Consider the following 115343-nt stretch of genomic DNA (forward strand, 5'->3'; position numbering starts at 1 on the left):
CCCTCAGTATTAGTATCACAAGCCCTAAAGGGGGGATTCAGCATGATGCATCTAAACAACCCTCGCTCCGCCCAAACCGCTAAACCGAAGCCTCGCGTCAAGAAAGGTAACCGCGATTTCGTGATCGTGGTGCGCGAATCAGCTCGCACCGGCGACGAGGATTTCATTTACTTCGTTGTGAACGGAAAACTTCGGTCGACCAAGTGAGGCCGAATGCCATCATCTGAGCGTGGAGAGTGTCTCGAAACCCGGGGCGATTTACATCTAGGTCGCGAGTCTATCTGAAATGCTCTCTCAGCACTCCATCGGTGTAGACATAGACAGCAGCATGGGTCTTCCGGCAGGTAATACAATGATAATGGCTGATAGGCATATCAATGCTGTCGATCTGATTGAATTAATGAAGCTTGATCTGATGCAGCTTGGTTTGAGAAGAGTTCGTGCCTCGACGCAAGTATCTGAGGGTGATGTTATTGTTGGTGTCTTGTTGTGCTGCAGTTTTATTGAGGGGCGAGCGGTTTGATCGTACGTTAGCAATCTGCGAAGGCTGAAACAGGTAAGGAGTCTAAATATTTTTTCAGTTTGCATCTACTTATTAGAGTTGTTTGAGTAAATTTGGCCGGGATAGGTTGTTCTTTTTCGAGAATTCCGGAGTTCAGCAAAAGTGTTATTTTGCAATATCCGCCGGGAGTGATTTTTCCAGCTATCGTGCGGGTGCAGTAATTGTCTAAAATAAAAGCGCATTTTCTTCTATCGTTATCTGAGAGGTATCTCTCTTGGTTATGTATAATGACGTTGATGAATCCGAAGTGTATGAATAGATTTGAAAATTCGTTCATTGATATATTGTAGTATTTGATCAGGTTTCTTACAGGTGTACATCCGGCTGGTGGTGTTATATTAATGTGCCTTACAAGTGATTTATTTTTTTTAGATTCGCCCAGGTCAGTCAGTATTTTTTGAACTGCATCGTACGAGTTGCGTATAGCTACTTGCTCGTATATATGGAAATATTGATCGTCTAATTTAAAACTTATGGGTGTGACGTTTATGTCCCTAAGTGCGTCGATAATTTCAAGAGTCATGCTTGTTGGCAGTGCTGCTAGCTTCAATAGCTCGCTAGGCATGACGAAGTGAAGTTTAAAATTATCCAGCCAGCTTGGCTTGAAATAGGCGCCTACCTTTCCTTGTATGTATGTTATAAGTCCAGTTGCCATTAGCTTTGATAGTGTTTCCGTTGTGATGTGGAGTCGTGTTGCAGCGGAAGTTATGCTGTAGTAATTGAAATGTTCAGATGGGTTCTCGGCTTCTGCTAATTTTGCCACTCGGAGGATGTCAACGGCTCTATAAATAAAATATCGTGTGTCATCCATTATTGGGCCAGTAACCGCGTGTACTCCTAATCCAAACAGTAAGTCAGGTGCGCGGGTTGGGTGGATTTTTATAGCTTTGGCAGCCTGTGCAGTAGTCATAAAATTATTTTTGAAATTCTGTATTTCAGTTTTAGGGATTAGCAAAATGCCTTTTTTTCCGCGGCAAACTCCCTTCAGTATATTTTTTCGTATAATGGCAACTGCGTTATCTTCACACGTTTGTAGTTCTTTAGCAGTTTCATGTACCGTTCTATAGTCTGTTCGTGAGGATTTTGAGAGTTCTATGCATGGGAGAACTAACCGCTGATACGGTTTTTTACTCTTTATTGTGCTTGCGGTGATGATACGGTTGACTTCAGTTTTTTCGATTAGCCTTAGTCTAAATTTAACCTCGCAATTTGGGATTATTTTTATGTCCAGAGCGTAAAGTATCGCGCAAAGCTTACGGGCCGATAATCCAGTTTTTTTTGAAAGGTTTTGTACAGGCACGTAAAGCATAGAAAATTGCTTTATATCTGATGGGAAAAAGAAGGACGAACGCTTATAGCCTAAATATGGTTTGAGTAGCTTGAATTGCACGTATGACTTTAGGGTGGCCGGAGAAATACTTAACTCGTTACGGACCTTTGCGCTGCTCCATAGGTCATTTTTTGGAATCGGAAGTCGCCCGTCATCTGCTAGAAGGAATTCATTCGCCTTCTTTGCCAGAACAGTTGCTTCGTCTGCGGTAAAGCAAGCATTAACTTTCTTAAATGCAAACGGCGAATTTTTTTTAATTTTTATCATTTGTCCATTGCTTAGATTTAAAAATGCGCGCAGTTGGCGTAACGTTAGCAGGAATGGCTCATGGCTATGATCTGAAATATGTAGTGATTGATTTTTTGTTTCCAAAAAAATTCTAGATGCTTCGCGCATCGCATCGGTAGCAACCAAGATGAAGCGCGCTGCAATCCATCGTTTCTCCACGTCGGGGTAAATATCTTTTAGCTTAAATAGGTGTTCCAATATCACCCTAGAGTCGTCGGTCATGATTGAAAATGCCCCAATGAATACCATTCGCCGCGTTGCATCAGGCAATCTTGGCTTTTCGGGTGTATAGCCAAGTTGACGCGTCAGGGCGAATAATCGGTCGAAGTCGAGTTGGTTGCGAGAACGCAGCAGATCTAACAGCATGCGTTCTAATCGACACATATCGAATGTGCAGGGCTGACACTTCAATGCCGCACAACAATATCTGCATTTTCCATCGAGCGCGTGCCACCACTCAATGGGCATGCGACACTCTGGACAATGAGTAAGGTATTTTTTTAAATGATATGGGCAAAATTCTGCGAGTTTAAAGTCTTGGATTTGCCGCTCCCATCCTTGATTGAAACAATCGTCACAATATGCACCGGAGCGCACGCGTAAATAAACAACTGGAATTTCTACTTCATTAATTACAGCGCGTCGTAGTTGCGCAGGTCTATCAATCGTTGCGTAGAAACCTTCTAGGACTCTTGGTCCATTAATGCCAGCCTCAGCAACAAACAGTTTTGCAAAATCCGAGTCTTGTGTAAGCGATATCGATCGAAAAGTTTGCGGACCAATACATAAACCGTTTAGTTTGCCCGTAGTCGAAAAGCCGTGACGTTGCGCGGTGCGTTTTATCAGGCTATGCGGGCTTTCTTCAGTGAGTGGGGTGGGAACGAAGATCAGCTTGTTCATCTTCATACTTCTCGATCAATGACAAACACGTACTCAGGGGGATGGTAAAAGGGTTGGCGCCCTTGGCAAGATTGAGGGGCAGCAGCAGGCTACGGCAGGCATCGATGAAATCGGCGCGTCTGAGAGTGGGAGTATCTGTCCAGCGATCAAGGCAAATGCTTACTGCCTCGTGGATAATTTGTCTTACATACTCTAGATTGCCTCTGCTTGCCACATAGAGAGGAATCTTGATTGATGCATCTTGCAAGTGTTCCTCGCCAGAGAAGTTGGCCAGCCGGTATAATTCTTGATCCAGGCCCTGCAGCGTCATATGAAAGTCTGAAGTAGCAAGGTCCTCGTATTTAAAATAGTCCAGGTTGGCCACGTAGCAAAATCGGCGCGCAAATGGCGCATTATCGTTAAATAATTTACTGCATTGTTCAGTACCCGATAAAATAATAGGGAGGTGAGTCAAGCTTAACAGGGCGACAAGCCAATCTAAGGTACCATCGCGTGTTTTTTCAGCATCGGGCCTCAAAAGGCGTTGAATTTCATCAAAGATCAAGACGCGGACTTTGCATGTTTTTATACGCGCCACCAGTAAATTATTTAGCTCGTGAACATTGGTGTGTGGCGAATATTGTCCAAGCTGCTTGAGTAGAGTTAGACAGAAACCTTTGATTGTTACCGGTGCAGGCACTAAGCAATACAACGCTGGAATTATCTTGTGTATGCCACCTTCGTTCGGCTCTTCGCAAGTCGGCCCAAAGGAATCTCGGAAAAGCTCACACAGCCTTGACTTTCCTGAGCCAGAACGACCAATGAGGAATGCACAACTGGCGCAATTGCGTAAACTGGTGGTTTCGACTGATTTTTGGAGCTGCGAGTAGGCAAAGCGAAAACTGGGAAAGAAAATGGTCTGTTGGCTGAATTGCGTGAGTATTTCACTTCTGAGGACTGTATTCATTTTTGGCCACCACCACTTGATAATTAGCAGGGGTATCGGGATGTAAAAGAAAGTGTTCGATATCCTCAGCGTTCCCTGTAGGGGCGCAAGCCGGTTGGGCAAAATCCCGTTCAGGCTGCGCTTTGAAATCTCCATGCTCGTCGGCAATTTCCCGGATTTTTCTCTGGCGTTTGGTGTTGGCACGGGCGATTTCATGAAGGATGCGCACGCGTGCTTCTCGGGCGGTTCGGTAGTTAATAGATTTCTTTTGGCTTCCCAGTCGAGCTTTGATGCGCTCATGCAGATGCATGGTGAGGCCGATTTGGTAATCGGGATCGACTGCGTCGATTCGGTATACCTGCCCAGGTTGTTCTGGGTCGCAAACCCACGCATGCCCAAGTTCGCTAATATCGTACAACAAACGCAGTGGGGTCTTTTTTTTACCGGGCCGCCTGCCGGCAATGAAACTCACGGCCGGTCCAGTCCAGGCGAGTCCGTTATATCTTAGTCGACCGTTATTCGGGGTCACATAGGCAACGCTCAAGAAATGCCTGTTCAGGTCGTCTTCGCTGTATTTTTTCAAAGCGAATTCGTGACGATCAGCTTCGTCCTGCACCCACAGCTCTACAGGAGCCATTCCGATTCCGCTATGAAAGTTGGCGTGATAGAACGTGTCAAGCCACTCTTCGAAGCATGCGTTGAGGTATTCTAACGTGAAGATAGCGTTGCCTTCCGAGTCATAGCGATTCGGCTTAGAGAAGGTTGTACCACGCATGCAATGGACGATGGAGGTAGTCCATGACTTGAAAAAGCTTTCGACGTGCGGTTTTTGATCAGGATTTCCCGGCTCACAAAAGGTGATATGAGCACCCAGTCCGCTGAGCGTAATTTTTAGATGGTGGGCGACGTAATCGAGGCCGTTGTCAAAACGATAGTTTCTTCCAAGACCACCATAGGGGTTGTCGCTACGGAGCGAGTGTTTTAATGCTCGGATAGTTTTTTCCAAGCATGGTGGATTGTAGGAAATGTCCCAACCAACAATCATGCGAGTTCGAACTTCTAATAGCACGGTGAGAAATGCCCGGCCAACAGGATGCCCCTCTGAATCGCATGTTTCTAAATCCAGTGTGTGGGTATCACCCTCCACCAGTTCAAAGCGACGATAGGGTTGACGGCATTTTCGGCTCCATTTTTGTTTCTTAAGCGCGGCGTAAAATCCCAATTGATGAAGATCGATTTCATAGCGGTCTAGTTCAACAAGGATGCGATACAAGGTGCTGAACGAAGGAATGGGCAATTGATGAATCGGGCTACGGCTCTGATTGGACGTTCGGATGGCGCAATCAATGGCGTCGATCACTTCGGTCTTGTTGCACGGTGTCCGACTGAAATAGAGTTGATCGACATTTAGCCTGATGAGCTCTTGTATCTCCTCGGGCTGGCGGTGCAGACGGTGCAGGGTTGAGCGACGAGTATTAGGGACCAACGAAAGGATGTTCTCGCCGCCGGCCAGATAGGCCTTATTCCAAAGGTAGATTGCGCCATAGCTCGGCGCATGAGGCTCGCCCCGTTGCTCTGCGATTTCTTTTGCTAACTGTTCCACGCGTTCTCGCGGCAAGCGTCCGCCACACTCGTCCCGAATCTTTAACAAAAAGCATTCTTTCCGCTCAGCTTTTGCTTTGTGAGCGGAGGACAACGCGGCGGCGATATGCGTCGCGTTAGGGGCGAACGGGGCTTCCTGTATTTTTCGTAATTCACCCCTCTGATGCGCCCGTACCAGGCGTTCAAAAGTCTGAAACACCGGGCTAGTACTTGCGCGAAGTGATCGCAGTTGTATGCGCTCACCGTCGATATCCATTACTTGATAGTCACTACCGTGGTAACGGTAATGCTCGCCGACGACCATCTGCAGAATATCGTTCATTTAATCGGCCCAGACCTTGCTGCGCAGGTCCAACGGTTGCTGGAGGTTGCAGCGAATAAACTGATGAAAAAGTGCGAAGGTGACGTCCTCCTGACGAGCGCCCAATTGAATCAACTGGCCAATCGTGGCGTGCTGATCCGGTTGCTTACGCAATAAGCGAATGATGGACAACACATGGGAGGCGATCCCGTTGAAACCGAAGTGGTACAGAGTGCGAAGGTTATCCAGCAGTATTGGGTGACGGAACTGATGCTCTTCGACGTATTCGAAAATCAATCCATTAATACCCAGCAACTCCTCTAGACGCGCACGGCGCTGTTGCCACCTCAAGTCGCGGCCACCACTGTTACTCTTTATTTCATAGAGTACTTGCCTGCCATCATCGAGGGTGGCCATGAAGTCGGGGGTGTAGCGTAATGCCGGGTCGCGGAAGTAGACGGTATAGGGCTGCGCCTGGTACCTGATGATGGACGGCAGGTATTCCAGGTACAGACAATAGTCGGCTTCCAACAGCGACTCGCAGCCCATGGGGGCAGCATTTTTTTGTGAGGCAAAGAAGGTCACAAGCTTGCCATGCCTGCCGGATACGACCGGTTTGGCTGGGCCAAGGACATAACCTGGTTGAGGGCTGCGGGTGTTGAGCGAAAGGCCCATGGCTTGGTTCCTTCAGTCAGTCATTGTTCACCCTGTATTGCTCAATTAGCTTCAGTGAGGTCGATGGGCTTTATCGTGGCGGTTGTGGACGACCGAATGCCACCGGCTCCTCTCATAAGCCTCAACACTTGTTGGTTGATCCGTGGGCGACAACGTTTGACCGGTTCGTGGGTAGCGTTTGATGCCGTGCCGTGTCCGGCCCATCCCGCCGGTGGGTAGCGATAATTGCTGAACCGCCAAGGCAGGAAATTTACCTGTTACCCATGCGCACACCCCATAGCTGGCGCAAATGCGTAGTCCGATTAAACGGCTTGTTTGTGCCTCGGAAAATATTAGGACTTGCAGACCTCTACTCACAGGTTCGTCGACAGGTAGGTCGGGCAGCCATATCGACAGCGGAATGACTTTGACCTTCATCCCGAGTACGCGCAGTAGGTAGCTGAACACCGCATGATTGGGGTCGCGAGAAAAATCCTCCAGGAACACGAAACTGTCCCGGCGAAACAAATTCAGGTTGGGGGGCGTACTGGCTTGTTGAGGCAGATAGGCGCCGTGATGGAGGTTGGCCAGCGACTGCGTTGTCCGCAAAGGAAAGGCGGGGTGCCCAAGTACTTCGCCACGCTCAGGTTGCAGTATTGATGGAAGCGAAAAGATCGACAGCAGGGACAGCGGGCGAGGCGAGCTAAAAGCCCATTCTGCACTGACGCGACGTGCAGTTGCTTCTCTTCGCCAACGATACCGATCAAGTATGGTGCTCATGATGGTGGCGCTCTCAGCGCGTGACAGAGGTTTGCTGATTTTTTGCGTTGTTAACATTATTCAACACCACTCTTGGCCGCCGAGCTACGTCCTAAAATTTGCCGAACTATCTCCTTGCGGCGGCCGGTTTTGACGCCGTTTTATCAACGCATGTTGTGATGTCCGCCGGCGCGCCCCCACTCGTCGGCCAGCAGTGTGCTTCACTGCAGGTGTTTGAAGCGCAAAAAGGGGTGAGCTGCCATGCCTTGTTCATCGCTGGTCGGCCAATTAAGAGGCCGCGTAGTTGCTCACAGTCTCTGCAACTGCTTTGGATGTCGGCACGACGGACGCGCATTGGAGCGATGTGGCTGCGCATGGACACACAAGCATCATGGATGGATAAGCCCGACCCGTAACAACAAGTGGCCGCGGTTACTGACAGGCAGTGAGCTTCGTCAGACCTGCTTGAACGAACTGCTGGTGGACTTTCCCTCTCTGCATTCCGTGCTAAATGATCCGTTGTGGATCGTCCTGAGCCGGCTCTGGGATAAGCGGCGCGCCACCGACCATTTGGCACAGTCCCTGCGTTTGGAGAACGGCTACCGACTTCCGGCGCTTGCCCCCGTCCTGATGCGTCGTCTGTGTGTCTGCCCCGACTGGCGCAATCTGGGTTATGTCCTTGTGCTTTTGGGATCGACATCAAGGCAGTTCACGCCCCATCGGTCATGGTTGCGCGCGCATTTTCTGAATTACCTGCTCCTGGTGTGTATGACTGAACCAGGATGCTTCGTCCGTGAGCCGCTGTACGAGTTGCTCAATGAATTGTATCGGCGCGGTTTGTTCGAGCCCATTGATGATTGGCCACCCGACTTTGCCGCCTTTGAGCAGGCCTGCGTGACATTCAATCGTTACGCTGACTGGCTGCGCTATCGCGGCTGGATATCCGGTTGGGACCTCTACGCCTGTACCCTTGTTCAGCATTGCTGGCCGGACGAAGCATGGCCGCGGCAGAACGTATCGGCGTTAGTCGGTCCGCCAGCACCCTTTAAACGATCAACGCGGCAGGCGAAGTGGGTAGTGGCTGCACTTAAGGGCCACCACCGTGATCGTTTTGCAATGGGTGAATGGCCTGAGATTGCCGATTCGCTACCGGTCGAGCCTGCGCCCGTCGCAGCGGGCACCAGCTAGGGGCAGTCTGGGAGCAAAGCTAGCTGTCATCGATGGTCGAGGGTGGTGGTGCCGAGTGGCTGAGCAAGCCCTGCAAGCGTGCGATCTGTTGCCGCTGGAACCGTAGCTCGCGACGACTCTGCCGTTCCGTGAGCACCTGACGCTTGACCCGTTCGCGCAGGCTGGCGTGTTCGGTGGTCAACGCGAGGACCTGCGCCTGCGCGCTGTGCTCGCGGACTTCCGCATCCTGGTGTTGTTGGCGCAACTGCTGCAGTGCACGTTCACGTTGGCGAGCTTGCTGGCCCTGATGGCGCAGCTCACCGACCAGCCGTTCGTTGTCCTGGAATAGGCGGGCGAGTTCATCCTGCTTGTCCGACAGACTGATACGCAGTGCCCGCAACTCGTGTTGCAACTGCTGAACCTGCGCGTCGTGTCGCTGGGTGTCCTGCTCCCGCTGAGACAGATGCTGCAGGCGAAAGTGCTTGAGCGCTTCACGCGCTTGGCGGTGCTTGTCCTCCAGCGACTGGAGGTGCGTCGTCCGTTCGAGCAACAGCTGGTTCAGGTCGCGCTCCAACTGGCCCAAGCGTTGACATTCGCCGTCCGCTTGGCGCAGTTGCTCCTGGAGAGTCCGCTCGTGTTCACGCAGGGCCTGCAGCTCACGTTCGAGACCGGCGTAAGCGCCCTGCAGGTGATCGAGTTGCGCCTGGTGCTGCAGCCGCTGTTGCTCATGTGCCGAACGATCCCGCTGCAGGCGTTGGCGATCCTCGGCGACCGCCTGTTCGGCCAGCACCGTGAGGCGAGCGCTTAAACCGGCGACAAAGCTGTGCAGTTCCTCGTCGGGGGTAGGCGGCTGCGCCTGCTCGCGGGCGCCGAGCTCCTTCAGGTAGCGCTGAATGGTGCTCTTCGAACCGGTGTTGCCCAGCTCCACGCGCACGGCGTCGATGCTCGGGTGCTGGCCGCGGGCGAGCAGGGCATCGCGAGCGATTTGCACCACGGCCTTGTTGATGCCTCCGCGTGCCATGGCCTGACTCCGACGATTTCGTACTGGTTTACGGAGTATGCAATTACAGCTGTAACCCTGCCTTTAGGACGGCAGGAATTCGGACGGACTGGCGTTCGAGAATGCTGAATTCTTGAACGTGATAAGCCTTTCTCGGTGCGGAGCTCGAAAAAAGGCGGTATGGAGATGGGATGAGCGATTCAGCTGAGCGCTACCTGCAAGCGGCCCGACGCGACAGTACGCAGCGGCGTTATGCCCAGGCCATTGAACACTTTGAAGTCGAGTGGGGCGGGGTGCTGCCGGCCTCCAGTGAAAACATCGTGCGTTACCTGGCGGCCTATGGCCCGCGGTTGTCCAGCAACACCTTGCGCACGCACCTGGCGGCCCTGGCCCAATGGCACCAGCAGTACGGCTTCGATGACCCAACCAAAGCGTCGCGGGTGCGCGACGTGCTGCGCGGGATTCAGGCGCTGCATCCGCAGCCGACCAAGCAGGCCGAAGCGCTGCAGTTACAGCAATTGGAGGCGTGCATTGAAGGCTTGGCCCTGCAGTTGAGCTCTGAACAACGGGCGGTGCGGCTGCGTGCGGCGCGGGACCAGGCGTTGCTCCTGATGGGCTTTTGGCGGGCGTTGCGCGGCGACGAATTGTGCCGGCTGCGTATCGAGCATATCCAGGTGCGAACAGGGCAAGCGCTGGAGATTTTCCTCGCCAGCAGCAAGACCGATCGCGACCATCGCGGGCGCACCCTGGTGCTGCCGTCCCTGAAGCGACTCTGTCCCGTGGACGCCTACCAGCACTGGCTGGCAGTCAGTGGCCTCCACCACGGGCCGGTGTTTCGTGCCATCGACCGTTGGGGGCATGTCGCAAAGGAGCCGGTCAACCCGAACAGCCTCTCGCGCATTTTGCGTCTGGCCTTTGTGCGCAGCGGTGAAGCTGGCGAGGGGTACACCACGCATTCGCTGCGCCGCGGTTTTGCCACCTGGGCCAGTCGCAACCAGTGGAGCAGCAAGGCGTTGATGGAGTATGTCGGTTGGCGCGATGTGCAGTCGGCGCTGCGCTACATCGAGGCGGATGTGCCGTTTGGCGAGTGGGCCCGTTGAGCGATACGCCGGCGCTGCTCCGATCGGTTGGACGGCGGGAGAGGCATGGCCCTGCCAAGGTTCCAGGCACAGTTTGCTGGCCATCCTTTGCCCGTCCTCCAGTGACCAGCGGCCGCACGGGGTGAGCTGAGGAGGGTGGGCCATTGGGGAGACCGCGGCGCTCGCGGATGAACTGTTTTGAATCCAACTCGTAGGAGGTGAAAAGCGATGGCAACGATTATTGAGTTACCGCCTCAAGACGTTCCCCACCAACTCACCGCGCGTGCGGCTGTCGAGCACCTGGGGGAGCATTTTGAAGCCTTTCTGGCTGCCAACAATCTGCATGGCTGGTACCCGGACGCCGATTACGTTTTTCGCGACGATCGATTGGCCGATCGATTTGTCTTGATTGCACTGAGCCCTGGGCTTCCTTTGTATCGGTGCAGAATCACCAATAAAAAATTACGGAGAATCGCCAATGCATCGGGCGCCACAATTAGATGCCGAGCGATGTATGAAATGTTGGCCCATGCATTGGGTTATAGCCATTGGTATTATGCGTACAAATGCCGGACGGTCGATGATTTTATCGAAAATACCTGGCCGCTTGGCGGGGCGATTAGTTTGGCGTCCTTTGACGAGCAAGCCATCAAAAAGATTAACAAAACAACTGTAAACGCTCGAATGGCTGAGCGTTACCGCTTCAATAAAATCAGAGACAAGCTTGACCGTGGCAAATGAACGGCGGGCTGACTGGATTGTGCGCAATATGCGAAGGTCGTCATTCAACATCGGCGCCAACACCCATAGGTTACGATTGACGCTGGAATCTATGGATTGATCAGCTGTGATCAAGCGGTGCTCCGGTGTTACATTCAGGGACGCACAGAGGGTCTTGGGCACAAAAAAAGGAGTAGTCGTGGCACGTCCCCTTCGTAAGATCAAACTTGATGGAACGTTGTATTCCCGGCGCCCGGCAGTCGAAGCTGAAATTCAAGAGCTGGCTGCTTTAGGCGACTCTGAGCTTGAACTTAAAGCTCTCGATTGCTCTCGGGCCTCTCCCGATTTTGTCTCACCGGAAGCATTGGTGCATTTTGTGCGGAATGTTGAGCCCGGGATCCTTCGCGATACCCTCACCGAGTGTTTACTGAAGCGTATCTACCTTCTTCTTCCTCGGGCCGATGATACGTCGCTTACGAACTCAAACATTCGAGATGACGTCGTAGATCATTTCATTGATCTGCTGCTCAGCGACCGAGCCACGTATGACAACCGTCTGGACTACTACGAGATCAATTTCAACTCGGCCGTCGCCAGCGACCGCAAGGATGCCCGTGATCGTCATTGGAAGCATGAGAATCGCTATGACGAGCTAGAGGGGGAAGACGATGCGTCTCTCCCTATAGCTGCTATCGGTGGCTACGATCCCTTTGATCCGACCGACCTCGATCAAAAATCTTACCGGCTTCAGCTCGACGATGCGATTGATGGTCTGCCTGAAATCCAAAGAAGAATTATCGAGATGATCCGCCATGACATTCCAATCGACTCGAAAGACCCCTCTGTCGTCACCATCAGTAAAACGCTGGGTAAGAGTGAAAAGACCATCCGTACGTACCGTGACAAAGCTTTCGCAACTCTGCGGTCGCGCCTTGAACGCAAGGGGAAACAGTAATGACTATTCGTTCGCCAATTGCTAGCGAAGACGTTATGAACGCTTTCGCAATGGATTACGAGCCAGGTACAGACGTCCTTCGACGGTATCTGGCAGATTATCCTCAATTCGCTACCGACCTTGTCGATCTCGCAAGGGAGCTCTCCCGACAGGTCGACGAGGATCTCCCTCTCAGTGCAGACGAGCTTGCTGCTGTGAGCTCTAAGATGGGGCGGCTTCGAGACTCCGTTGTAACTGTAGAACTCCTGCAGTCCGCTCCGCCAAAGGCTTTTGCCAAGGCAGCCAAGGAGCTCGGATTACCCATCCAAGTTGGCGTTGCCATCCGTGAGCGACGAGTAGATTCAGCGACGTTGTCGGAGCGATTCCTTGCACGACTAGCCAAAGCCTTGAATGCATCAGTTTCAGTCGTTCAGTCGTACCTCTCTCTGCCTGCACAGGCATCGGCGCTTCGTGCGAACAAGTCTGATGACAAGCCAATCGCAGCTGAAAAGGTGCCGCTTGAGCGCCTTCTAAGAGATGCTGGAGTCGATGAGAACAGCATTTCACGGATTCTCCAGGGTGGTGACTAACCATGGATCATGTAGAACTTGCTCGGCAGTACGCACAGCGTTTGCATGATGAGGCTGTCGAACAAGGCAGTGACCCTTGGTCCCCCTATGAGTTCGCTAGAGATATTGCAGAGAGGCGTGGTATTACGGTTGAAACGTGTCTCCCTGGCGCTTCTATTCTTGACGGAACACGAGCGACCTTCGATGCCGAGATACCGCTGATTGTTCATGAAAACTCAGGAACATCGTTCGAGCAGGCCTTCCTGGTCGCCCATGAGATTGGGCACGCCGTTCTGGGTGACGGTGAAGATGAAAATGGATTTGTATTTCAAATCGATCCCGCGCGAACCTCTGAGATTTCCCCAGTTGGCATAGAGCGGGTCGTCGATTACAGCCGCCGGCAACGTCGAGAGGTCCAGATGGATCTCTTCGCAAGAGAGCTGCTATTGCCAAGGAGTCGAGTCGTCGAGCTGCATGTCACTCAACGCCAAACTTGTTCGGAAATTGCCAATCGGTTGGGGGCCCCGTTCGAAGTGATCGCGCAGCAAATGCTCGACGCGCTTCTGCTTCCCCCAGTGCCAGCCGTAACCCCAGAAGCTCCGGTCGAAATCCCTCTCAATGATAAGCAACGTATTGCGGCCTCTCATCGGGGCGGCGCGTTTCTTCTCCAAGCTGGGCCCGGCACAGGAAAGACCCGTACGCTTGTGGCGCGAGTTGAGAGTTTGCTAGACGAGGGGGTTGATCCACGACGCATCCTTCTCCTGACCTTCTCAAACAAAGCAACTGCAGAGATGTCCGAGCGAATTGCCTTAAAGCGACCGCAGGAGGCAGCAGCTCTTTGCATTGGGACCTTCCATAGTTTTGGCCTCGACATTCTTAGACGATTCAACGACCGTTGTGGCCTGCCGGCTGATCCTCGTCTGATGGATCGAACCGAAGCCGTAGAGCTGCTTGAGAATGAATTTCCTAGGCTAGGCCTGACTCACTATCGCAACCTCTACGATCCATCTCAGACTGCTGCTGACATCCTGACCGCGGTTTCGCGTGCCAAGGACGAAGTTGTCGATCCGGCAGAGTACCTTGATCTGGCCAATGCGATGGCAGAAACGGCAGGTGATCCAGGCGAGGTAGAAACCGCGGAAAAAGCTGCAGAGGTTGCCAAGGTTTACGCGCGCTACGAAGAGCTCAAAGCACTCGCACGTTGTGTCGACTTTGGTGATCTGGTTATGCGCCCAGTCCAGTTGTTAGAGGGGGATGAAGCTGTACGGACACAGTTGCAGAGTGACTTTGATCACATCCTCGTCGACGAGTACCAAGACGTAAACCACAGCAGCGTTCGACTCCTCAAAGCACTCAAGCCGTCAGGTATAAACCTCTGGGTGGTGGGGGACGCCAAGCAGTCGATCTATCGGTTCCGAGGTGCCTCGTCCTTCAACATGGCCCGGTTTGGGCACGAAGATTTTCCAGGTGCGGTGCGAGACCGACTGAAGATCAACTATCGCTCTGCAGGTGAGATAGTCGAAGCGTGCTCTGCTTTTGCCGCAGGAATGTCGACGGCCGATGGAGACGAAAGTCTTGAGGCAAATTGTGAGCGCTCTGGAAATCTGCCCGAAGTCATCACGGTGGATAACGGTTCTCTCCTGACTCCTGCGATCGCTGACCACATTCAAGAGCTTCTAAGATCGGGTTACAGCTATCGGGACCAAGCGGTTCTCTGCCGCGGCAATGATCGACTTTCTGACGTTGGGCGTGAGCTTGAGCGCGCTGGCATCCCAGTGCTGTTCCTTGGAAGCCTATTCGAGCGTCCAGAGGTTAAGGACCTGGTTTCGATACTCTCGCTGCTTGTGGATCGACGCGCGATGGGTTTGATCCGGACCGCCTGCTGGCCCGAATTTGCGATGTGTTTAGAGGATGCTGTTCGGGTTTTTGAGACTCTGAGAGAAGCCGATTCGGATGTCGGAGCCTGGCGCGTCATCTCGCCAGAGGAGCTGACGCCTGCTGGCCAATCAGCACTTTCTGAGCTCAATTCCGCCTTGGCAGGCTTTGACTCTAGCTCTCAACCTTGGAAGGTGCTGACAACCGTTTTGCTCGACCGAACGAGATTTGCAGCTCGTGTTGCTTCTTCGTCAGGGGTTTCCGACCAAGCGCGAGGTATCGCGATTTGGCAATTCATGAACTTCGTTCGTGCACAACCCAACGGTCAAGGTCTCCCTATTCAGCGGCTTTCTGATCGTATAAGGAGGCTGCTACGACTGCGGGATGATAGGGATTTGAGGCAGCTCCCCGCTGCAGCTCAGGGGATTGATGCCGTCCGCTTGATGACAATCCATGGTTCGAAAGGATTGGAGTTTCCGGCGGTTCACATCGCCGGCGTTAACAAAGAATCCATTCCCGGAGCGTATCGGCCATCCAAATGTCCTCCACCTTCGAGCATGGTCGCAGGTGCTCAAGGGAGCACAGATGATATTACGCGGGCGGCCTACAACGAGGAGCAGGAATGTTTGTTTTACGTTGCCATGTCCCGTGCGAAAACCTCTCTGTCGTTCTATGGAGCGACCGCAGCATCGAATGGGCGCACACGCGCACTCTCGCCGTTCCTCGATCGGATCGGTCCCATAAAGCGATGTGCAGTCACGCCTGAGACCGTATTGCCTCCCGCCCCAGACTCCGTTCCAATACCCATCGTGTTTTCAGGAACTCCGCGTTTTAGTTCCGACTCGGTATCTCTTTACGATTCATGCGCGCGGCGCTTCTTCTATACGCACCTGCTTCAAGTTGGCGGTAGACGTAAGATGAGTTCGTTCATGCAAATGCATGAAGCGATCCGCGATGTCTATCGCAAGCTTGTCGCCCAGGGCAACCTTCCTGTGGGTGATTGGGAAGACCTGCTTTCTCAAGCATTTGTAACTCAGGGACTTGCAGAGCATGGATATGTCGATGACTACCGCGCGATGGCGTCCACAATGCTCCAGTACTTCATGGCATCTAGGGCTGGGGCGCAAGTTGAAGCGTCGACTGCGCTCCGGATTGTGTTGGACGGCCATGAGATTGACGTAACGCCAGACGACGTACTGTTGAGAAATGGAAAGCGAATTGTACGTCGAGTTAGAACCGGCCATGCGCCTAGCAGTGACGGGAAGGATGTAGGCGCTGCTGCATTCGTTCTTGCTGTCCAAGCGAGTTTCCCAAACGCCGATTTAGAACTGGTTTACCTCGCGGATGCTGAGAGCAAGCCGTTGAAGCTCACGGCTAGAGAACTGAGCAACCGACAGGAGAAAATGACCGAAATTTTTCGCGGCATCCAACATGGCCAGTTCCGAACTAGCGCGTCGGATGCCACCTGCCCGAATTGTCCGGCCTTCTTCGTGTGCGGCGAAGTACCTCCCGGGGTGCTCTCCAAAAATTTTTGAAAATAGTTTACCGGCGGCGGCAAGTCGGTCCGATTAGAGGGATGTAGGCGAAATAATTCGCCACATCACGCTAGAGGACTGTATGAAAAGCACACATTTTGATGACGTTGGCGACGCAATCCGTGAGGATCGTCCATTGCGAGAAGCCTCCGCCTATCGCATTCGTTTTGGCTTGGAAGGGCTCAACTTCCGCGACATTGATGTCCCCGATCCCGTTCCAACTGGCCGGCAAATTCTGGACAGTGCCGGCCTGGACCGTCGTAGCGATTACGTACTCTACGCCCTGCTTGTTTCAGGCGACTTCGAGGACGTACGTCTTGACGAAACAGTGGATTTGCGCGGCAAGGGCGCAGAACGCTTCATCGCGTTCAAATCCGATCGTGATTTCAAGTTCGTTCTGAACGACCGGCAAATGGCCTGGGGACACCCAACGTTGGACGCTAGCGTTCTGTATGGCTTGTCTAACGTTCTGCCTGAAGAAGCGATCTTTCTGGAAGTTCGGGGCGGTGAAGATCGTCTCATTGAGCCCGAAGATCAGATCAATCTGGACGCTCCGGGCATCGAGCGGTTTGTCACTGCCCTGCGCCCGGAAAAAGGCTACATCATCGTGGTCAACGCTGTGGAAGAGGTCGTACCGGACAAGCATGTGACCTTCGATCAGGTGGTTAAGTTGTCGCATCCGAATGCGCCAGCAGAAGCCAACGTAAAGTTTTCGATGACCTACCGCAATGCTGCGTCGCACCCACACGCTGGTGAGCTTGCTGAAGGCGGCTCTGTTGAAGTCAAAAAACAAGGGACGATCTTCAATGTCACACGCACTGTTCAGTCTTAATGCGGATCTGGCTCGGTTGCGGGCTGAGGGGTATTTCGTTCGTATACAAGGAAACCTCCTTGTTATGCATGAAGTGCCTTATGTCGACTCTCAATGTCGCGTACGTACTGGAACGTTAGTGTCTAACCTGGATTTGGCTGGAGACCGAACCCGTAAACCGGAGACCCATGTAATTCAGTGGGATGGTGACTTCCCTTGTAGTGCAGTTGGGACGCCATTACCAGGCATCTCGCATGCGGCCCCCAACACGGATCTCGGGTACGGACTTACTGCGAAGCACAGTTTTTCCAGCAAGCCTAACCCCGATGGATACCCGGATTACTACGCCAAGATGGCGACATACGCGACCATTTTGGCGGGGCCGGCGGCGGTTCTTCAACCGGGTATCAGTCCCCGGTTGATCCGGGGTACGGATGACGAAGGTGAGGTCAGCGTCTTCAACTATCTCGATACCGCATCCAGCCGTGTAGGTCTGGGGGCGCTCGCCAGTAAGCTGGAAGGCGAGGTGGTGGGAATTCTGGGCGTGGGAGGAACTGGTGGATACATCCTCGACCTGGTTGCAAAGACACCGGTTAAGGAAATCCGGCTTTTCGATGATGATGACTTTCTGTCGCACAACGCGTTTCGCGCCCCTGGGGCTCCATCGCTCGAAGAGTTGCGTGATGCACCCAAAAAGGTGCTCTACCTGAAGAACATCTATGAACGGATGCACCGCGGGATAGTGGCTCACCCAGTGAAGATGAGACCGGAGACGTTGGGGCTACTTGACGGCATTACGTTCGCTTTCATCAGCATGGATGCCGGTGAGGAAAAGAGAGCAGTCGTTGCGAAGCTCGAGGCACTTGGCGTCGCATTCATTGATGTCGGGATGGGGCTTGAACTTAACAACGGTAGTTTGGGCGGCATCCTGCGCGTCACAACGAGTACCCCAGCACAACGCGAGCACGTTCATGCAGGACGTATTTCTTTCGCCGGGGGCGGAGGCGAAGATCTGTACGCGTCCAATATCCAGGTGGCCGATCTTAATGCCCTGAATGCATGCCTTGCGGTCGTAAAGTGGAAAAAGTTGCGCGGGTTCTACCGAGACCTGGAGCGTGAGCATCACAGCACCTACACGACTGATGGGGGCATGCTGCTCAACGGAGACCAATCATGATTCGACATCTCAGCCTTGAGCACCGTTTTGTGCGAAATGTTCCTCGTGAGCTTGAGTCCGGGATCTTGTACATCTCGATGGACTACGCGACCGCAGTGCACTCGTGCTGCTGCGGTTGCGGGGAGCGTGTTGTGACTCCTTTCACCCCGACCGACTGGAAGATGACGTTTGATGGGGAATCCATCTCGCTTCACCCGTCGGTAGGCAACTGGAACCAGAATTGCCGATCGCATTACATCGTCCAACGCGGACGCGTTTTGGAGGCCGGCCCTTGGTCGCAAGCCAAGATTGAGGCGGAGCGTGTGCGCGACAAGAAGGCCAAAGCTGCACACTATGGCTCTGAAACGACGATTCACCCCAATACTGAGCACTTCTCCAGCGAACGGGATCCGAGTGTAACTCCAACGCAACATGTCTGGTCTCGGCTTAAATCGTGGCTTGGCCTTTGATCGCTGGAGGGCAGTCTGACAGGGCTCGGCCAGGAAAACGAATCTCAAGCAGCTTAGAGCGGATTTCTGTTTAAGGCTGAGCCCCGACGTCGGCCTCCTGAGAGGGCACTTCGAAAGTTGTGAGGAAAAATTAGCATGACGCCACCTGAAACACAGTATTGCATTGAGAAGCACAAGCACCATTACGGTAAGTGGTGCGCCGCCGCTGCATATGGCCGAGGTTTGGTCGGTGGAGGTAATGAATTGGCTTTCAAGCTAATAGATTTGAGCGGCTTGTGCCAAGTTACTGGGCCAGAGGATATCGGCCAGAACGTCGACAAATGGCAGGTCAGCTTCATGAAGAAGATTGAGGTAGAGGCGAAGCGTCTAGGTGTAACTAATTTCACCTTCGGTCGTGCCCAGAAACTGGTCAACATATACCTGAAGACGGTCCTAGTCTGCGGCGGGCACCACCAGCACCCAAGCGTCGCTTTGCTCCACCCGCCACTGGATTTCGAGCTTTTCAAAGGGCTGCGCAGTTTTTTATCTAAGAATCGATCCAAGATGAGCACTGCTCGTTCAGCATTCATAGCTGCCCAAAAGCTTAATTCGCGATGGACAAAATTCTCAGAGGATGACTACGAGGCGCACATAGAGGTTATCAAGCTGATAATGGCAGGGAGACCCCTCTACCAGATCGAAGAATATTGGGAGCTTTGATTAGAGTCTGGTGTTATTGACGTTAATGCCGCATTGACCCATGAGCCGAGGCCAGACTAACCCACCTCCAGATCGGCACAACCCTAGCACAAGCAATGCTTCGGGAAGAGTCAGACTGGGTCAGGGGCCTCTCGGCAACTGAGCCAACTCAACATCAGTGCCAACATCTTGGCATATGAGGCTGAAATTTTTATTTCAGATACCCTGTTTCGAGCTGATAACAATATTTAATGGACTACTTGCTAACGACTTTGATTGGTAATGGATAAGAAAATGCTCAATAAAATTTATAGCTTTCTGCGAAAAGGTAACGCGGCCGGCGCATTGCAGGACAAACGCGTTAGAAAGGTTGTCGAATTCATGGATAAAAACGAAATGAATTTCGCTGGCTATGGCGGGCTGAACATACACAGGCAAGTCGTCAAAGAATACGGCTACTTGCTTCGTTATATCACAGACGGCAAGCTGGACACGTTTCAGGATTTTCGAGCCATCCGGGACAGTCACGTTGACATTATCAAGAGCATCGATCAAGAGCTTGCCAAGCCACTACTCAGGGAGTCCGAGGTTTATGGCTATTCGCGCCAAACAGCCGAGGGGAATCTCGTACGGCTCAAGGCTTTGATTTCTACAATTACCGAGTACACAGACTTGTGCGAAACTTTAGGCATTGACCTCTATGACCCCAACTCGACTGGGAGGTAATCAATGTTTCAGGGCTGTTGGTTGCCAAGTTTTCCGAGGGTCGGTTTTGATTGTCATTGGTGGGAATTGATCTGATGGATTTTCATAAAGATGGATGAATATAAACTTACGGTTGAAGATTTTATCGGCAAGCCGATTGACAAAGATGCCTTTGAAGCCGACACCCTGCGCCGAGAGCCGTGGTACCAAGAGGGAAGCGCGAACAAACAGTCCCAGTTTGCGGTGTGTCCGGCGTGTGACAACCCGATTCAACTGGTAGGTCTGTACCACTTGCCTGCCAACGTGAACAATCCTTATGGAAAACACACGACGTCAGGTATTTCGGGCATTGCGCCGCTCGATGTCGAAGCTCGTGACCACTGCCCGTACTTCAAGCCACGGCAGCATCAAAAGACGGATCGAAAAGCCAAGTTTGATGGGGTTCCGCGGAAAATCGTTAGAATCTTGATCGAGCAGTTTGACCGTGTGGTGTACATCCTGGAAAAACAGACGCAGGTAGCATTGTCCGCGAACACCCTGAAGGGCATGCTGGAACGCTACAAAGGCGAACAGGGTTACCTCTATACCGGCGCAACGTTACGCAATGTGCCATGGATCTTTGCCTACATGTCGGACGCAACCGCCCTGTTTGCCCAACGAGTAGGGGAAAACCATGAGCTGACAGCTGCGATTCGTAGTCACGTTCCGGCAGCGAGTATCGACACCCACGGCCGACTACGTTCAACATCCGTACTGGGAGCCAAAGACGCGTTCATCGATCTCAAGATGAGTTTCATCCAGCATCGAATCATCAAAGACAGTGAAGCCTCTAGTTTGAAGGAAAGCATGGTGCTTGTGGTGTCACACAGTCGCAAAGGTCAGCTTGTGCATATCTACAAGCAGGATCTGACATTCGACCCTGTTTGGTTTGATCGCCTCATCCAGATGCCGATTGATCATCCGAATCGAAGGATGGATCGAGTTGACCTTGCCAGGGAAGTGCTGGGCGATCTCCTGTAACCGCGGTAAAGCCGACGGTACGGCGAATTGCTTCCTGATCCGAGGCCGGTCGGCCTCCTTGTCTGCGCCCAGTCAAGCCTGCCCTTTCGGAAGATCCGTTCCAAGAGCACATCTTTGGACTTGCACTTGCCTGAGTGGATCATGCGTGGGGTCTAACCGCGGATGACCCATCGCTCTACGAATTTAAAAATCATGTCGTTCGTATGCTTGGCAAGAGCTAAAGGCATTTCTCCAGGGATTACGATTGGTCGCTTTCGAGCCTTAATGCACCGTCGCCGGTCTACCCCGGTACTTCCGTATCTATCGTGTTAATGACCGATTTTCTGATCACGCAGGTAGAAAGTCCTTAGCTTGCCAGATTATGTGTTGGTACTAGTCTTGGCTAAACGCGAGTTCACACTTAGGGTGGAGCTATGGCAAAGAAGATGATGACGACCAATGGCGAGGATCCGCAGGAGCTGGAAAACTACTACTTGGACTCCGCGAGTGGGTCCTTCAGTGACAAGACGCTGAGCAAGCTTGCCGATGTCGCTCGCATCTTAGACGCCGCAGTGACTCAAAGCCCTGAAAATGGGCTAGTTCTCCACTTCCACGGCGGGCTCAATTCGCGCGATTACGCCCTCCACGATATCGTCCCTCGGCTCACGAAACTCTACTTGGAGGACGCGAAGGCTTACCCATTGTTTTTTGTTTGGGAGTCTGGTCTCAAGGAAGCGCTCATCAATAACAAACAGGAGTTGCTTAAGGATCCCACGTTCCGTGAACTGGTCAAGAAGGTGACCGAATGGACCCTAAAAAAGGCCACGTTGACTGGCAATCTCGTGGTTAGAGGCGTCGGCGGCACTCTCGGCAATGGTACAGAAGACGAGTTCCGAGGGCAGTTCGACGCCTTCTTCAACGGTGATCCGCAGCAACCTTGCCCTCCGGTGCCTGACGAATGCTCTACAGCCGGGGTGATACCCACTGTAGTGAAGACCTCATTATCCGCCACCCTTGAGATCGAGCTTGTGAAGGCGATTAAGAAGCAGCTCGAGGCCGGGACCGATCCAGATTTCAACGTTGCAATTGGCAAGGCCTACAACGCCTTAGTCACGCCCGCTGAGGTTGTCACGAGGGGAGCGGTGACGGGAACGTCCGAACGCGCCGACCTAGTGTTGCTGAGTGAGGCAGCGATTAACGAGATGTTTCCGCCAGAGCCGGGAAGTACAACGAGGGGATTCTTCACCTGGATAGGCGTAGCGACGTACGTGGCTAAACTTGTTTTGGCGGTCGTGGCTAGATATCGAGACCACCGTGACCACGGCCTCTACTGTACGGTTATCGAGGAGCTTTTGCGAAGTGCGTTCCTCGACCTAGTGGGCAGTAATGTCTGGAACCAAATGAAGAATGACACGGCGGACAGCTTTAAGGCTGGTGAGTTCTGTGGCACTGCGGTCGTTGGGAAGCTGAAGGCACTTCAGGATGACAACAAGGGCTTCAAGAAACTGACGCTCGTTGGCCACAGCACAGGAGCCATTTACATTTGTAACTTCCTCAATGCTGCTAAGAATGCGGGGCTAACCTTTGACAAGGTCCAGGTCATCTTCTTGGCGCCTGCGATAACCTGCTCGCGATTTGCGGCCGCAATTAAAGAACATCGCAACGGCTTCTTGACCAATTTCCGGATGTTTGCGATGCGAGATGAGCGCGAAAGCCAGGACAAACTCGTCCCTATCCTCTACACCCGCAGCCTCCTGTACTTCGTCTCAGGGCTGCTGGAGGGACAGGTCACTGCCGGCAAATGGGAAGGCATTGTGGATATGCCCCTGGTAGGAATGGAACGGTTCTTTCTCGCTTCGCTCAAAGGCACGTTCGGCGGTGACGAAGGCAAAAATATTCAGACCGTGTTTGCCTTCTTGCAGGGTGAACACAACCGTACGGTGTGGTCACCTTCGCTGGACATTGGTGCCGGGCTGAACAGCAACTCTGCATCCCACGGTGATTTCGACAACGATGAGACTACATTGAAGTCGATCACTCATCTGATTACCACATAGGGGGTATGGTTGTGGCCGCAGATGATTGTGCCGTTTTAGTTGGGATAGCAAGGTACTTTGAGTCATCGACCTATCCGCCACTTCAAGGCCCCGTGCATGATGTGGCAAGTGTGTACGAGTGGTTGATCAGCAAATCTGGCGGCGATGTGCCTGAAGCCAACATACGCAAGCTAGTGACTGACAAGGGGCTGTTTGATAATCCAAATCTGAAACCAGAAGACGTCGACCTAAGCGAATGGAAGCCGAGCCTCGCATCCATTACCTCGTCGGTTTTTAGCCTGATTTTTGACAGGCATAAGCGGTTTATCCGGCGACCGAACGGTCGTCTTTATCTCTATTTCTCAGGACATGGATTCACAAATGAGAAGGTCGGGAGCGGCGCCGCCCTGTTTACCGCGGAGGCTGGGGGAGATGACCACGCCAACCTTGGAGGAACTCTTTGTGCTGAGGCTCTCGCCAATATGCGTATCTTCGGGCAGATTGTCCTAATAATGGACTGCTGTCGTGACGAGTTAAGCGCATCGCCGTACGGCCGACTAAACTTGACCGATGCGGAGGCGGACGGCGCGCAGCGCGTGCCCAGGTTGGAGATATATGCCGGGCCGAAGGGTGCTAGAGCCCAGGAAGGCGCGTTGACACCAGATGGCCCAATCGCGGGCTACTTGACGAATGCCGTGCTCAGAGCGCTTCGAGAGATGCCTCCGAATGTTGTCGGCCAAATCTCCGCAAATCGACTGAATGATTACATTTCCTGGAATTGGAGCCGCTTGGTTCCTGATGGTACCGAGCCTCCAAAGCCGCGTATTCATCCGCCTTTTACTGACCAGACGGTCATGTACTTCCCCTCCGGCCGAGAGGAGCTCGTCGACCAAGAGTTCAGCGTCCCTGTTGATCGAAGTCCGGATTTCAAGGTGTGGCTACAGTCTATGGCGCCGAATTCGGAGTTACCGAGAAATGTAGGTATGTTTACCGACAAAATCGTCACATGGGTAGGCTCGGATCCTCCAATCGATATCGAACTATCGAAGCCAAACGATGCGGGACGGCAGACCTTCGCCCTGCGCCTTTTGGCCATTCCCCATGATTTGCAGATGAATGTGCCAGATCGAACAGCCCCATTGATATTCACCCCAGGAGGTGGCCGTGTCGACCTCTGACTCATCATTCGAGCCGATATCGGTTCACTTGACCATTACTTCAGAGGATGGAGCGTCTGAACTCCTGCTTTTGAATGGGGCATACAACCAGGTGGGGCAGGGCATCGGCTCACTCAGCGTCGATGTAGCTCCGGGTGCGTACCATGTCCGCCAGCGAATCGGAGATACGGAGTTCATTGAACAAATTGACATTGGGCCAGATGATGGCCCGAAGACGCTAACCTTCAAACCCCTCGACTTTCCGTCTCCAGCGCCCATCATCGGCACCTCGACATTTCCCAAGGTGAACGCCGAGGATTGGAAGAAACCGGCGGCGCTTGTGGGCAGAACTGGTATCCGTGTTGCCATCCGGACTCCCGGAGAAATGTCGTCCCCTTCCTCAATCTCCATGTTGGAGCATTTGCGGGCGGAGACGGAGCGCCTACGCATCGAAACCATGGACGGTCACCTTGTCTGTGACCTCAAAGACAGCTCAGAATCTGCAAACCTAGAGGAGTCCGCGCTATTCATTTGTGACCTAGCCGTTGAACCTGGCCATTACGTGCTGGTGCAGTCCATTGATGGCGAAAGGCAACAGTGTCTGTCGTTGATTGTTCACCCCCATTGGTCACCACGTATTTACCTTATCTGTCAGCGAAATCAAGAGGTCAAGGATAGCAATTCCTACCTACCAGTCAGCCTCGACGACGCATCTATAATTTATTGGTCCAGCGAGTCCCCGAAGAGTCCCTCTCAGCCAGACCTGATTCGCCTAGAGGCCGCGCGCCAAGCTCTGGCCAGCGATCGAAGCCTTGGCGGTTTTACCGGAGGGGGCGTGGAGAAAGCAGTTGTTCGCGAGCCTATGCTGTTGTTGCTTGATGCATACCTTCTACTGAAGGACATGCGCTTGTCCGAGGCTCCACAGGTTTTGACCGTCATCAATGCTGCTGCGGGCGCGCTTAGTGAGGAGTTTCCGGATGTCATCGCTTTGCGATACGGTTTCTGGACGGCTCTGCGGACTAAAGAGCGAAGCGAGGGAGCACCTAGCCTGGAGCCCCCAAAAAACCCAGGTCCGCTAAGCGGCCCTCCCTTGTTGGCACACAGTTGGCGTCTCCTACTGAGTTGTGCCAAAACTAATGCCGAACTATCAGCCATCATGCCCACAGAATTCTTTCCTATGGCTTCGCGCACTTGGTTCGTATGGTCTGAGAAGAAGGGGGCTCGTGGAAATAACGTATGGGCGCATCTTGGGTTACCGAGTGCAGTACAAGACGTTCAGGCGCCAGAGGAGGGCGATATCGCGTTACGTATCGCGCAAGTCGCCTTAGTTGCGCTAATGGAGACCGGTGCTGTTCAAGGCTGGGTGGGTCAACTTGTTAAGGTTGCGCGACGCCACTCGGGGTCGCCAGGTTTCGAGACGTTGGACCCTATGCTAATCCAGCTTATTGATGGTCTCTCGGCTATTCAGAATCCGCTTCTTCAGACCGCCTACGGTAGGGAAGAACTCGCCCGGCGTTTGCTCTTGAGCTTGAGCCTACCGACCGATAGGCTCAAGGACCTCCTGAATATGCTTACTACGGCTATTACAAAAGAGGGCCTGATGCGCGGGAAGACGTCTCAGTTGATTCGGGTGTTCAGTACTTACTTGTTGCAGAAGTTAGGGAAAAGTGACGGCGCACCGCCCATTGACTAACGCCTAAAATCACCTGGACCCAGTGGGTCGATTAGCAACATCTCTAAGGCATAGCGCAAGTGCATGGTCTATTGACTTAACTGTACAGTGCAGTTGATAAAATGGGCAGAGTATTAGTTTTTTGCTGTTTGCCCTGCGAAAAAATGGATTTTTTTGCCTCTGTTCGATTACTGCAACAGAACTCCTATACTAGCGGATAGGTAACCTCTCTGAGCTCCTCGATCGAGAGGAACCAACAAACTAAAGGTGACGCGATGGAAGGGCCAGAACGGTTGATTACTGAGCTCGTGTTAAAAGCCAGCTTGGCTATTGGCACCATTGTTTTGATCCTTGCCGTAAGGTTCCTCAGTCGGCGACACCCCGGGGATGTGAGAACGTTATGGTATTTCTTTTCTCTGTCGCATGTAATTTCGCTGATACTTTTCCTTTGGGGACTCTCTAGCAGAGCGTTTGAAAATGAAAGCTATGTTGGACCCGTCGGTTCGTTTCTTAAGCTCCTTCTAGATGAGACCGAAAATCTTGAGTTTAATCTGCTATTAATGTCGAGCGTAGTGGCGATTATAGTGTTGCCACAGCTGTTGAGCTACATCTTGAGTGCCGTGTCAGGATGTGCATCTGAATTCTGGTTGTTCCGCGCAGTCATCCCATTTTTAGTTTGGGGGTTGATTAAGTTTTTTGCGATATCGGCGGGGATTTGGTTCACTTTTGCTGTTTCAGATTATTGCCTTGGGATTTATCTCGGCCGGAAGGGTATGGGTATTCCGTTCGCGTTTGAGAATCTCGCAATTTCGTTTTCCATTCTAGTCATTTATAGAAGTTCAGAGCGTGTTGCCACTTTTGTAGTGCAGCGGTGCCCGGAAGGCCTCAAGCAGACTGCGCAGCGGATTCACATTTGGGCATCTAGAGCCAATAAAAAGGTTGGTAAAGTTGAGCAAAAGGGCAAGGTGTAGTGGTCCAGGCCAGCATCGCTCAACAAGCACAAGCATAAGTTCACAAGCAAGAGCGCCAGGAAACTCGGCAGCAGGTAAAAGTCTGAGACCCTATAATGTTGGCGTTGATGCGTTTTTGACCCATGTGTCCTGACCAGCTTAGGGGGCGGTTGCGACAGTTTTGCGTTTCCTCTCCAAGAGGTTACAAGCCGCGAAAAACGGGCCCCTTCCGAATTCTCTACATTCAGAATTAAAACTGTCGCAGGATGTTGGCGCTGATGCGACTTTGACCCAGGATGTTGATTTTGACTGACCCGTATTCAGCTTCTGAAATCCCGCGCAAGGCCATCGTTTACTGAGTATTCGGGTGGGTCAATGAATTCCAGCAGCCTGGGTCAAAGTCGCACCAGCGCCAACAGTCTACGAAACTAGGGGCGATTCAAACAATGCGGGCTGGCGGTCGAAAACGCCGTGCTCAACTACGGTGAACCCTTGGCCACGGCCGATGCGACACCGACCCTGAGCAAGGCCACCCTGACCGCGATTCAGATGAAGAAGATCAGCCTGGATGAGGCGATTGCCAAGAACGATCTGAAAATCGACGGCAATCGCCAGAAGCTCGACGAGTTCCTCGGCTTGCTCGACACCTTCCCGTTCTGGTTCAACATCGTCACGCCATAAGATCATGCAGGGGCAGTCAGGCGTGTGCCTGCTGCCCCTCGCGTACAACCTTCGCGAAAACGATCAAGGGCGATTGCTGCATTACATTTGGTTGGAACAGGCGGTTCAGGCCAGTAAGTCCTGTCACCTCCCTAAATCCAGTTGTCGTTTCCTATCGTCAATCGTTCTCTGTCTGTTAGTAAAGTTTTTACTTTAAACGTGGAATCAGAGCTTTCAGAGTTGAGCTGGACCCGGTAACTTATCATCAGTTTTACCTCCGGGCTGGGTGAGCTTTAAATTCCAACGGTACGCAAATGCTCTGTAAATCCATGGTGAGATCAACAATTGCAAACTCAAACAAAATAAAAATCCAAAAAATTTCACAGTGGTAAAAATTCCCAGTAATTCAGCCAGCTCAGCTTTTTGAGGGTCGGCAGTGCCAATATATAACACGCTCAGCAAGATAAAATTTTCGCCATAATCACTTAGTGCTGTGATGACAGGAGCTAGCAATAGCAGCCACAATAGCCAGCGCTTGTTAAGCGCTACCACCAAGCCGCACAAAAAGGTAGCGGTGTACATCAGCACGAAAAAGTTATCAAACACCAATCTCAACGTTTCTAACGAACCCCAGAAATTTCTACCTTCAACGTCAGTGATGCGCTGAGTAGCAAATGACTGACATTGTGACCAGGTCCAACACCATTCTGTACTGGTGTTATATGCTGTGGTGTCGAACACTATAAACAAAAAGCCTAATGCAATTGTTACCGTTGCTATTACCAAGAACCAGTCTACAAGCGAGTTTTTACGGTCTGGGAGCTTTGGCGTGTTGAGCAAAGCACCTAAAGTTCTGGTAAGCCATCCGTGAACTTTATTTTCTTTAGGGGGGGCGAGCGAAAATTCTGCTTGGGTTCTCGAAGGTAGCAGTTGAGCTATATCACTTTCGTTTAGGCACTGATCGCCAATAAATTTCCCAAGTTGTCTAAAGCTTTCAAATTGGCTTTCGTCAAAAAACTGATCGGCAGTGGTTTGGTGGGGGAATGTTGGGTTTTCAATAGCATAATTTAAAATATCCGCAGGTTCAGTCTTGGTGCTGGACAGGCTAGGTTTAATTAGAATTAGGGTGCCTTGGGTCTGAGCATCATAGCGAATAATACCTCGTACAAAGCCCTTTTCACAAAGTGCATCGTTATCCCCGCGAAATTCTCCAAGTTGAGGGAAGGAGATATCGACACCCAAATCTATTCTGCATTTTCGTACAGCATCAGCCAGGTCAGTCATTTCCCGTTTGCTATCCGCAGAAGCGTCTACGGCAAGTATCACAGAACAACGGCGACGAATAAGTTCGTATATTCCCAAATTATCGAAATGGCCGCCATCGGACAGGTAAACATATCGACTGCGCTCATCGCTGAGGCCCAAGAGCTCCTGCAGCAATGCGATCAGCCCAATTTTTGGGCTAGGTGAGCACCAGTTATCTCTCGCGGGGTTAGGGCTCCATCGACCCAAACGGATGTTGAACATGGTCAGGATGAACGCAAGCATTGGCAAACTGGCACGCCCCATGTTTGGGCTAACAGCAGCACCGGAAGTTGCCAAAGCCATCCCAAGGGTAAAGCCCTTTTCTTCCTGATCCTTCGCTGCATACTCTTCAGTGGGACGATAAGCCGGTTGGGTTGGAGCACGTTTGTTGAGCAGTGTCGAGTCGCCCTGAGTCCTTGCCAGAGAGTATCCGCAATACAACGGTGTGAATGTAAACGAAGCGGCTTTACGTTCTTGCCAGGCAAGGTTCGAGCCTTGAGTTATGTTCAGCGTAGCGTTGATGATATGAAACGGTAGCTGTGGCGGGGAATTACTTCCTTTTTCGCCATTGCCTAGGTAATGCAATGAAAAATCATCACCTTCATCTAACCCAACGAAAGGCTGTTCATTACGCTTTTTTTGGTTGCTTGCGCCGAGGTAACACCTAATAAGGCGATTTTTATACATGTTGTGTAGCGAAAATTTATTAATGTCCACTCGGCATGCAAACAACAAGGTAACAAGCAGTAGAGTGATTGTTGCGGCGCAAAGTACAGGGAGTCCCAAGGCGTGCACGCCGCTAGAGGTTAATAAATCAATATGGTGCACATTCGCTTGGAATAGCGACCAAACGGATGTATCACTTGCTGGAGCAGGTGGAGGCACGAGCGTATGATTGCTGGCATCTGCTGTTGCAAATAAAGCCTTTTGTGTAACTGCAGCAATGACAAACATTAGTCCGGTAACGAACACGCTAGCCGCTAGATTAAGCCATCGCTCAATGCGTGATATTTTTTTTGCTGAAGCGCTTTCGGGACGGCGCAGAAAAACTGAGGCCAGTAAGCTCCCAACCCAACCGGTACCCAATAGACTGAACCAGGTCGTCAAATTTTTTAGCAACCATTCGAATATGGGTAACGAGAAAAAGGTTAACGAAAACCATGCAGCCCAGCCGAAGGCGATCAATATCAGCCACGCATTCAGGCGGCTCCACCATTCACGGCTACGCTCGAAAAAAGTTCGGCCCACCATGCCAGTGTAGATGGTAGTGGTAACGCCCAAAGAAGCCAGAAAAATCGGTACGCCCAACGAAAGCAGAAGGACAAGATGTTCGGTTGGCCAAGGTTTGCCAGACAACAAAGGTATAGGCAGCATGACACTAGCAGCCGCCAACACTATTCCACCGGCAAACAATGCGACGATGCCCGCTATAAACAGAACAAACGCTTCACGGACAACCGCAAATGATCCCTTGCGTCTGAAAATTTCTACTGAAAACCAAACGAACAGGAGAAGCAGCAACAATACTCCCAAATACACGAGTGCAACTTCTGCCGTCCTTATGTCCTGTCCGGCCCTAGCCCACCATACGACTGCAAAAATCGAAGAGGTGAGCCCCGGCAATATAACTGTCGATACGACGCCAGTTGTCGATGTCGGCCAATTATGCCTCTTGTTAACTGGCAAACCCTGGTACCAGAGATTAGCGCCAATGCCGAAGATGAAAAATAGTCCTCCCCAGGCAGCGGCAACGCCAAACACATGAGGAAAGTGCAGGGCAAATGTAAACGCCTGCAGCAGGGCGTAAGGCAGGGTGAACAAAAACGCAAACAGCCCTAGTAATACAATCAGATTGAGAGTGACATTGCGTAACCATGTAGCAATCAGCGTTAGCGCATCCATCGATAGCAATCCCACTCGAGGTGCCAAGTAATTGCTGTAGCGCCTGAGCCATACGATCTCAGCCGGCTCTGCGGAGGTGGGAGCTCCTCCGTGACTGTCGGTACCCGTTTTGCCAAGGCATTCTTGAACTTTTGTTAGTCCATCACGATGGATCCACGCGGTTAGCCAACTACCGATATATCCACCACCTGAGACGGTCGATAGGTAGTCGAAGGACGCCAGTTTTCCGCGCTTTGCCAATGCCTGTAAAATACCAAGACAAAAGGTGGCGCTGCGGATACCTCCGCCAGAAAGCGCCAACCCTATAGTCTTTGTATTTTTACGCAGGGTCTGAGCATCAGTTGATTCAATTCCGTCGGTATAGAACGCTGAGCCTGGATTAGTCGATAGGGCAACGGCCTCGGCATTTAGTACAGACTCCAAGTCTAATGCTTCGACACGACTGCTAGAGGCCCTGAGGGTTGCAGCATTATTTTGGTTGTCCATAAAAATCCCTCGAAAAAACAACAACACGCTTCCGCGTCGAATTGACTTGTCAGGGGTGAAACATCCTGTACGTTTTTTTTCGCACGACAACTTGACCGAGGACTAAGTCGGTATTTGAAAACTGCTTCGAAAGACTATAGTAGTCAATTTTAGCTTTCGCCATGTGCTGACTATTGGGTGATGAAATTTTTTGAGCGGTTGTTTATTTCTGATTCTTCCATAATTAGACAGCAGCTCAATTGATATCGGTGGCTCAATATTGAAACACATCATTAGTCCGCCGCCACTTGCCAAGTGTGTTTGCTCATAGCCCTAACACTATTGGCACTCAGAGGTTAGTTCGCCCTACCTGGTGCAAGAGTCGGTAACCAATCTCATCGCGGGTAGCAAAGCATCCTGATCGACATTTGATCGCCAGGCTCAGTTGCCCTCTTTAGGCGAGCGATCCATTGATTGGGTCGATCGAGTTGCCACGGCTCTCTGAGGCGCGGTTGACTGCGAATAGACGCCGGCCACTTCGGCAAGTCGGCAGGCAAACTCGTGACTGGCATGGTTGGCAACGCCACCGGGTTTTTCATGCAAGTTGAAGCGCAAGTCTCTGACGGCCGAGTCCCGATGGTCCGGTGGGGCAATGAAATTAATTGGCAAGCGGATATAGGCCAGAGCCTCGCCGTGTTCGAAAATCCGGTCGATTTCCAGGCCACGGGTGTTTTCATCGCGCGGTGGATTGTCGGTGGTGAACCACCCGGTAACAGGTGACGAATTGAAAGCGATGACTTTGGTCACCCTGATGGGGTGGCCTGGTGATCGGGGAAGGGCATAGGCCAGTTGTTGCGCCAGGCCCCCTCCCAATGAGTGGCCAATGGCGGTGATGTTAGCCTTGGCCGGGATTTTGCCCTGTGCGATGCGAGTCTGAAGCTCGGCCTCGAATGCTTTGGCAACCTGAATTTTGGTTACATTGTATTGGTCCTCCCCTCTGAGCCGCGTGGGGATAAACCACCTCGCATTGGAAAACCAATCTTGCTTCTGATCTGCTTCCGTGCCTCTAAACACAATGGCCACTTCAGTAACTGTGGTTGGGTTATCACCGGTACGGTGCTCCCAAACGCTAAAGTAGAGTTTCGCCTGCTCGGCGAGGTCGGCCAGGTCTTTAGAAGGAAAGTTCGACCAGACATACCAATCGGGTGTGGGAATCAATTGGTTGCTGTAGTTAAGTTCACAGGCTTGGTGAAACCTGACATCCAAGGGCGTCTCGACCGCTTTGATGTTGACGCTCATCAGTTGACGGCTGTAGTCGGGCCATTTCAGATGATAGGAGTTGGCAGCCAGGGCCACGTACTCCCAGTACTCTTTAGCGTACTTGGTAAACCGGGGGGCGCCAATGGGATCGCCATAACTACGTTGATCGGGCTCGCGAACCAGCACCACATCGTTCTTTTGCCACCAGGAACTGCAACCTGCCTGCAGTACGACCACGATCATAAGTCCCGCTTTCACGCAGCTCATACCCGTTTCCTCATGCTATGGCCAAGTTCACTTTTTGAGGTATAGCAGGTCACTTTAGTATTGCACTTCCGAAAATTGCGAGGAACAGGTCGTACCTGTAACAAAACTTCATTAAGATAATAGCCAAGAAGTTTATTCAGTGATGGCAGCGTGCCTTGCATATTCCGCTCGGTCTGCTTCGCTGATTACTATTCAAATCGGAGTCTGCTGAATTCACCGCATGGATATACTATCTGGGTGAAGGACAAGATGCCGTTCGTAACATGTAAGCCCCCCCTGAAGAACTGGACAGTGAGTCCGCAAACAGAACAATGCCCTATGTGATTCACACAAGGGGTAGGGAGCCGCGTATGCGCCAGATATACCTGTTCCGGCTTTTTTTTGTGGCGATTATTTCTATCCTATTGTCACTTTCAGGCTGCTCTGCATGGCCTTCGCGTGACTTGCTGACTGGGCGACAGACGCGTGTCAAAACTATTCCACCGAGTTGTTTAAAAATACAACCAACTCCCGCAGTTCAGAGTAGCGCTGTTGTTGTTTTGCAAGCTGCGTTCAAACGTGTTCGCAGCGGTACACCGATGAGTTTTACCGGGCTGGAGCCTCGCGTCCAAATGGCAATGAAAGAGAAAGTGGGGACACCCATTTTGCATGCCGAACTGGAACCGTTGGTAGAGCCCGATACGCCCGGGGTGGACGCACCTTCGGCAAACAAACAGTTGCAGCAAGCGAAGGTGGCACTGGCGTTGAAAGATAACTCCCCGGTGGCAGCACGGGATAACTCGAACCTCAAGGCCGAGAGCGTCGCGCAGGAGTTGGCGAAACGTATTCCATGGCTTGTCGATGGTTCACAAGACTATGTAGTCCAGCAAAGCACAATGCCGGGCGCGGACCAGGCAGCAAGGGCCGGGCTCGACGTGATCAAACTCATGATCGATAAGAAAGCGACATTACTGGCCGTCAATACCGGTGAACGCAACACCACTTTCGGCCCGGATGATCAAGCGAGGATACGCCCATCGATGCAACAATTTGCCAGCTTCGAACCGTTTCGCTTGGTCACTTTGCTGACAGCCAGACGGATCATGGATGAATTGCAGGTTCCCCAACCAAAAGAGACCCCCAAGCTGATTGCCCTGGTGGCGACCTTCAATGCGTCGGTTTTTCTCGCGACGTACTTCGACGAATATTTTCGCGCCGGACAATTCGTTCAGGTTAGCGTCAATCAGAAATCGCTGGAAGATGACGTCATTCAGCAGTTCGAGAGCAAGCTGAAGACGCCCTTGTCAGATGGCGAAAAAAATAAGCTTCGTCAGGCCGTGGACAATGTTTGCAAGAGTCCACCGGACCACTGCACGGCCCTGCCTGCACTGGGTAGCGAAGGCTTCACCACGCTGTTCGGACAAAGTATTCAGTTTGGCGGTATTTCCGTCGCATTCGATGGTGCATCGCCAAAGGCACCCTGGAGACCTACGATCAGTACGCCTTCAGTCGGCGTGCTCGGACCACAACTGATGCAGGTGCTGGTCGAAGCTATGTTCGACGCTAACGGACAGCACCCACCGGGATTGAAGACCTCGACGGCCTGCGCGAAAAACCTGTTTCAGGTCGAAGATTCAGATGAGGCGCAATGCGTTGAAGCGAGCCAGGCCGACGCCAAATGGGAAAGAACCAATCGACTGGGTAATGCGACGCAGGCGCTGGTCACTGCGGGTGTAGGCACGCTGATCCGTGGCGCCAACGTTGGCGCATTGAACAATGAGGCGGTCGCCAACACGGTCGAAACCTTTGCCGGGGTCACGATGCGCAAGTCGGTTCAACAGGTGATGTGGTTCTGCAACGCGCCAACTTCCGTGAGTGTGGAGGTGCCGTGAAGTGGGAGAGAGAAGGGGTAGGGATCTATTTTTACACCGGATAAATCCGTCCCCAGTCTTGCACGATCGGCTTGAATCGAAGGCCGGTGGGCAGCAGTACCAATCCCGTGCGCTGGATTCATCTGGACAGAGAAATTGACTACAGTGCACTGAACAGGAAGTACTCATTCTTGCCGTTTCGGTAACGCGACTTCATAGAGTGGCAAGGGAATATTGACGTCGGTCGGAAAAGGGTCGGATTTGCGCACGCTGTCGATTGCAGCTCGCATGCCATTCATGTCGCTCTCGTTTAATACTTTCTGGGTTCCACCGGGGTCATTTCCGAAGAAATTTTCCCAGTGACCCAACAGTATTAGCTGGGGCTTAGTCAGATTCAGAAGTTCAGTTGGGTAGTTTTGCGTATTGTGCCATGAGCCAACGCTCAGTATTTCCACGTCAATACGCTTGGGAATCCTCACCTTCGGCGGAAATCCGCAGGGAGGGTTAGCGGCACTGTCCTGAAAATGAATGTGATACGCGACAGTCTTCCCGTTCAATCCTTCGTCACTTTTGCACTTGTCTTTCTCGCAGTCATCGAGTAGCTCAATCAGCCAAGCTAACGATTGGCCTTGCTTCCATTGGAAGACAGATGTCGGCACTTCAGTGAGTTCGGTAGATTGGGGGCCACTTGCGAAAGTATGCCCCAGGATGTGACTTGCGTGCATGCTCTGGATGGGTAATGCGCGAATACCCGATACGAGACTTAAGGGCGAAGGTGTCCACTTAAAGAATTCCCCCCTAGGCTTGCGCAGGAGGTGCTGTCAGTTTCATGCAGTTGGCTAATCAGTGGCAATTCAAGTAGGGGGGCAAGTGGAATGCAATTCCCTACTCTCCAAAAAAACCTTTTTTCCCGCATTAGATCGGGACTCGTCATGAAAGATTAGCATCGGGCATTTGATAAAGCCTATGAATGGCGTAGCCGCATAATTGCATCGGTGATGGCTCGTGCATTCTTGTCCAGCGTTTCCATGGCTCCCATCGCGTTAGCGGCAACACTTCCCACTCCATTCTCAGATAACCACTTGGTTACCTCTTCAATGGCCGCACTTATCGCGTTCTGGTTGTGCAGGAGTAGTGTGAGAGCATCTGCTGTGGCTATGTTCGCTTCAGCGTTATCTGGCATGGGTGTCGTCCTTGAGTAACTGGTGCCGAAAGACTAGCTGAACTCGCCGATGGCTGTTGCCACTTCTCCAGATCCGCTGACACTTGGACAGTTGCACTGACTTGACCACTCATTTGCAATGGACCTAACTAGCCATTTACAACGGATTTTACCTCCACCTCTAACCACCTTGACCAGGAGTGAACGGCTTAAAGCAGTTGGTGGACGCGGAGAGCTATACTCGGTTTGCACGAGGGGATCAGTGGGGGCGGGTAGGGCAATGTTGGTGCTGGGCCCAGCCAACGAGCCACCCAACGCGCAAACCGGTAAGCGGAGTTCCGCCAAAAGGAATGTGGGCTGGCTCGATGCTAGATGTTTACAATTCAATATTCCTGAAAAATTTTAATTTATCTTGAAAATGACCGCTTCCTGTTTGCACACATATCCCGAAGCACCGGACTGCATGCAGCGAATTCCGAAAAGTGTCGGGCACTGTGCAGTCAATACCAATGTTTTCAGTGGCGTACTCATTGCGTTGAATCGGGCCAACACTTCCAGTCCGTCCAGTTTGGGAATACTGATGTCGAGAATGACCAAGTCGGGCATACATTCGCGGACCATTTGCATGGCGTCGACCCCGTTGTCAGTTTCACCGACGACTTTATAACCTTCATGTTCAAGCAGCATTCGAACGGCAAGTCGGATGACAGGGTGATCGTCGACAATAAAAACGGAGTTCATAATCAAATCCCATGCGAGATGAAATAAAGCGCGCACCTTAGCTCAGATAGTTGATGTCACGTATGAACTGATGTACCTGTAGCAGCAATATAGGAATAGTCCTACAAGCGAAAAAGAATGGACTTACGCGTTAGCTGGATTTTCGCGAAACTGAATGAGGGTTTCTGATCTTTGATTTTGCTATTGAATGTGCCATTTTTTGGTCATTGCATTGGCTTTTTCATGGGGTGTTACGATTTTATTTACTGTGAAATCAAAGTTAATAGTTTTCTGAATTCGGATTGTTGTAATGGCTTGATCAAGTAACCCAATAATGGCAGGTCATGCGCATTCGCCAGGTTTTCAAGGCTGTCCAGTTCGGCGGGTGTCAGGCTACTTAGGAGTATTGCCTGTTTGATCATTCCTCGATGAGTGGCGAACTTGACCAGATCAAGCCCGCAAAGATCGGGTAAACATTGATCGCACAAAAGAATATCGAACGGCTGCGCAGCCATGAACATCTGTTGCAATGCGCCTTCGGCACTGTCAGTGGTGGTCAATTGTGTAAAGCCGTAACTTTCGAGTAAGTATTGAGTGGCCCTGAGCTGAAATGGATGGTCTTCCACCAGCAAAATACGCAGATTGTCTTTGAACATGGGGTGCTCACGCTTCTTCTGTCGAACAGAGGGAAGGCATGATTGTTTCGCGAGAGTAACGGGAATTCGATCAGCTCCCTCGACAGGTCTTGTAGGGGAATTCAGCGAGTGTTGAGCGCGCTTGCAGTCTTGGTGGTTGATCGGCCATCGCAGAGGCTGTAATGGCCGATAACCAGATTTCGTCAATGGCTGGAGCGACCGGTCATTTCAAGCGCCATGTCACTGGCATAGCTGTCGGTCATGCCGGCGATGAAGTCGATCATTCGTAGAAAAGACGTGTGTAACGAGCCGTGAGGGTCGGGTGCATTGTTGCCCAGCAGGTCGAGAACCCGCCGACTCTTGAAAGACGGCGTTCGACCGTTGTGTTGTTCCAGCGCCGCGCCACAGAAGGCATTGAGCAAGATTTCCAGCGTGGTGTAGGCACCGATTTCGTGCAGGGTCTTGCGCTTGTCCTGAAAGATTTTTTTGCGTGCCATGTCTTTGGCATTCAGGACGCAACGTTTGGCGGGGCCGTGCATGTGCTCCACCAGGTCGCCGGGCAGTGTACCGGCCAGCAACGTATTCTGCTGCTCGACAAAGGCGCGGGCCGCGGCATTGGTCAGGTGTTCGATGGCTTTGCCGCGCAGGATGGCCAATTTGCGTCGACGTGAATCCCCGGGGCCGAGCTGACGGTAGGTTTCCGGCAAATCATCGCCCACCAGATCCAGCAACAGCGACTCGACCTCGGCGTATTCCAGCAACGCCATTTCCAGGCCATCTTCGAGGTCGATCAACGCATAACAGATGTCATCGGCGGCCTCCATCAGGTACACCAGCGGATGACGCGCCCAGCGCTGTTCTTCAAGTTGCGGCAAGCCGAGTTTCTGGGCGATCTGCTCCAGCAGTGGGAGCTCACTCTGGTAGCAGCCGAACTTGTGTTTCTTGTAGCCCAGCGAGTCGGCATGCTGGGCCGTCCACGGGTATTTCAGATAGGTGCCGAGGGTGGCGTAGGTCAGTCGTGTGCCACCGTCGAACTGGTGGTATTCCAGCTGGGTCAGTACCCGAAAGCCCTGGGCATTGCCTTCGAAATTGAGGAAGTCATTGCGCTCGGCTTCAGTCATTGCGTCCAGCCAGCCACGACCGGCGGCTTGCTGGAACCAGTGACGAATCGCGTCCTCGCCGGAATGGCCGAACGGCGGATTACCAATGTCGTGGGCCAGGCAGGCCGATTGCACCACCATTCCCAAGTCGCTGGGTTCGCACCAGTCAGGCAGTGCACTGCGGATGGTTTCGCCAACGCGCATGCCCAGCGAACGGCCGACGCAACTGACTTCCAGTGAATGGGTCAGGCGCGTGTGGATATGGTCGTTGCTGGAGACCGGATGCACCTGGGTCTTGCGCCCGAGGCGGCGAAACGCCCCCGAGAAGATGATCCGGTCATGGTCTTTGTGAAAAGGACTGCGGCCGAGTTCTTGCGGGCTGTGCAGGGGCTTTCCGAGGCGTTCGCGGGTAAGCAGGGTATGCCAATCCAAGGCTGGGTCTCTCCGTCAGGTGACTGATTGCCCAAGCTTCCCGGTTCGCATCATGACCTGCAAGTGTAACTACAGCCCGACAGCATCAATATCGATGAGCAGCAGGCGCTCGCCATTATCGAAAAATTGCCCGGCGGTGAGGCAATACTGGTTGCTGGTGGCGTCGCGATAGGTGTTGGACAAGGTCAGTCGCCGCTCATCCCAGCCTTCGGCCAGCAGGTGGTAGAAGTACGGGCGCCAGGACCAGTTATGGCCCAGGTAGCGATTGTCGGCGACCCAGCCATTGTTGCGCCATTCCAGGTTAGGCGTCAGTTGGGTGCCGTGACGATCGCATTGATAGAAGCGCAACAGCCAGGGAAAGGCGTCCAGTTGCGGCAAGGCGCTGAGCGGTGCGCGCGCCTGGGCCCAGGCTTGCAGGATCGCCATCAGTTCGCTGAGTTGCTGGCGCATGATCATCAAACGGCCGCGCTCGGCGAGTTTCTGCTTAACGTAGCGCTGACGCAGTTGTGCGAAATGTTCGACAAAGGCGTCGGTGGCAAAGAAATCTTCTTGTGCTTTGGCGAACAGAAAACCTTGAACGTAACGCGAGCCGCACTCCAGAGCGAAATTGAGCTGAGCGTCGGTTTCCACGCCTTCGGCGATGATCCAGCAACCGGTTTTCTCAGCCATTTGAGCCAGGGCCTTGACCACGTCGCTGCTCGGCCCGCCCAGCGCTGCCGCCTGGAACAGACGCATGTCGAGTTTGAGAATGTCCGGTTGCAACGCCAGCACGCGATCAAGCTGGGAATAGCCGGCACCGAAGTCATCGATGGCAATGCGGGCGCCGGCTGACCGGTAACGCGCCACCACTTGGGCCAGGCGCTGGATATCGCCTCCCAGTTCGGTGATCTCGAAAACGATTCGCCGCGGGTCGACATCGTAATTGCTCAGTTGCTTGAGACTTGGCAGCGGTTGGTCGGGGCGCAAGCGACTGATCCAGCGCGGGGATATGTTCAGGCTTAGAAACCATTCAGAGGGTGCTTCATGCAACCTGCTCAAGGCGTTTTCGCGCAATTGGCGGTCCAGGCGCCGCAAGGCGATGGCGTTGGTTCTGGGGTCAGCGAACAGTGGTCCCACGGAAGCCAACTGACCATCGGCCTGACGCAGTCGCCCCAGCGCTTCGACACCCGCGATCCGGCCGGTAGCGGTATCGATGAACGGTTGAAAGCAGGCGAGCGGTTGCCCGTCGATCACAAGGCCTCCTTGGTTGATCTTGTTTTTGGAATGAGCCTGATCGCCGGGTAGGCACGCAGGGTCGAACCCCTCGATAGAGAGGTTCATCCCGTGGTCTTTGCAAGAATGCAGCCAGAAAGTGACAGCCTAGTGCTTGCGCGAAGAACCTTGCAGCACGAGCTTGATCAGCGGTCCCAGCGTAGTGCCCAGTCGGACCAGCCGGGTAAGACTGGCAATTCCACCGCCGCTTTTCGCACCTTTGCCGGTTAAAAAGCCCAGCAACGTGACAGCTGCAACGCCCCAGAGGGGGGCGTGCTTGATGCCCAATCCATCCTGCAGATTTTGCGTCATCCCGCGAACACGCCGCAGCGGTTGCAGCAGTTGCGTGGATTCGTGGCGGATTTCCTGGCGATGCATTTCCATGCGCAAGCGGATCAGCGCTTTGCGCATTTCCGTGCGCGAACTGTTTCGAGGCAATTCAGGCAGGTTCATGGCAGCAAGCGCTCCCGGTCGTTAGCCAATTCTTCCAGGGTGCCGTGGAAGGGCGAGGATTCATCAAAAATCGCCGCTCTCAAGCGCACGCCGCAGAAGATTGCCGCGAGGGTATAGAACACGCACAGACCAATGATGGCTGCGAGGCGATAGGTGTCCCAGAACAGGATCATCACCAACGTCGACAAGCCCACCAGCAACAGCAAGGCAAACACCAGCGCCAGCCCTGCGAACAGCAGCAGGCTTACGGTACGGGCCTTTTGCTCCTGCAACTCAATGCCGAACAGTTCGACATGGCTGTGCAGTAATCCAAGAAATGCGGCACCCAAGCGTCGCGGTGAGGAGCTTTGACCCGTTTCGTCAGGGCCGGATTCACCGAGAGCCATATCAGCGCCGAGTCGCCAGCAGGCCAATCAGAAAGCCCACGCCGGCCGCAATCCCGACCGCTTGCCATGGGTTGGCCTGGACATAGTCCTCGGTGGCCGTGACGGCGGCCTTGCCGCGTTCGCGCAGGGAGTCTTCGGTCAGCTTCAAGGTTTCCCGTGCACGCAGCAGACTGTCGTGGATCTGGTCGCGCAACTCATCAGCCTGATCACCGGCCAGGGAAGCGGTGTGCTCCAGCAACCGTTCGGTGTCGCTGACCAGGGTCTGAAAGTCGGTCATCAGGATTTCTTGAGCAGTCTTTGCCTTGGTGCTGGCCATTGGTGATCTCCATAAGTGGCATCTGAAACGTTCGAGTATGAGCCTTGTGCGAAGGTTCAGTACAAATGACTGGTACAACTTTTGCTGTGTCGTGGTGCGTCAGCCTGCGCAATGCGCTGTTGCTGGGCATGATTTGCTTGAAGCCTTAACTCAAACTATCAAAACACGAGCCAAAGTCTCGGTCGTGATTAGCCTTGACGAACCCTGTGCGCCAAAGCGGTTCATCGGGAGTGACGGATCGGATTCGTTACGTAACAATTTGGTGCATGGATTGCCCGCGCGAACTGCTTTGGTGCTTTTTTACAGCCTTAAGGTCTGCCTAATCCATGGAAAATCTGCAAAGTGCTGTGGACAGCCTGGTCCATAGTTCCAACACGTTATTCATTCTGATCGGTGCGGTGATGGTACTGGCCATGCACGCCGGTTTTGCCTTTCTTGAAGTGGGTACGGTTCGGCAAAAAAACCAGGTCAACGCGCTGTCGAAGATCCTCAGCGACTTTGCCGTTTCGACGCTGGCTTACTTCTTTATAGGCTATTGGATTTCCTACGGGGTGAACTTCATGCAACCAGCGGCGGTGATCAACGCCGATCACGGTTACGGGCTGGTGAAGTTTTTCTTCTTGCTGACCTTTGCGGCGGCGATCCCGGCGATCATTTCCGGCGGCATCGCCGAGCGTGCGCGATTCGTGCCGCAACTGTGTGCGACAGCACTGATCGTGGCGTTCATCTATCCCTTCTACGAAGGCATGATCTGGAACGGCAACTTTGGTTTGCAAGCCTGGTTGCTGGAAAGCTTTGGTGCCAGCTTCCATGATTTTGCCGGCTCCGTGGTGGTCCACGCCATGGGCGGCTGGTTGGCGCTTGCAGCGGTGTTGCTGCTGGGACCACGCAATGGTCGATACCGCGAAGGGCGCCTGGTGGCCTTCGCGCCGTCGAGCATTCCATTTTTGGCGTTGGGGTCGTGGATTCTGATCGTCGGCTGGTTCGGTTTCAACGTCATGAGCGCACAAACCCTGCAAGGCGTCAGTGGGCTGGTGGCGGTGAACTCGCTGATGGCCATGGTCGGCGGCACCATGACCGCCTTGATTGTCGGGCGTAATGACCCCGGTTTTCTACACAACGGACCGCTGGCCGGTCTGGTGGCAATTTGTGCCGGCTCCGACCTGATGCATCCGGTGGGGGCGTTGGTGACCGGTGCCATTGCCGGGGCATTGTTTGTCTGGTGCTTTACCGCCGCGCAAGGCAAATGGCACATCGATGATGTGCTGGGCGTGTGGCCGTTGCATGGTTTGTGTGGTGTGTGGGGCGGGATTGCCTGCGGCATCTTTGGCCAGAGCGCATTGGGCGGGCTGGGCGGCGTGAGTCTGATCAGCCAGTTGATCGGCACTGCACTGGGCGTGGTCGTTGCTTTGGCCGGAGGCTTCGCGGTGTATGGCGCAATCAAGGCGTTCCATGGTCTGCGTCTTAGCCAGGAAGAAGAGTATTACGGCGCGGATTTGTCGGTGCACAAGATCGGTGCTGTCAGTCAGGATTGAAGTGTGGCGCGCGCGTCTCGGCAGAGGATTCAATGGCTCGACGGTTTTTTAGGGTGGGCCTAGAATAGTCACTCAAATTTTTCGGTTGAGCCCTCATGCTTCCTGAATGTCAGCTGTTCGGCACCCTTGGGTGCCACCTCTGTGAAGTGGCCGAATCCATGCTGATGGAGTTTGTCGAGCGGGGTCTGCTGGTGGAGTTGGTGGACATCGCTGACGATGAAACCTGGTTCCAGGCTTACAGCTTGCGCATTCCGGTGCTCCGACGGGTTGATACCGGCGCTGAGCTGGGCTGGCCGTTCGGCGCCGATGAGGTGGTGGCGTTCCTTAGTTAGTCTTTTAGAATGACGGCATTCCCGTTTGTCGAACTTTACGGTTGATCCCCTTGGCTTATCCGCTGCGATTCGGATACTGTATGCACATACAGTTATTCGGATTGCTGCGCTGTCATCCGGTTTTCAGAGGATGGGCAGGCAAGTCCGGGCGTGAGAGGGGTGAATCGTGGTCAACGTCGAACAATTGAAGAGCAGCGTGAACCGGATGTCGGTTGACGTGGTACGCGAGGCTGTCCTCGAATTGCGTCTGGACGGTCTGGTAACCGAAGGCAAAACGCCTTTCAACAAACTGCATTTCAATACCTGCTTCGCTGAAATAGAAGCCTTGTTCCAGCGCGCGGGCTATCACCGGCAGCTGGATGTCGTGGGCTATCAGGGTTTGTTGTATGCGTTGTATGACCCGGGGCGCTGGGAGGCGGTCGATGTGCTGCGTTGGCTCAAGGAGTACACCGAGGCGGCGGCGCGAAAACAGATATCGGCCTGAGGATTCTTCGCTAGGTTCGTTCCCCTCGCTGTTGGATAATACCGCTCTGTATTGAGGGTTAGAGCTTTCGTATGTCCACTTCACCTTTTTCTGCCGCACACAGCCAGGCCAGTACACTCTACTTGCCGCCTGGTTCGTGGCAGACCGTACTCGATTGCCTGTGTGAGCACTTCAGCGCCATTGGCCGTGAACAATGGCTGGATAGAATCGCGCGTGGCCGCGTTCTTGATGGGCAAGGGGCGCCAATCGCTCTCGATCTGCCTTACAAGGAAGGGCTGCGCATTCACTACTTTCGGGAAGTCCCGGACGAAAAGCCGATCCCGGTGGTGGAGTCGATCCTGTACGCGGACGAGCATCTGGTGGTGGCGGACAAGCCGCATTTTCTACCAGTGACGCCAGCGGGTGAGTACGTTGAACAGACGTTGCTGAGGCGGCTGATCCGTCGCCTGGATAATCCGCACCTGGTGCCCTTGCATCGCATTGACCGGCATACGGCGGGGCTGGTTCTGTTTTCAGCCAATCCTCAAAGCCGTTCGGCGTACCAGTCATTGTTTCCTACACGGCAGATCGAAAAACGCTACGAGGCCATTGCCCGAGCATTGCCGGAGCTCTCGTTTCCATTGGTCCATAAAAGCCGACTGATTGACGGTGAACCTTTCTTCCGTATGCAAGAAGGGCCGGGCGTCAGCAACACCGAAACGGCTGTCGAAGTCAGGGAAAAGAACGGCGATTTGTGGCGGTATGGCCTTTACCCAGTGACGGGCAAGAAACATCAATTGCGGGTGCACATGACAGCGTTGGGCGCGAGCATCTGCAATGACCCGTTTTATCCTCGGGTGCTCAAGGATGTGGAGGATGATTACGCCAATCCATTGAAGTTGCTGGCGCAAGGGCTAAAGTTCGTGGACCCCGTCACGGGACAGGAAAGAGAGTTCGAGAGCACGATTACCCTGCAATGGTGATCAAGAAGGTGGTTGTCTGCGCAGGACCATTGATAGGACAAATCGAATTTGTGGTCAGGTTTGTAGTCATTTGAACAGGCCCCACGAACGTGGCGTTCAAAGTCCTCGGCAGGCCAGCCAGCTCATTCGGCAGCTCCGAGTCCTTCCAAGCAAGGAGATACCCATGAAACGTACCGTTTTCGCTGGAATGTTCATTTGCGCTGCAATGTTGGCCAATCCCGTGTTCGCCGCAGACCATGACCTATGTACGATCAAGCTCCAGGAGCTCAGGGACAAGGTTACCACGCTGCCGGCCACGTCCGAAAACACCACCATGGAAGTCAAACGGATGCAGGCCAGCGCGGAAGCGGCCAACGCAGCGAACGACGACAAAAAATGCATCACCGAAGCCACGCAGGCATTGACCCGGGTGGACAAGCTGGCAAAAGAACCGAACCCGTAAGTTGCGGTGTCAGAAAAGCAAATGCCCCGACAAGTCGGGGCATTTTTGTATCCGGCAGTCGCCGCGAAGATTACAACTCTTTAACGGTACGAACCTGATCCTTGTTGATGCGGGTTTGTTTGCCATCCAGTTGTTCGAATTCATAAAAGCCCGAATCCTTGTCAAAGTTTGGCGTGTCGACGGCCTGGATTTCGCGACCGTCATTCAAGGTGATCACTGTAGGCGATGCGCAACCGGCGAGGGTAGCGAGGCCCAGTGCGAGCATGAAAGTGGCCAGGGTCCGTTGAGTCATGGGTGTGTCTCCGAAAATGAATTCTTTTGGTTACTGAACTTCAGACGTATGTAGCACGCGCAAGTTCCTCGGGTGCGTTCAGTCTGACACAGTGTTGTGTTTGCTTAATAGTTCCGGCGTGTTCAGGTTGGCCAGGCGCGGATCGTTATCCGGGCACTGTAGCGCGTTTGCCCCCAGCTTGCGCATGAGTCGGCCCGGACTGCGTTCACCGTCGTTCCATGCGCTTTCGAAGTCGTCGCGAAGTGCCACGGGAATTACGCACAGCAAAGGTTCCCAATGTTCATCATGGCGCAACATCAACGGTTTGTCGGGATGTTGGCTGGCGGTTTCGCGCATGCTGGTGAGCAGGGCTTCATCGATGCGCGGCACGTCGCAGGGCAAGACCAGCAAGTGGGTATGGCGAGCCGCTTTCAGGCCCGCACGAATGCCTGCCAATGGCCCCGGAAAGTCGCCTTCATCGTCATGAACCAATTGGTCGGCGTAGTGCGCGTATGTTTCCAGGTTGCGGTTGCAAGAGATAATCAGATCGTCGCTCAGTGGGCGAGCCTTGCGATGCAGATGTGCTATCAGCGGTTCGCCGTGCCATTCCACCAATCCTTTGTCCTGACCGCCCATGCGTTGGCCGCGACCGCCCGCCAGGAGGAGAATGGAGCAGGGTGGTAAATGTGAATCAGGATTCATGGCACGTCTCCATGGGGGCGGTGAAAAATGGGGGCGCTGTGATATAACACCGGGCTGTTTCTCCTACAACTGGACGAGCCTATGAAAGCCAAGGCTGATGTACCTTTCGCGCCGCTCAACATTGCAGTGCTGACGGTCAGCGACACCCGCACTCTGGAAACCGATACCTCCGGCCAGGTCTTCGTCGACCGTTTGACGGCTGCCGGCCATAACCTGGCTTCCCGGGTGTTGCTTAAAGATGACCTCTACAAAATTCGCGCGCAAGTCGCCAACTGGATTGCCGACGATGTCGTACAGGTGGTGCTGATCACTGGCGGCACCGGTTTCACCGGACGCGATAGCACGCCGGAAGCCGTGAGCTGCCTGCTCGACAAGCAAGTCGATGGCTTTGGTGAGTTGTTCCGGCAGATCTCGGTCGCGGACATTGGCACCTCGACTGTGCAATCGCGCGCCTTGGCAGGTTTGGCCAACGGCACGCTGGTCTGCTGTTTACCAGGCTCGACCAATGCCGTGCGCACCGGGTGGGATGGCATCCTTGGCGAGCAACTGGATTCGCGCCATCGCCCCTGCAATTTCGTGACTCATCTGAAACAGGCGGCTCCCTGTGAATCCCGCGGGTAAGCCAGGCAAGACCGGCAGCCTGATGCCGGTCGAGGTGGCGCTGGCACGTTTGCTGGAAATGGCTGATACCTCCAGGATTATCGAACGTGAATGTCTGCCGCTGGCGCAGGTCGAGGGGCGTGTCCTGGCCGATGATCTGGTGTCGACCCTCGATTTGCCACCCTGGCCGAATAGCGCCATGGACGGTTATGCCTTGCACGTGGCTGACTGGACCGGAGAGCCGATGGTTGTCAGCCAGAAGATTTTTGCCGGGCAGGCACCTGAACCTTTGAAGATGGGTACGTGTGCTCGAATCTTCACGGGCGCGCCTGTTCCCGCCGGAGCCGATTGCGTCGAGATGCAGGAAAACGCCGAAGTGCAGGCGGATGAACGCGTACGTTTCACCGGGCCCTTGAGCCTTGGGCAAAACATTCGTCCACAAGGCCAGGAAACCACGGTCGGTGAACTGATCTTGCCGGCGGGTACCCGTTTGGGGCCGATTGAACAAGGACTGGCTGCTTCACTGGGCTGTGCCGAACTGGACGTGACTCGCAAGGTTCGCGTTGCGGTACTGTCCACTGGGGATGAGTTGATTGAGCCAGGGCAGTCGCTTGGGCCAGGACAGATTTATAACAGCAATCGTGTTTTGCTCTGCAGTTGGTTGCAGCGGTTGGGTTGTGAAGTTATTGACGCCGGTATTGTTCCGGATGATCTGGAAACCACGCGTGTACGACTGGGTGACTTGAAGAATGTCGATCTGATCCTCTCTACCGGTGGCGTCTCGGTGGGTGAAGCTGATTTTCTGGGTATCGCCTTGCGGGAAGAAGGGGAGTTGAGTTTGTGGAAACTTGCCATCAAACCCGGCAAGCCCCTGACATTCGGCCATTTTCGTGGGGTGCCGGTGATCGGCTTGCCCGGTAATCCGGCATCGACGCTGGTGACCTTTGCCCTGTTGGCCAGGCCTTATATTTTGCGTCGTCAGGGCGTCAAACAGGTGGAGCCGCTGAAGGTGCAGGTGCCGGCAGGATTTGACTGGCCCATCGCCGGCAATCGCCGTGAATATTTGCGCGGTCGACTGGAGAATGGCCAGGCCATCATCTACAAAAACCAGAGTTCCGGTGTATTGCGCAGTGCCGCGTGGGCCGATGGGCTGGTTGAAGTGCTGGAAAATCGCACCTTGGTTGCAGGTGGCCACGTTTACTTTATTCCACTGAGTGAAGTGCTGGACTGACCTTTTTAGCTGTCTTGTTACGCAGGCCCGGTTGATCAACCGGGTTTGGCGTGATGGCGGATCAATGAGCCAGGAGCAGCGTCACGAGCTGGTCGAAACGGCTATTGGCAATCCAGCCGAGAAGCCCGAGCACTACGGCCGTTCCGCCAGCGGAATAGGCGAGCCTGTGTTTGATGGATTTGACGTCGGTTCGTACTTCTTCCATGTCCCTTCGGATGTATTTGAGGTGTGTTTCCAGCTCAATGACACGAGGTTCCATATCAACTTCTCCTTTGGTTTTTGCGCTGTTTCTGAATTCGGCTTGATGATTGGCCCGCTTCTCCGCGAGCGGTACGACCGGAGTCACGGGTAACCTGAGGTCATGGCTTTGCATGGCACATCCTTGTGTTTGCTTATCACTGAAAAACCCAAGTGCCAAAGTGTACCAATCACCCTTATTGGTCAATTGAGCCGATTCCTCACGTTTTGTAAGAAAAATCGCCCCATGTAGTAATCAAGGCTGCCCAGCCGGAAATAAATCAATTTCTTGCGACTTTTTGCGGGTGCGACGAGGTCAACATCTCCCGTACGCCATTCAATACCGGGAGTGACAAGACCATGAGCGAATGCAAGGCGCTGTTGATTCTGCATGGCAAGCAGGCGCTCAACGAAGAGGTTCGTGCCGCCGTCGAAAGCAAACGCGCGCAGGGATGGGAACTGGCCGTCCGGCTAACCTGGGAGGCCGGCGACGCTCAGCGGCTGGTGGATGAAGCGTTGGCGGCAGGTTACAGACAGATCGTCGCCGGTGGTGGTGACGGTACATTGCGCGATATTGCCGAGGCCATGGCGACGCATTCCACGCGAGCCAGCCTGGTGCTGATGCCCTTGGGAACCGCCAACGATTTCGCACGCGCGGCTGGCGTTCCACTGGAGCCTGCCCAGGCACTGGATCTTCTGGACGTTGTGCCGACTCCGATTGATTTGGGGGAGGTCGGCGGGCAGGTATTCTTGAACATGGCCACTGGCGGTTTTGGCAGTCAGGTCACGGCCAATACCTCCGAGGAGTTGAAAAAGGTGCTTGGCGGTGCAGCGTATCTGTTCACCGGTTTGTCACGCTTCAGCGAATTGCATGCGGCGTATGGCGAGTTGCAGGGGCCGGATTTTTACTGGAGTGGAGATCTGCTGGCCCTGGGCATCGGTAATGGCCGGCAGGCGGGTGGTGGTCATGTGTTATGTCCGCAGGCACTGGCGGACGACGGTTTGCTCGATATCAGCATTTTGCCCGCGCCGCAGGAAGTGGTCGGAACCCTGAAGAACCTGCTGGCCGATGGCTTCGGTATCGACAACATGTTCGTGCGGGCTCGTCTGCCATGGGTCGAGATCAAGGCTTCCGAGGGCCTCTATATCAACCTCGATGGTGAACCGCTTGAGGGTGACAACCTGCGGTTCTCGGCGCGGCCGGCGGCACTGCAGGTGCATTTGCCTGAAGGTTCGCCGCTGTTGAGTGCGACAGGAAATGTCAGTCATCCAGGCTGATGATCTGCTCACGCACAGCGAATAACACCAGGCCCGCGACATCGTAGATTTGCAGGCGTTTCATGATCTGCGAGCGATGGGTTTCGACGGTCTTGACGCTCAAGCCCAGGCCATTGGCGATTTCCCGGGTGGATTTTCCGCGAACGATCAAACGCAGGATTTCCAGCTGGCGCGCCGTCAGGTTGTGCGAGTCTGCGGGGTCGGGACTTTTCTGGGTCCGGGTCAGCGCCTGGGTGATGACCGTATGGGCAATCGCCGGGCTCAGGTAGCGTTCATTATTGCGCAAGGCTTCCAGCGCATGTTCCAGTTCAGTGGCGGTGGTGTCCTTGAGCAAATAGCCATGAGCCCCGGACTCCAGTGCCTGCATGATGAGCGCCGGGTCGGTGTGCATCGACAGAATGAGAACCTTGCTCTGCGGGCGGACGCGTTTGAGTTGCTGCAAAGCTTCAAGGCCGCCGGTCTGCTTCATGGAAATATCCAGCAGCACAATGTCTGGGGACAGGTGCTCGACCATGGCGAGCAGCTGCGAGCCGTCATTGGCCTCGCCGATGACCGCGTAGCCAGGAAGATCCAGCACCAGGGCGCGCACGCCAGCCCTGATCAGCGAGTGGTCATCCACCAGAAGTAAGTTACAAGTCAATGCAAAACCTTATTCGTACTGGCCCGTTCGAGCGCGCGAGGCGCCCAGGGGAAGAGAGCTTCGATTTGAGTACCTTTGCCCGATTCACTGGTAACCGTCAATGTGCCGCCCAGTTGAGCGATCCGCTCCGACATCCCGGCCATTCCGCGTTGTCCCTCACGACCCGGGTCCGTGGCCGGCGCGAAACCCTGACCGTCGTCACTGATCGATAATGTCAGACCCTGAGGCAAACGTTGCAGGCAGACCAGCAGATTCTTTGCTTGGGCATGCCTGAGAATATTGGTGACCGCCTCCTGGGTAATGCGAAACGCCGCCACGGCCATTTCTTCCGGAATACCGGTCAGGCGTTGATGGCAGTCCAGGCTCCAATGCACGGAGGTATTGGCCAGCGTCTTGAGCAAATGCGCACGTAGACTGGCTTCCAGTCCAAGGCTGGTCAATTGCCGTGGATTGAGGATGGCCGACACGTCGCGGACCTTGGCGAGGGTTTCCTCCAGGGTGTCGCACAGTATCGAGCATTGCCCCTGGAGTTCTTCCGGCATTCGGCGTTTGAGCCAGTCACTTTGAAGTTTGGCTGCGGTGAGCAATTGGCCGATGTCGTCATGCAGTTCTCGGCTGAGCCGGTGACGTTCGTTTTCCTGGACTTCGAGCAAGCGATCGGCCAGTTCCTGGGGTTGAAACTTGATTGACTTGCGCGACAGCCGATATTGCACCCAGACACAGCTCAAGGCAGCGATATTGAGCCCCAGCAGAGCCAGTGGCAGCTGAGTGGAAAGGCAATAGACCAGCAGGCAGCCGAGCGTGGAGCAGGCACATAACAAAAGCGTGAACCGGCGCGCGTTTTCTCGGGACGGTGGCCACGTGGCGATTGACTTGAGGCTGGCGTACATAGCGGATGGAGCCAATGGATGTTCGCTGCGGGCAGACCGGTCATGCGGGCTGACGGGTCTCTATTTTGTAATGTTGTACATCGACTTCAATGCTGCACAATTTCTGTATAAGAAATTCAGTCTGGAACTTCATCGACTGTAGCCGTGGCAATCAAATTGCCATTAATTGACGCCAACTAATGGGCGTCATAGTACCACTTAAGATACCGTTGGTCGCGTATGCGATATATGTCCCGGGGAGTCAGGATGCAAGGCATTCTGGGCGTGACTTCCACATTGGAAAAGTGTGGTTTTTGTCGTGGGAGAGAGGTCGGTTTCCCTTGGTTCTTGTCTTTCGATACCAGGAAAAACCCTGTTCAAGACAAGCAATCAAATGCCGAAAGGGATAGTTGTTTGATCGCAGTTGTCGTTAATTGATATGCGATATTCAATTGCGACATGCGCGTGCTCAAGGTGCCGCGCAATCATAACCGTAGAATGTGGTTTAAGCCTGCCGCTCCATGTAGGGAACGAGTGTGAACGGTTTGGAATTAACCGGGAGTTGAAACTGAGTTCGGCCGACCTGGAAGGCAAAGGCTTCGATCAGCGTTGTCTGCTCACTTTCATCCAGGCTGAGTTGGCCGGTGCTCTGGTCGATCAGTTCAAGTTGCCAGGCGATCAGGGTCAGGCAGTCTTTCAGCGCGCCCAGGGCTTCGTCATGCAGGTCCATGTGACTCTGCGCATGATTGAGCAGGCCATGGATGTGCAGCGAAAACTCCGAAACGGCTGCCAGCGCCAGTGCATCCGCCTTGCTGGCCAGTTTTAGGAGAGTACTGAGCAGGCAGTCGATGGCGTCCTTGTCATTGCTGATCAGTTGCAGATGACTGAGGCATTCCTCGGTTTTCGCCAGGAGCAATTCGGCTTCGACGAGAAATTCCGGGACCCGCTTTGCCCACTCTGTACGATTGTTTGGCATGCTTATCTCCACAACGTCATGACTAATGAGGGGATGTCGTGTGTGTCGACGAGGACGACGGGCGTCCCGACGTAACCGTTTCGTCGTGAGATCGCGTTCCGGCCGGCCGGCATGCCGGTGGGGGAACTACTTGTTGAGGGGGTGGATAACCACTGACCTGCGATCGCACACAAAAGCCTGACTCCATTCATGCAATGAGAATGGCGTCACATTAATGGCTATTGGATATTGCGAATATCAGGTTGTGCCTGATTGTTGCTAGGGGAATCCCTTATGCAGCAGAACTTATTGCGCAAACTATGGTCGCGTCACAGAGACTGTAGCAGATGAAATCACAACGCCAGTAAAGCATGATGTTAATGTGACATCAATGTTTGAGCGTGGCGTTTTAGAGGGGGTCAAGGTCTGGCAAAACCAGCCGATAACCCTCTATCTAATGAATTCATCAGTACAAGCCCAGGAGTCATTGATGGCTGGCATTCTCGATACGGTAGACCAACGTACGCAACTGGTGGGTGAGAATCGCCTGGAAATTCTCATGTTCCGGCTCGCCGGGCGGCAATTGTTCGCGATCAACGTGTTTAAAGTGCAGGAAGTGCTGCAACTGCCGAAGTTGACCCTGATGCCGCAGCGTCATCCGTTCGTATGCGGCGTGGTCAACCTGCGTGGCCAGACCCTGCCGGTGATCGACCTGTCCCAGGCCATCGGTATGCGTCCGTTGGTGCCGGGTCCGAACAGTACGATTATCGTCACCGAGTACAACCGTTCCGTGCAGGCCTTCCTGGTCGGTGGCGTGGACCGCATCGTCAACATGAACTGGGAAGCGATTCTGCCTCCGCCAACCAGCGCCGGCCGCCAGCATTACCTGACCGCCATCAGCAAGGTCGACGATCAGTTGGTGGAAATCATCGACGTGGAAAAAGTCCTGGCCGAGATCGTCCCTTACAACGCCAAGGTATCGCGCGACAAACTGGAGGATCCGGTACTGGAGCGCGCCCGTGGCCGTGAAGTGCTGCTGGTGGATGACTCCAATGTGGCCTTGGCACAATTGCGCGATACCCTGGGTCAGTTGGGCGTGAAAATGCACATTGCCAGCGATGGTTTGAAGGCCTTGAACATGCTCAAGGCCTGGGCCGACACGGGCGTGAACATGACCGACAAACTGCTGATGGTCTTCACCGACGCGGAAATGCCGGAGATGGACGGCTATCGCCTGACCACGGAAATCCGTAACGATCCACGCCTGCGTGGCCTTTATGTGGTGCTGCACACGTCGTTGTCCGGCAGCTTCAACGACTCGATGGTCAAGAAGGTCGGTTGCGACAACTTCCTCTCCAAATTCCAGCCGGACAAACTCGTCGACGTGGTGCGCCAGCGCCTGATGCTCGATGCGGTTCCAGCCTGACCCTGTCCTTGTAGGAGCGAGTCTGCTCGCGATGGATGTCAACGATAACGCGTGCAGTCTGACTGAACGCGTTGTCCGGAATCCACACGTGTCTTTGCTCTTTGATTCGCCGATCAAGCTCGTATAGGGTGACGTTTTTGCCCACAGGGAGCTGGTCATGCTGCGTCTGAGTGCGCTTTATCGTTATCCGTTGAAGTCCGGCAAAGGCGAGGTCCTGCAACAGGTGGGTCTCGACAAGCTGGGGCTGGACGGCGATCGACGCTGGATGCTGGTGGACGAGGCCAGCGGTCGCTTCCTGACTCAACGTGCGGTGGCGCAGATGAGCCAGTTGTCGGCGTTGTGGAATGCCGAAGGCGGCCTGACGCTCAGCGCGCCAGGCCATTCGCCGATCGAAATCGCTTTGCCAGGCAGCGACGCTGAGCTGCGCGGCGTGACCATATGGCGCGACACCTTGCGTGTGCCGGATGCCGGCGACGCGGCGGGCGCCTGGGTCAGCGAATTCATCGGAAAGCCCACGCGTCTGGTGCAAGTGCCAATGGACCGCGCGCGGATCACCCAGGCCGGCTACGGCAAGGACGACGATCAGGTGGCTTTCGCCGATGGCTTCCCATTGCTGCTGATCGGTCAGGCTTCGCTGGAGGACCTGTCGCGGCGAGTTGGCCGTCCGCTGGAGATGCTGCGTTTCCGTCCCAATCTGGTGATCGAAGGCAGTGAGGCGTACGCCGAGGATGGCTGGAAGCGCATTCGCATTGGCGAAGTCGAGTTTCGCGTGGTCAAGTCGTGCTCGCGCTGCATCCTGACCACCATCGACCCGCAAACCGGTGAACGCAGCGAAGACCGCGAACCGCTGGCGACTCTGCAGAAGTACCGTGCCGAAGCGGATGGCGCAATGTTCGGTCAGAACCTGGTCAATGACGGCAACGGTCGGCTGGAAGTGGGTATGCCGGTAGAAGTCCTCGAATAACGGCACCGCACAACGAAAAATGCCCGTGTCCAAGGACACGGGCATTTTTTGCGCTGTGTAAACCCAGGGTTTTAGCCGCGGTATTCGCACAGGTAAGCGGTGTCGACGGTCACTTTCAGCTGGAACTTGCTGTTGGCAGGTACGTTGAACTGGCTGCCGGCGGCGAAGGTTTCCCAGTCAGTGCTATCGGGCAGCTTGACGGTCAGGGCGCCGGACACAACGTGCATGATTTCACGCTGGGCGGTGCCGAATTCATATTCGCCCGGTGCCATGACGCCGATGGTCGCCGGACCTTCAGCGGTGCCAAAGGCGATCGACTTGACGGTGCCGTCGAAGTACTCGTTGACTTTAAACATGGGCGATTCCTCGAAAAGGGCTAAAAAGGGCCGGCCAGTATGCACAAGGCCTTTGTTGGCGTCACCTGTCTAAAGCGGCAGAACCAGCGGTAGCAGCCGTGCGGTATTGCGCGCATCTTCCAGCGCCCGGTGTTGCTGGCCGGTGAACTGTAAGCCGGCCAGTTGCAGGGCGCCATTGAGCCCCAGCGGGCGCTCCAGTCGCCGGGCCTTGGCAAAGCGTTGTTTGAGATTCATGTGCTGAACCCGACTGAGCACGCTGTCGAGTTGCAGGCGCTGCCATTCCTGGAGCAGCTGTTTGCGATCGTAATCGCCCCAACTGGCCCAGCCTTCAAGACGGCTGTGATGTTGGCCGAGCCAGCGCTCGAACGCCGGCCAGACTTCGCCAAGGGGCTGCGCATTATCGATGTTGGGTTGGGTGATGTGCGTCAGCTCCCGGCAAAACGGGGTCAGCAACGGCCTGCGCAACGGCCGGACGAAGCGTTGGAAGTGGTCCACTTCGCGCCCTTTGCGGTCCACCAGAGTGGCGCCGATTTCGATGATTTCCATTTCCGTTATCGGCCAACCACCCTCGTCGGTGGTGGCCTCCAGATCAATGACCAGCCAATGAGGCATCGCAGGCTTCCTGGTATCCGCGTCCTGATAGGGTCTGAGCGTAGCCAAACCCGGCGAATCCGCCTAGCGGCTTATTCAACCTCCAACAAAATCTGACGATTCTTTACCTGATCACCGACCTGCACCTGCAAGCGCTTGAGTACGCCGTCGATGCCGGACTTGAGTGGATGCTCCATTTTCATGGCCTCCAGCACCACCAGCAACTGACCTTTGCTGACCTGGCTGCCTTCACTGACCAGTACGTCGACAATCGCGCCATCCATCGGCGCCTTGAGGGTACCGCTGCTGACACTGGACTGAATGTTGACCAAAGCCTGGGTCCGGTCCTCAAGTCGCAGGTTACCGGGTCGGGTAAACAGGCACAGCCGCCCGGCCTCCAATCGGTAGGCATGGCGTTGGCGGATGCCGTCGATTTCCAGTGTGGCCCAGCGCCCGTCGCACTCGATCACGCGCAGTACAAGCTCGCGGCTGATCGCTTGAATCCTATAGGCCTCGCCCGGCACCCCGTTCAATGCCACCGACCATTCCTGATCCTCCAAGCCAAGGCGATAACTCAGCGGCACACTGGCGTTGTTCCGCCACCCGGCCAGCGAGCTGCAGTGCGCCTGAGCCGAGGCGTGGTAGAGCAGGGCGGCGGCAATCGCCAGTTCTTCGGCGCTGGGCCTATGAGGGTGCAGGCACGGATGATCGGCGAAATGTTGCGCGATGAATCCAGTGCTGAATTCACCGCTGATGAATTGTGGATGTTGCAGCAGGCTGGCGAGCAGGCGCTGATTGCTTTGCACCCCCAGCAACACGCTGTCCTGCACCGCCCGCAGCAGCTTGCGCCGGGCTTCTTCGCGGGTGGCGCCGTGAGCGATGATCTTGCCGAACATCGGGTCATAGAAGGGGCTGACGTGCTGACCTTCGATCAAGCCGTGGTCGATTCGCACGCCATCTTTCAGCGCTGGCTCCCAGGCTGAGATGTGTCCGGTTTGCGGCAGAAAACCTTGCGCAGGATCTTCGGCATACACGCGCACTTCCATGGCGTGACCGGTGAGCAGCACCTGCTCCTGACGCAGCGGCAGCGGTTGTCCATCGGCGATGTTCAGTTGCCAGGCCACCAGATCCAGGCCGGTGATCAGTTCGGTGACCGGGTGTTCCACTTGCAGGCGGGTGTTCATCTCCAGGAAGTAAAACTTTCCGTGTGTATCCAGCAGGAACTCCACGGTGCCCGCACCCACGTAATTCACCGCACGCCCGGCCTTGAGCGCCGCTTCGCCCATGGCCTGGCGCAACTCGCAGGTCATCACCGGGCAGGGCGCTTCTTCGATGACTTTCTGATGGCGGCGCTGGATCGAGCAATCGCGTTCGCCGAGGTAGATCAGGTTGCCGTGCTGGTCGCCGAACAGTTGCACCTCGACATGCCGTGGATCGATCAGCGCCTGTTCGAGGATCAGTTCATCACTGCCGAAACCGTGCTGGGCTTCGGAGCGTGCGGTGCGGATTTGCTCAAGCAAATGGCTGGCGTCGTGTACAAGGCGCATGCCGCGCCCGCCGCCGCCCGCGCTGGCCTTGATCATCAATGGATAGCCGATGCGTTCGGCTTCGCGGCTCAGGGCCTCGTCATCCTGTTCGGCGCCTTGATAGCCTTTGATGCACGGCACGCCTGCTTCGAGCATGGCGATTTTCGACAGGCGTTTGCTGCCCATCAGTTCGATGGCTTGCGGACTGGGGCCGATGAAGGTAATACCAGCCTGTTGGCAGGCGAGGGCGAAGCCGGCATTTTCCGAAAGGAACCCGTAGCCCGGATGGATCGCATCCGCACCAGTACGTCGGGCCGCATCGATGATCGCCGGGATATTCAGGTAAGACTGTTGCACCGGGGCCGGGCCGATGTGTACGGCTTCGTCGGCCATCTGCACATGCAGCGCATCGGCATCGGCGTCGCTGAACACGGCAACGGTACGATAGCCCAGCGCCTGGGCGGTGCGCTGGATGCGGCAGGCGATTTCACCGCGGTTGGCGATGAGGATTTTGTTGAGTCCGGGCATGTTCTATTCCCTGGGTTGTTGCGGTGAATTTGATCGCCTCATCGCTGGCAAGCCTGCGATGCTGATGCTTTTAAGAGGCCCACCCCGGTTTACGCTTTTGCACAAAGGCCATGGTGCCCTCGACCCCTTCAACCCCGGTCACTGCGTCGCTGAACCATTGAGCTGCTTGATCCAGCAGCTCATCCGATGGCTGTGCCGCGCTCGCCAACAACAGCTTTTTCGTCGCCGCATTCGCCCCCGGCGCGCAGCACAGCACATGCGCCAACACTTCATCGAGACGCTCGGCCAGTGCTTGTGGGTCATGCTCAACGAAATGCACCAGCCCCATTCGCCGCGCCTGGGTGCCATCGAAACGTGCGGCGGTCAGCGCCAGGCGTCTGGCTTGGGTCAGGCCGATGCGCTGCACCACGAACGGCGCGATCTGCGCCGGCAACAGGCCGAGGCTGGTTTCCGGCAGACCGAATTGCGCTGAATGATCGGCCATGGCGACATCGCTGACACAGGCCAGGCCAAAACCACCACCGAGCACTGCGCCTTGCAGCACAGTGATCACCACTTGCGGCGCCTGTTGCACTTCTTGCAGCAGGGCACCGAAAACCCGGTTCAAATCACGGTGTGCGCTCGACCCTTGAGCGCGGGCATTGGCCATGTCCTTGATGTCGCCACCGGCACAGAAATGCCCGCCGGCACCACCGATGACAATCGCACGAATGGCGCGGTCATCGTGCACCGCCCCCAGCACCGCGCGCAGTTCGGTGACCATCTGCAAGCTCATCGCATTGCGGCTTTGCGGGCGATTGAGAGTGATGTGCAGCACGCCGTTGTGCAGTTCCAGCAAGAGCGTTTCGCAAACTGGCAGGGTGCTCATTTCTTTTTCCCCGGCAGGATGCCCATGAGTTTGCAGATGATCCCCAGCATGATTTCATCGGCGCCGCCGCCAATCGACACCAGCCGCACATCGCGGTAAGCGCGGGCCACCGGGTTGTCCCACATGAAGCCCATGCCGCCCCAGTATTGCAGACAACTGTCGCTGACTTCGCGGCCCAAACGACCGGCCTTGAGTTTGGCCATGGACGCCAGGCGCGTGACGTCCTGGCCTTTGACGTATTGTTCCGTGGCCTGATAGACCAGCGCCCGCAGGCATTCGATTTCGGTTTGCAGTTCGGCCAGGCGGAAGTGAATGACCTGGTTGTCGATCAACGCACTGCCAAACGTCTTGCGCTCCTTGCAGTACTCGATGGTGCTGTCGACGCAGTACTCCAGGCCCTTGATCATGTTCGCCGCGCCGAACAGGCGTTCCTCCTGGAACTGCAGCATCTGCATCATGAACCCCGCACCTTCATGGCCGATGCGGTTGCGCTGCGGCACACGCACGTTGTCGAAAAACACCTGGGCGGTTTCTGAGCTGCGCATGCCGAGCTTGTCCAGAGGCGAGCTGAGGCTGATCCCCGGCGTGTTCATTGGCACCATGATCAGCGACTTGTTGATGTGCGGTTTGTCGTCCGAAGTGTTGGCCAGCAGGCAGATGAAATCGGCGCTGGGCGAGTTGGTGATCCACATCTTGCTGCCGTTGATCACGTAGTCGTCGCCGTCCTTGCGCGCGGTGGTTTTCAAACCGGCCACGTCGGAACCGGCACCGACTTCGGAAACGCCGATGCAGCCAACCTGCTCGCCGCTGATGGCCGGGCGCAGGAACTCGTCGCGCAATTCATCGGAGCCGAAACGGGCGAGGGCCGGGGTGCACATGTCGGTCTGCACGCCGATGGACATCGGAATGCCGCCGCAATGAATCGTGCCGAACTCTTCGGCCGCGACAATCGAATAGCTGTAGTCCAGCCCCATGCCGCCAAATTTTTCCGGTTTGGAAATGCCCAGCAGGCCGAGGTCGCCGGCCTTGCGGAAAACCTCGTGGATGGGGAAGCGCCCGGCCTTTTCCCATTCCTCGACGTGCGGGTTGATCTCGTGCTCGACGAATTGGCGGACGGTGCGGCGCAGTGCTTCGTGTTCCTGGGTGAAGATCATTTTTATTGTTCTCCTCTGATCGCCCTTAGAAGCGGGCTACACCAAAACTGTTGGCTTGCAGCGGCCGCACTTCGGCCTCGTAACAGATATCCAGCAAGTAACCGAGCAAGGTCCGGGTATCGCGCGGGTCGATCAAGCCGTCGTCCCACAGGTTGGCGCTGCCGTAGAGCGCCGTGGACTGGCTGTCGAGTTTCTGCGCGGTGACCTGTTCCAGCATGTCGAGCATTTTCGGGTCGGGCACCAGGCCGTCCTTGGCCTGTTTGGCCTCGGTGACAATACGCAGCACTTTGCCCGCCTGTGCGCCGCCCATCACGGCGGTGCGGCTGTTGGGCCAGGCGAAGATGAAACGCGGATCGAGGCCGCGGCCGCACATCGCGTAATTGCCGGCGCCATAGGAACCGCCGACAACGATGGTCAGTTTCGGCACTCGAGCGTTGGCCACTGCCTGGATCATCTTGGCGCCGTGCTTGATCACGCCCTGTTGCTCCGATTCGGTGCCGACCATGAACCCGGTGGTGTTGTGGAAAAACAGCAATGGAGTCTGGCTCTGGTCGCACAGCTGAATGAACTGCGCAGCCTTGCTCGCGCCTTTGGGCGTGATCGGGCCGTTGTTGCCGATGAAGCCGCAGGCGCGACCCTGGATTTTCAGTTGACCGCAAACGGTCTGCTGATCGAACTCGGCCTTGAACTCGAGGAAGTTCGAGCCGTCGGCGATACGGGCGATGATTTCGCGCACGTCGTAAGGTTTTTTCGGGTCATCCGGGATCAGCCCCAACAGTTCGTCGACGGGGTAGAGCGGTTCCTCCCAGTGGCGTTCGAGCAGCCGTTGCAATTGCTCGTTCCAGGGCAACAGGCCGACGATTTCGCGCACCTGACGCACGCCATCGGCATCGTTTTCCGCCAGGTATTCGGCGGTGCCGGCGATTTGCGCGTGCATCTCGGCGCCGCCGAGCTCTTCGTCAGTGGCGACTTCACCGGTTGCCGCTTTCAGCAGCGGCGGCCCGGCGAGAAACAGTTTGGCCTTGCCGCGCACCACCACCACATAGTCTGACAACCCCGGCTGATAGGCGCCGCCCGCCGTGGCCGAGCCGTGCACCACGGTAATCTGCGGCAAGCCCATGGCCGACATCCGTGCCTGATTGGCAAAGCAGCGCGCGCCTTCGACGAAAATTTCCGCCGCGTAGTTGAGGTTGGCGCCGCCGCTTTCGGCGAGGGTGATCACCGGGAGTTTGTTTTCCATGGCGATCTGTTGCAGGCGTAGGGACTTTTTCAAGCCGCTGGGGGAAATGGTCCCGCCCTTGATCGCGCTGTTGTTCGCCACCACCAGCACCCGCACGCTGGAGACGTAACCGATGCCGGCGATCAAGCCGCCGCCAGCCGAGCTGCCGTCCTTGTCGTCGTGCAGTTTGTAGCCCGCCAGGCTGGCCAGTTCGAGAAACGGTGCGCCGGGGTCCAGCAGCAGATTGAGGCGCTCACGGGGCAGCAATTGTCCGCGTTTGTCGAATTTTGGTTTGGCTTCTGCGGCCTTGTTCAGCAGGTTTTGTTCGAGCGTGCGAACTTGCTCGATGGCGCTCAGCATCGCCGCATGGTTCTGGGCGAACTGCTCGCTGTGGGGATCGAGTTGCGACTGAATCACCGGCATGGGTTATTCCTTATCCTTGAGGACATCAGGAATGTAGGCGCGGTGAAAGCCGTTATACGACTCGCTGTTCGTCGCCTTGTGAATCGGCCATGCACGACCGCCAAGGCTGGCGGCACCGTCGATGCGCAGAGTACTGCCGCTGATGAAAGCCGCCGCCGGGCTGAGCAGGAAAACGATCGCCGCGCTGACTTCCGATTCGGTGCCGATGCGCTTGAGCGGCACGTGTTCGCGCAAGGTCGGAATCACTGCCTTGAACGCACCTTCATAGGTGTCCATGCCACTGGACGCGATCCAGCCCGGCGCTACGGCGTTGACCCGCACACCGGCGTGACCCCATTCGAACGCGGCGGTCTTGGTCAGGTTGTCCATACCCGAACGCGCCGCACCCGAATGGCCCATGCCGGGCATGCCGCCCCACATGTCGGCGAGCATGTTGACGATGGCGCCGCCGTGCTTGCTCATCGACTGATTGAACACTTCCCGGGCCATGAGGAAGCCGCCGACCAGGTTGGTGCGCATCACCGTTTCGAAACCCTTCTGGTTGATCGAGGCCAGGGGCGACGGGTATTGCCCGCCGGCATTGTTCACCAGACCGTGAATCGGCCCGTGCTTGTTGATCAGTTGGCTGACCAGGTGCGTCACCGCTTCTTCCTCGCGAATGTCGCAGGTGCTCCAGTCAGCCTTGCCACCGTCTTGGACAATCTCGGTGGCGACACATTTCAGCGTGTCGGCCTTGCGCCCGACCAGAATCACATGGGCACCGAGGGCCGCCAGTTCGTGAGCGGTGCAGCGACCGATGCCACTGCCGCCACCGGTGACGATGATGGTCTGACCGGCAAACAGATCAGTTCTGAAAATCGAATCGTAGGCCATGGTGGCTGTCCTCTATTTGACCTGGTCGGCGATGCGCTGCGGCACCGGAATCTGGATCTCCAGCAGTTGCTGGGCGAAGGCTTTGCCTTGCGGGTCGATGCGCAGGCTGGCGACGCCACCGCCGCCGAGGGCGTTTTCCAGGAGGAAATTCAGGCTATGAGTGGCGGGTAAATACCAGCGTTCGACGCGACCGTGCACCGGGTCGAGGACATGGTTCATCCAGTCGACGATCACCTCCGGCGTCAACGCCTCGGCAATCCACGGCAGGTACTCGGGCTCGCGGGCCATGACACCAATGTTGCTGTGATTGCCTTTGTCGCCCGAGCGCGCCACCGCAAGTTTGACCAGGGCCACGCTGGCATCGGCCGGGCCGTCGGGTTTGGGTGGTTCGAGCGGTGCGGGCAAGTCGTGGGTATCGAGCACATCAACGGCGGGCAGGGCGCACGGGTGGCGTTGACCCATGAAATCAATTGCCAGCGAACAGGCGGTTTTGTCGATCAGGAACGAGAACAGTCTGATCAATGGATAGACAGTAGGACGACCGCCGACAATCCCGGTCAGCCCCGGCGCCATACCCGTGGCGGCCTGGGCGATTTCCCGGGAGAACACGATCAGCGCCTGTTTGTTTGGGTGACGCACCGCGAGTTTGATCACCACCTCGCGGCTGTCTGAGCGCTGGCCGTGGGGACCGTAAGTGGCCTCGCTGCCGAGCAGTTCGATGCTCACGTCACTGTAGGGTGCCCAGCCACGCTGAGTGAAAATTTCTGAGGTCTTGTTGATGATCGCCGCACTGACTCGCCGCGCCTTGTCCACCGCGTCGATGCCGGCGATCAGGCAACTGGCGGTGCAACGGAAACCGTCCGGGTAAGTGGCACTGACCTTGTACTGGTCGGTCGGTGGCAGGCCTTTTGCGCCGTGCACTTGCACTGCGTTCTTGCCCTGCTGATGCAGTTTGACCTGAGTGAAATCACAGACCACATCAGGCAGCAGGTACGCCCGTGGATCGTCGATTTCATAGAGCATCTGTTCACCCACCGTCAGTGGCGTCACCAGGCCACCGGAGCCCTCGGGTTTGCTGACGACGAACTGGCTGTCGGCGCTGACTTCGACGATGGGGAAACCGATGTGTTCGTAGTCGGGCACATCGCGCCAATCGGTGAAGTTGCCGCCGGTGCACTGCGCGCCGCATTCGATGATGTGTCCGGCCAGCGCAGCCTGGGCCAGTTTGTCGTAATCGTGCCACGACCAGTTGAACTCATGCACCAGCGCGGCGCTGACCACTGCGCTGTCGACCACGCGTCCGGTGATCACGATGTCCGCCCCCAGCCGCAGGGCTTCGACAATGCCGGGCGCGCCAAGGTAAGCGTTGGTCGAGACGCACATCGGTGGCAGCGGCGCACCGCTGAACATTTCATGGATGCCATGTGTGCTCAATTGCTTGAATTGCGGTTGCAGGTCATCACCCAACAGCACGGCGATCTTCAATGAAACGCCGGCCCTGGCGCAGGCCGCTTGCAGGGCGGCAGCGCAGGCTTGCGGGTTGACCCCGCCGGCATTGCTGATGACGCGGATTTTTTGTTCGGCGAGCTGAGTGAGCAGCGGGCTTAGGACTTCAATGAAATCGCTGGCGTAGCCGGCGTGGGGATCTTTCATCCGCGCACCGGCCATGATCGACAGGGTGATTTCGGCCAGATAATCGAAAACCAGATAGTCCAGACGCCCGCCTTCCACCAGTTGCGCGGCGGCGGTCGAGGTATCGCCCCAGAAGGCGCTGGCGCAGCCAATGCGAATGGTTCTCGGTGTAGTCGATTCCATAACCACCTCCAACAGAGTGACTCGAGACTACCAAGCAAGCGCTTGGTTTGTAAACGACAGAAATATCTTCTGCCCGAGCGCTTGCTTGGTTGCATCCGTCAGCTTAAATTGCCCGCGCAACCCCGCTGTTTTAGCGGTGATCACGACTGTAGGAGAGAACGGGTGGATGAGCAAAAAGCCCTGAGGGTCATGCGAGAATTGGTCGACAGCGGCCAGTTGACCGATCCGGACAGTGCGCGTGGCAAGTTGCTGCAAGTAGCGGCTCACCTGTTTCGCAATAAAGGTTATGAGCGCACCACTGTGCGCGATTTGGCCGGCGCCGTGGGCATTCAGTCGGGGAGCATTTTTCATCACTTCAAAAGCAAGGACGAAATCCTGCGCGCCGTGATGGAAGAGACCATCCACTACAACACCGCATTGATGCGTGCAGCCATCGCCGAGGCCGGCAGCGTGCGCGAGCGGGTGCTGGCGCTGATCCGTTGCGAGTTGCAGTCGATCATGGGCGGCAGCGGCGAGGCCATGGCGGTGCTGGTCTACGAATGGCGTTCGCTGTCCGAGGATGGCCAGGAAAAAGTCCTGGCCCTGCGGGACATCTATGAAGACATCTGGCTCCAGGTGCTGGGTGAGGCCAAGACTGCCGGGTTCATACGTGGTGATGTGTTCATCACTCGACGGTTTTTGACCGGGGCGCTGTCCTGGACCACCACCTGGTTTCGTGCCGGCGGCAGCATGAGTCTCGATCAGTTGGCCGACGAGGCGTTGATCCTGGTGCTTGAGGAAAAATAATTAGTTTGTGTTGGTCGGCGGGAAACTGGCTAACTGGGCGAAACCGCCTAGCTTGAATGCATTGATGCAGTATTTTGGGGAGTGGCTTTTCTTGATGTCTTCGCCAATTCGGACGGCTTCGCGGCTTTTGCTGACAGCGCTTGTGGCGTTATGGCTTCTGCCGTCCCAGGCTGCACAACTGGTGCGGATCGGTGCCGCACATTTTCCACCTTATACCGTGCGCCCTGAAAAAGGCGCTGATACGGGGTTACTGCCGCAACTGGCGGAAGCGCTCAATGCCCTGCAAAGCGACTACCGATTCGTGTTGGTGCCTACCTCGATTCCTCGACGCTTCGGTGACTTCAAGCAAGGCCGGATCGACATGGCGATCTTCGAAAATCCCGCCTGGGGCTGGAAAGACATTCCCCACACCGATGTCGACATGGGGCTCGAAGATGCCGAAATTTTTGTCGCGCAACGCCAACTCGAGGGCGAATCGGTTCGCCAGCAAGACTATTTTGCCGACCTGACGGGCAAGCGTCTGGCACTGTTCAGTGGCTATCACTACGAATTCGCCAATTTCAACGCCGAGCCTCAGTACCTCGCCAAAAACTACAACGCCACGCTGACCTATTCCCATGACAGCAATCTGCTGATGGTGTTGCGCGGTCGTGCCGACATCGCGCTGGTGACTCGCTCTTACCTGACCGACTATTTTTTGCGCAACCTGAATGTCGGCAAAGAGTTCCTGGTGTCCGATCGCATCGATCAGGTTTATCACCATTACGCCATCCTGCGCCCGGCCGCGCCGATCACGGGCGAGGCGTTCGGCAAATTGCTGCAAGGGTTGCGGGACAACGGCCAGATGCTGAAGATTTTCGATCCGTACAAGATTGCGATCGTGCCGGTTACGGGCACGCCTTGATCGACGCCGCCTAAATTTCCGGCGTCGGCTCACGTCACATCGTTGAACTGTCGACGATTATCGTGAGCCCGACCCATGTCCAATCTGAATGACCTGACTGCCCTTGCCTTACCCTCAGGCAGCCGTCTTGTAGCCGATGAAACCGAAACCCGGCTGAGCCTCAACCTTGACGGCCAACCGCTGATCGAGCTGCGGCTGACCCGTGACCCCGAGCCACAACTGCAACTGCAAGAGCGCTTCGCTCGCCCGAACAGTCAGGCCTTGTGGGCTGCCTGTTATTGGCTGTTCGCCCGTCATCCGGACTGCCAGCGTCTGGCCTGGCATCTCGATGAAACCCCGACCGAGTCTCTGCTCAGCGGTTTGCTGATCCCCACGGAAACTGCCGGTCACTATCGCTGTGAGCGCACCTTGTTCTGGCAATTGCCGCAGCCCTGGCTGGGGCAGTCGTTGACTCGTGGGTACCCGCAGCAAATGGTCATCAGTGGCGGCAAGCGCCATCCGCTACGCCCGTTGAAGCCGCGGGGCGAAGTCTATCGGCGTTTTGATGCACGGCTCGGGATGTGGATTTCCCTGCGCACCGTGGACCTCGACCTCGATCTGGCCCGGTTCAATCGTTGGCAGAACAGTGCGCGGGTCGCGAGTTTCTGGCAGGAGGAGGGCAGTCTTGAACAACACCGGGAGTACCTGAGCAAACTCGACGCCGATCCACACACATTGACGCTGATCGGCTGTTTCGATGATCAGCCGTTCGCCTATTTCGAAGCCTATTGGGCCAAGGAAGACCGCATCGCACCGTTCTACGATGCCGGTGACTACGACCGTGGCATTCACATGCTGGTCGGCGAAGAAAATCACCGTGGTCCGCACAAGGTGGCGAGCTGGTTATCGGCGCTGGTGCACTTCCTGTTTCTCGATGATCCGCGCACCCAACGAGTGGTCGCCGAGCCTCGCGCCGACAACGGCAAGATGATCGGGTATATGCAGGGGCAGCGGTTTTATTGCGAGAAAGAGTTCGACTTCCCGCACAAGCGTGCAGCGTTGATGGCGCTGGGGCGTGAGCGGTTTTTTGATCGGTGTGGGTTGGTGTGAGTCCGTCATCGCTAGCAGCTAGCTCCCACAGTGGGTCTTCGGTAAACACAGATTGTGTGAACACCAGAGATCAATTGTGGGAGCTAGCCTGCTAGCGATTGTGGCGACGCAAATTTCAGAGCTTAACGACGAGCAATGCTGTCTGCTCGGGTACCCGACACTTTGCGGCAATGCACCAGCGCATCGCGAATCATGAAGTTCACCAGGGTCGGCGAGACGCCGAGTTCCTTGGCGATGTCCTTCTGCGGCACACCGTGCAGGCGGTACATCTCGAAGGCATAACGGGTTCGGCTCGGGAGCTCTGTCAGCGCGTCGGCGATGTTTTCCAGGGTCGAAAAATTGATGTGCGACGTTTCCGGTGAAGCCCCCTGAATCACCACGTTCAGACCTTCCTCTTCAGGCCCGGAATACTTCTGCTCCAGTGCCTGCTTGCGGTAGTGATCGATCGCCAGATTGCGCACGATCTGGAACAGATAGCTGAGTTGAGCCTTGAACGAGGACGTGATCTGCGGCGCCGACTGGAGCCGGAAAAACGCGTCCTGCACCACGTCTTCAGCGCGTGATCGGCAGCCGGTGATGCGGGCTGCAATCTTGACCAGAATCAGTCGATTGTCGACGAATGCCTGAAGTAGCGGCGAATCGCACCTGCTTGTGGAGACTTGTTCCGTCATGGAAATCACCCTGCTGCCAAAAGGTTAGTGGGACGACAAAAAGACCGGGGCCGTCCTACACATCGAGCGACAAATTATGTTGAATGATAATGATTGTCAATTGAGAAAGAGAACTAATGCTCCGCAAAGGTGCAGAGTGAGAACTGCGACACGCTGACACACCCCCGACCTGCCTGGCGTTCAAGCCTGCCGACTAATTATTTCAAGACGCCATCCGTTCTCATTGGTGAATGGCTCCGGGCTGCAGCCCCGGACACAACTGCATTGTCAATGCCTTGCGCGGTCGGCGAAGACCGCGTCCTGCGCGCCCTTGAATGGGGCGTGATGTAAGAAAACCGATTCCATTTGCAAGCCGAATTCAGGCAGGAAACCTCATGACCGACGCGTTCGAACTCCCCAGCACACTGGTCCAAGCCCTTCAGCGCCGCGCGGCCCTGACGCCGGATCGGGTGGCCTTGCGTTTTCTCGCCGAAACCCAGGATCAGGCTGTGGTACTCAGTTATCGCGAACTGGATCAGCGCGCACGAACGATTGCCGGTGCATTGCAGGCCGAGGCTGATTTTGGCGACCGCGCGGTGCTGTTGTTTCCCAGTGGCCCGGATTACGTTGCGGCGTTCTTTGGTTGCCTGTATGCCGGCGTGATTGCGGTGCCGGCCTATCCGCCGGAGTCGAGCAAGCGTCATCACCAGGAGCGTTTGCTGTCGATCATCAGTGACGCCGAACCGCGCCTGTTGCTGACCAGCGCCGATCTGCGCGATGCCTTGCTGCAAATCGAAGGGGCGCCGCCGCTGCTGTGTGTCGATACCCTCGACAGCGCGATGGCCGAGCGTTGGGTCGCGGCGGATCTGCAAGACGATCACATCGCCTTCCTGCAATACACCTCCGGCTCCACGGCATTGCCCAAAGGCGTGCAAGTCAGCCACGGCAACCTGGTGGCCAACGAACTGCTGATCCGTCACGGTTTCGGCATCGACCTGAACCCTGATGACGTGATCGTCAGCTGGCTGCCGCTGTACCACGACATGGGCTTGATCGGCGGTTTGCTGCAACCGATTTTCAGTGGCGTGCCGTGCGTGTTGATGTCGCCGGCGTACTTCCTTGGCCGGCCATTGCGCTGGCTCGAAGCGATCAGCGAATACGGCGGCACCATCAGCGGCGGGCCGGACTTTGCCTATCGTTTGTGCTGTGAGCGGGTCAGTGAATCAGCGCTGGCGCGCCTCGATCTGAGCGGCTGGCGCGTGGCGTACTCCGGCTCCGAGCCGATCCGTCTCGACACTCTGGAGCGTTTCGCCGAGAAGTTTGCCAGTTGCGGTTTCACTGAAGACAGCTTCATGGCCTCTTACGGCCTGGCCGAAGCCACACTGTTCGTCGCCGGTACACCGCGTGGTCAAGGTATCGGCAACCTGCGTGTGGACGATCAGGCCCTGACGCAAAACCGCGCCGAACCGGGCGAGGGCAGTGCGATCATGAGTTGCGGCATCAGTCAGCCGGATCACGCCGTACTGATCATCGACCCGGCGACGCTCGCTGAAGTGGCCGACAACGTGGTCGGCGAAGTCTGGGCCGCAGGGCCGAGCATCGCCCACGGCTACTGGCGCAATGCCGAAGCGTCCGCCAAGACGTTTGTCCAGCGCGCCGGTCGTACCTGGCTGCGCACCGGCGACCTGGGCTTCATGCGCGACGGTGAACTGTTCATCACCGGTCGCCTGAAAGACATGCTGATCGTGCGCGGGCACAACCTTTATCCACAGGACATCGAACAGACCGTCGAGCGCGAAGTGGAAGTGGTGCGCAAAGGGCGCGTCGCTGCGTTCGCCGTCACCGTCGACGGTCAGGAAGGCATCGGCATCGCTGCGGAAATCAGCCGCAGCGTGCAAAAAATCCTACCGCCCGAAGCGTTGATCAAAGCTATTCGCCAAGCCGTGGCCGAGGCGTATCAGGAAGCGCCGAGCGTGGTGGTGCTGCTCAATCCGGGCGCACTGCCCAAGACCTCCAGCGGCAAACTGCAACGCTCGGCGTGCCGCAATCGTCTCGCGGACGGCAGCCTCGACAGCTACGCCGTATTCCCGTCGGCTACAACTGAAAGTGCAGGCAATACTGAATCGGCTTCGGCACTGCAAAGCCTGATCGGCCGGATCTGGTGTGAGCAGTTGCAGGTCAAGCAGGTGGGCGCCGACGATCATTTCTTCCTGCTCGGCGGCAACTCCATTGCGGCGACGCAGGTGGTGGCGCGTCTACGTGAGGAGCTGGGCCTGGAGCTGAACCTGCGCCTGCTGTTCGAAGCACCGACCCTCGGCGCATTTGCGGAAGTCGTGGCCCGTCAGCAGCAGGACGGTGGCCTGGCACAGGGTGCGATCACATCGCTGTCACGCCATCAACCGATGCCGCAATCCCTGGCACAAAACCGTCTGTGGATAACCTGGCAACTCGACCCACAGAGCAGCGCCTACAACATTCCCGGCGCCCTGCGCCTGCGTGGCGAACTGAATGAAGACGCTTTGCGCGCCAGTTTCCAGCAGTTGATCGAGCGCCATGAATCCCTGCGTACACGCTTCTTCGAGCGTGACGGCGTGGCGTTGCAACAAGTCGATGCGGCCAGTGAGTTCAATCTGCAACTGATCGACATCAGCGATCTTCCGGCCGCCGAGCGTGATGCCCGCGCGCAACAAATCCGTGAGGACGAGGCGCGGACCCAGTTCGATCTGGAGAAAGGTCCGCTGTTCTGGGTGACGCTGGTGCACTTCGACGACGAAGACCATCAACTGCTGGTAACGATGCACCACATCATCGCCGATGGTTGGTCGCTGAACGTGCTGATCGACGAGTTCTCGCGGTTGTACGCGGCGGCTTGCCAAGGGCAGCAAGCGGCGCTCGCGCCATTGCCAACCCAGTACGCCGACTACGGCAGCTGGCAGCGTCAATGGCTGGCGCAAGGAGAGGGCGAGCGTCAACTGGCCTACTGGAAAGACCGGTTGGGCGATGAGCAACCAATCCTGAGCCTGGCCACCGACCATCCGCGTTCGGCGCAACAACTGCACAGCGCCGCCCGTTACACCGTGCGTTTGGGCACAGCCCTGAGCGATGCGATTCGCCAGACCGCGCAAGCCCATGAATCGACCTCCTTCATGCTGCTGCTCGCCGCGCTCCAGACTTTGTTGCATCGCTACAGCGGTCAGCGCGACATCCGCATCGGCGTACCGAACGCCAACCGTCCACGTTTGGAAACCCAAGGCCTGATCGGCTTCTTCATCAACACCCAGGTGTTGCGTGCCGAGCTGGATTCACGGCAGCCGTTTATTGAGTTGCTGACGCAAACCCGCCACGCGGCATTGGGCGCCCAAGCGCATCAGGACCTGCCGTTCGAACAACTGCTTGAAGCCTTCCCACAGGCCCGTGAACAAGGCCTGTTCCAGGTCATGTTCAACCATCAGCAACGTGACCTCAGTGCATTGAAGCGCCTGCCGGGGTTACTGGCCGAAGAGCTGCCGTGGCACAGCCGCGAAGCCAAATTCGATTTGCAGTTGCACAGCGAAGAAGACCGTAACGGTCGCCTGAGCCTGTCCTTCGACTACGCCAGCGAGTTGTTCGATACGGTGACCATCGAACGGTTGTCCGAGCATTTCAGTAACCTGTTGCGTGCCATTTGTGAGCAACCGCAAACCGCCATCGGCGACTTGCAACTGCTGGCCGTCTCTGAACACGAGCAGCAAGCCGACTGGTCCGTTGCACCATGCACCCCAGCCAGCCAATGGTTGCCCGAATGGCTCAACGAACAGGCCAGGCTGACGCCGGAGCGCACGGCGCTGGTGTGGGATGGCGGTCAACTGGATTTCGCCGAACTGCACACTCGCGCCAATCGCCTGGCCCATTACCTGCGCGACAAAGGCGTCGGTCCGGATGTTTGCGTGGCGATCGCCTGCGAGCGTTCGCCGCAACTGCTGATCGGCCTGCTGGCGATCATCAAGGCCGGTGGCGCCTACGTGCCACTCGATCCGGATTACCCGGCCGAACGCCTGGCCTACATGCTCAACGACAGCGGCGTCGATTTGCTGCTGACGCAAACCCAGTTGCTGGAGCACTTGCCGGTAGCTGACGGCGTCTGCGTGATCGCCATGGACGCCTTGCACCTGGAGAACTGGCCGAGCCATGCGCCGGGCCTGCACCTGCACGGCGACAACCTCGCCTATGTGATTTACACCTCTGGCTCCACCGGGCAACCAAAAGGCGTCGGCAACACCCACGCGGCCCTCGCCGAACGCCTGCAATGGATGCAGGACACCTATCGCCTGAACGACAGCGACGTGCTTATGCAAAAAGCGCCGATCAGTTTCGACGTGTCGGTGTGGGAGTGCTTCTGGCCGCTGATCACTGGCGCACGTTTGCTGATCGCCGCCCCCGGCGAACACCGAGATCCGCACCGCATCGCGCAACGGGTCCAGCAATTCGGCGTGACCACATTGCACTTCGTGCCGCCGTTGCTTTCGCTGTTCATCGACGAACCGCTCACGGCTCAATGCAGCAGCCTGCGTCGCGTGTTCTCCGGTGGCGAAGCCTTGCCCGCCGAACTGCGCAACCGTGTGCTGGAGCAACTGCCGGCGGTGCAACTGCACAACCGCTACGGCCCGACCGAAACCGCGATCAACGTGACCCATTGGCACAGCACCCGCGCTGATGGCGAGCGCTCGCCGATTGGCCGGCCATTGGGCAATGTGATTTGCCGGGTACTCGACAGCGATCTCAATCCCGTACCGGCCGGCGTGCCGGGTGAGTTGTGCATCAGTGGCATCGGCCTGGCGCGCGGTTATCTGGGACGTCCGGGCCTGACCGCCGAACGCTTTGTCGTTGATCCATTGGGCGAGCAGGGTGCGCGTCTGTATCGCACCGGTGACCGTGCGCGCTGGACCGCCGATGGCGTGATCGAATACCTCGGTCGCCTCGATCAGCAGGTCAAGCTGCGTGGCTTCCGCGTCGAGCCGGAAGAAATCGAAGCGCGTCTGCTGGCGCAGGACGGTGTTGCCCAAGCCGTGGTGCTGGTGCGCGACACTTCGGTCGGTGGACAACTCATCGGTTACTACACCTCGACCGACTCCGCCGAAACCATCGACGCGCAAACCGCACGCCTGAAAAACGCCTTGGCGGCGCAATTGCCTGAATACATGGTCCCGGCACAACTGATGCGCCTGGACGAAATGCCCCTCAGCCCGAGTGGCAAACTCGACCGCCGCGCCTTGCCGGAACCGCAGTGGCAGGTTCGCGAACACGTCGAGCCCGTGACTGAACTGGAGCAACAGATCGCCGCCATCTGGCGTGAAGTGCTGGGCCTGACGCAAGTCGGCCTGCGTGACGACTTCTTCGCCCTTGGAGGCCATTCGCTGCTGGCCACGCAAATCATTTCCCGCACCCGTCAGGCCTGCGACGTCGAGTTGCCGTTGCGTGCACTGTTCGAGAGCAGTGAGCTGGGCGCGTTTGCCGAACAGGTGCGCCTGATCCAGGCCAGCGGCAGTACCAACAAACAGCCGCCGATCGACAAAGTCGACCGCAGCCAAGCGGTGCCGCTGTCCTATTCCCAGCAGCGCATGTGGTTCCTCTGGCAGATGGAGCCGGACAGCCCGGCCTACAACGTCGGCGGCATGGCGCGGCTGCGCGGGGTGCTGGATGTCGGGCGTTTCGAAGCGGCGCTGCAAGCGTTGATCCTGCGCCACGAAACCCTGCGTACCACGTTCCCGAGCGTCGACGGCGTGGCGCGTCAACAGGTGCATGCCGAGACGGGCGTGCGCATGGACTGGAAAGATTTCACCGCGCTGGATGCCGAGGGTCGCGAATGGCAGGTCCAGCAACTGGCCGACGACGAAGCGCACAAGCCGTTCGATCTGGAAACCGGGCCGCTGTTGCGCGCCTGCCTGGTCAAGACTGCCGAGCAGGAACACTACTTCGTGCTGACCTTGCACCACATCGTCACCGAAGGCTGGGCGATGGACATCTTTGCCCGTGAATTGAGCGCGCTGTACGAAGCCTTCGTTGATGACCGCGAATCACCGCTGGCGCCGCTGCCAGTGCAGTACCTCGATTACAGCGTCTGGCAGCGTCAGTGGCTGGAGTCCGGCGAACGTCAGCGCCAGCTCGACTACTGGACCGCGCAACTGGGGCGCGAACATCCGCTGCTGGAGTTGCCGGCCGACCGTCCGCGTCCGCCGGTGCAAAGCCATCAAGGCGAACTGTTCCGTTTCGACCTGAGCGACGATCTTGCGGCCCGGGTCCGCGCCTTCAACGCGCAAAACGGTCTGACCCTGTTCATGACCATGACCGCCGCCCTGGCGACATTGCTCTACCGCTACAGCGGCCAGACCGACTTGCGCATTGGCGCGCCGGTGGCCAACCGCATCCGTCCGGAAAGCGAAGGGTTGATCGGTGCGTTCCTCAATACTCAAGTGTTGCGCTGCCAGCTCGACGGGCAGATGTCCGTGGGCGAGTTGTTCGAGCAGGTTCGTCATACAGTGATCGAAGGCCAGTCCCATCAGGACCTGCCGTTCGATCATCTGGTGGAAGCCTTGCAGCCACCGCGCAGCGCCGCTTACAACCCGTTGTTCCAGGTGATGTGCAACGTGCAGCGCTGGGAATTCCAGCAGAGCCGCACCCTGGCCGGCATGACTGTCGAGTACCTGGCCAACGATGCCCGCGCGACCAAGTTCGACCTCAACCTGGAAGTCACCGACCTCGACCATCGCCTCGGTTGCTGCCTGACCTACAGCACCGATCTGTTCGACGAGCCGCGCATTGCACGCATGGCCGCACATTGGCGCAATCTGCTGGAAGCGTTGATTGCCGATCCGCAGCAGCGCCTCAGTGAACTGCCGTTGCTGGCAGCCGAGGAACAAAAAAACCTGCTCGACAGCCTTGGCGTGGAGTCGGGTGAGCATCGCCTCGACCAGTGCATCCATCACCTGTTCAGCGAACAGGCACTGGCACGTCCCGATGCGCCGGCGCTGACTTTCGCCGGGCAAACCCTGAGCTATGCCGAACTCGATCGCCGCGCCAATCGCCTCGCGTGGATGCTGCGCGAGCGCGGGGTCGGACCGCAGGTGCGCGTGGGCCTCGCACTTGAGCGTTCGCTGGAAATGGTCGTCGGCCTGCTGGCGATCCTCAAGGCCGGCGGTGCCTATGTGCCGCTGGACCCGGAATACCCGCTCGATCGCTTGCATTACATGATCGAAGACAGCGGCGTCGGCTTGCTGCTCAGTGACGCGGCGATGTTCAAGGCCCTCGGCGAATTGCCGTCGACGGTTGGCCGCTGGTGCGTGGAAGAAGACGCGGCCGCGCTGGCCAATTATCCGGCCACGGAGCTGCCGTTCATCAGCCTGCCACAGCATCAGGCGTACCTGATCTACACCTCGGGTTCTACCGGCAAGCCGAAAGGCGTGGTGGTGTCCCACGGTGAAATCGCCATGCACTGCCGTGCGGTGATCGAGCGCTTTGGCATGCGCCCGGACGATTGCGAACTGCATTTCTATTCGATCAACTTCGACGCGGCTACCGAGCGACTGTTGGTGCCGTTGTTGAGCGGCGCGCAAGTGGTGTTGCGTGCGCAGGGCCAATGGGATGCCGAAGAAATCTGCGGGCTCATCCGCACCCATCACATCAACGTCCTCGGTTTCACCCCGAGCTACGGCAGCCAGTTGGCGCAGTGGCTGGCGACCCGCAATGAAATATTACCGGTGCGCATGATCATCACCGGCGGCGAAGCGCTGACCGGCGAACACCTGGCGCGCATTCGTGCAGCGTTCAAACCGAGCGTGTTCTTCAACGCCTACGGCCCGACCGAAACCGTGGTCATGCCGCTGGCCAGTCTGGCGCCTGAGGTGTTGGACGAAGGCTTGGGCAGCGTGCCGATCGGCAGCGTGATCGGCGACCGCGTGGCGTACATTCTCGACGCCGATCTGGCGTTGGTGCCGCAGGGCGCAACCGGTGAGTTGTACGTCGGTGGTGCAGGTCTGGCGCAGGGTTATCACCAGCGTCCGGGCATGACCGCCGAACGCTTTGTGGCGGATCCGTTCGCCGACAATGGCGGGCGTATTTATCGCACTGGCGACCTGGTGCGGCAGCGCGCCGATGGTCTGGTGGAATACCTGGGGCGGATTGACCATCAAGTGAAGATTCGCGGTTTCCGCATCGAACTCGGTGAAATCGAAACCCGTCTGCTGGAACACGAGTCGGTGCGTGAAGCCGTGGTGTTGGCCCTCGATGCACCGAGTGGCAAGCAACTGGTCGGCTATCTGGTGACCGAAGTCGCAGAGCTGGGTGAGGCACATCAGGCGGAGCTGCGCGAAGCCCTCAAGGCGCATCTCAAGTCGCAGTTGCCGGATTACATGGTGCCCACGCACCTGATCCTGCTGGCCTGCATGCCGCTGACCGCCAACGGTAAACTCGACCGTCGCGCACTGCCGGCACCGGGCCCTGAGTTGAATCGTCAGCAATATGTGGCGCCCAGCAACGAGCTCGAAGTCACGCTGGCGCAGATCTGGTGCGAAGTGCTGAACGTGGAACAGGTCGGTCTCAACGACAACTTCTTCGAACTGGGCGGCGACTCGATCCTGTCGATCCAGGTGGTCAGCCGTGCGCGGCAGCAGGGCATTCACTTCAGCCCGCGCGACCTGTTCCAGCACCAGACCGTGCAGACCCTCGCCGCCGTGGCGACCCGCACCGAGCAGGTCACCGCCGAGCAAGGCTTGATCAGCGGTGAGTCGCGCCTGACGCCGATTCAGCACTGGTTCTTCGACACCGACATTCCACAGCGCCAACACTGGAACCAGGCACTGTTGCTGCAACCGATTTCGCCTCTGGAACCCCATCGCCTGGAGCAAGCGCTGCTGGCGGTGATCGAACAGCACGACGCCTTGCGTTTGCGTTTCAGCAACGTGGCGGGCCAATGGCATGCCGAACATCAGGCGCTTTCCGATGCGCCTGTGCTGTGGCAGGTACGCGTTACGTCGATGGACAAATGCGCGGCCCTGTTCGCCGACGCCCAGCGCAGCCTCGACCTCGAAGAGGGGCCGCTGATGCGTGTGCTGCTGGTCGATGGTCCCGAGGCCCAGCAACGGCTGCTCATCGCGATTCACCACTTGGTGGTCGATGGCGTTTCATGGCGCGTGTTGCTCGACGATCTGCAAACCGTGTATCGCCAACTCGATGCGCAGCAGTCAGTGAAACTGCCGGCGAAAACCAGCGCCTTCAAGGACTGGGCTGGCCGCCTGCAAGCGTATGCCGGCAGCGAATCGCTGCGAGAAGAGCTGAGCTGGTGGCAGACGCAATTGGCCGGACCGAGTGCCGAGCTGCCGTGTGATCGCCCCGAGGGCGGTCGGCAGAATCGTCATGCACAAACCGTCAGCGTGCGCCTCGACAGCGAGCGTACCCGGCAATTGCTGCAACAGGCGCCGAGCGCCTACCGCACTCAGGTCAACGATCTGCTGCTGACCGCGTTGGCCCGTGTGCTGTGCCGCTGGAGCGGTCACGCTTCGGCGCTGATTCAACTGGAAGGCCATGGCCGCGAAGCGCTGTTCGACGAGATCGACCTGACTCGCACCGTCGGCTGGTTCACCAGCGCTTATCCGCTGCGCCTGACCCCGTCGAACATTGAAGAAGCGGCGGGGCAGGGCGCGTCGATCAAGGCGATCAAAGAACAACTGCGCGCCGTGCCGCATAAAGGTTTGGGTTATGGCGTGCTGCGTTATCTCGCCGATGACTTGAGTCGCCAGAGCATGGCCGCGTTGCCGGTGGCGCCGATCACCTTCAACTACCTGGGGCAGTTCGACCAGAGCTTTGGTGCCGATGCCTTGTTCCATCCGCGGGATGAAGCCATCGGCGCGGCCCACGATTTGAATGCGCCGTTGCCCAACGAGCTGAGCGTCGACAGTCAGGTCTACGGTGGTGAGCTGGTACTGCGCTGGACCTTCAGCGCCCAACGCCATGATCCGCAGACCATCACGGACCTTGCGCAGGCTTACCTCGGCGAGCTGCAAAGCCTGATCGAACATTGCCTGCGCGACGATGCCGGTGGCCTGACGCCGTCGGACTTCCCGCTGGCCAGTCTCAACCAGATGCAACTGGATGCGCTGCCAATTCCGGCCGGCGTGATCGAAGACGTCTACCCGCTGACGCCGATGCAGGAAGGCATGCTCCTGCACACCCTGCTGGAACCGGGCACCGGCCTGTATTTCATGCAGGATCGCTACCGCATCAACAGCGAACTCGACCCGCAGCGTTTCGCCCAGGCCTGGCAAGCGGTGATCGCCCGCCACGAAGCCTTGCGCGCATCGTTCTGCTGGAACGTCGGCGAAGACATGCTGCAAGTTATCCACAAGCCGGGCAGCACGCCGATCGAATACCTCGACTGGAGCGACATCGCCGAAGCCGAGCAGGAACCGAAGCTGCAAACCCTGCTCAAGACCGAGCGCGAGGCCGGGTTCGATCTGCTGAACCAGGCACCGTTCCACCTGCGCCTGATTCGGGTGGGCGCGGCGCGCTACTGGTTCATGATGAGCAACCACCACATCCTCATCGACGCCTGGTGCCGTTCGCTGCTGATGAACGACTTCTTCGAAATCTACAGCGCCCTCGGCGAAGGCCGTGACGCGCAACTGGCTGTGCCGCCGCGTTATCGCGACTACATCGGCTGGCTGCAACGCCAGAGCTTGGCCGAAGCGCGGCAGTGGTGGAAAAGCAACCTGCAAGGCTTCGAGCGGACCACGCCGATCCCGAGCGACCGGCCGTTCCTGCGTGAACATGCCGGCGACAGCGGCGGCATGATTGTCGGCGATCGCTACACTCGACTTGATGCTCGTGACGGCGCACAACTGCGTGAACTGGCCCAGGCCCATCAGTTGACCATCAACACCTTCGCCCAAGCGGCGTGGGCCCTGGTGCTGCGCCGCTTGAGCGGTGATCGTGACGTGTTGTTCGGCGTCACGGTGGCCGGGCGTCCGGTGGACATGCCGCAGATGCAACGCACCGTTGGCCTGTTCATCAACAGCATCGCGCTGCGGGTGAAGGTGCCGCAGGACGATCAGCGTTGCAGCGTACGTCAGTGGCTGAGCGGCTTGCTCGATAACAACATGCAACTGCGCGAGTACGAATACCTGCCGCTGGTGAACATCCAGGAGCAGAGCGAATTGCCGAAGGGCCAGCCGCTGTTCGACAGCCTGTTCGTGTTCGAAAACGCCCCGGTGGAAACCTCGGTGCTGGACCGTGCGCAGAGCCTCAACGCGACCTCCGATTCGGGCCGCACCCACACCAACTTCCCGCTGACGGCGGTGTGCTATCCGGGTGATGACCTGGGCTTGCACCTGTCCTACGACCAGCGTTACTTCGATGAAACCACCGTTGAGCGCATGCTCGGTGAGTTCAAGCGTTTGCTGCTGGCGTTGGTCGCGGGGTTCCACGGTGACATGGCTGACCTGCCGTTGCTCGGCGCCGAGGAACAGGACTTCCTGATCCACGGTTGTAACCAGAGCGCACACGACTACCCGCTGGAACAAAGCTACGTGGCCTTGTTCGAAGCGCAGGTCGCCGCGCATCCGCATCGGGTTGCTGCCAGTTGCCTTGATCAGCAGCACAGTTACTTCGAGCTGAACCAGCGCAGTAACCGACTCGGTCACGCCTTGGTCGCTGCCGGGGTCGGGCGCGATCAGCCGGTGGCCTTGCTGGCGGAACGCAACCTCGATCTGCTCGGCATGATCATCGGCAGCTTCAAGGCCGGGGCAGGTTATCTGCCGCTGGATCCGGGCCTGCCGACTCAGCGCCTGAGCCGGATTATCGACCTGAGCCGTACGCCGTTGCTGGTCTGCACCGAGGCGTGTCGTGAGCAAGCCGTCGCGTTGCTGGAAGAGTTCGGTTGTGCCAATCGGCCTAAGCTGTTGGTCTGGGAAAACGTGCAGGCGAGCGATGTTTCGGTGGTCAATCCGGGCATCTACAGCGGCCCGGACAACCTCGCCTACGTGATCTACACCTCCGGCTCCACCGGTTTGCCGAAGGGTGTGATGGTCGAACAGCGCGGGATGCTCAATAACCAATTGAGCAAGGTGCCGTACCTGAACCTGAGCGAGTCCGACGTGATCGCGCAGACCGCTTCGCAAAGCTTCGACATTTCGGTCTGGCAGTTTCTCGCCGCACCGCTGTTCGGCGCGCGGGTCGACATCGTCCCGAACAGCATTGCCCACGATCCACAAGGTTTGCTGGCACATGTTTCGGTTCAGGGCATCACCGTGCTGGAAAGCGTGCCGTCACTGATCCAGGGCATGCTCGCCCAGGAGCGCATGAGCCTCGACGGCCTGCGCTGGATGCTGCCGACCGGTGAGGCGATGCCGCCGGAGCTGGCCCATCAATGGCTGCTGCGTTATCCGGACATCGGCTTGGTGAACGCCTACGGTCCGGCGGAATGCTCGGATGACGTGGCGTTCTTCCGCGTCGACATGGCCTCGACTCGCGGCAGTTACTTGCCGATCGGCACGCCAACCGACAACAACCGTTTGTACCTGCTCGACGGCGCACTGGAACTGGTGCCGTTGGGTGCGGTGGGCGAGTTGTGCGTCGCCGGCACCGGGGTTGGGCGCGGTTACGTCAGCGATCCGTTGCGTACCGCCCAGGTGTTTGTGCCGAACCCGTATGGCGCACCGGGCGATCGCCTGTATCGCACCGGTGACCTGGCCCGCCGTCGCAGCGACGGTGTGCTGGAGTACGTCGGGCGCATCGACCATCAGGTGAAGATTCGCGGCTACCGCATCGAACTGGGTGAAATCGAAGCGCGCCTGCATGAACAACCGGACATCCGCGACGCGGCGGTTGGTGTGCAGGAAGGTGCGAACGGTAAACACTTGGTTGGCTACCTGGTGGCTGCGGATTCAGCGCTCAACCCAGCCGAGCGCCTGGAGCGCATCAAACAACGCCTGCGTGCCGAACTGCCGGAATACATGGTGCCGCTGCATTGGCTGTGGCTGGACAAGATGCCGCTCAACGCCAACGGCAAACTGGACCGCAAGGCCCTGCCGGCGCTGGAGATCGGCCAGTTGCAAAGCCAGGACTATGAAGCGCCGCGCAATGAGCTGGAACAAACCCTGGCCGCGATCTGGGCCGAGGTACTGAAAGTGGAGAAGGTCGGTGTCCGCGACAACTTCTTCGAACTGGGCGGGCATTCGCTGCTGGCCACGCAGATCGCCTCGCGGGTACAGAAAACCCTGCAACGGGATGTGCCGCTACGGGCAATGTTCGAGTGCAGCACGGTGGAAGAACTGGCCGGTTACATCGACGGCTTGGCGGCCAGCGACATCACTGAGGAGAAGGTGGACCGGTTGAATGATCTGATGGCGGAGTTGGAGGGGTTTTGATTCTCTAGCGTCCGGGCGGGCCTCATCGCCAGCAGGCTGGCTCCCACAGTAGTCTGTGGTGCACACATGATTTGTATTTGTGATCACCACCACCCCCTGTGGGAGCCAGCCTGCTGGCGATGGCGTCAGGTCGGCCGCCATCAATGCTGAATGTGGTGGCCTGCTCGGCGAACATGCCACTGCTCAAGAATGGAGCAACACACTACTTTTGGAACTTGCCACAGAGCATATTTCCTTCGTAACCATGCATGATCGGGCCCAAAAGCATAAAGGGACCGCATGCATAAAATGGAGTGGTCAATTTTTGGTTCTTCACGGATTACCGGGAAAGACGCTCTTGATCTTCATGAAAAAGAATTCGCTATCCCGGTAACCGTACGCCATCCGTTTGATGACCTTTATTCGATTGTTTATACCTTCCAACTGCCCTGTGTGCATCGGCCAGCGAACCCGACTGACGATGCCTCGCCAGTAAGCCTTCAGCCGATTGGCGAACTGGATCAGTGCCGGTAGTTCGCTTTCATGAGCATGGCGCAGCCATTGCTTCCAGGCCGATCGCCAAGCCCAGGCAGCACTCGGTGTCCAGAGTGTTTTGAGCTCAGCCTTCATCAAATACACCGTCATCAGCGATTGGTTGGCCGCCAACAAATCTTGCAAGCGAACCTGCTGTTCCGGCGTTTTCAGATTCTGTGGATTGCGCAGCAACAGCCATCGCGCCTGCTTGATGACCTTGCGAGCCGGCTTGTCATGACGCAATCGGTTAGCTTCGTCGACGCGGACCCGGTCAATGACCTCTCGGCCATATTTGGCCACCACATGAAAGAGGTCGTAGACCACACGCGCTTTCGGGCAGTGCTGACGAACCTCCAGGTCAAACGCAGTGTTCATGTCCATTGCCACCGCTTCGATTCGAGCACATCCCTCTGGCCCAAGCTCTTCGAAAAAGGGCCGAACTGCCGCCCGGCTGCGGCCTTCGCCGATCCATAGCACTCGTCGCGTATCGGCATCCAACACAACACTGGCGTAGCGATGCCCTTTAAACAGCGCGAATTCATCCATCACCAGGCGTCGTGGTTGAGCCGTCGGCAACTCGCTCAATGCCGCTTGCAAGGCCCGACGCTCCAGCAACCGCACGGTGTCCCAATGCAGCCCAAACATCTGGGCCACGTGCAGGGTGGGAAGGCGTTCGCTGGCCTGAATAACCGCATCAGCCAAGCGGCGTGTCATGCGCGCATAGCGATCCAGCCAACTCACGGCCTCCATGCGTTTGCCACAGTCGCGGCAGCCAACGCGCCTGAGCAGCACGCTGAGGCGTACCGCGCGGCCGAGAATGGGCAAATCGCGAACGGTTCGCTCGCAATACTCATGAGTGGTTGAACAAGGCTTTTGGCAGCCGCCACAGGAAGGAAATCGGGTGGCGTGGGGAGTCAGTTCGATCCGTAGGGCATCACCCTCAGGCTTGATCGTGACGACAGAAAAGCCCTCCCAAAACGGAAGGAAAGTATTAATATCGCGCATAAGAACGCCGGTTTGTTAGATGTGTTTGCTCGCACGAACATCATCAATCAAATCGGCGTTCTTGTTTCTGTGTTTCCCGGGATTCCGTGAAGAACCCAATTTTTGCCCCTCATACAGCTTGCAGACGGGCAGTTTGAGTGGAATTGGCGCGATCACTGCCCAAAGTGAAACACCGCACCAAGCTCGTGTGGTCACATCTTTATTGACTAGCCGGGGGTGTACCGGTTCGGGCACTTCAACCCTGACTCCGACACAACCCTTGAGAATCAAGAATATTGTGGTTAAGGCTGTGATTTTTTTTAGAGGGAAATCAAGAGGCATTATTTGGTTTCGTCCAAGTGGGCAGTCGGCTTGCTGAGGGGGAAAGCGAATACCCACCGAAAGTCAGTTGGGGACTGTCCTCAACAACCGATCTCCCATAAAAAATCGTGTGCGGGGCAATCCGACTCGCTCATGTAATGAGCTACTCGTTTAAATAATCGAATCGATGTCGAAAGTTTGCGCCGCCATCAAGCTATTGATGTGTCTTGGTCTGGGCGCCATGGCCAGTTGCTCGGCGATCTGGTTTTGCGGGTGTGCCTGCCAACGCGTCAGAGTCTGGGCCAGTTGTTCGGGTTGAGTACACAGCACGCCATAGACATCCTCTTGCGTGATGTGCCGATAACGCAGGTTCGCCAGTCGAGTGCGAGTGGTTTTGATCTTGTCGATTTCCTGCTCGAGGGCTGTGATGAAGTTTTCCTGGCGACGTACGTAAGCATCCGGCCTGGCCAGCAAATCACGTCGTTTGTCGCGCAGATTTTCTGTGACGACGACCAGTGATCCTTCTACGAACTCAAACTCTCGGGGGGTGACCAACGAACGGTTAGACTCCGATGCATCTTGCCAACGGCGTAGCGCGGCCCAGCACGCCGGAATGTAGGCGCCCATCATGAAGTGATTCCCGACCTTAAATATCTGCGCCAGTAATGATGGGCGGTGCGGCAGGCCGTGGTTTTGTTGTAGTGCCAAGGTACACGCGGCATGCTGGTTAATGACGTCACAACCGGGCTCCCAGAGAATCGATGACATTTCCCTACCGTTAAACTGGACCGGCATGAAGTGGCGCAAGGTGCCGTGGTGTTCGTAGGGTTCGCCGGTCCAATTGGTGATGCCTGCGACAAAAACCGACAGGCCGAGCGGAACGTTGGCAAAGGTCAGTGCGGCTCCTGCGCCGAACACCTCGGCCTTGGTGTTCATCCAGGTGCCGGGCACGCTGGGCACCGGGTCGTTGTGGTTGACCATGCGGTAGTGCACCAGCGGCTCAGCGCTTTTTACGAAGTTTGCGTCACCGGCGCGGGGGGCGCCGTAGGTGTAGAGCTGGAGGGTGTAATTTTCCGTTCTACGACGCAACATCTCCGCGAGCAGCAAGGCTACGGCGCCACCCAGGCTGTGACCACAGATCAGGAGTTTTTGGCCGGCATAGAATTTCTCGAGGTACTTCAGGGCAAAGTCGTATGCCTTCAGTGCACTCTCGTAAAATCCACGGTGCACCTTGCTGTCGCTACCCTCAAAAGGAACTTGATATGCATCGGCATCGCGCAGGCCATCGGCGAGCTCTAAAGTGCCCTTCACGGCAATCAGGATCAGTTCGTCGTTGTGGGTGATGAACGCCTGGGTATCGGTAGATTTCGCCCCGGTTTTTCTGTCGTCGAGAAAATGAACCTTGGCCGGGTGTTCCTGATCATCTTCCAGCTCGGGATTGTTGACGTCATAGAGAACCGGGTCGAACGGCACGATCTCCAGTCGTTTTGAATACGGCACATCTTCATACAGCGGGTAGTAAGGTTTGGCTTGCTTCGACTCGATCCGCCACAATTCATCGAACGTGGCCAAGGCTTCACCAAACCAATTTCCCACGCTCGGTTGCAGCGAGAAGCTCACGGTGCTTTCTCTTACGGGTGTTTTTTCCGGCTTCTGACCAAAGGGGCAGTAACTCAAGGTGGCCATCAAGGCGAGTTGGTAGAGGTTCAGCGCGCAGAATTCGGGGCCGGTCGACAGCATCGGGCGCAAGGCCCGCAGCGGTCGCACTTCCAGCACGGTGTGCTGCTGCGGCAACAGGGCAAGACCGAGCTTGCCGTGCTCGCCCATGATTTTTGTCCGTCCCAGGCCATCCGGGCGACTGAGCTCTGGAGGTAAATGCGAAACATGCTCGACCAGATGACGCACTTCCACCTGGAGGAACTCATCGGCGCAGGCTTGGGCGGGGTTTTCCATGGTGCGGGTTGCGTCTGGGTTCAGATAGCGGGTCTGCTCGGCGCGTACCTGGAGTTCGGTGATTTTTAGGGGGTAGTGGGGTCTGGTCTGTAAGTCTTTATACAGCTGTTCTGTACCTTCGTACGTATCAGGGAAAACCAGCGCAATCGGGCCGGCAAAATGGTTGGTGACTGTTCCAGTGCCCGTGATATCGAGATAGCCGCTGTATTTCTGCCCCTCCGAATCGATCACCGTATAGACCAGTCCGGCATAGGGTTCGCCAGAACCAGACTCATCGACCAGTTGAAAGCTGCTCCACTTGCCTTGTACCGGGCATGACAGCACTCTGCTGCCCAAACGTGATGACAACTCTTTATCCATTGACGTCATGTCCAAATCTCCTTATTCCGTGCAGCCGGGGTAAATGGTGCAGACGCGGCCATCCGGCATCTTGAAGTGGCTGAAGTCCGTGTAATTGCCATTGCAATAAGCGCGTTGGTCCTCAAGACCTTTGCCCATGCAGCGCTTCCAGCCCCCAGGCACCTTGACCCAGGTGTCTCCCCAGCCAGGCCGTTCTTCCTTGGCCAGCGAGATCTTCATCTTCACGACTTTCCCCGGCAGTTGACCGAGGGTGTACGCCGAGAACGGGCGACCCTTTCCCGGCTCGCCTTGCGCATTGGTTTTTTTGCAGTCGAGGATTTTTCTGAGGATGCGGGGCTTGCCCGAGGTGCGGAACCACCATTGGCACTCGCCGAAAAACGTACTTTCACCCGAGTCGCTGAAAGTGCGCTGGTATTGCTCCTCCAACTCATACCGAACGGCGACGTTGGCGCTGTCGCCGCCAAAATCTCCCCGGGTTTTGCCGTAGGAGGCATTGATCTCCAACTCAATGCGCCTGATCACCAAAGGGCAGCCGCTGACAGTTCTGTATAAGGCAATTTCGGCTGTAGATACGTAGGATTCACGCCATTTCAAGTTATACCCAACCTCAGTGTTCCTCCCGCCGGGCACCGTGCAGGTTTCACCTTTGGCTGGCACATACACGGCAATGGCCTGATACGCGAAACCAGGCGGCAAGTCCGCCGTGAAAGTGAAGGTGTTCGGCTGGCTGGCGCAGCCGGCGGTCAGCGCGAAACAACCACTGAGGATTGTCGTGCGCAGCACAGAGTTGAATCGCAAGTGTGGGTTAGCGTCGAACATCCCTTGTTCCTTTTCCGGTGACGTGGCACAGGCTCCGGGACCCGGATGTGAAAGACCTTCCATGGCCAGATCACAACACGACGTGTCGGAGCCGGTTTCAGTGCAACGCTAACAAGAGAGTCAATGAATTGATGTCAGACGCTTCCCAAGTTGCAGTTTGCTACTCGGATGGCTCGAGTTGATCGAGCGCGCGGTTCACCGACAGTTCACTCAGCATGACGATTTGCACATTCCGATCCAGCCTCCCCGCAGGAAAACCTCGATTCATACACCCGCTCAAAATGTTCCGTCGACGTTTCCCCGGCACGTACCTGCCAATGCGCTGCCAGGGTATAGGCCGGTGCTTGGAGGCTCTGGGCCAGCAGAAACTCCAAATGCTGCGGCTCACGCCAGCCCCATGCGTCCGCTTGCGACAGTCGATCACGCAGCCAGACATCCGGGTCGTGCAGTTCGGCGAGGTCGGCGTAGGCTTTTGCATGCTCAGCCAGCAGGTAACGATGGGCATTGATCCGCAGGATTTCGTTCGCCTGTGAAGGGTGAAGCGGTGTGTGCAACCACAGGGGTTCGTCGGGCACGGGATAAATGCCGGGGGCCGGGTTGTTGGCAGTTTTCCAGTCTGCGCCATCCCAGTAGCAGACACTGATCGCCGGCCCGAGGTAGGCCGGACAAGCCTCGTCGGGTAGTTGTCCGAGGGCGCGGGCCAACACACGATTGTCGTGAAAGCGATACAGCGCCTGGTGCGGACGCATACCGATGAGCAACCGTTCATGCCAGTGTTTGATCAGTTTGGGCACGTCACCTTTTTGCAGGCTGGTTAGCCATCCCCAGTTGCGTTGCGGGTGCTTGAGCAGTTCATCGATGCGACTGTCGCCGGGCTGGTCGAGGGTGAAGATGAACGGTCCGACATCCGCCAGATCAGTGATGTCAGTGCCTTCGTAGAGACTCGGGTATTGTTCGAATTGGCTGGAGCTCAACAGCAACTGGCGAATGTCGTGTTCATTTTCCGAGTCCAGTATCAAACACAACGAATGACCGGAACGTTGCTGGTCAGCCATCCAGCGGCGAGGAAACGAGTCGGTCATGCGACGGCTCCTTTGGGCAGGCAGATACCTTCGCGACAGGCTTCACATATCGGGCAAAAGTCCGAAGCCATTATCTTGCTGGTCGCCATCAATGCGCGTTGGCTGGGTGCTAGCAGGGGAGGCAATCGCGGTGGTGCTGACAGCGCGTCACCCAGTCCGGGTGCCGATATGGCCGAGCCCGGTACCGGAGCACCACCGATCTGTATATCGCTGCTGCTGAAAATGCCGCCAAGGTCCATCACGATGTGCTGGCCCCCGACCCGCAAGCTGATGCTGGTGCCCGCCTCAAGAACCAGATGCTGACCCGCCTTGATGCAGATCTGCTCGCCCGTATCGATGACCAGGGATTGATCGACGCGGGTGTGGCTGCTGCTGGCGATGTGTACCTTGCGATCTCCTCTGACGGTGCGGTGCTCTTGAGCCTCCAGCACCGTGACGCTGTTGCCCTTGACCGTTTCCCGACGCTCATTGCCCACTTCGAGGCGGCTGTCGTTTTCGATCTTCTGTTCCATGTCGCGCTGGGCGCGCAGGTAGATCAACTCCCGGCCAACGCGATCCTCCAGATGCAGTTCGTTGAAGCCTGTGCTGTTCGGCGAACTGCGGGATCGAAATACACTGCGGGTCTTGTGTTCCGGCAGTTCGTAGGCCGGCGGGTTGATACTGTTGATCAGGCAGCCGCTGATCACTGGATGGTCGGGGTCACCCTCCAGAAAGCTGACGAGCACTTCCATGCCCACTCTTGGCAGGGTGACGCTGCCATGGGCATTGCCGGCCGAACTGGAGGCCACCCGCAGCCAGCAACTGCTTTTATCGTCGTGCCGGCCTTGGCGATCCCAGTGAAACTGCACCTTGACCCGACCGTATTGGTCGCAATAGATCTCCTCGCCTTTTGGACCGGTGACCGTGGCGGTCTGACTACCGAGCATTCGCGGTTTTTCGTGGCGCAGGGGCGGGCGGTAAAAAACGTCCCAGGGCATGGCAAGAAAACGATTGCGGTAACCCTGAACAAAGTCGTTTGCCCAGCCAGTTGTATCGTGGTCAGCGTTTTCTTCAAGTACGCCGGGTTGTCGGCCCTCATGGCTGATTTTTGTCAGTAGCCACAGATCATTCAATTCGCTGATCGGATGGTCGGATAGCTGCAGCAAGTGACCGGCAACCAGGGCCGGTTGATCGCTTTCTCCCTCGGCCAGACGGTGATCGGCGCGGTGGCGTTCCAAGGCTCGTTGACTCAGCAGTTTGCCGCGCTCGCCCTGGGTGAACCGGCCCGGGTAAACATACTCTTCCAGATTCGGCTCAGCATAATCTGGCTCGGCTCGGTACTCGGATTCCAGTAATCTGCTGGCTTTTTTAAAGTCGTGGTCGCGGAATGTGGTGCGACTGGTTCGGGCGACCATTTGCAGCTTGAATTGTTTGATGACCGGCTCTTCGGCAACGTTACCGGTGTCTTGTCGATACGGCGTCGTGCCTTCAATTCGGGGGAATACTGCCTGATTATCGCTAAATACCAGCAGATGCTTTTCGCGGCTATGCCAGAAGTGATAATGCAGGCCTTCCTCTTCGCAGAGGCGCTGGATGAAGTGCAAATCCGACTCCCGGTATTGCACGCAGTATTCGCGAGGAGGATAGGCCGAGACCAGATGAAACACATGGAATTCAAGGTGCAGGCCGTGATCCTCCAGTACTTGCGCAATGATCTGCGGCACCGTCAGTTGTTGAAAAATGCGCTGGTTGATTCGGTGCGCCAGATTGGTCAGCTGAGGCACCAGCGTCAGGGTGTAATGGGTCAGGCGTCTTCCGGCATCGCCACGGGCGATTCGATTGATTTGGCCGTGAATGCCATTTCCACTGCCATGGTCATTGAAGGCCAGGAAAGCCTGTTTGTGCAGCAGGTTTTCCAGGTCCAGGTCGGGCCGTTCGCTAACCAGTTCTATCTCGAAGGCGTAGGGTTCACTGATGTATTCGTTGCCTGTGAATGCCAGGACCTGAAGGTCGTGTCCATAGTCATTGATGGTGAGGGTGAAACGGCTATCGGGGCGCGTATTGAACATTCATGACTCCTTGTCGGGCAACGTGGCACGGACTCCAGGGCGTAGTTCCAACGCGTGCAAAAAGGTCTTCCTTGACCTGAATACACTTAAACGCCCTGAAGTCCGGTTCAGTGCAAAGCTATCAAGGCTGCCGGTGAATTGATGTCAGACGCTTCCCAAATGCTGTTACAAATCACCAACGAAAACCCGCTTCCCAGTGCGTCGCATCAAGGCCAAAGAGTGAAACGTTTGGATGATTGACTGCCGCTGGCGCACGGCTCAGTCTTGGCATTTCCTTTTGGCGAGTAGACAGTCAATGCCATTCGTAACGATAGATGGACAACCCCTCCATTTCATTGACCAAGGCAGCGGCCCGGCCGTCCTTCTGGCGGGCAGTTACCTGTGGGACCAGGCCATGTGGGCACCGCAAATTGCTGCGTTAACGCAGCAGTATCGAGTGATTGCGCTGGAACTGTGGGGCCACGGTGAATCCGGGCCGTTGCCCGCAGGCACGACTTCGCTGGACGATGTGGCTAGTCAGGCCTTGGTGTTGCTCGATCATCTGGATATCGACCGCGTCACTTTGGTCGGACTGTCGGTCGGCGGCATGTGGGGTGTGCGTCTGGCGTTGTCGGCAGCGCAGCGGCTCAACGGACTGGTGCTGATGGACACCTACGTCGGCGTCGAGCCGGAACCGACCCGCCAGTACTACTTTTCGCTGTTCAAGATGATCGAGGAAACCGGTGTGATCGCGCCGCAATTGCTCGACATCGTGGTGCCGATTTTCTTCCGTCCGGGTATCGATCCGCAGTCGGCGCTGTATCAGGACTTCCGCGCCAGACTGGCTGCACTACCACCGGAGCGCTTGCGCGAAAGCATCGTGCCGATGGGGCGGATTACCTTTGGCCGGGATGATCTGTTGCCGCGACTGGGCGAACTGGATGCGGCGAACACGCTGGTGTTGTGCGGCGATCAGGACAAGCCGCGGCCACCGTCGGAGGCCCATGAAATGGCCGAGTTGATTGGTTGCCCGTGCGTGCTGGTGCCGGAGGCGGGGCATATTTCCAATCTGGAGAATCCGGGGTTTGTCACGCAGGCGCTGATGGCATTTTTGGCTGAGCGCAATCCGGCGTAGGTTGGGGAAACAGATGGTCCGAACGCGGCCCGAAGGTTCGTGCCGCGTTCGGACCATCTTTAGATCCTGTTTATTTCGGCCCGAGAATCTTCGCCAGCTTGTCCGGCGACGGCGCGCCTTGCTGCTGTTGCAGTTCACCCTTGCTGTCCATGTAGAAAATCGCCGGGGTAGCCTGCAACTCAAGGTCTTCCATCAACTGCATGTTGGCCGCGAGTTTCGCCTGGATCGCCGGCGGCACGTCCTTCAAGGCTTTGAGCGAGCTGCCCTTACCGGCGGCTTCGTGGTCTTGCAGGGCTTTTTGCGGGTCCTTGGCGGCGAGCAAGGCGGCGGATTTGCCGGGGCTGTCTTCGCGGATGATGCCGACCATGATGTGGCGCAGTTGCACCTTGCCGGCCTTGACCCATGGCCGCGCCTGTTCCCAGAACATGTTGCAGTAAGGGCAGTTCGGATCGCTGAACAGGTAGACGATGCGCGGGGCATCCTTGTTGCCGTCGGCGATCCAGTTGCTCGCTTCCATCTTGGCCCAGACTTCCTTGGACATCGGCGCGTACACCAGCTTTTGCAACGGCGCGCTGCTCAGGTCGTTGCCTTCGGCGTCATACAGATTACCCAGCAGCACATGCTTGCCATCCGGCGTCAGGTACAGCGCCATGCCGCGGTTCTGGTATTGCGCCGCGTAGCCGCGCAAGCCATCCGGGGCATCGAACTGGCCGACGATCTTCGCGCCTTTGGCTTCGATCTTCTTGATCGCCTCGGGCAGCTCTTCGGCCTGCACCGACGGCAGGTGCAGCAGGGCGGCACCCAGGCTCAGGGTCAGCAGGTGGCGGAGGCGGGGCATGGCAGTTTCCTTGAAGAGGTGGCAGGTACGTTGTCGAAATTTTCCAGGGCGCGAGCCAGGCTGGCTTGTGACAGTTCGCCCAGATGGCTGCCCAGCAGGCGACCGTCGGGGCTATAGAACAGCGTAGTCGGCAATGCCATGGAACCGACGGCCTGGCCCAAGCGACCACTGCCGTCGAACAGCACGTTGGACAGGCTCAGGCCCTGGGTTTCCAGAAACGTCGCGACGCTTTGCATGCTTTCGGCCTGATTGACGAACAGGAAGGTCAGGTCCGGGCGTTGCATCTGGGCGTTTTCCAGCACCGGCATTTCCCGACGGCACGGCGGGCACCAGGTGGCCCACAAGTTGATCACCAACGGGCCGCCCTTGTAGTCGGCCAGTTGCACGGTTTCACCGGCGGCATTGCGCAGGGTGATGTCCGGCAGGCGTGTGCCTTGCTCATAAATACTCAGGGAGAACGTTGCCAGTAGCCAGAACGCCAGGCCGCTGGCCACACCAAAGCCCAACGGACGACGCAGCCCCGGGCGACGCCAGCCTCGGTACACGGTGGCGAGCACCAGTGCGATCACCCCCGGCCAGGCGAGGAAACCACCGTCGCGCAGGTCGATGACCTGCCAGGGATCGCTGCGATAGTGGGTCCAGTACATCGCAACGAAAGCGATCCGCGCCGCGAGCATGCCGATCAGGAACAGGCTGAACAGGACCGACTCGGGATTATCACCCCCGCGCTTGGCCACCCGCCAACCGACGAACGTCGCCAGTGCCAATGCACTGATCAGCAGCAAGTGATTAAGCGCGATGGCAAAGGTGCCGAGGGTAAAAGTCAGCATTAACGGGCGTCTCGGGTGGTGGTCCAGCGTTGCAGGAAAGTCTCGGCATCGACCTCACCGGTGATGCGCTGGCTGCGACGCTCGACGCCGTCGGCACCGATCCACAACAGACTCGGAGGCCCCGGCACTTTATAACGGCCGAGCAATTCACGGCTGGCGGCATTGTCGGCGGTGACGTCCAGTCGGAGCAAGCGCACATCGCTCAAGGCTTCGAGCACTTTGGTTTTGCCGAATACCTGTTTTTCCATGACTTTGCATGACACGCACCAGTCGGCGTAGTAGTCCAGCAACACCCACCGGCCTTGCGCTTGCGCCGCATCGAGTTCCCGTTGCAGGGCTTGCGGGTCCTTGAGGGTGGTGAAGGCATCGTGACCGACCGGGACAGCCGCAACCGCCGTGTTTGACGCGCGGTAAACCTGCAATGGCTTGAACAGATCATCACTGCCGCCCGCCGCGCCGATCATCAACAGGCTGCCCCACAAACCGAGCAGCAACGACGTGGCGCCGAACAGATGCGCCACGCGACCAAAACCGTCCGATTGCTTCCAGGCGCTGTAGGCCGCGACCAGCAGCAATGCACCACACAATCCGATCCACAACGATTCATCCAGCACCGGGCGCAGCATCAGCAACGCGGTGGCGAGGAACAGAAAACCGAAAATGCCTTTGATCAGGTTCATCCAGGCGCCGGGTTTGGGCATGAAGCGATTGCCGACCGTCACCAGCAACAGCAGCGGCACACCGATGCCGATGCCCATGGCAAACAGGATCAGCCCGCCATGCAACGCATTGCCGCTCTGCGCGATGTAGAGCAGGGCGCCGGCCAGCGGCGCGGTCATGCACGGACCGACCAGCAAGCCGGACAAGGCGCCCAGCACGCCGGCACCGATCAGGCTGCCACCGCGCTGATTGCGTGAGACGTTTTCCAGCCGATCACGCACGGCCACCGGCAATTGCAGCTCGAAGAAGCCGAACATCGGCAACGCCAACAGTACGAAAATCGTCGCGAAACTGCCCAGCAGCCAAGGGTTTTGCAACCAGGCTTGCAGGTTCGCCCCCAGGGACGCGGCCAACACACCCATCGCCGCGTACACCAGCGCCATGCTCACCACATAACTGCCGGCCAGCGCCAAACCGCGTTTGGGCGAAGCACCGCTGCCGACAATCAATCCAGCCAGAATCGGCAACATCGGCAACGAGCAAGGTGTGAAGGCCAGCAACAGGCCAAGACCGAAGAACACTAACAAGCTCCAACCCAGCGCACGTTGTTGCAGGTTGCTGGCCAGGGCTTGGTCGGGCGCTTGATTCGTCGCACCGGCAGCAGCGGCGTTGCCCAGATCCACGACTTTGGTTTGCGGCGGATAACACAAGCCGGCGTCGGCACAGCCCTGATAACTCACGTTGACCTTACCGCTGGCACCGGCGGGAATCTTCAGTTCCAGGCCTTGACGATAAACCTGCTGCTCACCGAAAAACTCGTCGCTGTGGGATTCGCCTTCCGGCAATGCCGGATGCTGATCGGCAGGCAAACCGTCGAATTTCAGCCGTTTCTGATACAGGTAATAGCCGTCGGCAATCTGCCAAAAGAGCTGGGTTTCACCGGACTCCAGGCGTTCGGAGGTGAATACGAACGCTTTGTCGACGGGCAGAAAATTGGGTTTGGTGTCGAACGGATTGCTTCCGGCCTGGGTCAGGCTGGAGAACAGCAGGGCGACGAGTAGAAACAGCTGACGCATGGAAAAGCCTTATCCTTTGCAAGTGAGCTGCACATTGGGCGGCGGCGATTAACCGATGATTAACCGTGGCCGCCTTGCCGCAGTGGCACTTGCGGCATAATGTCCGCTTAATCGGTCAGCGGCCTAATCTGCATTATTTACACGAGGCTCTCCATGCACGTACTGGTTTGTGAAGACGATGAGTTGATCGCCAGCGGCATCGTCGCCGGCCTGACCGCCCAAGGTCTGACCGTGGAGCATGTGGCCACGGCGTCCGCCGCACGGGCGATGCTCAAGGTGGCGGAGTTCGACGTCATGGTGCTCGACCTCGGCTTGCCTGACGAAGACGGTCTCAAGTTGTTGCAGCAGTTACGTCATAACGGTCTGGAACTTCCGGTGCTGATCCTCACCGCCCGGGACTCGGTGACCGACCGCGTCGACGGTTTGCAGGCCGGTGCCGACGACTACCTGCTCAAGCCTTTCGACCTGCGTGAACTGGCTGCGCGCCTGCACACCCTGCTGCGACGGGTGGCGGGGCGCAGCGTCAACCTGATCGAACATGGTGCTTTGACTTACGACCCGAGCAGTCGCGAAACCACGCTCGCCGGTCAGCCGGTCGACCTCTCGCGCCGCGAACAATCGCTGTTGCAGGCCCTGCTGCATAACCGTGGTCGAGTGTTGTCCACCGAGCAGCTCAAGGACAGCGTCTACGGTTTCAACGACGAACTTGAGAGCAACGCCCTCAACGTCCATATCCATCACCTGCGGCGCAAACTTGGCAACGGCATTGTCGAGACCGTACGCGGCCTGGGCTATCGCCTGGGACCGGCTGATGGTGGAGAACAATCGAAGTGATGAGTTTGCGTTTGCGCCTGAGCCTGACGCTCGGCGCCGCGTTTGCGCTGATCTGGGCGCTGGCTGCGGCCTGGATGCTCAGCGACCTGCGCAACCAGATGATGTTTTCCCTCGACCAGCGCCTGGTGGCTTCGGCGCGGATGGTCGCCGGGTTGATGGAGCAACTGCCGCCGTTGCCGAACAAGGGCGAGGGCACGCATTTCAGTGCCGAACAGTTGAACATCCCCGGGGGCATGGCGTGTCAGGTCAGTTCGTTGCGCGGGGAAATTCTCGCCCGTAGCCACAGCGATCCGGGGCAAACCCTGGAAGCCGAGAAAATGGGTTTTCACGATCAGATGATCGACGGCGCGCCGTGGCGCAGTTTCACCTTGGCCCGGGGCGATCTGCGCATCACCACGGCGGATCGGCAAATCGAGCGTGAAGCGTTGAACATGTCGATCCTGTTGGCCGCGTCGGTGCCGGTGGGTGTGGCGTTGCTCGGTTGCCTGTGCCTGCTCTGGCTGGGGATTGGCCAGGGGCTGGCGCCGCTCAATCGCATGCGCGATGCCTTGATGCGTCGCAGTCCTGACTCGCTGGAACCCTTGCAGGTCCAGCCGTTGCCCAGCGAATTGCAACCGTTGCTTGAGACGCAAAACCAGTTGTTCCAGCGAATCGGCAAGACCATCGAGCGCGAGCGTCGGCTGACCGGCGACGCCGCCCACGAATTGCGCAGTCCGCTGACCGCGATCAAGACCCACCTGCAGGTGGCGCGCATGACCGATGGCGCGGCGCGGGATCAATCCCTGGCGCGGGCCGAGGAGGGCGCCGATCGCTTGCACCGGACCCTTGAGCAATTGCTGTTGCTGGCGCGGGTTGAGGGCAGTCTGTCGTTCGACGACGGCGTGCAATGCAGCGCCGAGCAAGTGGCGAAACTGGCGATTCAGGACACGGCCGGCGGTGATCGCCAGCGCATCAAGTTCCAACCGCCGGCCAAGGTGTCCCAGGCACCGGTCAAAATGCCTGCGGTGCTGTCGATTGCCGCGCTGCGCAACTTGCTGGATAACGCCTTGCGCCATACACCCGGCGAGGGTCCGGTGGAACTGAGCCTGCAAACCACCGGCAACCGCGTGCAGTTCGTAGTGCGCGACCACGGGCCGGGCATTGCCGACGATGACCTGCAACATTTGACCCAACGCTTCTGGCGCAACGGCCAGAGCACCGGTTGCGGCCTCGGGTTGGCGATTGTCCAGGCCATCGTCCAGCGCTGTGGTTGCACGCTGCATTTCGACAGCCGACCGGACGGGTTGCGGGTTGAACTGACCATGCCATTGCAACCGGTCTAGCAAAACCTGTAGGAGCGAGCCTGCTTGAGATAGCGGTCTGTCAGCCAAGATCAGTGTCGAATGTACCGCCGCCATCGCGAGCAGGCTCGTTCCCACATTGGTTCCGTGGTGTACATCAAAAGTAACGTCTCTCCATTGGCCGCCCGGAGCTCCCACGACTATCGTTCCTCACACTCAATGGATTGAGGTGACCGCGTCATGCAAGCATCCGTACACACCTGCAAGGCAACCCCGGCCGACGCCGGCATCATCAGCCGCATCATCGAGCGCTCCATTCGCGTTGGCTGTGCGCTCGACCACCGCAACGATCCGCAAACCGTTGCTGCGTGGGCCCACAACAACACCATCGACCACATCCTGCCCTGGCTTAACGACCAGCGGTTGTACCTCAACATCGCCCTGTTGCAGGACAAACCGGTGGGCGTCGCCATGGCTTCGGTCAGCGGCAAGGTGGCGTTCTGTTACGTGCAGCCGGAATGGTTTCGCCGCGGTGCCGGGCAAGCGCTGGTGCATGATCTTGAAGGCTGGTTGATCGACCAGGGTTTGCGCCAGTCCCGCCTCAACAGCACCCGCACCGGCGAAGCCTTTTATCGGCGACTGGGTTATCAGGTGTGCGCAGAAACATTCACGGTGGCGGGACTTCATGCCATCCCCATGCACAAAGCCTTGCCTGAGGTCTAAATCGCCGAGCCCCTGATGCGTTTCCAGAACAGGAAAACCTTATTGAGGGGTCGAGAGATGTCAGTCGCTACCAGCCTTATCGAAGATCAGCCGGCTCGGGTCGCCCCGACCGAGACGCTTTATCAGTTCAACGAATCGCCGTTGCTGGCCCGTCAGAGCCAGCAGGAATCCAATGCTCGCAGCTACCCGCGACGCATTCCCCTGGCGCTCAAGCGTGCTAAGGGCATCCATGTTGAAGACGTCGAAGGTCGCACGTTCATCGACTGCCTGGCCGGTGCCGGCACCCTGGCCCTGGGGCACAACCATCCGGTGGTGATCGAAGCCATTCAACAGGTGCTGGCTGATGAATTGCCGCTGCACACGCTTGATCTGACGACGCCGGTCAAGGACCAGTTCGTCCAGGATCTCTTCGGTCTGTTGCCGACAGCTCTTGCAGCAGAAGCCAAGATCCAGTTCTGCGGCCCGACCGGCACCGACGCCGTGGAAGCCGCGCTGAAACTGGTGCGCACCGCCACCGGTCGCAGCACCGTGTTGTCGTTCCAGGGCGGTTATCACGGCATGAGCCAAGGCGCTTTGAGTTTGATGGGCAGCCTGGGGCCGAAAAAACCACTGGGCGCCTTGCTCAGCAGTGGCGTGCAATTCATGCCATACCCTTACGATTACCGCTGCCCGTTCGGATTGGGCGGCGCGCAAGGGGTCAAGGCCAACCTGAACTATCTGGAAAACCTGCTCAACGATCCCGAGGCCGGCGTGCAACTGCCGGCAGCGGTAATCGTTGAGGCGGTGCAGGGCGAGGGCGGGGTGATCCCGGCGGACCTGGACTGGCTACGCGGTTTGCGCCGGATCACCGAAAAGGCCGGCGTGGCGCTGATCGTCGACGAGATCCAGAGCGGTTTTGCCCGCACCGGCAAGATGTTTGCCTTCGAGCACGCGGGGATCATTCCGGACGTAGTGGTGATGTCCAAGGCGATCGGCGGCAGCCTGCCGCTGGCGGTGGTGGTCTATCGCGATTGGCTCGACACCTGGCTGCCGGGCGCCCATGCCGGGACCTTCCGTGGCAACCAGATGGCCATGGCTGCCGGTTCGGCGGTGATACGTTATCTGGTCGAACACAAGGTGTGCGAACACGCCGCCGCCATGGGCGAGCGCTTGAGCGAACACCTGCGCATCCTGCAGCGGGACTTCCCGCAACTGGGCGACATTCGCGGTCGCGGTCTGATGCTCGGTGTCGAGCTGGTCGATGCGGCTGGCGCACTGGACGCTCAGGGGCATCCGCCGGCGTTTGCGCGCCTGGCGCCGCTGGTGCAGCGCGAATGCCTCAAGCGTGGCTTGATCCTGGAGCTCGGTGGCCGTCACGGCGCGGTGGTGCGTTTCCTGCCGCCGCTGGTGATTACCACCGCAGAAATCGACCGCGTCGCCGAGATTTTCGGCCGGGCGTTGGCCGCAGCGACCACCGGCCTGTAAATTTTCCAGGCCCTGGGACGTTCCTTCTACATAGCGGCTGCACGCAGCGTGCAGCCCACCCTACAGTGATGGAGAGACAGCATGACGTCAGTATTCGACCGCGAGGACATCCTCTTTCAGGTCGTGGTCAACCACGAAGAGCAATACTCGATCTGGCCCGACTACAAGGCCGTGCCAGAAGGCTGGCGCACCGTGGGCAAGAGCGGGCTGAAGAAGGAATGCCTGGCTTACATCGAGGAAACCTGGACGGACATGCGTCCGCTGAGCTTGCGCCAGAAGATGGATGAACAGGCTGTTGCTCACTAAGCATTCACGCAAAAAAAGCCCGCTGGACTGGTGACGGTCAGCGGGCTTTTTTGTGGCTGGCCAGCGATGTAAAGCCCCCCGCAGCCTTCGGCAGCTCCTGCATTGAAGCGTGATACATCCGTGGAGTTAGACCGTTATCGCCAGCAGGCTGGCTCCCACAGGGGCCTGCGGTGGTCAGCCACTCAACCCCTTGATCAGCAAATCCACATCCCCCTCCAGCTCGGCCACCGGATCAGCCGCGTCGACACTCAACACCACCAACCGACTCCCGGCTTCAGCGATCACCGCTTTTACCGCATCGGAAGGCTGGCGATGGTGCAACACCACCGCGACGTCATTGTCCTTGAGCGTCGCAGCCAATGTCTTCAGCGCCTCTGGCGTCCATTCGGCATCCGGTCTTGCATCCAGGCCAACCAGCTCAAGATTGAGACCGCCAATCAGATAGCCGAAATGATCGCTCAGGCTCATCACACTAAGGTTGTCGGCAGCGGCCAGACGCGCTTCGCTGTCCGCGCTGAGCTTGAGCAAGCGCTGTTTCAACGTCGCCAGATTGGCCTCGATCGCAGGCTTGGCCGTGGGCGCCAGGCGCACCAGGTCCGCCGCCATCACGTCCGCCATGCGCCCCATGTTGTTGCCGGCGAGCCACGGCTGACTGTTCAAGCCGTCGACTTTGTTGTCAGGCTGCACGGCGATGCCGGGCAGGGCACCATCCACCGGGCGGGCGGCGTCGACTTCGACGATGCGGATGTTGCTGCGCCGCGAGATCGGGTACAGCGGATCATCCGGCCACAGTGAACGCAGGCCGATCACCGCGTCGGCGTCGGTTGCCAGTTTGGCCAGCGCCGGGGCGCCACGGCCGGTGAAATAAGCGGTCTGACGACTGCCGGGCAGGTTGTCCGGCGCGGCGCGTTCAAGTTTGACGTCGGTGCCTTTGAGCAGGACTTCGCCCAAACCGTAGGTAATCGGCAATGAGGCCAACACACGCAGTGGTTTGCTGCTGTCAGCGGCGAAGGACGTTGTGGCCAGCCCGCACAGGGCGACCGCCAGGGTCAGTTGTCGCAGAGAAAATGACATTTATCCAAGGTTCCCTTTCAGGCTGGGGACGACGCCGCGCGCGATGGCGGACAGAGCGAAGGCGATACCGGCCACCAGAATGATCGCGGCACCGGACGGAATCGGCAGGTCGAAGACGATCGGCGCGAGAATCCCGCACAGCGTGCTGATCGTGGCGATCAGCACCGAGCACCAGAAAAAGCCTTTCAACGATTGGCTGAGCAAGCGCGCCGCTGCGGCTGGAATCACCAGCAACGCACCGACCAGGATCGCGCCGATGACTTTCACCGCGGCAACGGTGATCAGCGTGACCAGAATCACGAACAGGTAATCCAGCGACTTCACCGCCACGCCGCGCACTGCCGCCAGTTGCGGGTTGAAACTGGCGAGCATGATGCGGTTGTACAGCGGCAAGGCCAGGGCCATCACCAACGAGCCGACGATGGCCAGCACCAGCAGGTCATTGCCGTTGACCGTCAGCACCGAACCGAACAGCACGTTTTCCAGAATGTGCACGTTGATCTTGCCAGCGAGAATCAGCAGCAGACTCGCGCCCAGCGCCAGGGACACCGAGAGGAACACGCCGATCAAGGTGTCCGGCGCCAGGCCGGTGCGGTTACGCAGGAAGTTGAGCAGGATGCCGAAGAGCAAGCAGTAACCGAACAGGCTGCCGTAAGGACCGGTGTACGGTTCGCCGAGCAGGATGCCGATGGCCACGCCGGTCAGCGCCGCGTGCCCCACCGCTTCGGAGAAAAACGCGAAGCGCTTGACCACCACCAGCGTGCCCAAACCACCCAGCACCGGGCCGATCAACAACCCGGCGAGCAGTGCGTTGACCACGAATCCATAAGCCAGCGCCTCAGGCAGGTAACCCGAAGAGGCCCAGCCTTGGACCATCAAACGAAAGGCTTCGTAACTCATCAGGCAGCGCTCCGTGGATGGGTCGAAAACAGCGTCAGCAGTCGATCCGGCGTCAATGCCAGTTTCGGCGTGGCGTCGAACAGTACCCGGCGATTGAGGCCGGTAACGTGATCGGCCAGACGCCCGACGGCTTCCAGATCGTGCTCGATCCACAGCACGGTGATGCCCGCCGCGCGCCAGTCGCCGAGCAAGCGTTCGAACACCTGAATCCCGGCTTCATCGAGCGCCGACATCGGCTCGTCGAGTACCAGTAATTGCGGTGCCGGAATCAACCCTTGGGCCAGCAATACCCGTTGACGCTCGCCACCGGACAGCGCGCCCATGCGCCGCTTGCGTTTGTCCTGCATGCCGACCCGCTCCAGGGCTTCGCCGATTGCTGCCGCGTAGTGTTTGCTCAAACCAAGGAATGCCGGACGTCGCTGGCACATGGCGGCCATGAAATCGTCGACAGTCATCGGCAAGCCGCGATCGAACTCCAGTGCTTGCGGCACGTAGCCGATCGTCCCCGGTTCACCCGGCCATTGCAGGCTCAGGCGGCCCTGATGCGGCATCTGTCCGAGCAAGGTCTTGATCAGCGAACTCTTGCCGCCACCGTTGGGACCGACCAGTGCATGCACGCTGCCGGGTTGAACCTGAAAGGTGACCTTGTCGAGGATTGTCGTGCGACCAAGGGTCAGGCTGACCTCCGTGAAATCCAGCGTCGGTCCCACCCCCTGTAGGAGCGAGCCTGCTCGCGATTGCGGTGTGGCAGTTGACGATGACGCTGACTGGCCGGGCGCCTTCGCGAGCAGGCTCGCTCCCACAGGGGATTCTGCATCGGCGAGGATGGTTTCTTTCGATGTCATTTACCCGACTCCTGAATCGCCCGGACCACCGTGTTGAGATTGCCGGTCATTTCCTTTTCGTATTTGTCGGCGGTGTATTCGCCGTAGGAAATGTGCGACAGCGGATACAGCTTCACCCCGGATTCACGCTGGATGGTGTCGACGTAGGTGGAGGGGAAATCCATCTCCGAGAAAATCACTTTCACGTCCAGTTCACGCAGTTGGTCGATGGTTTTTTTCAACTGGCTCGGGCTCGGCTCGATGCCGTGGGCCGGTTCGACCACGGCCGTCACTTCCAGGCCGAATTCTCGCAGCAGGTAGTCGTAGGCCGCGTGCACCGTGGCCACTCGCAGTTCGGCGTTCGGTGCCTGGGTCAGTTTGGCCAGGGCATCGGCGCGCATTTTGCGCAGGCGCTTGCCGTAGGCGCGGGCGTTCTCGGTGTAGGTCTTGGCGTTGGCCGGGTCGAGTTTGCCCAGCTCACGGGCGATGTTGTTGACCTGGGCAATCGAGGCGCTGATCGACAGGAAGGTGTGCGGGTTCACAACCTTGCCGGCGCCGCGTGCAGCAACGCCGGTGGCGGCCAGCAGAGGCACGTTTTCGTTGGCTTCGATGACCGGCACGTTAGGGGTTTCGCTGGCGGCGATCATGCGGTCGGCGAAGTCGTCATGCCCGACGCCGTTGAGCACGATCACGTCCAGGCCGCTGATACGCTTGATGTCCTCGGCCCGAGGCTCGTAGGCATGTGGGTTGAAACCGGCCGGAATCAGCGGCACCACCTCGGCCTTGTCTCCAACGATGTTGGCCACGTAGCTGTAATAAGGGTGCAGGGTGATGCCGATGCGCAGGCGCTTGGCGTCGTCGGCGCTGGCCAAGGGTGTCAGCAGGCAGGCCAGCAGGCCGACCAGTGTCAGGCGCAGAACAGAGCGTAGAGATGAAATAGGCATGGGAAAGCGGTCTTCTCTCGGGTGAAGGCGAGGGTTCAGTGCCGGTGCTGGCGGGTCACGCCGGCATCGAATTGCGCGACGATCTGCTGCCAGCCGGCGTTTTCGAGCGCGGCGTCGCTGAGGTCGGCCGGGGCCTTGAGGTCGGTGGCGCGGTTGAGCCAGATATCCGGGGCGTCATCTTCAGCGGTCAAACGCATCAGGAAAGAACCGGCGACGCTGGCGGTCTGGCTCTGGCCGAAGTAAGCCTTGGTGTCGAGCAACTGCCAGGCATGGCCGCCACGGCTGACGGAGCTGGCATCCTGGGCAAACGGCGCAAAGCCTTCGTCGGCGAGGGTTTCCGGTGTCGGCAGGGTCTGTTGTTCCTGACGCAGCAGATGAATCTCGTCCAGCGTCACGCGCAAATCGGCGTAGATGCCTTGCTCGGAAGCGCTGAGGTCGCGACGGGCATCCAGTTGATGGCTGTTGACGCTGCTCACCTCCTGAGACTCGCCGCGCCACGCGACCACCGAGCCGGCCACCGCCAGGATCATCAGGCACAACAGCAAAACGTAGAGGGTTTCATGGCCGGCACCGGCCGGGCGGACGACTTGCGTGGTTGGCGTACTCATGGGGCTTCGATGTCCGCTTGGTCGATTTCGACCACGTGGCCGGGGCCTGCGTCGAACAGCACATAAAACTCGGCGCCGGGTTTTTTGAAGGTCAGGGTCGAGTCGGCGCCGAGCTTGCCCGGCACCAGGATGGTTTCGTCGTAGCCGATCACATCCAGGGTCACACCCGGCGCCCCGCTGCCGTCGGAGAAACCGCCAGTGCACTTGATCTGCTCGGCGTCGATGGCCTTGCATTCGCACATCGGGTTGTGGGCCAGGGCGCTGGTGCTGAGCGCGGTGCAGAGCACCAATACCGTGGCGCTGAGAGGGCGGATAACGCGGATCATGGTTTGCCTCCTTGAGTGGTCAACCAGGCGAGGGTGGCGGGGGAGGCTTGGCTCAGAGGAACGGATGCCTGATGCATGGAGCCGTCCCAACCTTCCATGGTGATCCACAGTTCGGCGTCGGCTTTGGTTTTTTCCGGGATCGGCAACATGGCGCCCATGCGGTACGGCGTGCCGAAGAAAATCACCCCGGCGGCGCGCAGGCTGCGCGGCTTGCCGATGCGCAGGTAAGTCGCCTTGACCTGCTCGCGGCAGCTGTTGCACAGGGCGGCGTTGAAACTTTTCATGTAGCCGGCGGGACCGTCGAGACGCGGTGCTTCATTGCGAAACTCGGCCAGGCGCACGCTCCACGGGCCGACCTGCACTTCGCCGATTTCCCGTTCGCCCAACCCGGTATCGCCACGGAACAGCGCGGCATCGGCGAAATACTTGGGCATGAAGCCCAGCGGCACCAGCAACAGCAGAACGTTGATGTGGAAACGCCATTTGTGCCAGAAGCGGCTCAGCTTCGACCCCGGTTTCTCCGCAGCGAACAGGCTCATTGGCTGACCTCCGTGGTTTCATGGGGGGTTGCCGGAACAGTTTCGTGGCGCGGGCGTTTGTTGCTGCGCTTGAGCGCATTGGCCGTAGCCAGGGCAGTGCGCTTGGTCCAGATCAACAGGCCGCTGAGCACCATCATGCTCAGCAGCAGGCCGAAGAAGAACCAGATCAGCTTGATCCAGATACCACCGAAATCACCGGTGTGCAGCGGACGCATGGACTCGGTCACGAACTCCAGGCCCGAGCGGTCCGACAGCAGGCGCGTGGCGGCGACTTCGCCGGTGTACGGGTTGATGTCCGCGGTCTGGAACATCAGCGGATACCAACTGCGCCCACCCACCGACAGGTAGCTGTAGGCGTTGGCCGGCATGCTGACAAAACTCTCGTCGAGGCCGGGAATGCGTTGCTTGGCTTCGCGGATCGCGGCTTCCAGGCTGATCATCGGCGCCGCTGAACCATCGGTGGTGAGCGGCACGCTTTCACGCGGGACCACGGCAGCCACCGGTGCGGTGGAGATGGTGATCTGATTGTCGAACATGAATGCCTGGATCAGGAACCAGGTGCTGGTGATGGAAATCACCGCGATGAACCAGATCGACCAGATGCCGCTGAGACGGTGGAAATCACCCCAGAAAATCCGCGCGCCATGGCGAATGCGCAGGGTCGGGCGCAGGAAACCTTTCCAGAAACGCTTGTACACCACCAGTCCGGTCACCAGCGAGGCCAGCATCGGCAGGCTGAGGAACGACACCAGATACCAGCCCCAACTGTAGCCATTGGTGAATGGCACCAACCACCAGCCATGCAGCGCGCGGGTGAATGCCTGGAAGTTGAATTGCGGAGCGGGGCCTTGGATGGCGCCGGTATAAGGGTTGACGTAGACCGTCAGCGCACGCCCGTCGGGGTAGGTGACGCTGACATCCAGGGCAAAGTGCGATTCGTCGGGGCGGCTGATGCTGTCGACGATGATGTCGGGCTCGGCCTTCTTGATGGCGCTGACGATCTGGTCGTAATTGAGCCGCGGTGCATCGTCCGACGGCTGGCTGGCACGCATTTGCGGGTTGGCCAGCCAGACGATTTCCTGGCTGACCACCGCCAGCGTGCCGGTCACGCAGACGATCAAGACAAAAAACCAGATGGGCAGCGCCAGCCAGCTATGAACCAGGAACCAGAGTTTTGAACGGGATTTCTTCGACATGGTCAGGGTGTCTTATATCGATGAAAAGGCCTCTACTACGGGCTTCGCAGCGATGAGGTCGATAAACGTCCAGTCGTGGCTTTTGCCTACGCGAAAGGACTGCATCTATATAGGACGAATGAGAATCCGAAATCCCGAAGGGCGATATGAAAGAAAATGTTTCGTGTTCCGCGCAGGCCGATGATGGCCTGCGCGGCGCCGTGATCAACGCAGGAAACCCAGCGCTTCGGCAAGCAGCAGTTCCGGGGCTTCTTCTGCGATGTAATGACCGGCGGGCAACGCTCTGCCACGGACGTCGGTGGCGACTTGCTGCCATTCCTTGAGCGGCTCGAAACAGCGCCCGACCGTGCCTTCGGCGCCCCATAACACCAGCAAAGGCAGGTTCAGTTGATTGCCGGCGTCAATGTCGGCGCGGTCATGTTCCAGATCGATGCTGGCGCTGGCCCGGTAATCCTCACAGATGCCACGGGCGGCACCTGGCAGTTGCAGGCAGCGCAGGTATTCGCCAAAGGCTTGCTCGGTGAAGGGTTTAAGCCCGGCGCTACGGCTGCCCATCACACTGCGCAGATAAGCCTCGGGATCGGCTTCGATCAGGGTTTCCGGCAATGGCGCCGGGCGGATCAGGAAGAACCAGTGCCAGTACGCACGGGCAAAGGCTTCGTTCGTTTGCGAATACATCGCCAAGGTGGGCGCAATATCGAGCAACACCATGCGTTGCACGGCATCGGCATGATCCAGCGCCAGGCGATGGGCGACGCGGGCGCCACGGTCGTGGGCCAACACCGAGAAACGGTCAAACCCCAAGGCCTTCATCAACTCGACGTTGTCCTTGGCCATTTCCCGTTTTGAGTAGTGCGCGTGGAGATCATCGGCGGGCGGCTTGCTGCTGTCGCCGTAACCGCGCAGGTCGGCGGCGACCACAGTGAAATGCTCGGTCAGTTGTTCGGCGACCTTGTGCCAGATGACGTGGGTCTGCGGGTGCCCGTGCAGCAGCAACAGGCCCGGCCCGCTGCCGCCGATGCGGTAGGCAATGTCCACACCGTTGACGCGGCGCTGGTCTTTCAGGAATCCGGCAAACATGGGTGCCTCCTTGTTCTGATTAGCTGCATCCTGAAAGTGTTGCGCCGTGAGGGCAAGGGGCGAGGCGTGGTGTGATTGTTCATGAAGTGTGTTCAGCGGCGTTTGATCTGACGCCATCGCGGGCTTACCCGCGATGGTGGTCTATCAAACGCTGAAAATCTCAACCCTGCTGAAACATCTCCCGGGCCCGTTCTTCAATCTGCTCTTGAGTCAGATCCTCTTTACGCGTGGCCAAAAACCAAAGATGCCCATAGGGATCCTTCAAAGTCCCGGAACGGTCGCCATAAAACTGATCCTTGACCTCCGACACCACGGTGCCGCCTGCCGCAATCGCCTGTTTATAAGACGTGTCCACATCGGTCACATACAAATGCAGACCAACCGAAGACGAGTTGTCGGGATTGCTCAACGGCCCTTGATCGCAAGGTGTGCCGAGCATGATCGGGCAGTCGCCAATACGCAGTTCGGCGTGACCGATACCGCCGTCGGGCATGGACAGGCGCATGACTTCAATGGCGCCGAAGGCTTTTTTGTAGAAGTCGATGGCTTCGGCCGCTTTTGCAATGCCCAGGTACGGGGTGATGCTGTGATAACCCTCTGGAATGGGTTTAACGCTCATGATGGTTCTCCCTGTTCTTGTTGTGAATTCACGGCTTTCAAGCAGCACCAAAAAGTGAGCTGTCGAAGGCTGCGATCTTTTAATTTTGATCTTCCGCGTTCTTCAAGTTCAAAAAAAATCGCAGCCTTCGGCAGCGTCTACAGGACCAGGCTGGATCAGGGTTTGGCGTGAGCAGGAAGCACATCATTGGCAGTCATTTCGCCAAGCGGCCCCGTGAGGTGGGTAACACCTCGCCCGGCAAGGCTGGCGTACGGCTTGGGCAGCAACGGGAACAGCGGTTCGGCGAAGTGATAGGCTTCTTATTCCTTAGAGCACATCTCAATAATATTAATTGATCAATAATGAATACGAGGGGTGACCAAAGCCGCATTAGGAAAACTCGATAGCGACTATCGAAAGCGTTGATTTCTGCTCATCTAATGGCGCGAGTAGCCTGTGTTCATTGCCCCGAACCCAGATGCCAGGACGCCGAACATGAAACCTCTAATCGCCACTCTCTTGCTGCTCGCGGTCTCCGTGCTTACCGGATGTGCCACTCATGTCTCCCCGGAATTGCGGCCTTACACCGCCGAAGAAACCCGGGAACTGGCGCTGGAAGCGTTGAATCGTCGTGGCTTGTCCTTCGACGAATACCACGCGAAAAAGGCTGAACTGCTCGGCGAACCGCAAAAGACTTATGGCTTCGACAAGCAGGGCGAAATGAACGCCGAGCGAGCTGTACAGCTGCACGGTCGCCAAAGCTGAGCCGAAACTGTACGGGTTCAACTTTCGCGTAACTGTCCATGGGTTTCGCCGAGGGTGTGCGATAGGGTCAATAACTGACTGACCTTGATGGACCGCTACCCATGACGCTCTCACTCGATCTGCTGCTGGGCTTCGCCTTGTTCGCCCTTGTCACCTCGATCACGCCCGGCCCGAACAACACGATGTTGCTGGCATCCGGCGTGAACTTCGGCTTTAACCGCACGATTCCCCATATGCTCGGCATCACCTGCGGCTTTTTCGTGCTGGTGGTGGCAGTCGGCTTCGGACTGGGTGCGGTGTTCCAGACTTACCCTGTGCTCTACACCGTGTTGCGTTACGTCGGCGCGGCGTATTTGCTGTATCTGGCGTGGAAAATCGCCCACTCCGGGCCGGTCTCGGACAGTGAGAAGGGCGAGGGCAAACCGATCAGCTATCTGGGCGCTGCCGCGTTCCAGTGGGTCAATCCCAAGGCCTGGATCATGGCCATCGGTGCCATCAGCACTTACACGCCGATGCAAGGCTACTTCACCAATGTCATCGTGATTGCTGCGGTGTTCGCCTTGATCAACCTGCCGAGCGTCGGTGTCTGGGCCGCATGCGGCACGCTGTTGCGCAATGTTTTGAAGGATCGCCGCTGGCTGCGCCTGTTCAACTGGGGCATGGCCGCGCTGCTGGTGGCGTCGCTGTATCCGATCCTGCTCGAAAGCTTTAGCTGACGCATTGCTTCAACCGGTCGCCCGATGCCTGTTAAGCTCACTTTTCAGGAGCGTTCCTACGCACTTTTAAATGAAGTTGTACTTCTTTAACGGCATCCGATCAGGTATTGGTAACGTTCTGAAAACCGCACGCAGCTCACAAGGCTGCGTCTCGCCGTTTGCAGTCACGAGCCTCCTGATCCCGGAACACGCTCTGCGAGTCTTTTATGAATAAACGTCCGTTGTATTTCGACTACGCCGCCACCACGCCGGTGGATGAGCGAGTCATCAAGGTCATGGTCGAGTGTCTGGGTTTCAGCGGCAATTTCGGTAACCCGGCCTCCAGCTCCCACTTCTTTGGCCAACAGGCCCGGCAATCGGTCGAGCAGGCGCGACGCCAGGTCGCCGAACTGGTCGGCGCGGAGGCTGAGCAGATCGTCTGGACCTCCGGCGCCACCGAATCCAACAACCTCGCCCTCAAGGGCGTCGCCCAGGCGCGCGGCGTTGCCGGCGGCCACATCATTACCAGCCAGATCGAACACAAGGCGATTCTCGACACTGCCAGACAATTGCAGGACGCCGGCATTGCGGTGACGTATCTGGTGCCAAACGCCGAAGGTTTGATCACCCCGCAAGCGGTCAGCGATGCGATGCGCGAGGACACCTTCCTGGTGTCGCTGATGCTGGTCAACAACGAACTGGGCACGGTCAACGACATTCCGGCCATTGGCCGGGTGGTGCGTGAGCACGGCGCGTTGTTCCATGTCGACGCGGCCCAGGGTGCGGGCAAAGTAGCAATCGACCTGGTCGAGTGGCCGGTGGACTTGATGTCGTTTTCGGCGCACAAACTCTACGGTCCCAAGGGGATCGGCGCGTTGTACGTCGGCCCGCATGCGCAACAGCGCTTGCTGGCACAAATCCACGGCGGCGGGCACGAGGGTGGCTTGCGTTCCGGCACCCTGGCGACACATCAGATCGTCGCCATGGGCGAGGCCTTCGCCTTGGCGGCGGCCTCGTTCGAGGAAGAGGCGGACAAGATCGTACGACTGCGTGAACGCCTGCTCGAACCGCTGCTGAGCATTCCGGGCGTGCGTCTCAATGGCAGCCCGACCCAACGCATTCCGCATACCCTGAGCCTGACCTTTAATGAAGGCGAGTTCAGTTCCGCGGCGCTGAGCGCCTCGATCGCATTTTCCGCGACCTCGGCCTGTAACTCGGCGAGCAATGCGCCGTCCCACGTGCTGCTGGCGCTGGGGCATGACGCTCGCGCGGCAAGCCGCACCATCCGTTTGAGTCTGGGGCGCTTCACCACCGACCAGGATATCGATCAAGCGGTACAACTGATTAAAACGGCCTGTGCCAGTGCTCCGGCATTCTGGCAGTAGGGCGATAAAGCGCCGGCGTTGATCGGCACTAAACAACAATGATGAGTGGTTAGCAGGAGTCATGATGAATACGCAGTTTTCGATCACCGGATCGGTGCCCCAGCGCCTGGCGCAAACCCGCGAGCTGATGAGCCGGGAGGGCATTCATGCGCTTCTGGTGCCGTCGGCCGACCCGCACTTGTCCGAATACCTGCCGGGTTACTGGCAAGGGCGTCAATGGTTGTCGGGTTTCCATGGTTCGGTCGGTACGCTGATCGTGACCGCGGATTTTGCCGGTGTCTGGGCCGACAGCCGTTATTGGGAGCAGGCGACCAAGGAGCTCAAGGGCAGCGGCATCGAACTGGTCAAGCTGCAACCGGGCCAACCAAGTCCTCTGGACTGGCTCGCCGAGCAAACCCCTGAAGGCGGCGTGGTCGCGGTCGATGGTGCAGTAATGGCCGTGGCGTCGGCGCGGACCCTGGGTGGCAAACTCGAAGAGCGCGGTGCACGCCTGCGCACCGACATCGACTTGCTGAACGAAGTCTGGAGCGATCGCCCGACGCTGCCGAACGAGCCGATCTATCAACACTTGCCTCCGCAGGCGACCGTCAGCCGTGGCGAAAAACTTGCCAAGCTGCGTGAAACCTTGCAGACACGTGGCGCTGACTGGCATTTCATCGCCACCCTCGATGACATCGCCTGGCTGTTCAACCTGCGCGGCGGCGATGTGTCGTTCAACCCCGTGTTCGTTTCCTTTGCTTTGATCAACCAGCAACACGCGACCCTGTTCGTGGCGCTGAGCAAGGTCGATGCCGAGTTGCGTGCGGTCCTTGAACAGGGCGGCGTGACCCTGCGCGATTACAGCGAAGTGGCCGACGCCCTGCGCGCGGTGCCGAACGGCGCGAGCCTGCTGGTCGATCCGGCGCGTGTGACGGCAGGTTTGCTGGATAACCTGAGCGATGGCGTCAAACTGATCGAGGGCCTCAATCCGACGACTCTCGCCAAGTCGCAGAAAAGCCTGGCTGATGCCGAGCATATCCGTCAGGCCATGGAGCAGGACGGCGCGGCGCTGTGCGAGTTCTTCACCTGGCTGGACTCGGCGTTGGGCCGCGAACGCATCACCGAACTGACCATCGACGAAAAACTCACCGCTGCCCGTGAGCGTCGTCCGGACTACGTGTCGCTGAGCTTCAACACCATCGCCGCATTCAACGCCAACGGCGCGATGCCGCATTACCACGCCACCGAAGAAGAGCACGCGGTGATCGAAGGCGACGGTCTGCTGCTGATCGATTCCGGCGGCCAATACCTGGGCGGCACCACCGACATCACGCGGATGGTGCCGGTCGGAACGCCGACCGCCGAGCAGAAGCGCGATTGCACTCGCGTACTCAAGGGCGTGATTGCCTTGTCCCGCGCGCAGTTCCCGAAAGGCATCCTGTCGCCATTGCTCGACGCCATCGCGCGGGCGCCGATCTGGGCAGAAAACGTCGATTACGGTCACGGTACCGGTCACGGCGTGGGCTACTTCCTCAACGTTCACGAAGGTCCGCAGGTCATCGCCTACCAAGCTGCACCTGCACCGCAAACCGCGATGCAACCGGGCATGATCACCTCGATCGAACCGGGCACCTACCGTCCGGGCCGCTGGGGTGTGCGCATCGAGAACCTGGCGATGAACCGCGAAGCAGGCAGCAGCGAGTTTGGCGAATTCCTCAAATTCGAAACCCTGACCCTGTGCCCGATCGACACCCGTTGCCTGGAAACCTCGTTGCTGAGCGAAGAAGAGAAGCAGTGGTTCAACGGCTACCACGCCGAAGTGCGCGAGCGTCTGAGCCCATTGCTCGACGGTGCGGCCCTTGAGTGGTTGAACACCCGCACCGCGGCTATTTGATTGCTTGCAGCTCGGGCGCTGCCTCCAGCGCCCGGCTCATGTAGTCGACAAAGGCTTTGACCCTGGCGGATTGGCGACGATTCGCCGGGGACACTGCGTGTATCGGCAGCGACTGCGCGGTGTAGTCCTGCAAGATCGGCAACACTCTCCCGGCTTTCAGGTCCTCGCTGAACAGCCACACCGGCGACAACGCAATCCCCAATCCCCCCAGCACCATTTCGCGGATGGCTTCGGAGTTGTTGCTCTGCGCATTGCCCTTGATCCGCACTTCATGCTGTCGGGCGCCTTTGTTGTAGATCCACAGATTCTGACTGCTCAGCAGGTTGAACAGCAGGCAGTTGTGGCCGCTGAGTTCTTGAGGTGTTTGCGGCTGGCCGTGTCGCGCCAGGTAATCCGGTGTTGCGACAGTCATCCGGTAAGTGGTGCCGACGTGGCGAGCGATCAGGCCGCTGTCGTTCAAGGCGCCGATCCTGAACGTGAGATCCAGGCCCTCGCTGACCAAATCCTGATTTTGATCGCTCAGTTGCAGGTCGACCTGAACCTCGGGGTGGCGGATGAGGAATTCCGGCAGGCGCGGGGCAATCTGCAAGCGCCCGAAACTGACGGAGGAACCGATTTTCAGCGGCCCGGCGATGGATTCGCGGCCGGACTGGAAGCTGTGCTCGGCGGCGTCCACCGCAGCCAGAATTTGCCGGCATTCGGCGTAGTAGCGCTGGCCTTCATCGGTCAGCGATAACTTGCGCGTGCTGCGCGCAATCAGCTTTCCACCGAGCTCGGCTTCCAGCGCCTGCAGCACTTTGCTGATGGTCGGCTGGCTGGTCTGCAACTCCCGGGCGACAGCGGAAAAACTGCCGCGCTCGACAACCCGCACGAAAATGGCCATTGCATTGAGTTTGTCCATGCGCTCTCTCATTGATGCTTTCAGGGCATAGTCACTATAGCGATATGGCGTCTTATCGGTATGAGTAGGTTGAAGGAAGATCGGTCCTACAAACACCTCTGACAGGAATAGGCGAAATGACTGACTCACTGCAAATGCGTGCGCTGATTGTTGACTCGGCTAATGCCCCATTACGCTTGGCCTCCATTCCCCGGCCAGTGCCGGGCGCAGGACAGGTCCTGGTACGGATCGCGGCCAGCGGAGTGAACCCGTTGGACGGGAAGATCCGTTCGGGCCAGGCCACTCACGCGCGTCAGCCTTTGCCGGCGGTGTTGGGCATGGATCTGGCGGGAACCGTGGAAGCGTTGGGGGAGGGCGTTAGTGGGTGGGTGCCGGGAGATGAGGTCTACGCGATGGCCACGGGAATTGGCGGAGTCCAGGGCTCGCTGGCTGAATATGCGGTAGTCGATGCACGGTTACTGGCGCGTAAACCGGCCAATCTGAACATGCGTGAAGCAGCAGGATTGCCGTTGGTGCTGATTACAGCGTGGGAGGGATTGGTCGACCGGGCTCGGGTGCACTCGGGGCAGAAAGTGTTGATTCATGGCGGGGCGGGTGGTGTCGGACATGTCGCGGTGCAAATCGCCCGCGCATTCGGTGCCGAAGTATTCGCCACGGGATCTGCGCGGCAGCAAGGGATCATTGAGGCGTTGGGCGCGACGTTTATTGATTACCACACATCCTCAGTCGAGGATTATGTCGGGCAGCACACGGCTGGGGAGGGCTTCGATATTGTCTATGACACGGTGGGCGGCGAAACCCTGGATACGTCGTTCAAGGCCGCACGGGTTTACAACGGCCATGTCCTGAGTTGCCTCGGTTGGGGCCTGCACAGTCTCGCACCGCTTTCGTTTCGTGGTGCTACCTATTCCGGGGTGTTCACTTTGTTGCCGCTGCTTACCGGCCAAGGAAGAGCGCATCACGGGGACATACTGCGCGAGGCGGCGCTTTTAATCGAGGTGGGCAAGCTCAAGCCGATGCTCGATCCGCGCCAGTTCACGCTGCAAACTGCCGAGGCCGCCCATGGGTTGCTCGTGTCAGGAGAAGCTCAGGGGCGGTTGGTGGTCGAGATTTAACGCAGGGCTTCGAGGACGAAGTCCAGTCGATCCTGGCCAAAGAACAGTTGATCATCGACAAACATGCTTGGTGCGCCGAAAACACCGCGCTGTACCGCTTTCTCGGTGTTGTCCTTCAGCGCGGTTTTGATTTCCTCGTCGGCGGTCAGTGCCAGCACCTCATTGGGATCAAAGCCGTTCTGCGTCAGTACCGCCGCGACGGTTGCCGGTTCATCGAGGCTGCGGCCTGCAACCCAAAGGGCTTTGAACAGGCAATCTATAAAAGCGGAAAAACGCTGGGGATGGCGCAACTGCATGCCAGTGACGGCGCGCATGAGCATCAGGGTGTTGATCGGGAAGTGCGGATTGTACTTCAGCGGCACGCCGTAACGTTTGGCGTAGCGGTCGAGGTCCTGAAACATATAACGACCTTTGGCTGGAATGGTCGCCGGGGAAGCATTGCCGGTGGCTTTGAATACGCCGCCAAGCAGGAACGGGATGTAGATGAGTTGGCTGTCGGTTTGCTCACAGATTTTCGGCAGCTGGGTGTAGGCCAGATAGGTGGCGGGACTGCCCAGATCGAAATAGAACTCCACGGTTTTGCTCATGGTCGATGCGCTCTGATTATTGTTGTAGGGGAAGGCTTACCAACGTTCGCTCCAGGGGCGCAGGTCCAGTTCAAAGGTCCAGGCGTCGCGTGGCTGGCTGTGCAGGTACCAGTAGTTCTCGGCAATGTGCTCGGGATTGAGAATGCCGTCCTGATCCTTGGTCGCGTATTTCTCGGGAAAGCTCTCACGGATGAAATCGGTATCGATAGCACCGTCGACCACAATGTGGGCGACATGAATGTTCATCGGTCCCAGTTCGCGGGCCATGCTTTGCGCCAGTGCGCGAATGCCGTGCTTGGCGCCGGCGAACGCGGCGAATCCCGCGGCACCACGCATACCCGCGGTGGCGCCGGTGAACAGGATCGTTCCCTGTTTTCGTTTGGCCATGCGCTTGGCCACTTCTCGGGCATTGAGAAAACCGGAGAAACAGGCCATTTCCCAGATCTTGAAATACTTGCGTGCGGTCTCTTCGAGAATGCTGCAAGGCACATTGGCGCCGATGTTGAAGACGAACGCTTCGATGGGGCCGATCTCGCTTTCAATCTGCTCGACCAATGCCACCACATCCTCTTCTTTGCGCGCATCGCAAGCGAAGCCGTGGGCTTCGCCACCGTCGGCCAGAATGGCATCGACCAGCGGCTGGAGTTTGTCCGCGCTGCGGCGTGTGACACAGGCGACGAATCCTTCTTGGGCAAAGCGCTTGGCAATGGCGCCGCCGGTGGCGTCTCCGGCACCAACAACCAGTACGACCTTCTTGTTATTCATGGGTAGATCCCTTTGTTAAACGATCGTTAACTAAACGAACGTTATGCTACGATTCGATCAGCGTCAAGGCGATCAACTCTGAGGGAAGGGCAATGCGTTACTCCGCCAATCACAAGCTGGAAACCAAGGAAAAATTGCTGCAAAGCAGTGCGGTGTCGGCCAAGAAGTCCGGTTTTTCCACGGTAGGCGTCGACGGCTTGATGAAAGCAATCGGCCTGAGCGGTGGCGCTTTTTACAGTCATTTTTCGTCGAAGGACAAGTTGTTCGCTTCAATCGTGGAGCGTGAGTTGCGCCAAAGCCTGGAGCGATTGGGCGCTGAACAGGATCGCGACAAACTGGAACGCTGTTTGAAGTACTATCTGAGCATGTCCCATGTCGAACACCCGGAAACCGGGTGCGCTTTACCGGCATTGGGGGCCGAGATTGCCCGTTCCGACGTATTGATTCGACAGCAGGCGGAGCATTGGATCTGCCAGTTGCAGGAGAGTTGGGCGCAGGTACTGGCGAGCGACAGCCTGGCCTGGGCCATCCTGTCGCAATGCATCGGGGCGTTGGTGGTGGCGAGGATGCTTGCCACGCCGGAGCTTCAGCGCAAGGTGCTGGAGTCCAGTCATGATGAGATCGCTCGTCAGATCGCAGGGCCGACAAGCTGAGTGCGTGGAATCAGGTTACTTGCAGATGACGATCATGCTGCGGCTGGTATAGCCGGCAGGGTTGAGACCGAACGGGTAATCACCTGGCTCTTCCACGGCATCCCCCGATTTGGCGATAACTTTGTATCCCTTGGGGTTACAAGAGTTGGCGGCACTGGCGTAGCACTGGTCCCAAGAAGATGACAGCCCAGAACAGTTGATGTGCAGCCCTTTCTTGCCATGTTTGGTCTGGGTTTTCGTGGTCGCCGCGCAGCCCGCAACTGCAAGAACGGCGATCAGTATCAAAATTCGTTTCATTGCTTTCCTTGGTGCATTCCCGGATCTGACGCCCGGTCTTGCAGTTTTCGCTTTCGCGTGAAGCGTTCTGATATCCCTATCCTGAAAAGTCCATGTCTGACATTGGGTTGCGGACCTAAACATGGCCTAAATGAACGGTAAATACCAGTACCTCGTCAAATCTTGCATCAATCCGCAGCAATTGCGGGTTTGGCGGCGCTGCCCATGGTCATGGTCGCACCGACGGAAGCCAGAATAATGCACAGAATAGCCATCCACTGTGACAGTGAGAGGTATTCATGGAGGAACAGCAAGCCGGACAACGCGCCAATGGCAGGCTCAATGCTCATCAATGTGCCGAAGGTCCTGGCGGGCATTCGCGTAAGCGCAACCATCTCCAGGGTATAGGGGAGGGCGGTCGACAGGATGGCGACACCGATGGCTATTGGTATCAGTGATGGGGTCAGCAGTGCGGCACCAGCATGAACAATGCCGATGGGAGCAACGAACAGGGCAGCAATCATTACTCCCAGCGCTGCGGTCTGCACACCATTATCAGCCCCGGCTTTTTGACCGAAAAGAATATAGAGCGCCCAGCAGACGCCAGCACCCAATGCGTAACCAGCACCCAACAAATCGATTCCCGTGGTTGTTGCGCCTGTAGGTATCAGTAGCAGCAGGCCGACGGCCGCCAAAGCGATCCACAGAAAGTCGATGGCCCGGCGCGAGGCATATATCGCAACGGCCAATGGCCCGGTGAACTCCAGCGCTACCGCAATGCCCAGAGGCACAGTGCGTAAGGACATATAGAAGAGGAAGTTCATGCCGCCGAGTGCCATCCCGTAGACAATGACGGTACGTAGCGACTTCGCGGTGAGCTTTGCTCGCCATGGGCGCAGTAGCAGCAACATAATCACGCTGGCAAAGATCAG

99 protein-coding genes and 4 pseudogenes (1 of these 103 only partly in view) are annotated in these 115343 nt (G+C 57.3%); 46 read left to right on the forward strand and 57 right to left on the reverse strand.

Annotation, left to right across the window (positions count from 1 at the left end):
* The first annotated feature begins 42 nt into the window (after positions 1-42).
* Positions 43-207 (forward strand): hypothetical protein, encoded by a 165-nt coding sequence (locus tag ACNYC6_RS22240; protein WP_419709171.1) that lies wholly within the window; start codon positions 43-45, stop codon positions 205-207.
* A gap of 79 nt (positions 208-286) precedes the next feature.
* Entirely contained in the window at positions 287-523 is a 237-nt protein-coding gene (locus ACNYC6_RS22245; RefSeq protein ID WP_419709172.1) for a hypothetical protein, read from the forward strand.
* Between the two features lie 7 nt (positions 524-530).
* Here the strand turns inward: ACNYC6_RS22245 and ACNYC6_RS22250 are convergent, their stop codons facing one another.
* Genes ACNYC6_RS22250 through ACNYC6_RS22270 form a run of 5 tightly spaced genes read right to left on the reverse strand, consistent with a single transcriptional unit; the run spans position 531 to position 7399 of the window.
* Entirely contained in the window at positions 531-3080 is a 2550-nt protein-coding gene (locus tag ACNYC6_RS22250) for a TniQ family protein (protein ID WP_419709173.1), read from the reverse strand.
* The gene (locus tag ACNYC6_RS22255) at positions 3043-4026 is read right to left on the reverse strand and encodes a TniB family NTP-binding protein (protein ID WP_419709174.1); all 984 of its coding nucleotides are present in this window, start codon (positions 4024-4026) and stop codon (positions 3043-3045) included. The genes ACNYC6_RS22250 and ACNYC6_RS22255 overlap by 38 nt, the downstream gene beginning before the upstream one ends.
* Complete coding sequence (locus tag ACNYC6_RS22260; RefSeq protein ID WP_419709175.1) at positions 4004-5929, reverse strand: transposase; 1926 nt, start codon at positions 5927-5929, stop codon at positions 4004-4006. The genes ACNYC6_RS22255 and ACNYC6_RS22260 overlap by 23 nt, the downstream gene beginning before the upstream one ends.
* Entirely contained in the window at positions 5930-6583 is a 654-nt protein-coding gene (locus tag ACNYC6_RS22265) for a transposase (RefSeq protein WP_419709176.1), read from the reverse strand.
* 51 nt (positions 6584-6634) lie between these two features.
* Positions 6635-7399 carry a hypothetical protein gene (locus ACNYC6_RS22270; RefSeq protein ID WP_419709177.1) on the reverse strand — a complete coding sequence of 255 codons (765 nt, stop codon included), beginning with the start codon at positions 7397-7399 and terminating at the stop codon, positions 6635-6637.
* 387 nt (positions 7400-7786) lie between these two features.
* Here ACNYC6_RS22270 and ACNYC6_RS22275 point away from each other — a divergent pair, with 387 nt between their 5' ends.
* A complete protein-coding gene (locus ACNYC6_RS22275) occupies positions 7787-8509 on the forward strand; it encodes a hypothetical protein (RefSeq protein WP_419709178.1) in 723 nt (240 codons plus the stop codon).
* A 19-nt stretch (positions 8510-8528) separates the two neighbouring features.
* Here the strand turns inward: ACNYC6_RS22275 and ACNYC6_RS22280 are convergent, their stop codons facing one another.
* On the reverse strand, positions 8529-9509 hold the full coding sequence (locus ACNYC6_RS22280; RefSeq protein WP_419709179.1) for a DNA-binding protein: 981 nt from the start codon (positions 9507-9509) through the stop codon (positions 8529-8531).
* 170 nt (positions 9510-9679) lie between these two features.
* On the opposite strand from ACNYC6_RS22280, the gene ACNYC6_RS22285 reads away from it, so the two are divergent.
* From ACNYC6_RS22285 to ACNYC6_RS22360, 16 genes are all read left to right on the forward strand, one after another.
* Positions 9680-10588 (forward strand): site-specific integrase, encoded by a 909-nt coding sequence (locus tag ACNYC6_RS22285; protein ID WP_419709180.1) that lies wholly within the window; start codon positions 9680-9682, stop codon positions 10586-10588.
* Positions 10589-10795: 207 nt separating this feature from the next.
* The gene (locus ACNYC6_RS22290) at positions 10796-11308 is read left to right on the forward strand and encodes a hypothetical protein (RefSeq protein WP_077185693.1); all 513 of its coding nucleotides are present in this window, start codon (positions 10796-10798) and stop codon (positions 11306-11308) included.
* A gap of 178 nt (positions 11309-11486) precedes the next feature.
* Positions 11487-12242, forward strand: a complete 756-nt coding sequence (locus tag ACNYC6_RS22295; RefSeq protein WP_419709181.1) for an RNA polymerase sigma factor — start codon at positions 11487-11489, stop codon at positions 12240-12242.
* Positions 12242-12811: a hypothetical protein gene (locus tag ACNYC6_RS22300; protein WP_419709182.1), complete on the forward strand. Its 570-nt coding sequence runs from the start codon at positions 12242-12244 to the stop codon at positions 12809-12811. Before ACNYC6_RS22295 ends, ACNYC6_RS22300 begins: the two co-directional genes overlap by 1 nt.
* Before the next feature lie 2 nt (positions 12812-12813).
* The gene (locus tag ACNYC6_RS22305) at positions 12814-16200 is read left to right on the forward strand and encodes a UvrD-helicase domain-containing protein (protein ID WP_419709183.1); all 3387 of its coding nucleotides are present in this window, start codon (positions 12814-12816) and stop codon (positions 16198-16200) included.
* Between the two features lie 82 nt (positions 16201-16282).
* Complete coding sequence (locus ACNYC6_RS22310) at positions 16283-17032, forward strand: multiubiquitin domain-containing protein (protein WP_419709184.1); 750 nt, start codon at positions 16283-16285, stop codon at positions 17030-17032.
* A complete protein-coding gene (locus ACNYC6_RS22315) occupies positions 16929-18188 on the forward strand; it encodes a ThiF family adenylyltransferase (protein ID WP_419709185.1) in 1260 nt (419 codons plus the stop codon). The genes ACNYC6_RS22310 and ACNYC6_RS22315 overlap by 104 nt, the downstream gene beginning before the upstream one ends.
* Positions 18185-18637, forward strand: a complete 453-nt coding sequence (locus ACNYC6_RS22320) for a DUF6527 family protein (RefSeq protein WP_419709186.1) — start codon at positions 18185-18187, stop codon at positions 18635-18637. Before ACNYC6_RS22315 ends, ACNYC6_RS22320 begins: the two co-directional genes overlap by 4 nt.
* A gap of 135 nt (positions 18638-18772) precedes the next feature.
* Entirely contained in the window at positions 18773-19336 is a 564-nt protein-coding gene (locus tag ACNYC6_RS22325) for a hypothetical protein (protein ID WP_419709187.1), read from the forward strand.
* A gap of 273 nt (positions 19337-19609) precedes the next feature.
* The gene (locus ACNYC6_RS22330) at positions 19610-20041 is read left to right on the forward strand and encodes a hypothetical protein (protein ID WP_419709188.1); all 432 of its coding nucleotides are present in this window, start codon (positions 19610-19612) and stop codon (positions 20039-20041) included.
* Between the two features lie 90 nt (positions 20042-20131).
* Entirely contained in the window at positions 20132-21040 is a 909-nt protein-coding gene (locus ACNYC6_RS22335; RefSeq protein ID WP_419709189.1) for a hypothetical protein, read from the forward strand.
* 413 nt (positions 21041-21453) lie between these two features.
* A complete protein-coding gene (locus tag ACNYC6_RS22340; protein ID WP_419709190.1) occupies positions 21454-23076 on the forward strand; it encodes a hypothetical protein in 1623 nt (540 codons plus the stop codon).
* An 11-nt stretch (positions 23077-23087) separates the two neighbouring features.
* Positions 23088-24233 carry a hypothetical protein gene (locus ACNYC6_RS22345; protein WP_419709191.1) on the forward strand — a complete coding sequence of 382 codons (1146 nt, stop codon included), beginning with the start codon at positions 23088-23090 and terminating at the stop codon, positions 24231-24233.
* Entirely contained in the window at positions 24220-25905 is a 1686-nt protein-coding gene (locus ACNYC6_RS22350; protein WP_419709192.1) for a hypothetical protein, read from the forward strand. Before ACNYC6_RS22345 ends, ACNYC6_RS22350 begins: the two co-directional genes overlap by 14 nt.
* Before the next feature lie 254 nt (positions 25906-26159).
* Complete coding sequence (locus tag ACNYC6_RS22355) at positions 26160-26855, forward strand: hypothetical protein (RefSeq protein WP_419709193.1); 696 nt, start codon at positions 26160-26162, stop codon at positions 26853-26855.
* A gap of 450 nt (positions 26856-27305) precedes the next feature.
* Complete coding sequence (locus ACNYC6_RS22360; protein ID WP_197622305.1) at positions 27306-27515, forward strand: alkyl sulfatase C-terminal domain-containing protein; 210 nt, start codon at positions 27306-27308, stop codon at positions 27513-27515.
* 213 nt (positions 27516-27728) lie between these two features.
* Here the strand turns inward: ACNYC6_RS22360 and ACNYC6_RS22365 are convergent, their stop codons facing one another.
* A complete protein-coding gene (locus ACNYC6_RS22365) occupies positions 27729-31187 on the reverse strand; it encodes a hypothetical protein (protein WP_419709194.1) in 3459 nt (1152 codons plus the stop codon).
* A 420-nt stretch (positions 31188-31607) separates the two neighbouring features.
* On the reverse strand, positions 31608-32693 hold the full coding sequence (locus ACNYC6_RS22370; RefSeq protein WP_419709195.1) for a lipase family protein: 1086 nt from the start codon (positions 32691-32693) through the stop codon (positions 31608-31610).
* Positions 32694-33043: 350 nt separating this feature from the next.
* On the opposite strand from ACNYC6_RS22370, the gene ACNYC6_RS22375 reads away from it, so the two are divergent.
* Complete coding sequence (locus tag ACNYC6_RS22375; RefSeq protein ID WP_156428514.1) at positions 33044-34564, forward strand: hypothetical protein; 1521 nt, start codon at positions 33044-33046, stop codon at positions 34562-34564.
* Between the two features lie 164 nt (positions 34565-34728).
* Here the strand turns inward: ACNYC6_RS22375 and ACNYC6_RS22380 are convergent, their stop codons facing one another.
* From ACNYC6_RS22380 to ACNYC6_RS22420, 9 genes and pseudogenes are all read right to left on the reverse strand, one after another.
* Complete coding sequence (locus ACNYC6_RS22380) at positions 34729-35268, reverse strand: hypothetical protein (RefSeq protein ID WP_419709196.1); 540 nt, start codon at positions 35266-35268, stop codon at positions 34729-34731.
* A 239-nt stretch (positions 35269-35507) separates the two neighbouring features.
* Positions 35508-35726 carry a hypothetical protein gene (locus ACNYC6_RS22385; protein WP_419709197.1) on the reverse strand — a complete coding sequence of 73 codons (219 nt, stop codon included), beginning with the start codon at positions 35724-35726 and terminating at the stop codon, positions 35508-35510.
* 405 nt (positions 35727-36131) lie between these two features.
* Positions 36132-36446 (reverse strand): annotated as a pseudogene (locus tag ACNYC6_RS22390) (response regulator); the annotation flags it as partial.
* 242 nt (positions 36447-36688) lie between these two features.
* Positions 36689-37081, reverse strand: a complete 393-nt coding sequence (locus ACNYC6_RS22395) for a response regulator (protein ID WP_419709198.1) — start codon at positions 37079-37081, stop codon at positions 36689-36691.
* A 182-nt stretch (positions 37082-37263) separates the two neighbouring features.
* A complete protein-coding gene (locus tag ACNYC6_RS22400) occupies positions 37264-38592 on the reverse strand; it encodes a deoxyguanosinetriphosphate triphosphohydrolase (RefSeq protein ID WP_419709199.1) in 1329 nt (442 codons plus the stop codon).
* A gap of 69 nt (positions 38593-38661) precedes the next feature.
* Positions 38662-39825 carry an EAL domain-containing protein gene (locus tag ACNYC6_RS22405; RefSeq protein WP_419709200.1) on the reverse strand — a complete coding sequence of 388 codons (1164 nt, stop codon included), beginning with the start codon at positions 39823-39825 and terminating at the stop codon, positions 38662-38664.
* 126 nt (positions 39826-39951) lie between these two features.
* Positions 39952-40296 carry a hypothetical protein gene (locus ACNYC6_RS22410; RefSeq protein WP_419709201.1) on the reverse strand — a complete coding sequence of 115 codons (345 nt, stop codon included), beginning with the start codon at positions 40294-40296 and terminating at the stop codon, positions 39952-39954.
* Complete coding sequence (locus ACNYC6_RS22415) at positions 40293-40682, reverse strand: phage holin family protein (protein ID WP_419709202.1); 390 nt, start codon at positions 40680-40682, stop codon at positions 40293-40295. Before ACNYC6_RS22415 ends, ACNYC6_RS22410 begins: the two co-directional genes overlap by 4 nt.
* Position 40683: 1 nt before the next feature.
* Positions 40684-40998, reverse strand: coding sequence for a DUF883 family protein (locus ACNYC6_RS22420; protein WP_419709203.1), 315 nt, complete (start codon positions 40996-40998; stop codon positions 40684-40686).
* A gap of 326 nt (positions 40999-41324) precedes the next feature.
* On the opposite strand from ACNYC6_RS22420, the gene ACNYC6_RS22425 reads away from it, so the two are divergent.
* The 5 genes from ACNYC6_RS22425 to ACNYC6_RS22445 all read left to right on the forward strand — a co-directional run bounded on the left by ACNYC6_RS22425 (position 41325) and on the right by ACNYC6_RS22445 (position 44753).
* Complete coding sequence (locus ACNYC6_RS22425; protein ID WP_419709204.1) at positions 41325-42533, forward strand: ammonium transporter; 1209 nt, start codon at positions 41325-41327, stop codon at positions 42531-42533.
* Positions 42534-42628: 95 nt separating this feature from the next.
* The gene (locus tag ACNYC6_RS22430) at positions 42629-42865 is read left to right on the forward strand and encodes a glutaredoxin family protein (RefSeq protein ID WP_419709205.1); all 237 of its coding nucleotides are present in this window, start codon (positions 42629-42631) and stop codon (positions 42863-42865) included.
* Positions 42866-43031: 166 nt separating this feature from the next.
* The gene (locus ACNYC6_RS22435; RefSeq protein ID WP_419709206.1) at positions 43032-43349 is read left to right on the forward strand and encodes a transcriptional regulator; all 318 of its coding nucleotides are present in this window, start codon (positions 43032-43034) and stop codon (positions 43347-43349) included.
* Positions 43350-43420: 71 nt separating this feature from the next.
* Positions 43421-44311, forward strand: a complete 891-nt coding sequence (locus ACNYC6_RS22440) for a pseudouridine synthase (RefSeq protein WP_419709207.1) — start codon at positions 43421-43423, stop codon at positions 44309-44311.
* A 163-nt stretch (positions 44312-44474) separates the two neighbouring features.
* Positions 44475-44753 carry a hypothetical protein gene (locus ACNYC6_RS22445; RefSeq protein ID WP_338582209.1) on the forward strand — a complete coding sequence of 93 codons (279 nt, stop codon included), beginning with the start codon at positions 44475-44477 and terminating at the stop codon, positions 44751-44753.
* Between the two features lie 70 nt (positions 44754-44823).
* Here ACNYC6_RS22445 and ACNYC6_RS22450 read toward each other — a convergent pair whose 3' ends face one another.
* Complete coding sequence (locus ACNYC6_RS22450; RefSeq protein ID WP_077044580.1) at positions 44824-45045, reverse strand: YgdI/YgdR family lipoprotein; 222 nt, start codon at positions 45043-45045, stop codon at positions 44824-44826.
* Between the two features lie 78 nt (positions 45046-45123).
* Positions 45124-45726 carry a molybdenum cofactor guanylyltransferase MobA gene (gene mobA, locus ACNYC6_RS22455; protein WP_419709208.1) on the reverse strand — a complete coding sequence of 201 codons (603 nt, stop codon included), beginning with the start codon at positions 45724-45726 and terminating at the stop codon, positions 45124-45126.
* 81 nt (positions 45727-45807) lie between these two features.
* Here mobA and moaB point away from each other — a divergent pair, with 81 nt between their 5' ends.
* Positions 45808-46347 (forward strand): molybdenum cofactor biosynthesis protein B, encoded by a 540-nt coding sequence (gene moaB / locus ACNYC6_RS22460; RefSeq protein WP_150703763.1) that lies wholly within the window; start codon positions 45808-45810, stop codon positions 46345-46347.
* Complete coding sequence (glp, locus tag ACNYC6_RS22465; RefSeq protein ID WP_419709209.1) at positions 46331-47557, forward strand: gephyrin-like molybdotransferase Glp; 1227 nt, start codon at positions 46331-46333, stop codon at positions 47555-47557. Before moaB ends, glp begins: the two co-directional genes overlap by 17 nt.
* A 61-nt stretch (positions 47558-47618) precedes the next feature.
* Here the strand turns inward: glp and ACNYC6_RS22470 are convergent, their stop codons facing one another.
* Positions 47619-47930: a hypothetical protein gene (locus ACNYC6_RS22470; RefSeq protein WP_419709210.1), complete on the reverse strand. Its 312-nt coding sequence runs from the start codon at positions 47928-47930 to the stop codon at positions 47619-47621.
* 224 nt (positions 47931-48154) lie between these two features.
* On the opposite strand from ACNYC6_RS22470, the gene yegS reads away from it, so the two are divergent.
* Positions 48155-49072 carry a lipid kinase YegS gene (yegS, locus tag ACNYC6_RS22475; protein WP_419709211.1) on the forward strand — a complete coding sequence of 306 codons (918 nt, stop codon included), beginning with the start codon at positions 48155-48157 and terminating at the stop codon, positions 49070-49072.
* Here yegS and ACNYC6_RS22480 read toward each other — a convergent pair.
* From ACNYC6_RS22480 to ACNYC6_RS22490, 3 genes are all read right to left on the reverse strand, one after another.
* Complete coding sequence (locus ACNYC6_RS22480) at positions 49056-49712, reverse strand: response regulator (protein WP_419709212.1); 657 nt, start codon at positions 49710-49712, stop codon at positions 49056-49058. The genes yegS and ACNYC6_RS22480 overlap by 17 nt on opposite strands.
* Positions 49709-50602: a sensor histidine kinase gene (locus ACNYC6_RS22485; protein WP_419713000.1), complete on the reverse strand. Its 894-nt coding sequence runs from the start codon at positions 50600-50602 to the stop codon at positions 49709-49711. Before ACNYC6_RS22485 ends, ACNYC6_RS22480 begins: the two co-directional genes overlap by 4 nt.
* A gap of 484 nt (positions 50603-51086) precedes the next feature.
* Positions 51087-51557 (reverse strand): hypothetical protein, encoded by a 471-nt coding sequence (locus ACNYC6_RS22490; protein WP_419709213.1) that lies wholly within the window; start codon positions 51555-51557, stop codon positions 51087-51089.
* Between the two features lie 469 nt (positions 51558-52026).
* On the opposite strand from ACNYC6_RS22490, the gene ACNYC6_RS22495 reads away from it, so the two are divergent.
* Both ACNYC6_RS22495 and ACNYC6_RS22500 read left to right on the forward strand, forming a co-directional pair.
* Positions 52027-52962 carry a chemotaxis protein CheV gene (locus tag ACNYC6_RS22495; protein WP_419709214.1) on the forward strand — a complete coding sequence of 312 codons (936 nt, stop codon included), beginning with the start codon at positions 52027-52029 and terminating at the stop codon, positions 52960-52962.
* 157 nt (positions 52963-53119) lie between these two features.
* Positions 53120-53926: an MOSC domain-containing protein gene (locus tag ACNYC6_RS22500; RefSeq protein WP_419709215.1), complete on the forward strand. Its 807-nt coding sequence runs from the start codon at positions 53120-53122 to the stop codon at positions 53924-53926.
* 71 nt (positions 53927-53997) lie between these two features.
* On the opposite strand, the gene ACNYC6_RS22505 is transcribed toward ACNYC6_RS22500, so the two are convergent.
* From ACNYC6_RS22505 to ACNYC6_RS22545, 9 genes and pseudogenes are all read right to left on the reverse strand, one after another.
* Positions 53998-54282: a pyrimidine/purine nucleoside phosphorylase gene (locus tag ACNYC6_RS22505; RefSeq protein WP_186636758.1), complete on the reverse strand. Its 285-nt coding sequence runs from the start codon at positions 54280-54282 to the stop codon at positions 53998-54000.
* A 69-nt stretch (positions 54283-54351) separates the two neighbouring features.
* Positions 54352-54894 (reverse strand): exonuclease domain-containing protein, encoded by a 543-nt coding sequence (locus ACNYC6_RS22510; RefSeq protein WP_419709216.1) that lies wholly within the window; start codon positions 54892-54894, stop codon positions 54352-54354.
* 71 nt (positions 54895-54965) lie between these two features.
* Positions 54966-55322 (reverse strand): annotated as a pseudogene (locus ACNYC6_RS22515) (acetyl-CoA carboxylase biotin carboxyl carrier protein subunit); the annotation flags it as partial.
* Between the two features lie 137 nt (positions 55323-55459).
* Positions 55460-56927, reverse strand: a pseudogene (locus tag ACNYC6_RS22520) (acetyl-CoA carboxylase biotin carboxylase subunit); the annotation flags it as partial.
* A 70-nt stretch (positions 56928-56997) separates the two neighbouring features.
* On the reverse strand, positions 56998-57795 hold the full coding sequence (locus tag ACNYC6_RS22525) for an enoyl-CoA hydratase/isomerase family protein (protein WP_419709217.1): 798 nt from the start codon (positions 57793-57795) through the stop codon (positions 56998-57000).
* On the reverse strand, positions 57792-58949 hold the full coding sequence (gene atuD / locus ACNYC6_RS22530; protein ID WP_419709218.1) for a citronellyl-CoA dehydrogenase: 1158 nt from the start codon (positions 58947-58949) through the stop codon (positions 57792-57794). Before atuD ends, ACNYC6_RS22525 begins: the two co-directional genes overlap by 4 nt.
* 25 nt (positions 58950-58974) lie before the next feature.
* Positions 58975-60591, reverse strand: a complete 1617-nt coding sequence (gene atuC, locus ACNYC6_RS22535; RefSeq protein ID WP_419709219.1) for a geranyl-CoA carboxylase subunit beta — start codon at positions 60589-60591, stop codon at positions 58975-58977.
* Positions 60592-60594: 3 nt separating this feature from the next.
* On the reverse strand, positions 60595-61464 hold the full coding sequence (locus ACNYC6_RS22540) for an SDR family oxidoreductase (RefSeq protein WP_419709220.1): 870 nt from the start codon (positions 61462-61464) through the stop codon (positions 60595-60597).
* 12 nt (positions 61465-61476) lie between these two features.
* On the reverse strand, positions 61477-63279 hold the full coding sequence (locus ACNYC6_RS22545) for an acyclic terpene utilization AtuA family protein (RefSeq protein ID WP_419709221.1): 1803 nt from the start codon (positions 63277-63279) through the stop codon (positions 61477-61479).
* 162 nt (positions 63280-63441) lie between these two features.
* On the opposite strand from ACNYC6_RS22545, the gene ACNYC6_RS22550 reads away from it, so the two are divergent.
* The 3 genes from ACNYC6_RS22550 (at position 63442) to ACNYC6_RS22560 (ending at position 66058) form a co-directional block, all read left to right on the forward strand.
* Entirely contained in the window at positions 63442-64065 is a 624-nt protein-coding gene (locus ACNYC6_RS22550) for a TetR/AcrR family transcriptional regulator (protein WP_419709222.1), read from the forward strand.
* 94 nt (positions 64066-64159) lie between these two features.
* On the forward strand, positions 64160-64969 hold the full coding sequence (locus tag ACNYC6_RS22555) for a substrate-binding periplasmic protein (protein WP_419709223.1): 810 nt from the start codon (positions 64160-64162) through the stop codon (positions 64967-64969).
* Positions 64970-65044: 75 nt separating this feature from the next.
* Positions 65045-66058 (forward strand): GNAT family N-acetyltransferase, encoded by a 1014-nt coding sequence (locus ACNYC6_RS22560; RefSeq protein WP_419709224.1) that lies wholly within the window; start codon positions 65045-65047, stop codon positions 66056-66058.
* A gap of 122 nt (positions 66059-66180) precedes the next feature.
* Here the strand turns inward: ACNYC6_RS22560 and ACNYC6_RS22565 are convergent, their stop codons facing one another.
* Positions 66181-66729 carry an RNA polymerase factor sigma-70 gene (locus ACNYC6_RS22565; protein WP_150736074.1) on the reverse strand — a complete coding sequence of 183 codons (549 nt, stop codon included), beginning with the start codon at positions 66727-66729 and terminating at the stop codon, positions 66181-66183.
* Between the two features lie 374 nt (positions 66730-67103).
* On the opposite strand from ACNYC6_RS22565, the gene ACNYC6_RS22570 reads away from it, so the two are divergent.
* On the forward strand, positions 67104-80102 hold the full coding sequence (locus ACNYC6_RS22570; RefSeq protein ID WP_419709225.1) for a non-ribosomal peptide synthetase: 12999 nt from the start codon (positions 67104-67106) through the stop codon (positions 80100-80102).
* Positions 80103-80414: 312 nt separating this feature from the next.
* Here ACNYC6_RS22570 and ACNYC6_RS22575 read toward each other — a convergent pair whose 3' ends face one another.
* From ACNYC6_RS22575 to ACNYC6_RS22595, 5 genes are all read right to left on the reverse strand, one after another.
* Positions 80415-81620, reverse strand: coding sequence for an ISL3 family transposase (locus ACNYC6_RS22575; RefSeq protein WP_419709226.1), 1206 nt, complete (start codon positions 81618-81620; stop codon positions 80415-80417).
* A 471-nt stretch (positions 81621-82091) separates the two neighbouring features.
* On the reverse strand, positions 82092-84242 hold the full coding sequence (locus ACNYC6_RS22580; RefSeq protein ID WP_419709227.1) for a lipase family protein: 2151 nt from the start codon (positions 84240-84242) through the stop codon (positions 82092-82094).
* A 12-nt stretch (positions 84243-84254) separates the two neighbouring features.
* Complete coding sequence (locus ACNYC6_RS22585; RefSeq protein ID WP_419713001.1) at positions 84255-85052, reverse strand: hypothetical protein; 798 nt, start codon at positions 85050-85052, stop codon at positions 84255-84257.
* Positions 85053-85258: 206 nt separating this feature from the next.
* Entirely contained in the window at positions 85259-86134 is an 876-nt protein-coding gene (locus ACNYC6_RS22590; protein ID WP_419709228.1) for a DUF4123 domain-containing protein, read from the reverse strand.
* On the reverse strand, positions 86131-88182 hold the full coding sequence (locus ACNYC6_RS22595) for a type VI secretion system tip protein VgrG (RefSeq protein WP_419709229.1): 2052 nt from the start codon (positions 88180-88182) through the stop codon (positions 86131-86133). The genes ACNYC6_RS22590 and ACNYC6_RS22595 overlap by 4 nt, the downstream gene beginning before the upstream one ends.
* A gap of 295 nt (positions 88183-88477) precedes the next feature.
* Between ACNYC6_RS22595 and ACNYC6_RS22600 the strand changes: the two genes are divergently transcribed.
* Complete coding sequence (locus ACNYC6_RS22600) at positions 88478-89296, forward strand: alpha/beta fold hydrolase (protein WP_419709230.1); 819 nt, start codon at positions 88478-88480, stop codon at positions 89294-89296.
* A gap of 70 nt (positions 89297-89366) precedes the next feature.
* Here the strand turns inward: ACNYC6_RS22600 and dsbG are convergent, their stop codons facing one another.
* The 3 genes from dsbG to dsbD are packed head-to-tail and all read right to left on the reverse strand — an operon-like array spanning position 89367 to position 92700.
* On the reverse strand, positions 89367-90134 hold the full coding sequence (gene dsbG, locus ACNYC6_RS22605) for a thiol:disulfide interchange protein DsbG (protein WP_419709231.1): 768 nt from the start codon (positions 90132-90134) through the stop codon (positions 89367-89369).
* The gene (locus ACNYC6_RS22610; RefSeq protein WP_419709232.1) at positions 90110-90964 is read right to left on the reverse strand and encodes a prolipoprotein diacylglyceryl transferase family protein; all 855 of its coding nucleotides are present in this window, start codon (positions 90962-90964) and stop codon (positions 90110-90112) included. Before ACNYC6_RS22610 ends, dsbG begins: the two co-directional genes overlap by 25 nt.
* Entirely contained in the window at positions 90964-92700 is a 1737-nt protein-coding gene (gene dsbD, locus ACNYC6_RS22615; protein ID WP_419709233.1) for a protein-disulfide reductase DsbD, read from the reverse strand. The genes ACNYC6_RS22610 and dsbD overlap by 1 nt, the downstream gene beginning before the upstream one ends.
* A gap of 153 nt (positions 92701-92853) precedes the next feature.
* Between dsbD and ACNYC6_RS22620 the strand changes: the two genes are divergently transcribed.
* The 5 genes from ACNYC6_RS22620 (at position 92854) to ACNYC6_RS22640 (ending at position 97307) form a co-directional block, all read left to right on the forward strand.
* Entirely contained in the window at positions 92854-93534 is a 681-nt protein-coding gene (locus tag ACNYC6_RS22620; protein WP_095196723.1) for a response regulator, read from the forward strand.
* Positions 93531-94856, forward strand: coding sequence for an ATP-binding protein (locus tag ACNYC6_RS22625; protein ID WP_419709234.1), 1326 nt, complete (start codon positions 93531-93533; stop codon positions 94854-94856). The genes ACNYC6_RS22620 and ACNYC6_RS22625 overlap by 4 nt, the downstream gene beginning before the upstream one ends.
* Before the next feature lie 198 nt (positions 94857-95054).
* A complete protein-coding gene (locus ACNYC6_RS22630) occupies positions 95055-95537 on the forward strand; it encodes a GNAT family N-acetyltransferase (RefSeq protein WP_419709235.1) in 483 nt (160 codons plus the stop codon).
* A 57-nt stretch (positions 95538-95594) separates the two neighbouring features.
* Positions 95595-97001, forward strand: a complete 1407-nt coding sequence (locus ACNYC6_RS22635; protein WP_419709236.1) for an aspartate aminotransferase family protein — start codon at positions 95595-95597, stop codon at positions 96999-97001.
* A gap of 81 nt (positions 97002-97082) precedes the next feature.
* Positions 97083-97307, forward strand: a complete 225-nt coding sequence (locus ACNYC6_RS22640; protein WP_150703736.1) for an MbtH family protein — start codon at positions 97083-97085, stop codon at positions 97305-97307.
* Positions 97308-97481: 174 nt separating this feature from the next.
* On the opposite strand, the gene ACNYC6_RS22645 is transcribed toward ACNYC6_RS22640, so the two are convergent.
* The 11 genes and pseudogenes from ACNYC6_RS22645 to ACNYC6_RS22695 form a co-directional block, all read right to left on the reverse strand.
* Positions 97482-98381 (reverse strand): metal ABC transporter substrate-binding protein, encoded by a 900-nt coding sequence (locus tag ACNYC6_RS22645; RefSeq protein WP_419709237.1) that lies wholly within the window; start codon positions 98379-98381, stop codon positions 97482-97484.
* Positions 98382-99281 (reverse strand): metal ABC transporter permease, encoded by a 900-nt coding sequence (locus ACNYC6_RS22650; protein ID WP_419709238.1) that lies wholly within the window; start codon positions 99279-99281, stop codon positions 98382-98384.
* The gene (locus tag ACNYC6_RS22655) at positions 99281-100126 is read right to left on the reverse strand and encodes a metal ABC transporter ATP-binding protein (RefSeq protein ID WP_419709239.1); all 846 of its coding nucleotides are present in this window, start codon (positions 100124-100126) and stop codon (positions 99281-99283) included. The genes ACNYC6_RS22650 and ACNYC6_RS22655 overlap by 1 nt, the downstream gene beginning before the upstream one ends.
* Complete coding sequence (locus ACNYC6_RS22660) at positions 100123-101049, reverse strand: metal ABC transporter substrate-binding protein (RefSeq protein ID WP_419709240.1); 927 nt, start codon at positions 101047-101049, stop codon at positions 100123-100125. The genes ACNYC6_RS22655 and ACNYC6_RS22660 overlap by 4 nt, the downstream gene beginning before the upstream one ends.
* Before the next feature lie 35 nt (positions 101050-101084).
* Positions 101085-101657 (reverse strand): DUF6162 family protein, encoded by a 573-nt coding sequence (locus tag ACNYC6_RS22665; RefSeq protein WP_419709241.1) that lies wholly within the window; start codon positions 101655-101657, stop codon positions 101085-101087.
* Entirely contained in the window at positions 101654-101983 is a 330-nt protein-coding gene (locus tag ACNYC6_RS22670) for a hypothetical protein (protein WP_419709242.1), read from the reverse strand. Before ACNYC6_RS22670 ends, ACNYC6_RS22665 begins: the two co-directional genes overlap by 4 nt.
* Positions 101980-102522 carry a thiamine pyrophosphate-binding protein gene (locus ACNYC6_RS22675; RefSeq protein WP_419709243.1) on the reverse strand — a complete coding sequence of 181 codons (543 nt, stop codon included), beginning with the start codon at positions 102520-102522 and terminating at the stop codon, positions 101980-101982. Before ACNYC6_RS22675 ends, ACNYC6_RS22670 begins: the two co-directional genes overlap by 4 nt.
* Positions 102519-103718 carry a PepSY-associated TM helix domain-containing protein gene (locus tag ACNYC6_RS22680; RefSeq protein ID WP_419709244.1) on the reverse strand — a complete coding sequence of 400 codons (1200 nt, stop codon included), beginning with the start codon at positions 103716-103718 and terminating at the stop codon, positions 102519-102521. Before ACNYC6_RS22680 ends, ACNYC6_RS22675 begins: the two co-directional genes overlap by 4 nt.
* Before the next feature lie 204 nt (positions 103719-103922).
* Positions 103923-104798 (reverse strand): alpha/beta fold hydrolase, encoded by an 876-nt coding sequence (locus tag ACNYC6_RS22685; protein WP_419709245.1) that lies wholly within the window; start codon positions 104796-104798, stop codon positions 103923-103925.
* Between the two features lie 160 nt (positions 104799-104958).
* Complete coding sequence (locus ACNYC6_RS22690; RefSeq protein ID WP_419709246.1) at positions 104959-105417, reverse strand: VOC family protein; 459 nt, start codon at positions 105415-105417, stop codon at positions 104959-104961.
* 155 nt (positions 105418-105572) lie between these two features.
* Positions 105573-105716, reverse strand: a pseudogene (locus tag ACNYC6_RS22695) (alkanesulfonate monooxygenase); the annotation flags it as partial.
* A 175-nt stretch (positions 105717-105891) separates the two neighbouring features.
* Here ACNYC6_RS22695 and ACNYC6_RS22700 point away from each other — a divergent pair.
* From ACNYC6_RS22700 to ACNYC6_RS22715, 4 genes are all read left to right on the forward strand, one after another.
* Positions 105892-106161, forward strand: coding sequence for a hypothetical protein (locus ACNYC6_RS22700; RefSeq protein ID WP_419709247.1), 270 nt, complete (start codon positions 105892-105894; stop codon positions 106159-106161).
* Between the two features lie 101 nt (positions 106162-106262).
* Entirely contained in the window at positions 106263-106877 is a 615-nt protein-coding gene (locus tag ACNYC6_RS22705) for a LysE family translocator (RefSeq protein ID WP_338582147.1), read from the forward strand.
* 206 nt (positions 106878-107083) lie between these two features.
* Positions 107084-108241 carry an aminotransferase class V-fold PLP-dependent enzyme gene (locus ACNYC6_RS22710; protein ID WP_419709248.1) on the forward strand — a complete coding sequence of 386 codons (1158 nt, stop codon included), beginning with the start codon at positions 107084-107086 and terminating at the stop codon, positions 108239-108241.
* A 64-nt stretch (positions 108242-108305) separates the two neighbouring features.
* Positions 108306-110114: an aminopeptidase P family protein gene (locus ACNYC6_RS22715; protein WP_419709249.1), complete on the forward strand. Its 1809-nt coding sequence runs from the start codon at positions 108306-108308 to the stop codon at positions 110112-110114.
* On the opposite strand, the gene ACNYC6_RS22720 is transcribed toward ACNYC6_RS22715, so the two are convergent.
* A complete protein-coding gene (locus ACNYC6_RS22720) occupies positions 110107-111015 on the reverse strand; it encodes a LysR family transcriptional regulator (protein ID WP_419709250.1) in 909 nt (302 codons plus the stop codon). The genes ACNYC6_RS22715 and ACNYC6_RS22720 overlap by 8 nt on opposite strands.
* 116 nt (positions 111016-111131) lie before the next feature.
* Here ACNYC6_RS22720 and ACNYC6_RS22725 point away from each other — a divergent pair, with 116 nt between their 5' ends.
* Positions 111132-112130 carry a zinc-dependent alcohol dehydrogenase family protein gene (locus tag ACNYC6_RS22725; RefSeq protein ID WP_419709251.1) on the forward strand — a complete coding sequence of 333 codons (999 nt, stop codon included), beginning with the start codon at positions 111132-111134 and terminating at the stop codon, positions 112128-112130.
* On the opposite strand, the gene ACNYC6_RS22730 is transcribed toward ACNYC6_RS22725, so the two are convergent.
* A complete protein-coding gene (locus ACNYC6_RS22730; RefSeq protein WP_419709252.1) occupies positions 112127-112717 on the reverse strand; it encodes a 2-hydroxychromene-2-carboxylate isomerase in 591 nt (196 codons plus the stop codon). The two genes, ACNYC6_RS22725 and ACNYC6_RS22730, sit on opposite strands and share 4 nt — an antisense overlap.
* Positions 112718-112753: 36 nt before the next feature.
* Positions 112754-113482: an SDR family oxidoreductase gene (locus ACNYC6_RS22735; protein ID WP_419709253.1), complete on the reverse strand. Its 729-nt coding sequence runs from the start codon at positions 113480-113482 to the stop codon at positions 112754-112756.
* 92 nt (positions 113483-113574) lie between these two features.
* Between ACNYC6_RS22735 and ACNYC6_RS22740 the strand changes: the two genes are divergently transcribed.
* Positions 113575-114135: a TetR/AcrR family transcriptional regulator gene (locus tag ACNYC6_RS22740; RefSeq protein WP_419709254.1), complete on the forward strand. Its 561-nt coding sequence runs from the start codon at positions 113575-113577 to the stop codon at positions 114133-114135.
* Between the two features lie 15 nt (positions 114136-114150).
* Here the strand turns inward: ACNYC6_RS22740 and ACNYC6_RS22745 are convergent, their stop codons facing one another.
* Positions 114151-114432 (reverse strand): hypothetical protein, encoded by a 282-nt coding sequence (locus ACNYC6_RS22745; protein ID WP_419709255.1) that lies wholly within the window; start codon positions 114430-114432, stop codon positions 114151-114153.
* A gap of 167 nt (positions 114433-114599) precedes the next feature.
* Positions 114600-115343 carry the 3' portion of a threonine/homoserine exporter RhtA gene (gene rhtA, locus ACNYC6_RS22750; RefSeq protein WP_419709256.1) on the reverse strand. Its footprint extends 144 nt past the window's final position, so only the last 744 of its 888 coding nucleotides appear in the window; its start codon lies off the right edge, out of view; the stop codon is at positions 114600-114602.

Origin of the sequence: Pseudomonas sp. NFX224, assembly GCF_048565165.1 — a bacterium.
Taxonomy (GTDB): Bacteria; Pseudomonadota; Gammaproteobacteria; order Pseudomonadales; family Pseudomonadaceae; genus Aquipseudomonas.

Bases quoted from the DNA above. Each gene is read 5' to 3' on its own strand.
- ACNYC6_RS22570 (WP_419709225.1), top strand. From the start codon at position 67,104: ATGACCGACGCGTTCGAACTCCCCAGCACACTGGTCCAAGCCCTTCAG.
- ACNYC6_RS22415 (WP_419709202.1), bottom strand. From the start codon at position 40,682: ATGGCTCTCGGTGAATCCGGCCCTGACGAAACGGGTCAAAGCTCCTCA.
- ACNYC6_RS22575 (WP_419709226.1), bottom strand. From the start codon at position 81,620: ATGCGCGATATTAATACTTTCCTTCCGTTTTGGGAGGGCTTTTCTGTC.
- ACNYC6_RS22255 (WP_419709174.1), bottom strand. From the start codon at position 4,026: ATGAATACAGTCCTCAGAAGTGAAATACTCACGCAATTCAGCCAACAG.
- ACNYC6_RS22495 (WP_419709214.1), top strand. From the start codon at position 52,027: ATGGCTGGCATTCTCGATACGGTAGACCAACGTACGCAACTGGTGGGT.
- ACNYC6_RS22260 (WP_419709175.1), bottom strand. From the start codon at position 5,929: ATGAACGATATTCTGCAGATGGTCGTCGGCGAGCATTACCGTTACCAC.
- ACNYC6_RS22665 (WP_419709241.1), bottom strand. From the start codon at position 101,657: ATGAGTACGCCAACCACGCAAGTCGTCCGCCCGGCCGGTGCCGGCCAT.
- ACNYC6_RS22310 (WP_419709184.1), top strand. From the start codon at position 16,283: ATGAAAAGCACACATTTTGATGACGTTGGCGACGCAATCCGTGAGGAT.
- ACNYC6_RS22670 (WP_419709242.1), bottom strand. From the start codon at position 101,983: ATGATCCGCGTTATCCGCCCTCTCAGCGCCACGGTATTGGTGCTCTGC.
- ACNYC6_RS22270 (WP_419709177.1), bottom strand. From the start codon at position 7,399: ATGTTAACAACGCAAAAAATCAGCAAACCTCTGTCACGCGCTGAGAGC.
- ACNYC6_RS22280 (WP_419709179.1), bottom strand. From the start codon at position 9,509: ATGGCACGCGGAGGCATCAACAAGGCCGTGGTGCAAATCGCTCGCGAT.
- ACNYC6_RS22685 (WP_419709245.1), bottom strand. From the start codon at position 104,798: ATGTTTGCCGGATTCCTGAAAGACCAGCGCCGCGTCAACGGTGTGGAC.
- ACNYC6_RS22510 (WP_419709216.1), bottom strand. From the start codon at position 54,894: ATGCCTCATTGGCTGGTCATTGATCTGGAGGCCACCACCGACGAGGGT.
- ACNYC6_RS22705 (WP_338582147.1), top strand. From the start codon at position 106,263: ATGACGCTCTCACTCGATCTGCTGCTGGGCTTCGCCTTGTTCGCCCTT.
- ACNYC6_RS22395 (WP_419709198.1), bottom strand. From the start codon at position 37,081: ATGTTCAAAGACAATCTGCGTATTTTGCTGGTGGAAGACCATCCATTT.
- ACNYC6_RS22365 (WP_419709194.1), bottom strand. From the start codon at position 31,187: ATGGACAACCAAAATAATGCTGCAACCCTCAGGGCCTCTAGCAGTCGT.
- ACNYC6_RS22680 (WP_419709244.1), bottom strand. From the start codon at position 103,718: ATGTCGAAGAAATCCCGTTCAAAACTCTGGTTCCTGGTTCATAGCTGG.
- ACNYC6_RS22545 (WP_419709221.1), bottom strand. From the start codon at position 63,279: ATGGAATCGACTACACCGAGAACCATTCGCATTGGCTGCGCCAGCGCC.
- ACNYC6_RS22370 (WP_419709195.1), bottom strand. From the start codon at position 32,693: ATGAGCTGCGTGAAAGCGGGACTTATGATCGTGGTCGTACTGCAGGCA.
- ACNYC6_RS22630 (WP_419709235.1), top strand. From the start codon at position 95,055: ATGCAAGCATCCGTACACACCTGCAAGGCAACCCCGGCCGACGCCGGC.
- ACNYC6_RS22315 (WP_419709185.1), top strand. From the start codon at position 16,929: ATGCTGCGTCGCACCCACACGCTGGTGAGCTTGCTGAAGGCGGCTCTG.
- ACNYC6_RS22555 (WP_419709223.1), top strand. From the start codon at position 64,160: ATGTCTTCGCCAATTCGGACGGCTTCGCGGCTTTTGCTGACAGCGCTT.
- ACNYC6_RS22425 (WP_419709204.1), top strand. From the start codon at position 41,325: ATGGAAAATCTGCAAAGTGCTGTGGACAGCCTGGTCCATAGTTCCAAC.
- ACNYC6_RS22445 (WP_338582209.1), top strand. From the start codon at position 44,475: ATGAAACGTACCGTTTTCGCTGGAATGTTCATTTGCGCTGCAATGTTG.
- mobA (WP_419709208.1), bottom strand. From the start codon at position 45,726: ATGAATCCTGATTCACATTTACCACCCTGCTCCATTCTCCTCCTGGCG.
- ACNYC6_RS22565 (WP_150736074.1), bottom strand. From the start codon at position 66,729: ATGACGGAACAAGTCTCCACAAGCAGGTGCGATTCGCCGCTACTTCAG.
- ACNYC6_RS22710 (WP_419709248.1), top strand. From the start codon at position 107,084: ATGAATAAACGTCCGTTGTATTTCGACTACGCCGCCACCACGCCGGTG.
- ACNYC6_RS22490 (WP_419709213.1), bottom strand. From the start codon at position 51,557: ATGCCAAACAATCGTACAGAGTGGGCAAAGCGGGTCCCGGAATTTCTC.
- ACNYC6_RS22505 (WP_186636758.1), bottom strand. From the start codon at position 54,282: ATGTTTAAAGTCAACGAGTACTTCGACGGCACCGTCAAGTCGATCGCC.
- ACNYC6_RS22290 (WP_077185693.1), top strand. From the start codon at position 10,796: ATGGCAACGATTATTGAGTTACCGCCTCAAGACGTTCCCCACCAACTC.
- ACNYC6_RS22655 (WP_419709239.1), bottom strand. From the start codon at position 100,126: ATGACATCGAAAGAAACCATCCTCGCCGATGCAGAATCCCCTGTGGGA.
- ACNYC6_RS22285 (WP_419709180.1), top strand. From the start codon at position 9,680: ATGAGCGATTCAGCTGAGCGCTACCTGCAAGCGGCCCGACGCGACAGT.
- ACNYC6_RS22320 (WP_419709186.1), top strand. From the start codon at position 18,185: ATGATTCGACATCTCAGCCTTGAGCACCGTTTTGTGCGAAATGTTCCT.
- ACNYC6_RS22500 (WP_419709215.1), top strand. From the start codon at position 53,120: ATGCTGCGTCTGAGTGCGCTTTATCGTTATCCGTTGAAGTCCGGCAAA.
- atuC (WP_419709219.1), bottom strand. From the start codon at position 60,591: ATGCCGGTGATTCAGTCGCAACTCGATCCCCACAGCGAGCAGTTCGCC.
- ACNYC6_RS22450 (WP_077044580.1), bottom strand. From the start codon at position 45,045: ATGACTCAACGGACCCTGGCCACTTTCATGCTCGCACTGGGCCTCGCT.
- ACNYC6_RS22305 (WP_419709183.1), top strand. From the start codon at position 12,814: ATGGATCATGTAGAACTTGCTCGGCAGTACGCACAGCGTTTGCATGAT.
- atuD (WP_419709218.1), bottom strand. From the start codon at position 58,949: ATGATCTTCACCCAGGAACACGAAGCACTGCGCCGCACCGTCCGCCAA.
- ACNYC6_RS22700 (WP_419709247.1), top strand. From the start codon at position 105,892: ATGAAACCTCTAATCGCCACTCTCTTGCTGCTCGCGGTCTCCGTGCTT.
- ACNYC6_RS22560 (WP_419709224.1), top strand. From the start codon at position 65,045: ATGTCCAATCTGAATGACCTGACTGCCCTTGCCTTACCCTCAGGCAGC.
- ACNYC6_RS22245 (WP_419709172.1), top strand. From the start codon at position 287: ATGCTCTCTCAGCACTCCATCGGTGTAGACATAGACAGCAGCATGGGT.
- ACNYC6_RS22325 (WP_419709187.1), top strand. From the start codon at position 18,773: ATGACGCCACCTGAAACACAGTATTGCATTGAGAAGCACAAGCACCAT.
- moaB (WP_150703763.1), top strand. From the start codon at position 45,808: ATGAAAGCCAAGGCTGATGTACCTTTCGCGCCGCTCAACATTGCAGTG.
- ACNYC6_RS22265 (WP_419709176.1), bottom strand. From the start codon at position 6,583: ATGGGCCTTTCGCTCAACACCCGCAGCCCTCAACCAGGTTATGTCCTT.
- ACNYC6_RS22585 (WP_419713001.1), bottom strand. From the start codon at position 85,052: ATGTTCGACGCTAACCCACACTTGCGATTCAACTCTGTGCTGCGCACG.
- ACNYC6_RS22375 (WP_156428514.1), top strand. From the start codon at position 33,044: ATGCGCCAGATATACCTGTTCCGGCTTTTTTTTGTGGCGATTATTTCT.
- ACNYC6_RS22645 (WP_419709237.1), bottom strand. From the start codon at position 98,381: ATGTCATTTTCTCTGCGACAACTGACCCTGGCGGTCGCCCTGTGCGGG.
- ACNYC6_RS22300 (WP_419709182.1), top strand. From the start codon at position 12,242: ATGACTATTCGTTCGCCAATTGCTAGCGAAGACGTTATGAACGCTTTC.
- ACNYC6_RS22675 (WP_419709243.1), bottom strand. From the start codon at position 102,522: ATGAGCCTGTTCGCTGCGGAGAAACCGGGGTCGAAGCTGAGCCGCTTC.
- ACNYC6_RS22745 (WP_419709255.1), bottom strand. From the start codon at position 114,432: ATGAAACGAATTTTGATACTGATCGCCGTTCTTGCAGTTGCGGGCTGC.
- ACNYC6_RS22240 (WP_419709171.1), top strand. From the start codon at position 43: ATGATGCATCTAAACAACCCTCGCTCCGCCCAAACCGCTAAACCGAAG.
- ACNYC6_RS22690 (WP_419709246.1), bottom strand. From the start codon at position 105,417: ATGAGCGTTAAACCCATTCCAGAGGGTTATCACAGCATCACCCCGTAC.
- ACNYC6_RS22600 (WP_419709230.1), top strand. From the start codon at position 88,478: ATGCCATTCGTAACGATAGATGGACAACCCCTCCATTTCATTGACCAA.
- ACNYC6_RS22420 (WP_419709203.1), bottom strand. From the start codon at position 40,998: ATGGCCAGCACCAAGGCAAAGACTGCTCAAGAAATCCTGATGACCGAC.
- ACNYC6_RS22430 (WP_419709205.1), top strand. From the start codon at position 42,629: ATGCTTCCTGAATGTCAGCTGTTCGGCACCCTTGGGTGCCACCTCTGT.
- ACNYC6_RS22335 (WP_419709189.1), top strand. From the start codon at position 20,132: ATGGATGAATATAAACTTACGGTTGAAGATTTTATCGGCAAGCCGATT.
- ACNYC6_RS22715 (WP_419709249.1), top strand. From the start codon at position 108,306: ATGAATACGCAGTTTTCGATCACCGGATCGGTGCCCCAGCGCCTGGCG.
- ACNYC6_RS22540 (WP_419709220.1), bottom strand. From the start codon at position 61,464: ATGGCCTACGATTCGATTTTCAGAACTGATCTGTTTGCCGGTCAGACC.
- ACNYC6_RS22590 (WP_419709228.1), bottom strand. From the start codon at position 86,134: ATGACCGACTCGTTTCCTCGCCGCTGGATGGCTGACCAGCAACGTTCC.
- ACNYC6_RS22720 (WP_419709250.1), bottom strand. From the start codon at position 111,015: ATGGACAAACTCAATGCAATGGCCATTTTCGTGCGGGTTGTCGAGCGC.
- ACNYC6_RS22485 (WP_419713000.1), bottom strand. From the start codon at position 50,602: ATGTACGCCAGCCTCAAGTCAATCGCCACGTGGCCACCGTCCCGAGAA.
- ACNYC6_RS22340 (WP_419709190.1), top strand. From the start codon at position 21,454: ATGGCAAAGAAGATGATGACGACCAATGGCGAGGATCCGCAGGAGCTG.
- ACNYC6_RS22355 (WP_419709193.1), top strand. From the start codon at position 26,160: ATGGAAGGGCCAGAACGGTTGATTACTGAGCTCGTGTTAAAAGCCAGC.
- ACNYC6_RS22595 (WP_419709229.1), bottom strand. From the start codon at position 88,182: ATGTTCAATACGCGCCCCGATAGCCGTTTCACCCTCACCATCAATGAC.
- ACNYC6_RS22730 (WP_419709252.1), bottom strand. From the start codon at position 112,717: ATGAGCAAAACCGTGGAGTTCTATTTCGATCTGGGCAGTCCCGCCACC.
- ACNYC6_RS22735 (WP_419709253.1), bottom strand. From the start codon at position 113,482: ATGAATAACAAGAAGGTCGTACTGGTTGTTGGTGCCGGAGACGCCACC.
- ACNYC6_RS22580 (WP_419709227.1), bottom strand. From the start codon at position 84,242: ATGACGTCAATGGATAAAGAGTTGTCATCACGTTTGGGCAGCAGAGTG.
- ACNYC6_RS22640 (WP_150703736.1), top strand. From the start codon at position 97,083: ATGACGTCAGTATTCGACCGCGAGGACATCCTCTTTCAGGTCGTGGTC.
- ACNYC6_RS22610 (WP_419709232.1), bottom strand. From the start codon at position 90,964: ATGCTGACTTTTACCCTCGGCACCTTTGCCATCGCGCTTAATCACTTG.
- dsbG (WP_419709231.1), bottom strand. From the start codon at position 90,134: ATGCCCCGCCTCCGCCACCTGCTGACCCTGAGCCTGGGTGCCGCCCTG.
- ACNYC6_RS22525 (WP_419709217.1), bottom strand. From the start codon at position 57,795: ATGAGCACCCTGCCAGTTTGCGAAACGCTCTTGCTGGAACTGCACAAC.
- ACNYC6_RS22470 (WP_419709210.1), bottom strand. From the start codon at position 47,930: ATGCAAAGCCATGACCTCAGGTTACCCGTGACTCCGGTCGTACCGCTC.
- ACNYC6_RS22410 (WP_419709201.1), bottom strand. From the start codon at position 40,296: ATGAACCTGCCTGAATTGCCTCGAAACAGTTCGCGCACGGAAATGCGC.
- ACNYC6_RS22725 (WP_419709251.1), top strand. From the start codon at position 111,132: ATGACTGACTCACTGCAAATGCGTGCGCTGATTGTTGACTCGGCTAAT.
- ACNYC6_RS22660 (WP_419709240.1), bottom strand. From the start codon at position 101,049: ATGCCTATTTCATCTCTACGCTCTGTTCTGCGCCTGACACTGGTCGGC.
- ACNYC6_RS22440 (WP_419709207.1), top strand. From the start codon at position 43,421: ATGTCCACTTCACCTTTTTCTGCCGCACACAGCCAGGCCAGTACACTC.
- ACNYC6_RS22620 (WP_095196723.1), top strand. From the start codon at position 92,854: ATGCACGTACTGGTTTGTGAAGACGATGAGTTGATCGCCAGCGGCATC.
- yegS (WP_419709211.1), top strand. From the start codon at position 48,155: ATGAGCGAATGCAAGGCGCTGTTGATTCTGCATGGCAAGCAGGCGCTC.
- ACNYC6_RS22385 (WP_419709197.1), bottom strand. From the start codon at position 35,726: ATGCCAGATAACGCTGAAGCGAACATAGCCACAGCAGATGCTCTCACA.
- ACNYC6_RS22650 (WP_419709238.1), bottom strand. From the start codon at position 99,281: ATGAGTTACGAAGCCTTTCGTTTGATGGTCCAAGGCTGGGCCTCTTCG.
- ACNYC6_RS22380 (WP_419709196.1), bottom strand. From the start codon at position 35,268: ATGCACGCAAGTCACATCCTGGGGCATACTTTCGCAAGTGGCCCCCAA.
- dsbD (WP_419709233.1), bottom strand. From the start codon at position 92,700: ATGCGTCAGCTGTTTCTACTCGTCGCCCTGCTGTTCTCCAGCCTGACC.
- ACNYC6_RS22250 (WP_419709173.1), bottom strand. From the start codon at position 3,080: ATGAACAAGCTGATCTTCGTTCCCACCCCACTCACTGAAGAAAGCCCG.
- ACNYC6_RS22330 (WP_419709188.1), top strand. From the start codon at position 19,610: ATGCTCAATAAAATTTATAGCTTTCTGCGAAAAGGTAACGCGGCCGGC.
- ACNYC6_RS22740 (WP_419709254.1), top strand. From the start codon at position 113,575: ATGCGTTACTCCGCCAATCACAAGCTGGAAACCAAGGAAAAATTGCTG.
- ACNYC6_RS22635 (WP_419709236.1), top strand. From the start codon at position 95,595: ATGTCAGTCGCTACCAGCCTTATCGAAGATCAGCCGGCTCGGGTCGCC.